This is a genomic window from Roseomonas alba, from assembly GCF_019430885.1.
Lineage (GTDB): Bacteria > Pseudomonadota > Alphaproteobacteria > Acetobacterales > Acetobacteraceae > Neoroseomonas > Neoroseomonas alba.
Genome location: NZ_JAHYBZ010000003.1, coordinates 224,752 through 336,759, shown reverse-complemented (window position 1 = coordinate 336,759; position 112,008 = coordinate 224,752). Strand labels below are relative to the sequence as shown.

Genomic DNA, 112,008 nt, shown 5'->3' with positions numbered 1-112,008 from the left:
GAGACCGCTCGGATGAAACCGGCGACCTTCAATGTCCTGTTCCTGTGCACCCACAATTCCGCCCGCTCGATCATGGCCGAGGCGATCCTGAACAGCATGCCGGGAGGCCAGTTCCACGCCTTCTCGGCCGGCTCGGCCCCGCTTCAGACCGGCCCGCTGCCGGAGGTGCTGGCGCAGCTCAGGGGGCTTGGCCATGACGTCGCCGGGCTGCGCTCGAAATCCTGGGATGAGTTCACAGGGCCCGGCGCGCCGCGCATGGATTTCGTCATCGCCCTTTGCGACACGCTGAACCTCCAGGCCTGCCCTGATTTCGAGGGCACTCACGTCACCGCGGCCTGGCCGCTGCCCGATCCGGCGAAATTCTCCGGCAGCGCGACGGAGCGGGCGACGTTGCTGAACGAGCTCTATGCGGCGCTGCATCGTCGCCTCAGGATCTTCACCAGCCTTCCATTCGGCACGCTGGACCGTATGGCGCTGAAGGCGCGCATCGACGAACTGGCGCAGCCGCTCGCCGCCGGCGCACGCGCATGAGGGTCGGCATCAACGGGATGGGCCGCATCGGTCGGCTCGCCCTGCGCGCCGCGATGGGCGCTGCCGAGCGTCCCGCCGAGGACCCGCGCAAGGGAAACCGCCTCGACATCGTGCACATGAACGAAGTCAAGGGCGGTGCCGCCGCCACGGCGCACCTGGTCGAGTTCGACAGTGTCCAGGGGCGCTGGCGCACGCCGATCAGCGTCGAGGACAATGCCGCCATTGCCATCGGCAACCGCCGCCTGGGCTTCAGCGAGCATCCCAGCCCCGGTGACATCCCGTGGGGGGATCTGGGTGTCGAGCTGGTGCTGGAATGCACCGGCCGCTTCCTCACGCCCGCGACGCTCCAGGGTCATCTCGACCGTGGCGCGAAGCGCGTCATCGTGGCGGCCCCGGTGAAGTTCGACAGCGTGCTGAATGTCGTCGTGGGCGTGAACGAGCAGCTCTACGATCCCGGGCGATACCCGATCGTCACCGCGGCCTCCTGCACCACGAACTGCCTCGCCCCGGTGGTGAAGGTGGTGCATGAGGCGATCGGCATCCGTCATGGCCAGATCACCACGATCCACGATCCGACCAACACCAATGTGGTGACCGACGCGCCGCACAAGGATCTGCGGCGGGCGCGTTCGGCGATGCTGAGCCTGCAGCCGACGACCACGGGCAGTGCCACCGCTATCGCGTTGATCTATCCGGAGCTCAAGGGCAAGCTGAACGGCCATGCGGTGCGTGCGCCGGTGCTGAACGCCTCGCTCACCGATTGCGTCTTCGAGATGCGGCGCGAGACGAGCGTCGAGGAAGTCAACGCGCTGTTCCGCGGCGCCGCGGATGGCCCGCTTGCCGGTATCCTCGGCTATGAGGAGCGACCCCTGGTCTCGGCCGACTATGCCCGGGACACGCGCAGCAGCATCGTCGATGCGCCGAGCACGATGGTGACCGATGGAACCCTGCTGAAGGTCTATGCCTGGTACGACAACGAGATGGGCTACGCCTGCCGCATGGTGGATCTCGCCTGCCACATGCAGGCTGCCGGGATCTGACGCCATGAGCAGCAGCACCGCCGCCGCGGCATCGCACGGGACGCGCAACTACCTCATCGTCACGCTGGCCTATTGGGGCTTCACGCTGACCGACGGCGCGCTGCGGATGCTGGTGCTGCTGCATTTCTTCCGGCTCGGCTATTCGCCTTTCACGCTGGCCTTCCTGTTCCTGCTCTACGAGGCGGCCGGGATCGGCGCGAACCTGATCGGCGGCTGGCTGGCGACGCGGTTCGGCATCGCGCGCATGCTGGCTGTGGGGCTGATCACGCAGATCCTGGGCTTCCTGCTGCTCTCGGCGGTCTCCCCCGACTGGGGCGCGGCGTTGTCCGTGGCGTGGGTCGTCGTGGCGCAGGGCGTCTGCGGCGTGGCAAAGGACCTGACCAAGACCGCATCCAAATCCGCGATCAAGCTGACGGCGGGCGATGCCTCCGGACGGCTGTTCAGGTGGGTCGCCTTCTTCACCGGCAGCAAGAACGCGATGAAGGGCGCGGGCTTCTTCCTGGGGGGCCTGCTGCTCGAGGCGCTGGGCTTCCGCGGCGCGCTCTGGGCCATGGCGGCCGCCCTGCTCGCGGTGCTGCTCGGGGTCGTCACGGCCCTGCCGCCGATGATGGGCAGGGCGAAGGCGTCGCGGACAGCGAAGGAGCTCTTTGGCAAGAGCCGCGGCGTGAACCTGCTGGCCGCCGCGCGCGTCTTCCTGTTCGGTGCGCGCGACGTGTGGTTTGTCGTGGGGTTGCCGGTATTCCTCTACGCCTCCGGCTGGACGTTCACGATGGTGGGCGGGTTCCTTGCTGTCTGGACGATCGGCTACGGCGTGATCCAGGCGAGTGCGCCAGCGCTGGTCCGACGCAGCGACGACGGGCTCTCGGCTGAGGTCCCGGCGGCACGTGGATGGTCGCTGGCGCTAGCTGCCGTGCCCGCGCTGCTCGCGGCGATGATGCTGGCCGGTGCACCGCGGGCCGACCTCTTCGTGCCGGTTGGACTCTGCGTCTTCGGCGTGCTCTTCGCCGTAAACTCCTCCGTCCACTCCTATCTCGTGCTCGCCTATGCCGGCAGCGAGAAGGCGGCGGAGGATGTCGGCTTCTACTACGCCGCCAACGCCGCGGGACGGTTCGGCGGTACGCTGCTGTCCGGCCTGCTGTATGGCTGGGGCGGGCTCCCGGTCTGCCTGATCGGGGCTACTGTCATGCTGGCCGTGTGCTGGATGATCACGCTTGAGCTTCCGTATCGACGCGCCAACGTCCCGTCGGCCTGATGGCGTCACGCTGAGGCAGCCTGGCAAGTCGGCGTCATCGCCACGCATTGCTTCAGTGATAGGCGTGGTCGAGCGCCAGCACCGCCACGCGATCGGCGAGCTGGTCGAGCGCGAGGCGTTGCCGCGCGGCGTCGATCCAGCTCGAGAAGGCGCCGGCGGTCTCGGGGTCCAGCGGTGCGAGCGCAAGCACGGCCTCATCCAGCGCACCGCGTGATGCCGCGGCACGGGCGGCGGTGAAGGCGGCGTCGCGGCGCTGCTGGCGGGCGGCGCGGCTGTCGCCCGGCAGCAGCAGGATTAGACGCTGCACCATCCGGCCGGACCAGCCAGCCGGTTCAACGTCGTCCAGCGCCAGGATGCTCAGCGTGATGCCGTCGAGCTGCGCGGCGAGCGTCGGCCGGTCCGGTGCGCCGGCAGCGCCCGCCAGCAATGGCTCGCGCAGCGGCGCCAGTGCCTCGGCCCCGCCGGGCTGCGCGAGCATGACGTCCAGCGGCGCCGCATAGGGTTCGCCTGCCCGCAGCGCGTCGCGCAACGCCGCTGCCGTCCGCAGCAGCGCCTCCGAATCGGAGACGCGGCCGGGCTGGAGCATGGCGACTGGCGGGGCGGCATCGGGGCTTGCGATAGGATCAGGCGGGCCTGCCGCGGGCGCGGCCGACGCCGCCAGCGCGCCGGATGGCTGCGCGGCCGTCTGCAACCGCGCCGTGCCGAAGCCCGCGGCGAAGCCGAGGCCGGCGACTGCCATCACCGTGACGACCGCCCACAGCCGGCCGGTTTGCCGTGGTGAATTCGCGGTCGGCGCCGGGTCGTCAAGGGCGATGGACACAGTGGCATTCTCCTCGGGGCCGATGCGACGGGGCCGCGATCAGACCGCAACAAGATGGAGAAATGCCTAGGATGGCGCTGCGCGCGTGAAATTCGCCGGACCGTCCCCGGCATAAATCCCGGCTTAAGCAGCGTGCGGCAGGGTGCGGACCGTATCCTTCAGGAGCCAGGCCCGCATGGAACTCGCCACCATCGGCTTACTCTCGGCCATCGTGTTCGGCCTGATCGCCGGCGATGCGGTGATCAGCGCGAACACCATGGCGGTCGGCATCGGACTGCCGCCGGCCGTGCAGCAATCCGGTCTCACCCGCCAATCGGCCGAGGAGATCTTCATCACCGAATTGTCGCGCATCGCGGCCATTCCCTCCGGCGTGCCGGTGCCAGTGCCGCGCGTGTCCTCCCGTCGCACGGTGATCGGGGCGCTTGCCGAACCGCTGAAGCTGACCGACGTCACCGCGGCCTTGCAGGACCTTTTCGGGCTGGAACCGATCCGTGTCTCGGCGACGATGATCGACCGTGGCAATGAACTGGTCCTGGAGACGATCGTGGCTCAGGAAGGCCGGCCACTCCAGCGCCTGTCCTTCACCCGCAGCGACAAGGACGCGGTGGCGCTGATCCGCCACGCCGCCGTCACCACCTTCGCCGAGATCGCGCCGTTCCGCGTTACGCTGGCGCAACTGCGCGACGTGCTGCTGGATCCGAGCATCGACGTCGGTCTCGTGCGGACTCAGGCCGAGCGCCTGCTGGACCGCGACTGGGGGGCGAACACCGATATCGAGAGGTCGGCGCTGCACAGCCTCGTCTCGGTGCTCGCCCTGCTGCATGGCGACGTGCCGGCCGCGCGGGACCAGATCGCCCGCGCCGACGCCTTCGAAGGCGCATTGCCGACGGCGCGGACCTTCTACGCGCTCAACGGATCCTTCGTGGCGGTGATCCAAGGCGATCTGGGCCTGGCCGAGCGTGAGCTGAATCGCGCCGCCCAGGTCCCGATGCAGCAGCTCATCCCGACCTTTCCCGCCTATATCGAGATCCAGCGTGGGCTGATCCATTGGGCCGGCGGCAAGCTGGACGAGGCCGATGCGGCCTTCGAGCGCGCCCTCGGCTACGATGCGCGCAACCGCGTCGCGCTGGTCTATCGCCACTGGATCGCGCGCCTGCGCCAGGGTGCCGCGTTGGATGTGTCGGACCGGCCGCCGGTCGTCACCTCGGTTTCGGCGCAGATCCCCGGGCTGATGGTCTCGGCCTTCCTGCTCGACCCGCGCGATCAAAGCGTGATGCGGGCGCGCTGAAGCGCTGCCCGCGCCGGATCGTGGCACCGCCACGATCCGGGCCGGGGCGCGTCGCGCCCCGACGACCAGCTCAGATGATCACGCCGCACAGCGCCAGATGACCGAGAAGCGGTTGCGCCCGGCCTCGCGCCGGTAGCACTGCCACTCGGTCATACGCATCACCAGATGGATGCCGAGCCCGCCGATGGCGCGCTCCTCCACCGGCGCATCGGTATCCGGCGCGCCGCGCAGCGTCGGGTCGAAGGGCACGCCGTCATCCTCGGTGACCAGCAGGACTTCGATGCCGTCCAGGCGGCGGCTGATCCCGGCCGAGACGGTGAACAGCCCAGGCGCTGCATGCTCGGGCCAGGCGTAGCGCGCGACATTCGTCACCATCTCCTCCGCCACCACCATGAAGGCGGCGGAGCGAGGTGGCGGGCAGCCTTCCTCGGCCAGCGCGGCTTCGATCCGCTCGAGCACGGCCGCGATGGCGGCCGGTTCGCGCCCGCAGGGGCTTTCGATCCGGCGCGGCAGCACGATCAGGCGCCGACGAGGCGACGCGCGTCATCCTCCTCCGCCCCGATGGCCAGCACCTTCGAGAAGCCTGAGATGTCGAACACCTCCTGCACCGCCGCCGGCAGGCCGAACAGGGCGAGCCTTCCGTCGGACACCTTCGCCTTCTTCGCCGCCATCAGCACCACGCGCAGCCCGGCCGAGGAGACGTAGGCCACGTCGCGCATGTCCAGGATCACGCGCTGCGCCCGCGCGGCGAAGCTACCGAGAATCGCCCCTTCCGCCGCGCCGGTCGCGTTGTTGTCGAGCCGCCCCTTCAGCCGATGCAGCACGACGCCGTCGCTGTCCTGGGTGGTGATGTCCATGATGCGTCTCCTTCGGGTGACGCCGCGCCGGCATAGGCGAGGCAGAGCAGCGTGATGTCGTCGGCCTGCGGGCAGCCTTCCGCGAAGCGGGTCACCGCCGCCGCGATGTGCCCGACCAGGGCGGTCGGTTCCGCCCCGGCGCCGGCGGCCAGCGCATCGGACAGGCGGTCGTCACCGAACAGCGCGCCGTCCGCGCGATCGGCCTCGGTGACGCCGTCGGTGAAGAGCACCAGTGTCTCCCCCGGCGCGAGGACGGTCTGCCGGTCCTCGAAGACGAACTCCTCGACCACGCCGAGCGCGATGCCGTCCGCCCCGCCCAACGCGCGCTGCCCGCCCAACGCCGCCACCACGCGGGGCGGGTTGTGCCCGGCATTGGCGTAGCGCAGCAGCCCTGTCGCCGGATCGAGCACCGCGACGAAGGCGGTGGCGAACATCATCGTCGGATTGTCGGCGACGAGCAGCGCATTGGCCTGTTCCAGCGCCTCGGCCGGCGATGCCCCGCGCGAGACCGCCGCGCGCAGCAGGCTGCGCGTCATGGCGACGAAGATCGCCGCGGCGACGCCCTTGCCCGAGGCATCGCCCACCATCAGCGCGACAGAGCCATCGCCCAGCGTCACCACATCGTAGAAATCGCCGCCGACCTCCTTGGCCGGCCACATCGCCGCGTGCATGTCGTAGGCGGGCGAGGCCGGGAACACCGAGGGCAGGCTTTCGAGCTGCAGCCGCCGCGCCACCTCCAGCTCCTGCACCACGCGGTCGAGCAGCACACGCTGTTCCAGCGCCTCGCGCACCAAGGCGAGGTCGCGCGTCCGTTCGGTGAGCAGGTCGGTCAACCGCGTGTGGCGATCGAGCACGCTCTCGACCATGCTCTGGAAGGCATCGGCGAGCCCCGCGCCCTCCCCCTGTTCGAGGCGGCGCAACACCGCGCCTACCGCGTCGCGCTCGGCGGGCTCGAAGGCTTCGGCGAGGCGCGCCAGCTCCGCGCCCAGCAGCGCCAGATGGCGTCGCCGGGCCAGGCGGTCGCGCGTCTCCAGCCGGTCGAGCGCCAGGCCGCTGCTGCGCAGCACGTCGAGCGCGCGCGCGATCTGCCCGATCTCGTCGCGCCGGCCATCGACCGGCGCGCTGGCCAGGCGGTCGCCCTCCGCGATGGCACGCAGCACCGATGCCAGATCGTCGAGCGGCTCCAGCGCGCCGCGCAACATCCGATACAGCAGGATACCCGCCGTCAGGATCACGCCGACCAGCACCAGCCCCGCGATCAGCAGGACCAGATCATGCCGCCGCGCGGCATGGGACACGTCGCGCAGGACGAAGAGGCGCGCCATCGGCACGCCGCTGCCGCCGCTCAGCAGCGTCGGCACGATCTGCATCTGCCGGCCCTGCTCGCTGAAGGCGACGGGCACTTCGGAGGCGCGAGCGCCGGCCTGCCCGATGCGCTGCCAGACGGCCGCATCCTCCGCCAGCAGCGGCCGGCCGGCGAGATCCGCCACCACCGCCTGGCCGCCCAGTGCCGCGCCGATTGCCGCGAGCACCGGCGCGAAGGGCGCCGCGGCGGCGACCACGAAGGGTCCCTGGCCGCGCGCGTAAGCGACCAGGCGCAGCGCACCGCCGGGTTCGGCGACGATGCCGTTGCCGCCCTCGCCGGCGGCGTATTCGCGCAGCACCGGGCCGGGGTCGATCATGGCCTCGGCGGTCGGCACCGGCGGTTCGGCGAGCAGGATGCGGCCGCCTCGGGCGATGACCTCGACGCGCGCATCACCCGGATGGCTCAGACGCACCTGCGCCGCCGCCATGTCCTGTCGCGCCAGCGCCTCGGCCAGGGAGGTGTCGGCCGCCATGCGGCGCACCGCCTCGTCGAGCGGCCGCGCGGCGCGCTGGATCTCCTGCGCGACCACCACGTCCTGTCGCGCGAGGGTGAGCTCGTCGATCCGCGCCTCGCTCTCGTGCAGCAGCAGCCAGGCCGGGATGGCGACGGAAGCGGCGACGACCGGGACCATGGCCGCGACCAGCGCGATGATGCGGGTGCGCAGCAGCATCACACCGCCTCGGCGATGCGCAGCAGCGACACGGGCGGATAGGCGCGCAACCGCCGCGCCGTGTCCATGCGCACGAGGTAGGAGAAGCGCGACAGGGTCTCGACCGGAATCGCGCCGGGGGCGACGCCGCCGAACAGGATCTGCTCCGCCTTGAAGGCCGTGAAGGCGCCGACGCTGTAGTAGCGGCTGACGAGGCCGGCCAGCGCATCGGCGAAGGCCACGAAGCGCTCGGAGGCCGAGAAGCTCGGCAGCCCTTCGCGCAGGGCGGCGGCAGTCAGCGCGGCACGGTGTTCATTGAGGAAGGTGTCGGGTGGGATGTAGAGCCACTCCGCTCCACCCTCCCGCGCCCTCGCGACGAGGCCCGGAATGGCCTCGGCCTGCGGGCGTCCCTCGGCGAGGGGCACCGGCAGGCGGTCCAGCATCGCCCCACGCGTGGCGAGAAGCTCATTCATCTCCTCGAGCGTCACGACGGAATTGCCCTCGCGCGGGTTGTACAGTGCGGCAGCGCGACGGAAGGGGCGGTAGGACGCCATGGCACCGAGCTGCACCGCGACCGGGGCGATGTACTCCGTCCCCGTCACCGGCCGGCCGGGTTCCGTGCGGGTCCGCACGACGCGGTTGCGCACGGGGTCGGTAACGATGTTGAACACTACCGGCATGCCGGTGAGGTGCCGCGCCGGATCATGCGCGTCCCACGGCCCCAAGGCCGCCATGGCCAGCGTCGTGCCCCACAGATAGACGAGGTCCGGCTGCATGGCCTGCGCCTCGCGCACCATGTCGGGCACGCGCTTCAGATCCTCCTGCGCGTTACGGACGATCAGGTCCACCGGGCGGTGGCGCACGGCGAAGTAGTCGCGGAAGCCGTCGCAGGCTTCCTCCCAGCCGCGGAACAGCAGCATCAGGATGCGGCGGGGCCGGTTCTGCGCGCGGGCAACGCCTGGCGCGGCGAGGGCGACGGCCGCCAGCAGCGGACGACGATGCATCATGCCGCGGCTTCCTGCCGCCGCCGGCCGCGAGCGGCCAGCGCATAGCCAAGTCCGGCGAGCGCCGTCGCCGCACCCAGTACGGCCACGGCGGAGCCGACGTCGCTACGCGCCAGCAGCCAGGCCGCGGCGAAGGGTCCGACGACAGAACCGACGCGCTCGCCCAGGCGCAGGAAGGACAGCAGCAGCGCCGTCGATCCCCCCGCGCCTGCCGCCACCTCCGCCAGCATCGGCGCCGAGGCGAGGCCCTGCGCCACCCCGGTCAGCCCAATGGCGATGGGCAACGACACGTCTTCCCGCAGCAGCGGAATGGCGAGCATCGCCGCGCCGTTCAGCACCGCCGCTCCCCAGATCAGCCCGTCGCCGATGCGCGCGCGATCGGTGAGCCACCCGCCCAGCGCGATGGCCGGCAGCATGCAGAGCCCATAGAGCATGACGTTGCGGCCCACCGCCGCCTGGCTCAGCCCCGCATCGCGCAGGGCGATCGGTGCCAGGTAGAAGATGAAGCCCGCCAGCACGACCTTTGCCGGGATGGCGGCGAGCAGCAGTAGCGCGGTGAAGCGCGCATTGCCGAAGGCCGCCCGTGCCCCCGCGACCACACCCTGGCCCGCCGCCTTCGGGTCGGTCATGCCGCGCGGGATGGCCCGCAGCGCCAGCCCCATCACCACGACGACCAGCGCGACCGAGGCCAGGAAGGTAGCCGCATAGCCCAGCCGGTCCGCGATCACCGCGCCGATGGCCGTGCCGCAGACAGCACCCGTCATCACCGTGCCGGTGAAACCGCCCAGCGTGCGCGCCAGCCGTCCCTGCTGCGCGGCGACGGCCATCTGCGTCTGGCAGGCGATGGTCAGCACCGCATAGCCGATGCCGCAGAACACGCGCGCCAGCGCGAATTGCGGCAGATCCTGCGCCAGCGCCGCGCCGAGATAGCCAAGCCCCGCGACCGCGCCGCCGATCAGTACCGCGGCGCGCGGGCCACGCCGCGCCGTCACGGTGCCGCCCCAGGGTGTGGCCAGCGCGACCGCCGCGACGAAGGTCGCGATGGGCAGCGCGGCCAGCAGGTCGGGCGAGGCAAATGCCGGGCCGTGCCGGGCGAGGTCGCGCCCGAACAGCGGGATGAAGGAGGTCGAAAGCTGCTCCGCGACGACGAAGAGGAAGAGCGGCAGGCGCGCCGCGCTGGCACTGGGCTGCGCGGGCTCGGCGACGGCGCCGCCCTCCCGCAGGCGCAGCCTTTCCCGCAGGCCGGCGATCAAGGCGGCTGCCTCGCGCGCCGCACGAGCGCCCACGGCGGCGGCTTCGGTCGCCAGCCATTCGAGCTGCGCGCAGCGATCCGCGAGGCGCCGCAGCAGCGCATTCAGCGCCAGGGCGACGCGTCCCGCCTCATCCGCCGCGCCAGGATCGGCCAGCACGCTGCAATCGCCGGCAGCGAGGCGCCTGGCCATCCGATCGATCATCGACAGCGGGCCGATCACGCTGCGGTCGAGCGCGTAGCGCAGCAATTCCATGGCCACCATCACGCCGACCAGCAGCACGATGAGGAGGTCCCAGCGCGTATCCTCGACGATGCCATCGACGGCGGCGCGGCTGACGCCGACCAGCAGCCAGCCCTGCGGGCGGCCGCCGGGGGCCGCAACGGGCAGCGTGGCTTCGGTGACGCCGGATACCTCCCGCTGAGTCCGGAAGGTCGCGGCGGCAGGACCCGAAGCCGCCAGGATGCGGCCGTCGAGATCCGTCAGCACCAGATAGGCGACGGCCGGCTGGCTCGTCGCCACGCCGTCCAGATACTCCTCCGCACCCACCAGCGCGTCGAAGGGAATGCCAAGACCAAGAGCCCGCTCGAAGGGGTTCGCGACGACGGTGCCGATCACGGTCGCCTCGCGCTCCAACGCCGGTCGCACCTCCCGCTCGAAGGCGCCGAGCGCGGCGAAGGAGACCGCGACGACGGTGCCGAGCAGCACGGCAATGGCAATCAGCGAGAGGTTCCGCACCAGCCGAGCGAGGATACGCGCGGTGCCGTCCTCGGGCAGGCTCATGCCGGGCGCTCCGGTGCGCGAGAGGCGATGGCCTCCAGTCGCGCACCCGCCTCGTCCAGCATGGCGCCATGGCCGTGGATGGCGCCGTGCAACGCGTGCAGCATCGGGTCGTCCTGCGCCGGCAGCGCGCCGTCGGCGAGCAGGGCGGCAAGCTGCGCGAAGAGCCGCCGGGTCGGCCTTGCCGCCAGGAACACCGCGACCCAGGCGAGCGGCAGCCCGATCACCAGCGCCGCCAGTCCCGGCATCGCCATGTCGAGCGCGATGGCGATCAGCCGGTCGGCAATGCCCGCGCGCCCATAGCCGAGCAGCAGGCTGCCTTCCGGCTGGCCGAAGCCGTTGACCACCGGCAGGCCGATCCAGTCCATCCCGCCGGCGCGCGCGGCGCGGCGGTTCAGGCCGTCCGGCAGCAGGGCGGGGTCCGCGGCATCGCCGATGCGCACGCGCTCGGTGTCGAACAGGATGCGGCCCCCGGCGTCGGCGACGGCGATGCGGCGCAGATCGGGATCGCGCCCGAAGGCGCGGTCCAGCAGCGCCTGCCCGCCCGGTACCTCCGCCAGGCGCACGCCGATGCCCATGCTGCGTTCGAAGGTGTCGACCAGATCCGCGCCGATGGTGGCGAAGATGCGCTGGTGCTGCGTCAGCAGCAGCCTTTCGAACTTCAGGTAGTTCAGCGCCGTGACCAGCAGGCAGGCGAGCACGGTCAGCGCCGAGACCAGCAGCGCGATGCGTGTCGCGAAGGACGGCCCCGTCATGCGGCCACGCGCAGGGCCGTGGCGGGCGGCAGCAGCGCCTCGCCCAGCAGGTCCAGATAGTCGGCGGTCGAGACCATCCGGATCGGTCCGCGCGCGAAGGCGTCGAAGGCCGCCGCATCCGGCATGCGGAAATACTGCCCGCCTTCCGGCTGCGGGCGGCCGCGGGGCGGGCTGCCGGCGGCGGCCATACGCACCGCCTCGGCGGCCAGCGTCGCGCCGCCGCGATAGAGTTCGGCGATGTGCCACAGCAGGCTGCGGGATTCGTCGCGCGGGATGGCGTGCTCGGCGATCAGCGGGCCGGTGTCGATGCCCGCATCGATGCCGTGCAGGCTCGACGCCAGGCGCGGCTCGCCGCGCATCACCTGCCAGAACGGCGCGAAAAGCCCGCGATAGGTCGGCAGCGGGCCGGGATGCACGTTGATGATGCCGAGCGGCACGGCGTCGATCAAGCGCTGCGGGAAGATCAGGCTGAAGCGCATCGACACCACCATGTCGGGTCGCCGCGCGAGCAGCGTCCGCGCCCCGCCCTCCCGCGCCAGGTCGGGCAGCGGCTGCCAGGCATCCGGGCGCAGGGCGGGCGGCGCGCCGGCCCATTCCTCCGCGGTCGCCGGGTGCAGCGTGCCGAGCGGGATGTCGCGTTCCAGCGCGCCCATCAGGCGCAGCCCGTCCACCTCGCCTTCCGTGGCCCGGATGCGGGTGCTGCAGAAGACGTCGACCTCCGTCGCGCCGCCCAGCGCCGCGAGGAAGCGACGCGCCGCGATGACGCCGAAAAGGTCGCGCTTCACGCACAGGGCCACACGCATCGCGAGCCGTTCCCGAACCGTTGCTGCCCGTGACCCTAAGGCTCCGACCCTTACGTCTTGTTGAACGATTCCGGCGTAAGGCTCGGGGCGATTCGTCCGCTGAGAGCACAAGCCCGCATGTCGATCCTCTACGGCCTGGACTCGCGCCCGCCGCTGCGCGTGATGCTGCCTGCGGCGCTGCAGCATATCGGCCTCGGCGCCGTGACCCTGGTCTTCCCGCTGCTGGTGGCCGAGGCGGCGGGGGCGGATGCGCCGACCACGGCGCGCTATCTCAGCCTGGCGATGATCGCGCTCGGCATCGCGACCATCCTGCAGGGGCTGGGGCGCTGGGGCATCGGGTCGGGCTTCCTGCTGCCTTCGGTCTTCACCGCCATCTTCCTGCCGCCGGCGCTGGGCGCGGCGCGGGAGGGCGGGCTCGGCGCCGTGGCGGGGCTGACCATGGTCGCCGGCGTGACCGGCATGCTGCTGTCGCGCGTCATCGAACGCATCCGTGGCTTCCTGCCGGCCGAGATCATCGGCCTGGTGGTCATGGTGCTCGGCATCGTGCTGGGGCTGCTGTCATTACGCCTGGTGCTGGGTGTGGATGAGGTCGGGACCGGCGGCACGCGTAACCTGCCGGCCGGGATCGTGGCGCTGCTGGTCACCGTGGGCGTGGCGGTGTGGGGCAGCGCGCGGCTGCGCTCCATTGCCGTGCTCATCGGCCTGGGCGCGGGCTGCGCGGCGCATCTGGCGCTGCTCGCCACCGGGTTGGCGGCCGACGGTCCGGGGCCGGCCATGCATGTCGCCACATTGTCCTGGCCGCTCGCCGCGCCGAGCCTGTCACTGATTTACCTGCCGGGCTTCCTGATCGGCGCCCTGGCGGCCGCGGTGCGCGTGATGGGTGATGTGGTGGCGAGCCAGCGCGCCAACGATCCGGCCTGGAAGCGCACCGACTTCGGCGGCGTGCGCCGCGGGATGATGGCCGATGGCCTGGGCAACCTGATCGCCGGGGCGATCGGCGTGATCGGCACGAACAGCTACTCCGCCAGCGTCGGGCTGGCCGCGGCGACCGGCATCACGGCGCGGCGCGTCGGCATCGCCACCGGGATCGGCTGGATCCTGCTGGGGCTGATGCCGGGCGCGGCTTCGCTGGTGATGGCGGTGCCGCGGGGCGTGCTGGGGGCAGTGCTGCTCTACGCCGCCTCCTACATCCTGATGTCGGGCATGACGATCATCACTCAGCGGCTGCTCGATGCCCGGCGCACGCTGACGATCGGCGTCGCCCTGCTGATCGCGCTGTCCTACAGCGAAATCCCGGGCCTCTACGCCGCGCTGCCGGACTATGTGCGGATGACGATCGGGTCGGGGCTGGTGCTCGGCATGGCCGCGGCGCTGACGCTGCATGCGATCTTCCGGATCGGCGCGACGCAGATCGCCGAATGGCGCTGGGACCCGGACAGCGGTGCGAAGCCGCTGGTCGAATTCGTCACCGAGAAGGGCCGCATCTGCGGCGCACGCGCCGAGGTGGTCGGCAAGGCCGCGCACCTGCTCGAGGAATTCGCCGATGCTGCGCCGATGGTGATGGCGCCCGGCAGCACGGCACTGGTGCGCGTGCGCTTCGACGAGCTCCGGCTCGACATTGACCTGGCCTGGGAGGGCGAGGCCATGGCCGCCGGCGCGGCGGTGGACCTCGATGCGGATATCGAGGCGGCGGGATTCGTCTCAGGCCTTGCCATGATGCTGATGCGGCATCACGCGGATCGCCTGGAGGTGACGCGGTTGCCGGATGGTCGGCACGGGCTGGCGGCGACGATCGACGATCGGTGACAGGATGCGGGGGGAGGGGCGTGGCCAGGAGGTCCCTGCCTTGGCCACGGCCGGAAACGGTCCCGCAGCACGCTGGGCGGGGCGCAGCGTGGTCTCGCATCATCCGTATCGCATGCTGACGCATGCAATTCCGGCGGCGGGCCTGCCCGCCTTGCGGTGCTACGACGCTGTGGCGGCGGCCGCGGCTTGCGCCTGGGGCGCCCGCTCACGCGGCAATTCGAACCACAGGCAGGTTTCCTCGCGCCCGCGCGCGGGGCACCAGATGCGGCCCTCGCCCATCGGGGCCATGCCAAGCAGCCGAGCCACCGCCAGCGAAGGCCTATTGTCCGGCTGCACCGCCGCGCGCAGGCGCGCCACGTCCATCCGGGCGAAGGCTTCCCGCGCTGCCACCGGCGCGGCCTCGCGCATGTAGCCATGTCCCTGGAAAGCTTCGCCGAGCCAGTAGGTGACCAGCGCCGTCTCGGGCTCCCCCGGCGCGCGGGAGATGCTGATCCAGCCCATCACGGCACCGTCCGAACGGCGTTCGATGACCAGCGGCAGCGCCCGCTGCTCCGCCGCGGCCATGCGCACCCCGGAGATGCGGTCCGCCGCCATGATCGGCGTGTAGGGCACCGGCCAGGAGGCCAGGCGCCGGCTGATTCCCTCGTTCATCATTGCGGCGAGCGCGTCAGCGTCGCGCGGCTCGGCGTAACGAAGGCGGAGCCGGTCAGTATTCACAGGCGGAAGTGCAGGAGGAACAGAAACCATGATTTGAGAATGCCCCGCCCTGGGTTAATGCACCAGCATGTTCAGATGCGGCTGGGCTGGACCAATACGATGACGCCACGTGGCACCTGTCACGGCCCGCATAGGTCCGCCGCGCCCATTCTCGTGCCGCCGGGCTTCCGCGGGGCCAGGCAGCCAGGGGTCAAGATTGCGTGTGCTGCGACGCGGGATCTGGAATCCGGCAGCATCGACCCGTTGCCGCACGGCCTTCGCGGTCGCCTCGCCCAGCAGGGCGGCGGATTCGACCAGGGCGTGCGGCCAGGAAGGACGTCAGTGGCGCGACCGGCGGGGCGGGGTCGCCTCAATCGTCCTCACCGCGGCGGCCACACTGCGGCAGGCATGGTCTCCATCGCGGCGACATCCGGCTCCACCGTCGCGCCGAGCCCGACCGCGTCGATCACCGAGCCGAGATCGAGCATCCCTTCCCGGATTGCGAGCCGCGGCCCATGCGGCGTGTCGGCGTAGAGATCGGGGTGGGACTCCATGAAGCGCACTGCCTCCGCCTTGGGCCGGCCGGAGAAGCCATCGACGAAGTGATGGCCGTTGCGCTCGACGTGAACGAGGCCCATGGCGCTGACGAGCGCCAGGTCCTGCTGTACGCAGACACCGGCGAGGGTGGTCAGATCCTCGGCACTCATGAAATAGCGTGCTTCGGGCCGGACGTCGTTCCAGGCGCGGCAGCGGGCGAGGTTGACCAGCGATCGCCACACGCCCTTGCAGGCCTTGGACGAGATGCCGGCATAGCCGAGCGCCTTGGCCTGCACGAAAGCGTCGAGCGGCCCGTCGCTCTCATCCACGATCACCGGGCGTTCGGCGGCGAGGGCGCCCATCGCACCTTCCAGCGCCTTGGCGCGCTTCACCGGCTGCTCGATGAAGGCGATCGACGCGTTCAGGCGCGCAAGACGCGGTTCCGCCAGCATGGCACGCCACAGCGCGAGGACGCCCTCGGCATCCTCATACTGCTCATTGCCATCGAGCGAGACGTGATAGCCGTGCAGCCGGTCGAGCACCGAGGCGATGCGGCACAGCCGGTCCACATCGGCCGCGACATTGCCGCCGACCTTCAGCTTCCACCAGGTATGGCGATAGGTGGCGACGACCTCCTCCACCGTCTCGGGCAGGCCGTCATTCACGCGTTCGGTCTGGTCGGCGGCCGTGATGGGATCGACCAGGCCGACCGTATGCCGCGCATGCATCCGCCGAGACGGCGTCAGTGAGCGGAGCATCGCATCGAAATCAGTGCCGGCGAGGTCCGGAATCACGCCATGCGGCGCCATGCCACCGATATTGGCGCGCAGGCCCTCGGCGAAGGACTGCCCCTTCGCCTTCAGCAGCGCATCGAGCATGGCGCGATCGAGCAGTGCGCGGCCATAGGCGGCGACGAGCGGGTTGAGCGATTCAGCCCCGCAGGCCGCGACATGCGGGGCATAAGCATCGGCGAAATGGCCAAAGGCGGTGTTCACGCCGGCCGCCATCGTCGCATCGCAGGCGATCTCCAGCGCGCGACGGAGCTGGTCCTCGTTCTGCGCATCCGACCAGCGCGGGTCCTTGTCGAACCATTTGGCGGCGAGTGTCTCCGCGGCGATGCCCCAATGTTCGGAACCGTCCTCGAGCGCGATGCGCACGCGGATCACCGCCTGGCGCCCGTGCGTCACAGTGATGACGCCGAAGCGGAAGGGCATGCGCAGCTGGAAGGGCCATTCGAATCGTTGCGTCTCAAGCAACCGGAAGCGGGGAGCGGTCATGCGAGGATCTCCTCCAACGCGCGAAGATAGCCGATCGCCCGCGCCGCGCTGGTCGGCCCATCCGGCACATAGTCGAAGGGCTCCACCGCCGCGAAGCCCTGGTATCCGTTGCGTTTCAGCGCGGCGAGTATCGGCCCGAAGCGGTCGTTCCCTTGCCCCGGCCCACGCTTGTTGCGGTCGTTGAAATGCACATGGGCGATGGCGCCGGTGGGGACGAAGCGCTCAAGCAGCGCGACGACGCTCTCGCTCTCGCCATTCCCGGCCGAGCAGGTGTCGAGCATGGTCTTCAGCGCGGGATTGCCGATGCGCTCGACGATGGCCACGCCCTGCCCGACGCCCGTGCACCAGTTGGTCTGGCCGGGATCGAGCGGTTCCACGCAATAGGTCACGCCATGCTGCGCGGCGAACTCCCCCGCCTTCGCCATGGCCTCCTCCGCGCGCTGCGCGTCGCCATCGGCTTCCACGCGGCGCTGGCCGGGCGACCCGTGCACCAGAAGCGTCGCGCCGAGATCGGCGGCCAGCCCGACCAGCCGCTCCATCACGTCCAGCGTCTTCGCGCGCAGCGCCGCATCGGCGCTGGTGATGGACAGGCCGGCGGGCGCGACCAGCAGCCAATGCAGGGAGGTGATCGCAGTCCCCGTCTCCGCCGCGGCGCGGCGCAGTTCCGCGCGACGCGACGCCGGCAGCAGGTGCGGCGCCTCGGCATCCAGGGTGAAGGGTGCGACTTCGAGCCCGTCATAGCCGAGCGATGCCGCCAGCGCGCATTGCGCGGCGAAATCCAGGTCGCGCACGACCTCGTTGCACAGGCTGATGCGCATCAGGCGATCTCCTCCAGCGCGACGACGCGCGCTTCTGCGGCGGATATCCGCGCGGCGTCCAGAATGCGCGCGGGGGCGACGGCGCCCGACCGCAGATCGGCCTCCGGCGCGCGGCGTGTTTGCACGGCCTCGACGAAAGCGGCGAGTTCGGCGGCGACGACGTCGACGGGGTCGGCAGCGGGGATCGACGGTTCCTCGCGCGCGCCATGCTGCGGCAGCCAAGCGCCATGGGCGGCCGGCGCGTGCATACCACGGCGCAAGGCGAAGGTCTCGGCGGCGAAGTCGATCTCGGCCAGCGCATCGCGGCCCGCGACAACGATTTCCTTGCGCGTCTCCGCCCCCGGCACGACCGCATCGGGCCAGCGGCCGGGCAGCACGCAGCCGGCCTCGATCAGCGCGGTGCAGCCGGACGGGAACATCATCTGGATCACGGCCAGGTCCTCGCGACCTCGACCGAGCGGATCGGCGGTCGTGGCGAAGACGCGGATGGGCGCCTCGCCGGCGATCCAGGGCAGCAGGTCAGCGAAATGGACAGCGTCGTTGAGTAGGGCGCCGGAATCGCCGCGCGCGCGCTTCAGCCCGGAAAAGCGCGCCGCGAGGTAATGCAGGCGCCCGAATTCGCCTCCTGCCACCATACGCCGCAGCGCCGCGGCTTTCGGATGGAAGCGGAAATACAGGCCCACCTGCGCCATGCGGCCATGCTCGGCGGCGAGGCACGCGAGGGCTTCGGCATCCGCGACCGTCTCCGTCGCCGGCTTTTCCAGGAACAGGTCGCACCCGGCCCGCAGCACCGTTTCCGCGACCGCGCGATGCGTCGGCACCGGCGTCACCACGATCGCCGCCTCGCAGGCCGCGAGGCCCGCTTCCAGGCTTGGCGCAACAGTTTCGCCTGTCGCCGCCGCCAGGGCGGGATCGGTGTCGAACACCGTGACGGGCAGGCCGAGCCGCCGCAGCGCGGCAAGGTGCACGCGCCCGAAGGCTCCGCAGCCGATCAGCAGCATTCCCGGTCGTCCCATGCGCGCGAGTGGGCTTCGATCGCGTCCGCCCGTCAAGCGCTTGACGGGCGCGACGCCGCGTCGTCGCATTGCGCGCATGCGACCAGTCACCAAGGCCGACCTGCCCCGCGCCGCCGCGCTATCCTTCCTCATCGGATGGAACCAGGTGGCGCGCGACTGGGCGCTGTTCCTGCGGAACGGCGAGGCCCGCGCCCTGGATGACGGGCAGGACGCGCTGGCCGCGACGGCGGCGGTCATCCGCTACGGCTGCGATGTCGCCTGGATCTCCATGGTGCTGGTGCGGCCGGACTGCCGGCGGCAGGGCCACGCGACGGCGCTGATGCGCTGGGCGGTCGGAGCCCTTGCCGGCACGCGCTGCGCCGCTCTGGATGCAACGCCCGCCGGGCGGGAGGTCTATCGCCGTCTCGGCTTCCGCGACCTTTGGGGCTTCGCGCGCTGGTCGCTGCCGGACGCGCTGCCCGTGGCCGACGGCGTGCGTCCGCTGACGGCGGAAGACTGGCCCACCGTGCTGGCACTGGACGCCGCCGCCTTCGGCGCGCCACGCGATACCCTGCTGCGGGATTTTGCCGCCCGCCTGCCGAAGGCTGGATTCGTCGCACGCGACGGTAGCGGCTTTGCCCTGGCCCGCGACGGCGCACGCGGGGCGCAAATCGGCCCCGTCGTCGCGCATGACGACGCCACGGCGCAGGCGCTGATCGCCTCGGCGCGCGCCGCCCTGCCCGGCCCGGTGGTGCTCGACCTGCCGGATCACCGGCCAGGCCTCGCCGCGTGGCTCACCGCGCAGGGTGCGACATCGCTGCGGCCCTTCACCCGTATGGCGCTCGGCGCCGATACGCCGGGCGACGCCGCCCTCATCGCCGCCGTCGCCGGACCGGAATTCGGCTGACCCAGGCTTGACGGCAGCGCGAGCCTCGCAGCACCATCGGCGGTAACCATTGGGTTACCACCCCATGACGCCGCGACGAAAGCGGCGCGTCAATGAGGAAAGGGTCGAAGACATGCTTCGCAGGCACCTTCTTGCCGCCACCGCCGCCGGGATCGCGGCCCCCGTCACGCTGCGCGCGCAGGGCGCCTGGCGTCCCGACCGACCGGTCACCGTCATCGTGCCCTGGGCCGCGGGCGGATCGACCGACCAGATGGCGCGCATCGTCGCGGCCGAGGTCGAAGGCCCGCTCGGCCAGCGCGTGGTGGTGGTGAACCAGCCCGGCGCCTCGGGGTCGATCGGCACGCGCAATGCGCTGGAAGCCCCGAAGGATGGCCTGACTTGGGCCGCCGGTGCCGCCGTCGATGTCGGCTGCTACAAGGTGCTCGGCCTGCTCGACACGATGCTGTCGGATTGGAACCTGTTCTTCGCGGTCGCCAATGTGAACGTGCTGGTCGCCAACCCGCAGGCCGGCTTCCGCGACTTCGGCGCGGCGTTCGAAGCGCTGAAGACCCGCGGCCAGGGTATCGGCGTCGCGACCGCCGGCGTGTCCTCGGCCGGGCACAACATGATGGAGGCGCTGCGCGCCGCCACCCCCGGCCTGCAATACCGCCACGCGACCTATGACGGCGGCAATCCGGCGATGATCGCGACCGTGTCGGGCGAGACACAGCTTGGCGCCGTGCTGCTGGTGGAGGCGGCCGAGATGATCCGGGCGCGGCGCCTGATCCCGCTCGCCGTGCAGTCGGACAATCCGGTGACGCTCGCCGCGCAGGGCAGCAGCCCGGCGATCGAGATCCCGTCCGTGCGCCGCTGGGTGCCCAACATGCCGGCGCCGCTGAACTATTTCGGCATCTGGTGCCCCAAGGGCGTGCCGGACAACGTGGTTTCCACCATGACCGAGATCTGGCGCACCACCATCGCCAATTCGCAGCGCCTGAAGGACTACGCCAGTTCCCGCGCGGCGCTGTTCGCACCGCTCTATGGGCAGCAGGCCTATGACGAGGCGTGGAAGATGGTCCGCCAGACCGCCTGGCTCTACTTCGACGGCGGCAAGGCGCGCGTGTCGCCCGAGACGGTCGGGATCGCGCGGCTTTGAGCGAAGTCGAGGCCGAATCCCCCTTCGACGGGGAGAAGGCGCCGGCCTCGCCGCGCGCCGATCTCATCACCGCCGCGGTGCTCTTCACGCTCGGCGTGGCGATCGTGCAGCAGGCGATCGCCATGCCGCGCTTCGTCGAGCAATCGGGGACCGGCCTCACCGCGCCCGGCATCGTGCCGGGCTTCTATGGCGTGATGATTGCGCTGCTGTCGCTGGGGCTCGGTCTGCGTGCCGTGGGGCGTGGGGGCTGGGCGGTGCAGGGCGTGGCAACGGCGGGCACGGGAGACGGGCGGCGGCTGGCGATCGCCGCGCTGCTCGGCGTGCTCTATTCCGGCGTGCTGGTGGGCCGCGTGCCGTTCTGGGCGGCCTCGGCGCTGTTCGTCTTCGCCTTCACCACCGTCTTCGAATGGGATCAGGCGCCGGAACGCCGCCTGCGGCGCATCGCCGAGGCCGCGACGATCGGCCTCGCCACCGGTATCACCGTCATGCTGGTCTTCGAGAATCTCTTCCTGCTGCGGCTGCCCTGATGCTCGATGCGCTGAACAACCTGGTGGGCGGCTTCGCCCATGTGCTGAGCGGCGGCGCCGTCTTCCATGCCTTCTGGGCGACGCTGGTCGGCATCATCGTCGGCGCGCTGCCCGGCCTGACCGCGACCATGGGCGTGGCGCTCCTGACCACGCTGACCTTCGGTATGGGGCACGACGTTGCCATGCTGGTGCTGGTCTGCGTCTATGTCGGCGCGATCTATGGCGGGTCGCGCAGCGCGATCCTGCTGAACATTCCCGGCACGCCGGCCTCCGCGGCCTCCACGCTGGACGGGTTTCCTTTGGCGCGGCAGGGACTCGCCGGACGGGCGATGGGCATCTCCACCTCCGGGTCGTGGCTCGGCACGCTGTTCGGGACGATGATCCTGGCGCTGTTCGCCCCGTCCTTCGGCGAATTCGCGCTGCAATTCGGGTCCTATGAGATGTTCTGGGTGGCGATGTTCGGCATCGTCATCGCCGGGTCGCTGTCGGGCGGCGATCCGCTGAAGGGCTACATCGCCGGCTTCCTCGGCCTGTTCGTCGCGACGATCGGGCAGGAGACGAACCACGCCTATGCGCGCTTCGCCTTCGGCAATGCGGACCTCGCCGGCGGGCTGGGGCTGCTGCCGGTGCTGGTGGGCGTGTTCGGCGTGGCGGAGGTGCTGTCCTCGATGCGCGGTCAGGCGGTGAAGGCGGTCGCGTCGAAGATCGATTCCGTCATTCCGCGCATCGCCGACGTCACGAAGCATTGGAAGACGATCCTGCGGTCCGGTGCGCTGGGCACCTTCATCGGCGCCATGCCCGGGCTCGGCGAGGACATCGCCGCCTGGACCTCCTACGCCGCGGCCAAGCGCGCCTCGAAGGAACGCGAGAAGTTCGGCAAGGGCAGTATCGAGGGCCTGATGGCGGCGGAGACGGGCGAGAGCGCCTGCGTCCCCGGCGCCATCATCCCGGTGCTGACGCTCGCCGTGCCGGGTTCCGCGCCCGCCGCGGTGCTGATGGCCGCGATGATGATCCACGGCCTCAATCCAGGACCGATGCTCGCGATCACCGCGCCCGAGTTCATCTACCAGATCGTTGCCATGCTGGTGGTCGCCGACATGGTGAAGATGGTCTACGGCCTGGTCCTGGTGCGGCCGCTGCTGTGGATCCTGCTGATCCCGCGCGAGCGCCTGATGCCCATCGTCTTCGTGCTGTGCACGGTCGGCGCCTTCGCCATCACATCCCGCCTGTTCGACATCTGGGTAATGCTCGGCGCGGGTCTGGTCGGCTTCATCCTGCGGGAACTGCGCTTCCCGATGGCACCGCTGGTGCTCGGCATCGTGCTGGGTGACCTGCTGGACAAGAACCTGCTGCGCGGGCTGGTGCTGTCGGGCGGCGACGTCACCCCCTTCTTCACTCGGCCGATCAGCATGGGGCTTTGTGGGCTGACGCTGCTCGCGGCGCTGTGGTCGATCCCCGGCCTCGCCAACCTGTTGCGGCGACGCAAGCCCAGCCCTGGCTGACCAAAGGGCGGACCGGAGAGGGGTCTTGCCCCTCTCCGGACCTCACCCCACCAAAGGCCCGAGGCCTTTGGAAACCGTCAATTGGCGCCGTGCGCCACGGTCGGAATGGTGCCGAAACCCATTCCTGCGCGCGAAGCACCCTTTGCGGGGTATGTCTCCCGTGGTGCCAGGCGCCAGAAGATTGCGTTCCAAGTGCTCCAAGCACTTGGCGGGGTGAGGTTTGGAGAGGGGCGGCGCCCCTCTCCAACAGCGCCCTCAGAGGGTCTTCGCGAAAAACTCCAGCGTCCGCTTCTGCGCCAGCTCGTAATCCGCCTGCACGTACGACCCACGCTCATCGCAACCGAAGCCATGGCCGCCGCCATAGACGTGGATCTCGGCCCCTGGCTGCGCCGCCTTGATGGCTTCGACATCGGTCATCGGGATGGAGGCGTCCGTCTCCCCGAAATGGAGCTGCACGGGGCAGCGCGGCGCTTCGTCCTTCGCCGCGATGATGCCGCCGCCATACCAGCCGGAGGCGGCGCTGAAGGCGCTGCTGCGTGTCGCCGCATGCCAGGTGACGGTGCCGCCCCAGCAATAGCCGACGATGCCGCGCTTCACGCCGGCCGGCAGCGCCGCGGCGGCCGCCAGCACGTCGAGCAGCGTCAGCCCGTCCTCGATCTTGCCGCGCAACTCGCGGCCCTGGGCCACGTCGGCGGCTTGGTAGCCGAGCTCGATGCCGGGCGCGACGCGGTCGAACAGCGCCGGGGCGATGACGGCATAGCCCTCGGCGGCGAAACGCTCACAGACGTTCCGCATGTGGTGGTTCACACCGAAGATCTCCTGCACCACGACCAGGGCGCGATCGGCGTTCTGGGGACCGGCGCGGTAGGCGGTCAGGCGGTGGCCGTCGGCGGCCGTCAGAGAAATGGTGGGCATGGACGTTTTCCCTCGGGGGTGTGGCGGCGTATCCTCCCCGCATGGGCGAGATCGTCAACCTGAACAAGGTCCGCAAGGCACGCACGAAGCAGGAGGCCGAGGCCAGCGCCGTGGCCAACCGCGCGAAGCACGGGCGGACCAAGGCGGAAAAGGCCAACGACGCGCGGGACGAGGCGCGGCGCAAGGCCTTGCTGGATGGCGCGAAACGGGAGGAGTGACCGCGATGCGTCACCATATCTTCGCGGGATTTCCACCCTCGGTCTCACCGTCGTCTCACGCCGTGGAGGCGGATGGATTCGTCTTCCTGACCGGGCAGTTCCCGCGCGACCTCGATGATCCGGACGCGCCATTCCCGGACGGCATCGCGGCCCAGACCACGCGGACCATGAGCAACCTCGCGCGGGCGCTGGGAGCGCTTGGGCTCGGCCTGGAGCACGTGGTCTCCGTGCGGGTCTATCTTACCGAGTTCCGCCGCGACTATGCAGCGATGAACGCGGCCTATGCCGCCGCCTTGCCGCCGGGCGGGCGGCCGGTGCGCACCTGTATCGGCGTCACGGCGCTGGTGCGCGACGCGCTGATCGAGATCGAGGCGGTGGCGAAGCGGCCGTGACGTCCGTGAAGCGCCAGTCCCGCGTGGCCAGCGCCAAATCCACCAGCGCGCGGACCTTGGCGGAGAGCAGCCGCGCCGAGGGATAGACGAACTGGATGGGCAGCGGGGCGGCCTCCTGCTCCTCCATCAGCGTGACGAGGCGGCCGGACCGCAGCGCCTCCTCGGCCTGGTAGAGCAGCACGCTGGTGATGCCGCCGCCCTGCCCGGCATGCCACAGCGCGGCATCGACGCTGTTGGTGACGTAGCGCGGGGCGATGGCGCGGGTCTCGGGCGTGCCGCTGCCGTGGAAGGTCCAGGCGCGCTCGCCGCCCAGGGCGCTGCAATGGATCAGGCGATGGGCGTCGAGGTCATCCGGCGATGCCGGCATGCCGGCCCTGGCCAGATAGCTCGGCGCGGCGACCCAGACGCGCCGCGTCTCGCCCACTCGGCGCGCGACCAGCGTGCTGTCCGACAGATGCCCGATGCGCAGCGCGACATCGACCCCTTCCTCCAGCAGGTCGATGTAGCGGTCCGACAGGGTCAGTTCCGCGGTGACACCGAGGTGCTGGCCCAGGAAGTCGCAGACCAGCGGCCCGACATGCAGCCGGCCGAAGGCGACGGGTGCCGCGACGACGAGATGCCCCGCCGGCGTGCTGCGTTCCGCGGCGGCGCTGTCCTCCGCCTCGCGCAGATCAGCGAGGATGCGGCGCGCCCGCATCAGGAAGCGCGCCCCCGCATCGGTCAGTGCGACGCGCCGCGTGGTGCGCTGGAGCAGCCGCAGCCCGAGCCGTTCCTCCAGCCCCGCGACCAGGCGCGTGACGGCGGACGGCGACACGCCGAGCCGCCTGGCGGCCGGGGCGAAACCCTCGGAATCGGCGACGGCGACGAAGGCGGACATGGCGTCGAAGCGGTCGGTCATTGTTGCGAATTCCGCAGTTATATAGTTCAGACAACAGGAATTATCGCAGAACGCGACGCAAGCCAATCTCCCGTCCACCAACGGAGCCCGAAGGAGAGCCCCATGTCCCGCATCCCCACCCCCGCCACCATCGACGCCGCCCCCGCCGCCGCCCGCCCGCTGCTGGACGGCGTGCAGAAGTCGCTCGGCAGCGTGCCGAACCTGTTCCGCCTGCTGGCGACCAGCCCGGCCGCGCTCGGCGGCTATCTGGGCCTGTCCGGCGCGCTGGCGAAGGGCGCGCTCGATGCCCGCACGCGGGAACGCCTCGCCCTCGCCATCGCCGAGTTCCATGGCTGCGGCTACTGCCTCGCCGCGCACAGCTTCATCGGGGCGAACCTGGCGAAGCTGGACACCACCGAGATCGCCGCGAACCGCGCCGGCCGGTCCACTGACGCCAAGGCCGATGCGGCGATCCGCTTCGCCCTCACGGTCGTCGAGGCGCGTGGCCAGGTCGGGGAAGACGCGCTCGCCACCGTCCGCGCCGCCGGCTGGGGCGATGCGGAGATCCTCGAGATCATCCTGCATGTGGCGTTGAACACCCTGACCAACTACGTCAACGAAGTGGCCGGGACAGTGGTGGACTTCCCGCCCGTCGCTGCCCGCGCCGCCTGAACACCGTCTGGGGGAGGGCGCGCGCCCTCCCCATCCCGGAGGATCACACCATGGGTGCGCTGAGCGATGTCGCCTTCTCCCCCGCTGTCAGGGCGATCCAGGAGGCGCGCGGGTCGCGCGAGGCCTTTGCCCGCCGCGAGCGCCGCGGCGGCTGGCCCAGCGAGATCACCCCCGACCTCGCCGCCTTCATCGCCGCGCAGCGGAGTTTCTACCTCGCCACGGCGAGCGCGGACGGCCAACCCTATGTCCAGCATCGCGGTGGCCCGCCTGGCTTCCTGCGCGTGCTGGACCCGGAGACGCTGGGCTTCGCCGACCTGTCGGGAAACCGGCAATACATCACGCTGGGAAACCTGTCCGAGAATCCCCGCGTGCAATTGTTCCTGATGGACTACGCGCAGCGCCGCCGCGTGAAGATCTGGGGTGAGGCGCGCGTGGTGACGGACGATCCCGCCCTGGTCGCCACGCTGACGCCGGGGGGGAGCTCAGGCCGGGCCGAACAGGCGATCCTGATCCACGTCACGGCCTGGGATGCGAACTGCCATCAGCACATTCCTCAGCGATTCGAAGCCGAGGACGTTGCTGCCGCGATCGAACGGCGCGATGCGCGGATCGCGGAACTGGAAGCCGAGGTGGCGCAGCTCCGCGCCCGCTAGGCGGAGGGGCGCCACTCCTCACCCATATCACCGCCGCCGGCGAGCTGCAGCGGCCTGCAGATCCAACGAAGCCCCTGTCTACTCCGCCGCCGACCGAGCCGAGCGTGCTGCCGCGTAGCGGTTCACATGCGGCTTCAACCCGAGATTCTCGCGTAATGTCGAACCCTCATACGCCGTGCGGAAACGTCCACGGCGTTGCAGCTCTGGCGTGACGAGTTCGACGAAATCCTCGCACCCCGCGGGCAGATGTGTCGGAGTGATGTTGAACCCATCCGCCGCGCCGCCGTCGATCCACTCTTCCATGACATCCACGATGTCGGACGGTGTTCCGATCAGGCAGAAGCCGCCCGCACCCACCAGCGAGAGGCACAATTCGCGAATGGTCCAGTTGTTCGCACGGACGCGGGCCATGATGCGCGCCACCCCGCTGCGCACCTGGGCCTCGCCCTGCGGTTCCGGCACCGGCCCGTCGATCGGGAAGCCGCTGAGGTCGCCCAGCTCGTTGTAGACGCGCGCGAGGCCGACCAGCGGATCGACCAGCGCCTGAAGCTCGTCGAACTTGGCCTGGGCCTCGGCGCGGGTGCGGCCAACGACCGGGCGCAGCGCCGGCATGATCTTGAGATCGTCCCAGTCGCGCCCATGCCGCGCGAGCCGGCCCTTCACATCGGCATAATAGGCGCGTGCCGCGGCGATGTTGTCCTGGGCCGCATAAATCACATCGGCATTCTTGGCCGCGATGTCGCGTCCCTGTTCCGACGCGCCGGCCTGGACCAGCACCGGCCGGCCCTGCGGCATGCCGGCGACGTTGAGCGGTCCGCGCACCTGGAAGTGCTTTCCCTGGTGGTTGAGCGCGTGCATCTTCGATTCGTCGTAGAAGATGCTGTTGGCCCGGTCATAGACCAGCGCGTCGGGCTCCCAGGAATCCCAGAGGCCAGTGACGACATCGACGAATTCGGCGGCGCGTTCGTAGCGCGTGTCGTAGTCGACATGCTTGGTGCGGTTGAAGTTTCGCGCCTCCGCATCCGACCAGGAGGTGACGATGTTCCACCCCGCGCGCCCGCCGCTGATCAGGTCCAGCGTCGCGAACTTCCGGGCGATGTGAAAGGGCTCATTGTAGGTGGTCGAGGCAGTGGTCACCAGGCCGATATGCTTGGTCAACGCAGCGAGCGCGGGCAGGAGCGTCATCGGCTCCATTTCCACCAGCTCATAGCCCGACCGTGCGAGCGAGCCCCGCGGCTCGTCCTTCTCCCTGATGCCGATGCCGTCGGCAAAGAAGATCATATCGAACAGGCCGCGTTCCGCGCATTGCGCGTTGCGGACATAGTGGTCGAAGCGCAGCGTGCCGTCGGGCGGCACGCTCGGATGGCGCCATGATGCGACATGATAGCCCAGCCCGCGCATGGACATGCCGAGCTTGATGTGTCGCTTCGCGGTCATGCCATGATCCTTGTCGTGTCCGGCTCTGCACCGCGACGCTTGCGTTCCAGGGTGGGGATCGCGGCAATCAGCGCCTGGGTATAGGGGTGCTGCGGCGCGCCGAAGACCTCGGCCGGCGTGCCGGATTCCACGATGCGCCCATGCCGCATGATCGCGACGCGATGCGCAATGTGCCGCACCACGCCGAGATCATGCGAGATGAAGAGGTAGGAGGTACCGTGCCGCTCCTGCAGGTCGCGAAGCTGGTTCAGAATCGCGGCCTGTACGGAGATGTCTAGCGCAGAGGTCGGCTCGTCGCAGATGACGAGGCGCGGTTCCGCGGCGAAGGCGCGGGCGATCGAGACGCGCTGCTTCTCACCGCCGGACAGTTGGTGCGGATAGCGGTCGAGATAGCGCTGCCCGAGCTTCACGGCGTCGAGCAACTCGACGACACGGGCCCGCAGATCCGCCGACCAGTGCGCGAGGCCATGCAGCTTCAGCGGCCGCCCGACGATCGCCTCCACTGTCCAATGCGGATTCAGCGCGGCGTCGGGATTCTGGAAGATGAACTGGATGGCCCGTTGCTCGGGCCGGGTACGGTTCTGCACCATGGGTCGGATGACCGAGTCCTCGAGCAGGATGTCGCCGGCATTGGGGGGCAGCAGGCCTGCGACACAGCGTGCCAGGGTCGATTTGCCGGACCCGCTCTCACCGACGACCGCAAGGGTGCGCCCGCGCGGGATGTCGAGTGTGACGTCATCGACCGCGCGCACCGGCCGGCGCTGGCGCAGGAAAGGCAGATTCAGCCGTGGCATCCGGCCGAAGCTGCGCTCGACGCCGACGATCTGGAGCAGCGGCTTGCCGGTCGCCTCTTCAGCGACGGCCTCAGCCTCCGCCGGCGGCGCCATCGCGCGCACAATGCGGTCGCGTTCGAAGCAGCGCGTCCGGTGGCCGGGGCCGACTGTCTCCAGCGCCGGAATCGCGGTGGTGCAGCCCTTCTGCACGGAGGCGCAGCGGGGCGCGAAGACGCAGGCCTCGGGAACCTGCCGCAGGTCCGGCAATCGGCCCGGAATGTCAGCCAGCCGCGCCTGTGCGCGGTTGATGGTCGGCAACGCGTTCATCAACCCGATCGTATAGGGATGGCGCGGCGCACGGAGCACCTGCGCGGTGCTGCCTTCCTCGACCAATTGCCCGGCATAGAGCACGCCCACGCGATCGCAGACCTGTGCCACCACGCCCATGTTGTGGCTGATGAACAGCACCGCCACGCCGAGTGCGCGGCGCAGGTCGTTCACCAGGTCGAGGATCACGGCTTCGGTCGTGACGTCGAGGCCGGTGGTCGGCTCGTCCATCACCAGCAGGTCGGGATCGCAGGCGAGGCCCATCGCGATGACGACACGCTGCTGCTGTCCGCCCGAAAGCTGGTGCGGATAGCGATGTGCGATCTCGTCCGGATGCGGCAACTGCACCTGGCCGAGCAGCGTCACGGCGCGTGCCCACGCGGCCTTGCGGTCGGCCTTGCGGTGGCGGCGAACGACCTCGGCAATCTGTTCGCCGACCTTGATGGCCGGGTTCAGCGCGCTCATCGGATCCTGATAGACCATGGAGACGATGCGCCCGCGCGCGGCGGCCAGCGCCTGGGGCGACATCTCCATCACGTCCTGCCCACGCAGCATGATGCGGCCCGTCACGCGCCCGGCGGGGACGTGGCGCAGCACCGCATAGGCCAGGCTGCTTTTGCCGGAGCCGGACTCACCGATGAGGCCGTAGGCCTCGCCCGGCGCGATGCGGAAGGAGACGTCTCGCACCGCCTTCAGCCCGCCGGCATCGGATCCGTAGGTGATCGAGACGCCGATCACCTCCAGTGTTGGTTCGCTGGAAAAGGCCGGCATGGTGTCTTCGGCGATGGCCTGCGGTTCGGCGTTCATCGTGCGCGGTCACCCCCGGGCATGGCGATGCTGCGCCTCAGCCTCTCGCCGACCAGCACGGTACCGACCGAGACGACGGCGATGGCGAGGGAAGGGAAGACCGGCAGCCACCAGGCGAGCTCGATGAACTGCTGCCCGTCGCGCACCATCAGGCCCCAGGCCGGCGTCGGCGGCGTCACCCCGATGCCGAGATAGGCGAGCGATGCCGAGAGCAGGATCGCCGAAGTCACCCGGAGCGAGAAGTCCACCACGATGATCATCAGCACGTTCGGCAGCAATTCGCGCGTCAGGATGAACAGCCGCGATTCCCCGCGGGACCGCGCGGAATCGATGAATTCCCGCGTCGCCAGGTCGAGCACGACGGATCGCACCAGCCGTGCCGATCGCGGCCAGAACACCAGCCCGATCGCCGCGACCACGTTCATCGGCGCCGGCCCCAGCATCACCACCACCAGCATGGCGAGGATGAGGCCCGGAAAGGACATCAGCGTGTCCATCACACGCATGATGGTCTCGTCCACCGCGCCACCGAGATAGCCGGCGACGAGCCCGGTTGCGGTGCCGAACAGCACGCCGAGCGCCGCGGCAGCGAGCGCCACCAGCAGCGTCGGCTGAGTGCCGGCGATCACCCGGCTGAAGAGATCGCGGCCGAACTCGTCCGTGCCGAAGGGAAATGCTGCGCTTGGGGCTTCCAGCGAGTGCATCGGGTCGAAGGCCAGCGGGTCGCGCGGCGCGATCTGCGTACCGAATGCAATCAGGATGATCATCAGCAGCAGGAAGCCGATGCAGGCGAAATCCCCGACGCCGAGGCGACGCTGCAGGGCCGGAAAGGGGAGTGCCAGAGCCATGGGACCGTCACCCCCGCAGGCGTGGATTGAGCACCAGCGCCGCGACATCGGCACAGAGATTGCCGATGCCGTAGGCGGCCGCGACCACCAGCACGCCGGCCTGGATGGTCGGAATGTCCCGGTAGCTGACCGCATTGGTCATCATCTGGCCGATGCCGGCGTAGGAGAACAGCGTCTCCACCACCACTAGGCCGCCGATGACATAGCCGAAATACATGCCGATCTCGGTGACGGTCGGCGGCAGCACATTGGGTAGTGCGTGCTTCATCACCACCTTCCAGCGCGGCAGGCCCTTCAGCGTCGCCGTGCGGACATAGGGGCTGGCGAGCGCCTGGATCATGCCAACCCGCGTCACCTGGCTGATGATGGCGAGCATGCCGATGACGAGCACGCCGATGGGCAGGATCAGCGCCTCGGGACGCGAGAGCGGGTTCTCGTTGGGGTCCATCAGGCTCGACCCGGGCAGCAGGGGTAGCCAGATGCTGAAGGCGAGGATCGCCAGCAGCCCGATGACGTATTCCGGCAGGGCATGCGTTCCGACCGCGAAGCCGCTAATGACGCGGTCCATCACGCCACCTGGCCGCAGAGCTGCCAGCACGCCGAGCAGGATCGATAGCGGCGCGGCGATGGCGAGCGTGATGCCGCCGAGGATGGCCGAATTGCCGAGCCGCCCGAGCAGCATTGGCGCGATGGCCTGCCCGTGTTGCAGGGAACGCCCGAAATCGCCATGCAGGATGCCGGCGACCCAGGCGAAATAGCGATCGGGCAGCGGCTGGCCGAGGCCCATGCGCTCGCGCACGGCCTCGACCATCTGCGGCGTCGCCATGTCGCCGAGCACCGCCGTCGCGACATCCCCCGGCAGGACGTTGACGATGGCGAAGGTCAGCACCGACACGGCGATCAGCACCAGAACCAGCAGCATGCAGCGTCGCAGGATGAAGGCGATGACGGTCATCGCCGGATCACGCGCTCAGCCAGATCCCGCGCATCTCTATCGTGCCGAAGCGTGGCGGCAAGAAGCCCTGGACCTTGTCGGTGGAGATGCCGAGATAGTTACGGAAATACGGGATCAGCCGGTCGGCGCCAGCGCTGATCATGCGCAGCACATCCGCGGTGATGGCCTTGCGCCGGTTCAGATCAACCTCGGCGATCATGGCGTCGAGCTTGGCATCCAGCCCCGGCACGGATTCGATGCTGGCGTAGTTGTAGAGCGACTTGCTGTGGTAGATGCGATGCAGCGCATCGAACAGCGTCGCCGACCCCGACCAGTAGGAGGTGTAGAGCGGCATCTTGCGCGCCACGTTCGCCGCATACTCCGTGTAGGGAATGTCGCGCACGCGCAGCGTCACGCCGATCTGCGCCGCGGCCTGGGAGAAGGCGAGCACCATCTTCGGTGCCGGCTGGCGATCGGAACTGGTGAAGAAATCCAAGCTGATCGGCGGCACGCCGGATTCCTGGATGAGTTGCCGCGCCCTGGCGAGATCCTGCGCATTCTGCGGCATGGGCGGGACGTAGATGTTGCCTGGCGGCAGCGGTTGGTCGTTGCCCGGCACACCCTGGCCGAACAACACGGAGGCGACCGTTGCCGGGCGATCGAGGATATGGCGGAAGGCCTCACGCACCTTCAGATTGTCGAAGGGTGCCATGTTTCCCATGATGTTCACCGCGTGGTAGTCGCCGGTGACTTCCGAATAGGCCTTGAAGCCGCGTGCATTGCGCATCGCGAGATACATCTCGACCGGGATCTGCGTCAGCAGGTCGACCTGTCCGCCGCGCAGCGCAGCCTGCATCGCCACCGCCTCGCGGATGAAGACCATACGCACCCCGTCAAGGTGCAGGACGTCGGGGTTCCAGTAGTTCGGATTGCGTTCCACCGTCAGGCTGCTGCCCGGCTGGAAGTCCTTGAAGATGAAAGGCCCGGTGCCGTTCGGCGTGTTGCGCAGCTCGTCGATGCCCTCGGCGGGCAGGATGCGCGCCTGGCGGAAAGCAAGCTGGACCGGGAACTCACCGAAGGGGACGCGGAGCTTGAAGCGCACCTTGTGCGGACCTTCGGCGGAGATCGCCGTCACCGGACCGAAGGCGCCGGAACCGACGCCGGAGCGTGCTGGATCCATTGAACGCTCGACCGTGGCGACCACATCGGCGGAGGTGAAGGCGCGGCCGCTGTGGAACTTCACGCCCTCACGCAGCGTGACCACCCATTCTGCGCCGCCGGCCTCAGGCGCCCAGGCCGTGGCGAGCATGGGCACGGGCTGCGTATCCGCGTCCAGCGAGACCAGATTGTCGTAGACCATCTGGCTGTATTCCATGCCCGAGAAGGAATTCGTCATCTGCGGGTCGAGCGTGTCGGGCGGATCGGGCCGGCAGAAGCGCAGCGTGCCACCTTTCCTCGGCGCCCCCTGCGCGCGGGCCGGTCGCGATGCTGCAACGCCGCCGGCCATGCCGAAGGCGGCGGCGGCGCCAAGCCACGTCCGGCGAGTCATGCCGGGGATGAGGAGTTCGTCGGTCTCGGAATGGCGCATGGCGGCATCTCCAGGCTGGACGACAGCGATGTCACTCAGACGGGCCGTCGCCGTGGCGGCGGGGCCGTCTGGACCTCATGACGGGCGCTTCAATCTCCCTCGTGCCACGCCGATACTTTGGCGCGCATGGCGATATTAGGGGCCGGCGATCGCGTGCGAGCGAGTCGAAACTGCGCGCTTCCGCGTGAAAAAAGGATCGGCCAGCAGAAATTTGCTTAGGATCAAGGACGCCATGGCTGTGATGCGCATCAGCGTGCACGATTTGCGGGCGTGCGCATCAGGCGGCATACCGGCTCGGTGCCGCGTGCAGGCCAAGCCTGTCGCGCAGGGGGCTCCGCGGCGGCAACGCATCGCGCAATCCGCGCTCCCGCAGAGCTGGCATGAGATCCATCGCGACCTGGGTGATCGCCTCCGGCGAATCAGACAGATGGATGATGAAGCCATCAACGGCACCGGTATCGCGCCATTCGCCCATCAGCGCCGCGATCATCGCCGGCGTCTCGGACACACGCAGCGGCCCTGGCTGCACGTCTGCGCTGGTCGGCGCAATGCCGGCGAGAATGCACAGGGCATCCGCACTGCGCCCCTGTTCGGCGAGACCACGCTGCAGGCCGGCGCGTGTCGCGCGGGCATCCGCGAGGTGCCGCGGGAGGCTGTGCAGGATTTCCGCCGCGGCGCAGGCGAGATCATGGGCGATCGTCGTGCCGCCCAGGACCATCATCGGCGGACGTCCCTGCGGCGGTCTCGCTGTGTCGAGCGGGCCACGCACCCGGTAATGCGCGCCTTCGTGATTCAGCCAGTGGAACTTCGCACGATCGAAATACATCCCGCTCGCCTTGTCGCGCAGGAAGGCATCATCATCCCAGGAATCCCACAACGCAGCCACGATCCCGGCGAGTTCCGCCGCGCGCGGTACGGCTATGTCGGATGCGGGCATCGGGAGATGCGCGAAGTGCTCGATCTCCGGCAATGGCGGCGCAGGCTGCAGCGCCCAGCCGAAGCGCCCCTGGCTGATGTGGTCGATCGACCCGAGCCGTCGCGCGAGGTTGTACGGCTGGTGGAAGGGCGCGGAACAGGATGGGACGAGCCCGATGCGTTCAGTCCCGGCGGCGAGCGCCGCTGCGAGTGCGATCGGATCGAGCCCAGGCCGTTCCGGCAGGCAGAGGAAGTCGAATCCCGCTGCTTCGGCGGCCTGCGCCGCGGCAAGCACCTGGTCGAAATCGGTGACTGCCGCCGGCGCGCTCAGTGAGATGCCCAGCGGCATCATCATGCGACCTCCGCCATGGGCAGATCCTGGCGTAAGCCGAGATGGTCGCTGAGCGTCGCGCCTTCATACTCGGTGCGGAACAGGCCTCGGCGCTGGAGCTCGGGCACCACCAGCTCGATGAAGTCCTCGGCGTCCACGGGGATGCAGGGCGGCTGGATGTTGAAGCCGTCAGCGGCGCCCGTGGTGAACCATTCCTCCATCAGGTCGGCAATCATCGTAGGCGTGCCGACCATGCCGAGATGCCAGAAACCGCCCGAAACCAGTTCATAGAGCTGGCGGATGGTGAGTTTCTCCCGCTTCGCCTTGGCGAGCGCGCCGACGACGAACTCACTCTTGCGCCCGCCGGGCATCGGCAGGTCCGGTACCGGGCCGTCGAGGTCATGGCCGGTGTAGTCCGGGAAGCTGTTCACCGTGAGCAGGCCGAGACCGAGGCGGGGTTCGATCAGCGCCTGCATGCGATCGAACTTGTCGCGTGCCTCCTGTTGCGTACGGCCGACGAAGGCCATGATGCCGGGCATCATCTTCAGCTCATCGGGGTCGCGCCCATACTTCGCCAGGCGGCCCTTGACCGAGGTGTAGTAGGCGCGCGCTTCCTCGATGCTCGGCTGCCCGCCATAGACGACATCAGCGCAGCGCGCGGCGAGCTCCTGCGCATTGTCGGATTCGCCGGCGGTGAAGATGGGGATGCGGTGCGCTGCCGGTGGCAGCCCGAGTGACCCGCGCACGCGGAAAAAGCGGCCCTCGTGGTCGATCGTGCCACCCTCGAGTCCGCGCAACACGGTGACGAACTCCGCCGCACGGGCATGGCGCGTGTCGGAATCCGCCAGCTTGTCCAAGCCGAAATTCCGCGCCTCATCGAGGCTGAAGCCGGTGACCATGTTCCATCCGGCCCGGCCATGGCTGACGCGATCCAGCGTGACCAGCTGGCGCGCCAGATTGAACGGCTCATTGTAGGTCGCCGAGGCCGTAGGAACGAGGCCGATGTGCTTCGTTACCGCCGCCAGCGCCGTGAGCAACGCGGTCGGCTCGTGCTTGACGATCTGGTGTTCCATTTCCCGCGCGATGGCCGGGCGATCCAGATCGCGCACCGCCGAGGAATCGGCAAGGAAGATGCCGTCCAGCTTCCCGCGCTCCGCCAGACGGGCACAGTGGACGAAGTGCCGGAAGTCCATGTTGCCGTCGGCCGGCACGTCGGGATGCCGCCAGGCGGCGTAATGGTAGCCGAGATTGGCAATGGAGAGCCCGAGGCTCATCATGCGCTTGCGGGGCTTCATTCCGCGGCTTCCGCGACATCGGTGGCGTAGCGGCTTGCCGGGCGTGGCAGGCCGAGATTCTCGCGCAGGGTGCGGCCTTCGTATTCGGTACGGAACAGGCCGCGGCGCTGCAATTCGGGGATGACGAGATCGACGAAATCCTCGCCGCCACCGGGAAGGTAGGGTGGCTGCACATTGAAGCCGTCCGCGGCGCCGGTGGTGAACCACTCCTCCATCATGTCGGCGATCACCTTGGGCGTGCCGATCACGCCGAGGCTCCAGAAGCCGCACAAAGCGATGTCGAACAATTGTCGCAACGTCAGCTTCTCGTCCCGGGCGCGTCGCATCAGGGCGAGCGTCAGCTCCGGCTCACGGCCGCCGAGCTTTTCGCTGCCCAGGAACTCGCTGCGCATCGTCATGTCCGGCAGCGGATCGTCGAGCCCATAGGCGCTGAGATCAGGGAAGTGGTTCACGATGAGCTGGCCTATGCCGACTTCCTTCGGCATCGCGCTCTGCATCAGCGCGAACTTGTCCTCTGCCTCCGACTGGGTGCGACCGACATAGCATTGGATGCCGGGCATCATCAGCAGGTCCTCGGGCCTGCGCCCGTATTTCGGCAGGCGGCCCTTGACCGAGCTGTAATAGGCGCGCGCCGCCTCGATATTCGGCTGGCCACCATAGCACATGTCGGCGATCTCGGCGGCCAGGTCCTGCGAGTTGTCCGAAGTGCCGGCGGTGATGATCGGCAGGAAGCCCTGCGGCGGACGCGCCATGTCGAGCGGGCCGCGCACCTTGAAATGCCGCCCCTCATGGTTCAGCGCATGGACGGAGCCGGGCCGGAAGAACTGGCCCGTCGCCTTGTCGCGAACGAAGGCATCATCGTCCCAGGAATCCCACAGCCCGCGCATGACCTGGACGAATTCGCGTGCCCGGTCATGCCGGGTGTCGGAATCGATCGGCTTGTCCAGCCCGAAGTTGCGTGCCTCGTCCAGCCCGTGGCTGGTCACCATGTTCCAGCCGACGCGCCCGCCGCTGAGCTGGTCGATGGCCGCCATGCGGCGGGCGAAGTTGAAAGGATGCCAATAGGTGGTGCTGGCCGTCGGCATCAGCCCGACATGCTTCGTCACCACCGCCACTGCCGCCATCGCGAGGGTGGGATCGACCTTCACCTGTGCCTGTTCGCGGTCGCGCGCGATGCGCAGATCGTCGACGTTCAGGATGGAGGACCAGTCGGCGAGGAAGACGAAATCCATCCTCCCGCGTTCCGCGAGCTGCGCCGCCTTGACGTGATGCTGGATGGAGGTGGCGCTGCGCACATCCACATCCGGATGGCACCAGGCGGAATAGTGGTAGCCGGCCGAGGCAATCGACAGGCCCAGCTTCATCTGCCTCATGCGGGAAGCTCCTCCCGTGTCGTGGCGTAGCGGCTGACGGCGGGTGCCATGCCGAGCCGCTCGCGCAGCGTCGCCTCCTCGTACTGCTTGCGGAACAGGCCGCGGCGCTGCAACTCGGGGACGACCAGATCGACGAAATCGGCCGCGCCGCCGGGCAGGTAGGGGCATTGCACGTTGAAGCCGTCCGCCGCACCGGTGGTGAACCACTCCTCCATCACGTCAGCGATGTCGGATGCTGTGCCGACCTTGCCGTATTGCCAGAAGCCCTCGGCGATCACCTCATAGGTCTGGCGAATGGTGAGGTTCTCGCGCCGCACCCGCTCCAGCAGCATGTCGGAGAACATGTCGTAGCGGCCACGCGAGAGCGCGACTTCCGGCATCGGCCCGTCGATGTCGTGGCCGCGCAGGTCAGGGAAATTGTGCAAGCGGAGCATGCCGAGCCCCACTTCCGGCTGGATCAGCGATTGCAGGCGATCGAGCTTGTCCCGCGCCTCCTGTCGCGTGCGGCCGAGGAAGGGCATGATCCCGGCGAGCACTGTCACCGCCTCGGGCGGACGGCCGTATTTCGCCATGCGGTTCTTGACGTCGGCATAGTAGGCGCGGCCGACCTCGATGGTCGGAGCCGCGGAGTAGACGGCGTTGGCACGCTCGGCGGTGAATTCGTTCGCTTGGTCGGAATAGCCGGCGGTGATGATCGGCAGGTGCCGCTGCGGCGGGGTCTGCACATCGAGCGGCCCGCGCACCGTGAAATGCGTCCCCCGATGATCGAGGAAATGCATCTTCGCCCGGTCGAAATAGATCCCGGTGGCGCGATCGCGCGGAAAGGCGCCGTCGTCCCAGCTATCATAGAGGCCGTTCACGACATCGACGAATTCGCGCGCGCGTTCGTGGCGGGTGTCGGAATCGATGACCGCGTCGTAGCCGTAGTTGCGTGCCTCGTCACGGCTGAAGCCGGTGACGAGGTTCCAGCCGATCCGCCCACCCGCGATGTGGTCCAGTGAGGCGAACCCCCGCGCCACCATGAATGGCTCGTTGTATGTGGTCGACACGGTGGCGACGAGCCCGATGCGCTCCGTGACCATGGCGAGCGCGGCGAGTAACGCCATGGGCTCCATCCGCAGATGCTCATGCTCGCGATCGCGGGGAATGGAGGGATCGTCGAGGTTCCGCACGGCCGCCGAATCCGCCAGGAAGACGAAGTCGAGCTTCCCGCGCTCGGCGATCCGCGCGCATTCGGCGAAGTGCTCGAACTGCAGGACGCCGTCCGCGGGCACATCCGGCAGGCGCCAGCAGCCCTGATGGTAGCCCAGGAAATGGATCGGAAGGCCCAGGATCATCCGACGTTGCATCGCGTGCCCCGCATCAGTCGGCCGTGTCGACGACGATGGTGCGATGCGGTGCCGGGCGGTTCAACAGCAAATTATCGAAGGACGGCACAAAATATCGAAATGCGGTAAAATCGGGCGGATTGCGCGACCCTCGGGCCGACTCTGCCACTTGCGCAGGCGACACAAAGGCTGCGATCTGGAAGCGCCAGTCACACAAACCAGACACAGCAGCGGTGCCGATGCCAGCCAGCGAAGCCGTCCCGGACCTGCGGGAGCGCCCTATCGACCACGATCCTATGCGCGTGCAGTCGGTGGACAAGGCGTTCCGCGTGCTGCGTGCCTTTGACGAGACGCGGCCGTCGTTGAGCCTCACCCAGATCGCCGCCGCGGCGGAGCTCGACAAGAGCGCCGCCCAGCGCTTCACGCACACCCTGGTTGCGCTGGGCTATTTGCGGAAGGACCCGGCGACCAAGCGCTTCGAGCTGACGGTCAGGACGCTCGACCTCGGCTTCCGCTATGTCCGCACCAATGCGCTCGTCGGGCGCGCCAGGCCCTATCTGCTGCACATCAGCAATACGACCGAGGAGACGGTGAACCTTACCGTTCCCGACGATACCGAGGTCGTCTTCGTCTCCCGCATCACCGCGCGGCATGTGATCAATGCCGACATCGTCATCGGCGCGCGCACGCCGGTCTATTGCAGCGCGCCGGGGATCGCGATGCTGGCCAGGCTGCCGATCGAGGAAGCGATGGCCATCCTGCGGCGCTGCGATCGGCGTCAGATCACGCCGAACACGGTGTGGCGGCTGGAGGATCTGCGGGAGAAGCTGATGCTCACCGCTGCGCGAGGCTATGCCACCGCCTTCGAGGAATTGCACCATGGCGACCTATCCGTCGCGGCGGCCATCGTGGATGCGGCGGGCAGGCCGGTCGGCGCTATCAACATCGCGACCCTGCGGTCACGCATGACGCCAGAGGCCGCGGAGCAAGCCTATGTCCCAGTGGTGGTCGATGCGGCGCGGGCGGTCTCGCGGAACGGATGATGCCGCGGCGGCGCGCCGAATGGCAGGGGTGATCTCCGCGGAGTGGCATCGCCCCTAAAGCGCAGGTGCGTCCCGTCCGGACGCCGCGGCGCTTCACTGCGCGACGGAATGTGAGGGGAGAGCCGGCTTCCTGCGGGATCGCCGACGCGGCGAATGGATCCGCCGTTCCGATCGGACCCGGCGCGGCGGCCATATGCGCGCTTCGGTAGTTCGTGGGTCGGCGTCGCATGGCGCCGTGCAGTGACTGGCTGGCAATGTGACAGGCCATCCGCATGCGTCGCGGTCTCGACGCCCCGATGTGATGCTCGAGTGCAATGGCACGGCACTTGCTTGCATCGAGCTGCCAAGAGTCGACGGATTGCTGTCGTCTCGTGGAGCCTGAGTTGGGGACGACGCATGATGGGCGTACTCGACCGCACCGGAACCATACTGCGCCGCACCGCCATCCAGGTGCTGCCGACGATGGTTGGCATCATCATCCTATGCTTCTTTCTGCTGCAGCTCGTGCCGGGCGACGTAGCAGACGTGCTCGCCGGTGAATCCGGGTCTGCCACGGCGGAAACCATGGCGGCGCTGCGCGCGCGGATCGGCCTCGATCAGCCGGTGCTGACGCAGCTCGTCACCTATCTGACGAATCTCGCGCAGCTCGATCTCGGCCGATCGGCGCGCTTCAACCTGCCGGTCACGCAGCTCATCGCCGAAAGGCTGCCGGGCACGCTGTTGCTGATGCTGTCGGCACTCTCGATGGCGCTCGTGTTCGGCGTATTGTTCGGCTGGATTATGGCCGTCTTCGCCGGCCGCTGGCCGGACCGGCTGCTCCAGGTTCTGGTGCTGGTCTTCTATTCGACGCCCGGCTTCTGGATCGGTCTGATGGCGATCGTCCTTTTCTCCGTGAAGCTGGGCTGGCTGCCGAGCAATGGCAGCATGACCGTGGGTGTCACGCTGAGCGGCTGGGACCTCATCGCTGATCGCGCTAAATACCTGTTGTTGCCGTCCCTCGCCATGGCGTCGTTCTTCATCGCCGTCTATGCGCGCCTGACGCGCGCCGCGATGCTCGAAGTGCAGGGCCAGGACTTCATGCGCACTGCTGCGGCCAAGGGGTTGCATCCCGCGGTCATCCAGTTCCGCCATGCGCTTCGGAACGCGCTGATCCCGGTAACGACCATGGTCGGGCTGCATCTCGGCAACCTGCTCGGCGGCGCAGTGGTGGTCGAGACGGTCTATGGCTGGCCAGGCATGGGGCGGCTGGCGCTGGAGGCGGTGCTGGGGCGCGACTTCAACCTCTTGCTCGGCGTGCTTCTGCTCTCCTCCCTGTTGGTGATCGTCACCAATGCGGCGATCGACCTGCTGCATGGCTGGCTCGATCCACGGATCGAGGCGCACTGAGATGGATGGATCGACCAGCGCGGCTCCAGCCCCGGCCGCGATCACGACACCGCTTCGTCCTGCGGTGCGCGGCCGCATGGTGCGCGCCGCTCTGCGCAACCCGTCCCTGATGATCGGCGTGTTGATCCTGCTCGCCGTCATCGTCGTGGCGATCCTGGCGCCGCTGCTGTTTCCCGGCGATCCACAGGACATGGTGGCCGATCCGACGCTCTGGCCCGGGGAGGATCCGCAATATCCGCTCGGCACGGATAGTCTCGGCCGCGACGTGGCTGCGGGGTTGGCCTATGGTGCGCGGGTTTCGCTGCTCATGGGGCTCGCAGCGGCCGTGATCGGACTCGTCATCGGGATCGCGGTCGGCGCGACCGGCGGCTTTTTCGGCGGCTGGGTCGACAACGTCCTGGTGCGGCTGACCGAGCTGTTCCAGACCGTACCGACCTTTCTCCTCGTCATCGTCATCGTGGCGATCGGCGAGCCGTCGGCGCCGGTGATCGCCTGGGCGATCGGCCTCGCCGCCTGGCCCGGCGTGGCGCGTCTGGTGCGGGCGCAGTTCCGCTCCCTGCGCGAGACAGATTTCGTGATGGCGGCCCGCGCCCTCGGCTATTCCGCGCCGCGCATCATCCTGCGCGAGATCATGCCGAGCGCCCTGGCGCCGATCATCGTCGCGACATCCGTCCTGATGGCCAATGCGATCCTGACCGAGGCCGGGCTCTCCTTCCTCAACATGGGCGATCCCAACCTGATGAGCTGGGGCAGCATGATCGGTGACGGAAGGGCGCTGCTGCGCACGGAATGGTATCTGACGGCTCTGCCGGGGGCTGCCATCGCCATCACCGTGCTGTCGCTCAACCTGGTGGGCGATGGGCTGAACGACGTGCTGAACCCGCGTTCGGGGCAGGCCTGATGGCGCCGCTGCTGGAGGTGCAGGACCTCGTCATCGGCTTCCCCCAGGCGGAGATCGTCCATGGCATCGACTTCCACATCGACCCCGGCGAGACCCTCGCGCTGGTGGGCGAGAGCGGCTGCGGCAAGTCGATCACCGCGCTCGGCTTGATCCGGCTGCTGCCGCAGGGGGCGGCGATCCGGCGCGGCCGCGTCCTCTTCGAAGGGATGGACCTCGCCACGGCATCACCGCGCCAGATGCGCGATATCCGCGGCAAGCGTATCTCCCTGATCCTTCAGGAACCGATGACGGCGCTCAACCCGGTGTTGACCATCGGCCGTCAGATCGCCGAGGTGCTGCGCCGGCACGAACCTATCTCCGCCGCCGCCGCTGAACGTCGTGTGGTGGAACTGCTCGACCTCGTCGGCATCGTGGAACCGCAGCGCCGCTATCACGATTTTCCGCACAATTTCTCCGGCGGCATGCGACAGCGGGTGATGATCGCGATGGCGGTCGCCTGCAATCCCCGCCTCGTCATCGCCGATGAGCCGACGACGGCACTCGACGTCACCATCCAGGCCCAGGTGCTGGATCTGCTGGACGGGCTGCGGCGCCAGCTCGGCATGGCGGTGCTGCTGATCACCCACGATCTCGGCGTCGTCGCGCAATGGGCGGACCGGGTGACGGTGATGTATGCCGGGCGGATCGCTGAGCAGGCGCCGGTCGGCGCCTTCTTCGCCGCACCGCGCCACCCCTATGCGCGGGGCCTTCTCGGCGCCTCGGTCGGGCATGAGGAAGAGGCGCACTACACCACGCGGCGCCTGGCCGAGATCCCCGGCTCCGTGGCCTCGGCCGCGGGATTGCCCGGCTGTCCCTTCGAAACGCGCTGCCCGGAGGCGATCCCCGCCTGCGGCATCCGGCCGCCGGCGCTTGAGCCGGTCGCCGCCGGCCACCGCGTCGCCTGTGTCGTCGAAGCCGCAAGGACGGGAGCAAATCATGCTGCGGCTCACGGTTGACGGGCTGCGCACGCGCTATGTCACGCGCGGCCGCGCGGTGAATGCGGTCGACGGGGTCTCGCTCGAGGTCGCGCCCGGCGAAACGGTCGGGCTGGTGGGGGAGAGTGGCTGCGGCAAGTCCACCCTCGGCAAGACCATCATGCGGCTGCTCGACCCGGCGGAGGGCAGCATCCGGCTGAATGGCCGGGACATCGCCGATCTCGGATCCGCGGCGCTGTTTCCGTTCCGGCGCCGCATGCAGATGGTCTTCCAGGATCCCTTCGGCTCGCTCAATCCGCGACAGACCATCGGCACGCTGCTGGAGACGCCGCTCAAGGTGCATGGCCTGGGCAAGGCGGCCGAACGGCGCCGCCGCGTGCAGGACATCCTGGCTCGCGTGGGCCTGCCGGCCGAGGCCGCGGGCCGGTACCCGCACGAGTTCAGTGGCGGCCAGCGCCAGCGCATCGGCATTGCCCGCGCGCTGGTGCTTGAGCCGGAACTGATCATCTGCGACGAGCCGGTCTCCGCGCTCGACCTGTCGATCCAGGCGCAGATCCTGAACCTGCTGGTCGACCTGAAGCGCGATCTCGGCCTCTCCTACCTCTTCATTTCGCATGACCTCTCGGTGGTGCGCTATTTCACCGACCGCGTGCTGGTCATGTATCTCGGCCGCATCGTCGAGAGCGCAGGGCATGCCGAGCTCTGGCGCACGCCGAGACATCCCTACACGCGGGCGCTGCTCGCCTCCGTGCCGCAGCCCGATCCGGCGCAGCGCCACGAACGGGCGGAGTTGCGCGGGGAGCTGACCCGTGCCGAGGCAGGCGGATGCCGCTTCCGCGCCCGTTGCCCATTGGCCTTCGACCGTTGCGCCGTCGAGGATCCGGCGCTGCGCGTCGTGGCGCCAGGCCATGCCCTTGCCTGTCATCTCGCATGACGGGGGAGCGCCGACCAACCTTCAGCCCCATTGGGCCTCGGGACAGGAGCAAGCAGACATGACAGCAGCGCATCTGCCGACCACGCGGCGCGGCCTCATCGGCGGGTTTGCCGGCCTGGCGGCGACGTCCGGTGCGGCGTCCGCGCAATCCGTGCCGCCACCGCGCCGCGGCGGCACCATGACCATCATGTTCCCGTCCGAGCCGCCGGTGCTGGTCTCGCTCGTCAGCAGCAACAGCCTCACGGTCAGCGCCAAGGTCACCGAAGGCCTGCTGTGGTACGACAACGACATGGTTGCCCACCCGCAGCTCGCGCGCGAGTGGGAAGTGTCGCCGGACGGCCTGACCTATGTCTTCAAGCTGCGCGAAGGCGTGAAGTGGCATGACGGCCGCGACTTCACCTCGGAGGATGTCGCGGCCTCGCTCGCCATCCTGAAGCAGTCCCATCCGCGCGGGCGCAGCACCTTCGCGCATCTGACACGTGTGGAGACGCCCGACCCGCACACGGTGATCCTGAAGCTGGGCACACCGGTACCCTATCTGATCCGCGCCTTCGCCGCGGCGGAAACACCCATCGTCCCGAAGCACATCTACGACGGCACCGACCCATTCACCAACCGCAACGGCTATGCGCCGGTCGGGACCGGCCCCTTCCGCTTCAAGGAGTGGGTGCGCGGGAGCCACATCATCTATGAGCGGAACCCCGAGTATTGGGACCAGCCCAGGCCCTATCTCGACCAGCTCGTGGTGAAGTTCATCCCCGATGCGGCGGCGCGGTCCGCCGCGCTGGAATCCGGCGAGGTCGATCTCGGCTACCGCACTCCGGTCGCGCTGAACGACGTGGAACGGCTGCGCACCGCCGGCAACCTGGTCTTCGAGACCAAGGGCTACGAGTACAGCAACAACGTCGTCAGCGTGAACTTCAACCTCGACAACCCGCATTTCGCCAAGTTGCCGGTGCGCCAGGCGATCGCGCATGCGCTCAACATGCCGGTGATCTGCCGCACCATCTACTACAACACCTACACGCCTTGCGCCTCGCCGATCGCACCTTTCCTCACCGAGTATCACGACCTGTCGCCGAGCCCCTATGCCTTCGACATCGCCCGCGCCGAACGGCTGCTGGACGAGGCCGGCTATCCGCGCGGCGCGAACCGCATCCGGTTGCGCACGATGATGGAGGCGAACCCGACGGTGGACGAAATCCGTCGGCTCTGCGACTTCACGCGCGCGGCGCTCTCGCGCATCGGCATTGCGGTGGAAGTGAGGACGGCGGATTTCGGCAGCTATGCCAAGCGCGTCTACACCGACCGGGATTTCGACCTCACGGCATCGACCATGAGCAATCTGTTCGATCCGACCGTGGGCGTCCAGCGTCTCTACTGGTCGAAGAACTACATCCCCGGCGTGCCCTTCTCCAACGCCACGCACTACAGCAACCCGCGCGTCGATGCCTTGCTGGAAGGGACGGCGGTGGAGGTTGATCCCGTGAAACGCAAGGCGATGTTCAAGGAGTTCCAGGAGATCGTGATGCGCGAGATTCCGGACGTGAATATCGGCGTGCCGCGCTGGTACACGATCCACAACAGGCGCGCCCTTGGCCATTCGGTGACCGCCGATGGCATCGAGGGCAGCTTCTCCCATGCCTACATTGCCGGGTGATGGCCGGCCTTGTCGCCGATGTCTCGATGACCAGAGCGGGGGTTCCAGGTGAGTGACGTGACCAGCCTCAGGATGTCGGCCGATGTCGGCGGCACCTTTACGGATGTGGTGCTGGAGAGCCCCACGCAGCGTTGGACGACCAAGGTCCTCACCACGCCGGCCGCGCCCGAGGAAGGCGTGCTGAACGGCATCGCCGAGATCCTGCGCCAGTCGGGCTGCCGCATCGGCGATGTCGAGGCCTTCGTCCACGGCACCACGCTGGCGACCAACGCGATCATCGAGCGGCGCGGCGCCCGCACCGCGTTGATCGGCACCGATGGTTTCCGCGACATCCTCGAGATCGGTACGGAGAGCCGCTACGACCAGTACGAATTGGCCCTGGAGCGCCCCGCGCCGCTGGTGGCCCGGCCGCTGCGCTTCACCGTGCGCGGCCGCATGGATGCGCGCGGCAATGAGCTGATGCCCCTCGACGAGGCGCAGCTCCTGCAGATCGCGCAGAGCCTGAAGGCGAAGGGCATCCAGAGCGTCGCCGTCGCATTGCTGCACAGCTACATGAACCCGGCACATGAACAACGCGTCCGGGCGCTGCTCGATGAGGTCGTGCCCGGCCTCTACGTCTCGCTCTCCTGCGAGGTCTGTCCGGAGATCCGTGAGTATGAGCGGACCTCGACGACCGTCGCCAATGCCTATGTGAAGCCGCTGATGGACGGCTACCTGGCGCGCATGGAGGAACGGCTGGCCGCCATGGGTTTCAAGGGCGTGCTCAGCCTGATGACCTCGGGTGGCGGCCTGACCTCTGTCGCCACGGCGCGGGCCTTCCCGGTGCGGCTGGTGGAATCCGGCCCGGCGGGCGGCGCCATCTTCGCCTCGCAGATCGCCGCGCGGCTCGGGGAGAAGCGTGTCATCGCCTTCGACATGGGGGGCACCACGGCGAAGGTGAGCCTGGTCGAGAACTACAAGTCGGAAACCTCCCGCTTCTTCGAGGTGGATCGCGCGGCGCGCTTCCTCAAGGGCTCCGGCCTGCCGCTGCGCATCCCGGTCATCGAGATGGTCGAGATCGGTGCGGGGGGCGGTTCGCTGGCACGCATCGACACGCTTCAGCGCGTGACGGTCGGGCCTGAGAGCGCGTCCTCGGTGCCCGGCCCGGCCTGCTATGGCGGGGGCGGCACCATGCCCGCGGTGACGGATTCCGACGTGGCGCTCGGCCTGATCGATCCCAAGGCATTCGCCGGCGGATCCATCACGCTGAAGCCGGAGCTGTCGATGGAGGCGCTTGACGGGCATATCGGCAAGCCGCTCGGCCTCAGCCCGGAGATGGCTGCCTACGCGGTATATGAGATGGTGTGCGAGAACATGGCGAGTGCTGCCCGTTCCCACACCGTGGAGCGCGGCGTGGTCGCCAGCACCCATACCATGATCGCCTTCGGCGGCGCCGCGCCGTTGCATGTGGCCCGCGTGGCGGAAAAGATCGGCGCGCCGCGCGTCATCATCCCCGCCAATGCCGGCGTCGGCTCGGCGGTCGGCTTCCTCGCCGCCCCGGTCTCCTATGAGATCGTCAAGACCAAATACATGCGCCTCGACGCCTTCGACCATGAGGGCGCGAGTGCGCTGCTTTCCTCCACCTCGGCCGAGATCATGGCCTGGGTCGGGCCTTCGGCGCAGGGCAAGCCGGTCGAGGAAACGCGCGTGGCCTTCATGCGCTATGTCGGCCAGGGTCACGAGATTCCCGTGGACCTGCCGCTGCGCGACCTGACCGCGGAGGATGTCGACGGTCTGCGCGCGCAGTATGAGCGCACCTACCAGGTGATGTTCAACCGCGCGATCCCGCAGGCGGCGATCGAGATCATGGCCTGGTCGGTGAGCTGCTCCACACCCGCCACGCTGCCGGAGGAAGTCGGGCCGGTATCGATGGCCAAGGCCACCGCCGGCGGCGACACGGTGCAGATCTTCGATGGCAGGGCGGAAGCGCGCATCGGCGTGAAGCGCTATCGCCGTGAGGCGCTGCGCCCGGGCGAGGTGATCGAAGGCCCAGCCATCATCGTCGAGACGGAGACGACCACCTACGTCACCGCGAGCTTCGACGCCTGGATCGACGCAGCCGGCTCGATCGTGATGGAGCGGAAGGGGATCGCCGCATGAACACGATCCCGAAGATCAGCCTGATCGACAGGCAGATCATGTGGAACCGGCTGCTGGCGGTGGTGGAGGAGCAGGCGCAGGTGTGCCAGCGCACGGCGTTCTCCACCATCGTGCGGGAGTCGGGCGATCTCGCCGCGGGCGTCTTCGACGCGAAGGGGCGGATGCTGGCGCAGGCGGTGACGGGCACTCCGGGGCACATCAACTCGATGGCGCTGGCGGTGGGTCATGTGATCAATGCCTATCCGCCGGAGACGATGAAGCCCGGCGATGTCTTCATCCACAACGACCCGTGGATGGGCACCGGCCATCTGAACGACATCTCGCTGACCACGCCGTGCTTTCTCGGTGACAAACTCATCGGCTTCCTCGCCTGCAACAGCCATGTGCTGGACATCGGCGGCGTGGTGGATCGCACCAGTTCGCGCGACGTGTTCATGGAGGGGCTCTATCTGCCCATCCTCCGCATCGTCGATGGGGGCGAGGTGGATGAGAGCCTGATGGCGGTGATCCGGGCGAATACGCGACAGCCGGTGGAGACGGTGGGCGATGTCTATTCGCTGATCAACTGCAACGCGGTGGGCTGTGAGCGCCTGCTCGACATGATGGCCGAATTCGGCCTGACCGATCTCGGCGCCCTGGCCGATCATATCATCGACACCTCCTACAGCGCCGTCCTGGCGAAGATCGCCAAGCTGCCGAAGGGGACGTGGCACGGGTCGCTGCAACTGGATGGGCGCGATGAGCCCGTGCTGCTGAAGGCAGCGCTGACCATCTCCGACAGTGGCATCCATGTCGACTATGCCGGTTCGACGGGCATGACGAAGTACAACTTCAACGTGCCGATCTGCTACACGCTGGCCTATACGTCCTATGCGCTCGGCGTCGCCATCGTGCGCGACGTGCCGAACAACGCCGGCTCGCTCGCCCCTCGTACCATCTCCGCGCCCGAGGGCTGCATCCTCAACGCGCTGAAGCCGGCCGCGGTGTTCGGCCGGGCCCAGGTGGGGCTGATGTTGCCGGACCTGGTCTATAATTGCCTGCGCCAGGCGATGCCCGACCAGATTCCCGCCGAGAGCACATGTGGCCTCTGGGGCATCAATGTGATGGGTCCCTGGGACAGCCCGGCCCGCATTTCCAACCGCTTCCTGACCCAGGTGATGACGACGGGCGGCATGGGCGCCTTGCCCTATCGCGACGGCATGTCGGCCACGGGCTTTCCGTCGGGCGTGCGCGGCGGCCCGATCGAGATCTTCGAATCCATGTCCACCATCGTCGTCTGGCGCAAGGAGTTCCGACAGGACTCCGGCGGTGCCGGCGCGTTTCGCGGCGGGCTCGGCCAGGCCATCGAGATGGAGAACACCATCCCGGAGAGCTTCCAGTATTTCACCGGCTATGAGCGGGTCGAGAATCCGGCCAAGGGGACCGCGGGTGGCGGCAGCGGGGCGTCCGGGCGGCTGCAGCTTTCCACGGGCGAATTGCTGTCGGGCAAGGGGCGATACGAGATTCCGCCGGGCGTGCGGATTGCCGTCTCCTCGCCGGGTGGCGGCGGTGTGGGCGATCCCCTGTCGCGCGACCGCTCGCTCGTCGTTCGCGACCTTGAATACGGGCTGATCTCGGAGGCGGCTGCGCAGGAATTCTACGGCCATCGCACCCGATCGCACGACATGGTGGAGGGCTAGACCCGATGCTCGACAATGCCGCGCCCAGGCCGAAGATCAGCCTGATCGACAAGCAGGTCATGTGGAACCGGCTGCTGGCGGTGGTGGAGGAACAGGCGCAGGTATGCCAGCGCACGGCGTTCTCCACCATCGTGCGGGAGTCGGGCGATCTCGCCGCGGGCGTCTTCGACGCGAAGGGGCGGATGCTGGCGCAGGCGGTGACGGGCACTCCGGGGCACATCAACTCGATGGCGCTGGCGGTGGGTCATGTCATCAATGCCTATCCGCCGGAGACGATGAAGCCGGGCGATGTCTTCATCCACAACGACCCGTGGATGGGCACCGGCCATCTGAACGACATCTCGCTGACTACGCCGTGCTTTCTCGGTGACAAGCTCATCGGCTTCCTCGCCTGCAACAGTCACGTGCTGGATATCGGGGGCATGCAGGACATGTCCTCCTCCCGCGATGTCTTCATGGAGGGGCTCTATCTGCCGATTCTGAAGATCGTCTCGGGCGGCCGGATGAATGAGAGCCTGATGGCGGTGATTCGGGCGAATACGCGACAGCCGGTGGAGACGGTGGGCGATGTCTATTCGCTGATCAACTGCAACGCGGTGGGCTGTGAGCGCCTGCTCGACATGATGGCCGAGTTCAACCTGACCGAGCTCGATGAATTGGCCGACCATGTCATCGACACCTCCTACAACGCCGTCCTGGCGAAGGTTGCCAAGCTGCCCAAGGGGACCTGGCACTCGTCGATCACACTGGATGGCCAGGGTGGCGAGCCGATTACCCTGAAGGCGGCGCTAACCATCTCCGACAGCGGCATCCATGTGGACTATGCCGGCTCCGCCGGCATGACGAAGCACAACTTCAACGTGCCGCTCTGCTACACTCTGGCTTACACCTCCTACGCGCTCGGCGTCGCCATCGTGCGCGACGTGCCGAACAATGCCGGATCGCTCGCGCCACGGACCGTCTCGGCGCCCGAGGGCTGCATCGTCAACGCGCTGAAGCCGGCTGCTGTCGTCTCACGCCATCTCATCGGGCTGATGTTGCCTGACCTGGTCTTCGGCGCGTTGCGCCAGGCGATCCCGGACCAGATTCCCGCCGAGGGCGCCGGCGTGTTGTGGAACATCCGCGCTTCGGGCCCGTGGCAGAGCCCGCCCGTCTTCGGCAACGGCTTCATTGTCGGCGTCGTGACGACCGGAGGCATGGGCGCCTTGCCCTATCGCGACGGCATGTCGGCCACGGGCTTTCCGTCGGGCGTGCGCGGCGGCCCGATCGAGATCTTCGAATCCATGTCCACCATCGTCGTCTGGCGCAAGGAGTTCCGGCAGGACTCCGGCGGTGCCGGCGCGTTCCGGGGCGGGCTTGGACAGGCGATGGAGTTCGAGAACTCGATCCCCGAGACCTTCAACTTCGCCAACATCTTCGAGCGCATCAAGTATCCCGCGCTCGGTGCCTTCGGCGGTGCGAATGGGGCCAATGGTTATATGGGGCTCGCCTCCGGCAGGAGCATGCCGGACAAGGGTCTCTACGCCGTGGCGCCCGGCGAGCGCGTGTTGGTGCAGTCGCCTGGCGGCGGCGGCGTCGGCGACCCTGCCGGAAGGGAGCGGCATCTCGTTGCGCGCGACCTCGAATACGGACTGATTTCGGAGAAAGCCGCCCGCGAGCTCTACGGCTACACGGAATAGCCTGCCGTCGTCGCCAACCCCGGCATCCACATCGCCCCTGTCGCTTCGGCGTTCGACGGAGTCTTCGCGTGCCCAGGAAGATGCATCTCGCTTTCAACCTCTCGACCACGCATATGAACGGGCGCTGGAACCTGCCCGGCGCCTGGGGCGATCGCACCTTCCCCGACGTCACGCTCTATGAGGACGTTGCCCGCATCGCGGAACGAGGCTGTCTGGACATGCTGTTCTCGGGCGACGGCACCGGCGTGCCGGACACCTGGAAAGGTTCACGCGACGATGCGGTGAAATGGGGCGTCTACTTCCCGCGCGTCGACATGAACCCGGTGATGGTCGCGATGTCGCGGGTGACGCAGCATATCGGCCTCGGCCTCACCTATTCGACGACCTTCATGCATCCCTACTACATGGCGCGGCTGATGAGCTCGCTCGACCATCTCACCAATGGCCGCATCGCGATGAACCTCGTCACCTCCACGCGCCGCTCGGATGCCGCGAATTTCGGCTTCGACCAGCTCATGGAACACAATCGCCGCTATGAGCGGATGGAGGAATTCGTCGCCGTCTGCCATGAGCTCTGGGACGCGACGGAGTCCGACGCGATGATCTGGGATCAGGAAACGGGCCAGGTCGCCGATCCGGCCAAGGTGCACGACGTCAGGTTCGAAGGTCGTTTCTTCAAGGTGGAAGGGCCGCTCAACACGCCGCCGGCGCCGCAGGGCCGTCCGGTGATCGTGCAGGCCGGGGGCTCGCCGCGCGGCGTGCAGGCTTCGGCAAGGATCGCCGACTATGTCTTCGGCGCCGACATGCCCCGCGCGCTCCAGGTGAAGCAGCGTGCCGCCCTCGACGCGGCCCTGATCGAATGCGGCCGGGATCCCGATGACGTCGGCGTGCTGTGGCAGACGCCGATTGCTGTGCGTGAAACGGCACGGGAGGCACAGGCTTATCGCGAGATGCTGCGGACCAGCCTGACGCCAGAGGGCGTTGCGGTATTCCTCTCCTATAGCGACGGCTACGATTTCTCGACCTTGCCGGCGCGCTTCAAGCTTGGCGAGCTCCGCGCCGAGATCGCCGCCACCAATGCGACGCCCAACGGACTCGTGCACAAGCTCGCCACCAAGCTCGGTGCCGATACCGAGGTCACGCGCGAGGAATTCTTCGAACAGGGCCTGCTCATCGCGACGCAGTACGATTTGACCGTGGCCGGGACGCCGGCCCAGGTGGCCGACCATCTGGAGGAAGCCTTCGAAGCGACCGGCAGTCGCGGCGGTTTCATGTTCGGCCAGGCGATCGCGGTGATGGCGGATATCAGCGCGGTGGTCGAACTGCTGGTGCCGGAGCTGCAGCGGCGTGGTCGGTTCCGCACCGAATACCGCGGCCGGACACTGCGCGAGAACCTGAGCGAAAAGTGAGTGCCTCAGGCCCGCCGGGCCGGCATTTGTTTCCCAAGCTGATGCGGGTCCATGATGCCGCGGACGATCCGGGCCAAGGACAGGCGCGGGCGATGGCCTTGGCGCGGCCGAGGCACGATCACTCCGCCGAGCCGCCTCCGCGGGGGCGCATGATCTTGAAAGAGGACCAGTGATGCTGATGGATGTGATGCCGGGCGTCTTCTCCCGGCGCGACCCGGCCGGCGAGCCTGCCCCGGTGCTGTTCGAGATCCCGCGCAGCGGTGCCGAATACCCGCGCGATTTCCGGTCCATCGCCTCGCTCACCGACTTGCAACGCTCGATCTCGATGTATGTCGAGGAGTGCTATGCCGGCGTGGTCGGGGCCGGCGCCACATGGCTCTACGCGCATTGCCCCAACGCCTGTATCGACCTGAATCGGCACGAGCTGGACATCGAGCCCAGCCAATTGGCCGGTGAGTGGCCCGAAATGCTGCGCCCTGGCCCGAAGACGAAGAGCGGCATCGGCCTGATCCCCACCATTTGCGCCGGCACCAAGCCGCTCTACGACGCGCCGCTGCCGGTGGCGGAGGTGCGCAAGCGCCTGGACCACTATTACTGGCCGTACCACAATGAGGTGACGCGTCTGTTGCAGGGCTTCCGCGCGAAGCACGGCGTGGCCTACCACCTGAGCTGCCATTCCATGCCGGCGATGCCCGCGGCCAATGCGCCCGATGCCGGTCAGCGCCGGTCTGATTTCGATCTGGGCGACCGCAACGGCAGCACCTGCGGTGCTGAATTGGTGGAGGTCGTGGCCGGCGTGCTGAAGGGCTTCGGCTATCGCGTCACCAGCAACACGCATTTCGTCGGCGCCGAATCGGTGCGCAAGCATGGCGCGCCGGATCTGGGCATTCACAGCCTGCAGATCGAGATGAACCGCAGCCTCTACATGGACGAGGAGGCGCGCACGCGCCGGCCGGAACTGGCCACGATCCGCACGCATCTCGCTGCCGTTGCGGCCCGGGTTGTCGATCTGGCGCAAGCCAGGCGGTGAGCACGAGGGTCGATCGCGGTCCCCCTCGACGCGATCGAAGACGGTTCTGAGCATGGCCCCACCGATCGGGCGCCATGCCCCCGCAAGGCGAAGGCATGGATGATGAAGGCGCGCTAGACGAAGCCCGGCCGGGTCGCGACATGGCCGGGCTTCGGTTGGCGCAAGCCTACGCCGACATGGTGTCCGGCGCGGCCGCTTCGCCCGGGCGGCCGGGCACGGCGCGGTCTTGGCGGCGCGACCATTCGCGAAAGGCCGGGTCGGCGCTCGTAGATCGCAACAATACGATCACGATCCCGATGCCGTGCCCGCCCTGTTGGCCCGTTGTGAGAGAGGCTGCGGCGGGATGTGATGCGCAATCCCGGGATTGTCAGCCAAGGACGCGACGCGCCCAGGCCCATTAGAAGCACGATGGGTCGGCGCAGTCTTCGCCGGGTGTGGCTCCGGGAAGCCGGGCGCGCCGATGTCGAGGGACCATCAAAGCGCTTGCTTCCGAGGTCATGTCCCGTGCATGTCCCAACCGGCCTGCCGCCCTTTCCGATCAGGCACCGATGACACCGGATACCGCCATGCTTCCTCGACCCCGCCGGCTTTCCTTCGTCTCGAGAAGGCGGCTCTGTCTGTCGTTGCTGCTCGGCGCAGCGATGCTGGCGGGTTGTGACGGGGATACGCCGCCTCCGCAGCCTGAAGTCCGCCCCGTCCGCGTGGTGACGGTCGAGCACAGCGCCGGTGGTGAGGTCGTCTCCCTGACCGGCACGGTGCAGGCTGAGACTGAGGTGAACCTCGCCTTCCGCATCGACGGCCGCCTCGTCGAACGCATGGTCAATGTCGGCGACGCCGTGCGCGCGGGCCAGGTCGTGGCGCGCCTGAATCCCGAGAATGAGGAGAACGGCCTACGCGCCGCGCGCGCCCAGCTCGCGGCGGCCCAGGCGCAGTTCACCGAGGCGGCCAACAACTACTGGCGCCAGTCCGAACTGCTGCGCGACGGCTGGACCACGCGCGTGCGCTACGATCAGGCCGCGCAAGCGCGGCAGACAGCGCAATCGGCGGTGGATGCGGCGCAGGCGCAGGTCGGCATCGCGGAAACGCGGCTCGGCTACACCGAGCTCGTCAGCGACGTGAATGGCCGCGTCACCGCCCGCGGCGCTGAGCCCGGCGAAGTGGTGCAGCCCGGCCGCATGATCATCCAGGTCGCGCGCGACGAGGGGCGCGATGCAGTGTTCGATGTGCCGCCGGCGCTGAAGGACCAGGCTCCCGCCAACCCGGTCATCGACGTGGTGCTCTCCTCCGATCCCTCGGTGCGCACGACGGGCCGGGTGCGGGAGGTCTCGCCGCGCGCCGATGCCGTGACCGGGACCTTCCAGGTGCGCGTCGGTCTTGCCGATCCGCCACCGGGGATGCGCCTCGGCGCGACGGTCACGGGACGGCTGACCCTGGGTTCGGCGGCCGGCTACGCGATCCCCGCCTCGGCGCTGACGCGGACCGACAATCAGCCGGCGGTCTGGGTGGTCGATCCGGCCAACCAGACGGTGGCGCTGCGCACGGTCGAACTGGTGCGCCATGATCCCGGCCATGTCGTGGTCGGCGCCGGCCTCGCGGCCGGCGACATCGTGGTGACAGCCGGGGTGCAGGCGTTGCGGCCCGGCCAGAAGGTGCGGCTGCTCGGCGGCGCGCGATGATCGGGCCGAATCTTTCGGAATGGGCGATCGGGCGGCGCTCGCTCGTCATCTATTTCATGATCGTCGCGCTGGTCGCGGGCGGCTTCGCCTTCTTCAAGCTCGGACGCAACGAGGATCCTGCCTTCACCTTCCGGACCATGATCGTCTCGGCCGTCTGGCCGGGCGCGACCATGGAGGAGACGCTGCAGCAGGTGACGGAACGGCTGGAGCGTACGCTTCAGGAGACGCCGAACCTCAACAACCTGCGCTCCTACACCGTGCCGGGGCAGACCACGATCTTCGTGGATCTGAAGGGATCGACGCCGGCCTCGGTGGTGCCGGACATGTGGTACCAGGTGCGTCGGCGCGTGGCCGACATGCGCCATACCCTGCCGCAGGGCGTCGTCGGCCCCTTCTTCAACGACGATTTCGGCGACACCTTCGGCATCATCTACGGCTTCACCGCCGACGGCTTCACCCAGCGTGAGCTGCGCGACTATGTCGAGGAAGCACGGTCGCGCCTGCTCCAGGTTCCTGACGTCTCGAAGGTCGAGATCCTGGGCGCGCAGGATGAGCGCATCTTCATCGAGTTCTCCTCCGAACGGCTCGCCGGCCTCGGCCTCGATCGCGCCGCGCTGATCGCGGCCCTGCAGGCGCAGAACCTCGTCCGCCCTGCTGGCCTGATGGAGAACGACCGGGAGCGCCTCGCCGTCCGCGTCTCCGGCGCCTTCCAGACGGAGCAGGACATCCGCGACGTCAACTTCTCCGTCGGCAACCGGATGTTCCGCCTGGGCGACATCGCCGAAGTCCGGCGCGGCACGGCCGATCCGCCGCAGCCGATGTTCCGCGTGGATGGCAAGCCGGCGATCGGCCTCGCGGTGGCGATGCGGGAGTCCGGCGACATCCTCGCCCTCGGCCGCAACATCAAGGCGGCGATGGACGAGATCCGCGCCACCCTGCCCATCGGCATCGAGCCCATCCTCGTCGCCGACCAGGCGGTGACGGTGGATGAGGCGATCACCGATTTCACCGACAGCCTGTGGCAGGCGATCCTGATCATCATGGCGGCGTCCTTCGTCGCACTCGGCATGCGCGCCGGGTCGGTGGTGGCGCTGTCCATCCCGCTGACGCTCGCCATCGTCTTCCCGCTGATGTCGGTCTTCGGCATCGACCTTCAGCGCATCTCGCTCGGCGCGCTGATCATCGCGCTGACGCTGCTGGTCGATGATGCGATGACCACCATCGACGCCATGATCCGGCGGCTGGCCGCGGGCGACAGCAAGGAAAGGGCGGCGACCTTTGCCTATTCCTCCCTGGCGTCCTCGATGCTGATCGGTACGCTGGTGACGATCGCGGGCTTCGTGCCGATCGGCTTCGCGCGGTCCTCAGCGGGCGAATATACCTTCTCGATCTTCGCGGTGGTGGGCATCGCGCTGATCGTGTCCTGGTTCGTGGCGGTGATCTTCGCCCCGCTGCTCGGCATGGCGATCCTGAAGGCGCCGCCGCCCGGGGCTTCGACGGAACCGCCCAAGCCTGGGGCGATCCTGCGCGGCTACACCGCCTTCCTGACGAAGGCGATGCGCTTCAAGTGGATCACCATCGGCTTCACCGTGGCGATGTTCGTCGTCGCGGTCGTCGCCATGCAGTTCGTGCCCCGGCAGTTCTTCCCCTCCTCCGACCGCACCGAATTGCTGGTCGAGGTCACGCTGCCGCAGAACTCCTCGATCTTCGCGAGCGAGGAGCTGGCGACGCGCCTCGACGCCGCCCTGGCGCAGGACCCGGATGTGGCGCGCTGGTCCACCTATGTCGGCCGCGGCGCCATCCGCTTCTACCTGCCGCTGAACGTGCAGCTCGCGCTGCCCTTCTTCACCCAGGCAGTGGTGGTGGCAAAAGACCTGCCGGGACGCGAGAGGCTGCACCGGCGGCTGGAAACCCTGCTGGCCGAGCAATTCCCCGCCGCCGTCTCGCGTGTCTATCCGCTCGAACTCGGCCCGCCGGTGGGCTGGCCTCTGCAATACCGTGTCAACGGGCCGGACATCGAACGGGTGCGCGCCATTGCGCAGGACGTGGCGAAGCTGCTGGCCGAAGCGCCCGGCGCCCGCCACGTGCATTTCGACTGGATGGAACCGGCCCGCCAGCTCCGCGTGAAGATCGACCAGGATGAGGCGCGGCGGCTCGGCCTGTCCTCGGCGCAGGTCGCCTCGGCGATCAATGCCTCGGTGACCGGGACGACGATCACGCAGCTCCGCGACGACATCTACCTGATCGACGTGGTGGCGCGGGCGACCTCGGATGAACGCCTGTCGCTCGATACGTTGCGCTCGCTGCAGGTGTCCTTGCCGGGCGGGCGGACGGTGCCGCTGTCGCAGCTCGCGACCTTCGAATACGGGCAGGAATACCCGCTGATCTGGCGGCGCAACCGCGTGCCTACCCTGACCGTGCGCGCGGACGTCAATCCGGGCGTGCTGCCGGATACCGTCGTCGCGGAGGTGCAGCCGCGCATCGATGCGCTGAACGCGACGCTCGAACGCCCCTATCGCGTGGATCTCGGCGGCATCGCCGAGGAAAGCGCGGACAGCCAGGCCTCGGTCATCGCGGTAGTTCCGATGATGCTGCTGCTGATGTTCACGCTGCTGATGTTCCAGCTCGGGTCGTTCCGGCGGCTGGGGCTGGTGCTGGCGCTGCTGCCGCTCGGCATCATCGGCGTGGTGCTCGCGTTGCTGGTGTTCCAGAGGCCACTGGGCTTCGTCGCCATTCTCGGCATCCTGTCGCTGCTCGGCATGATCGCGAAGAACGCCATCATCCTGATCATCCAGATCGAGACGGATCGTGAATCGGGCCTTGGCGTTCGGGATGCCGTGGTGGCCGCGGCGTCGTCGCGCCTCAGGCCGATGTTGTTGACGGCGGTTTCGACCGTGCTGGGCCTGATCCCGATCGCGCCCACGGTGTTCTGGGGACCGATGGCATTCGCCATCATGGGCGGGCTGATGGTCGCGACGCTGCTGACGCTGGTCTTCCTGCCGACGCTCTACGTCACCGTCTTCGACCGCAAGCCGGCGAAGGCGGTGACGCCGGCGGCGTGACATGGGCGGCGCGGGGCTGATCCGCTTCGGGCTGCTCCTGCTGCTGTGGATCGCGATCGCCGGGGCGGGGCCGCCAACGCTGCCCGTTGGCATGGTGGCCGCCGCACTCGGTGCCTGGGTCAGTCTTGCGCTGTTGCCGCCTGTCGGCCGGCGGACACGCCCGGTCGAGTGCGCGGCGCTGGTGCTGCGCTTTCCGGTACAGGCGCTGCGCGCCGGGATCGAGGTGGCACGGCTCGCGCTCGATCCACGCCGGCGGCCTGCCCCGGCGACCATCGCCTGGACGCCGCGCCTGCCACCGGGGCCGGCGCGCGATGCCTTCCTGGCCTATGCCAGCCTGCTGCCGGGGACCTTGCCCGCCGGAGAAATGGCGGACGGCGCCATCGCCATCCATGCCCTGGACGGCAGCGCCGGCGTCGCCGCTGCCATGACGGCGGAGGAGGCGCGCTTCGCCCGCGCCTTCGGCCTCGATGACTGAGTTCCTGTTGGCCGCGGCTCTGCTGGTGCTCGTCACCGTGCTGGGAGGGCTGGTGCGGGTGCTGCGTGGACCGGCCGATGCCGACCGGATCATGGCGGCGCAGCTTCTCGGCACGGGCGGCATCGCGGCGCTGCTGCTCGCGGGCGTGGCGATGGCGGCGCCGGCACTGTTCGACCTGGCACTGATCCTGGCGGTGCTGGCGGCCTTTGCCTCGGTCGCCATGGCGCGCCTGGCGCCCGGCGACGATCCACGGGAGCCGGGGCCATGAGCCTATTGGCCGACGGCGTCACCATTCTTTGCGTCCTCGCGGGCCTTGTCTTCTTCGCGGCCGGCACGGTCGGGCTGTTGCGCTTTCCCGATACGGCCAGCCGACTGCATGCGCTGACCAAGGCGGATCACCTCGGTCTCGGGCTGGTGGTGCTCGGGTTGCTGCCGCAGATGGACAGCCTGGCCGGCATCCTGCGCCTGCTCGCCTTCTGGGCGCTCGTGCTGCTGGCGAGTGCCGCGACCGGCCCGATGATCGCGCGCCTGCTCCGCCGGCAAGGAGGAATCACGTGATCCCGGCGCTCGCGGCGGATGGCCTGCTGGCGGCCGGTATCCTCGCCCTGGCGCTGGGCTGCGTGGCGACCCGGCGGGCTTTCGCCTCCGCGGCGCTGTTCATCGCCTATGGGCTGTTGCTCGCTCTGGCCTGGGCGCGGCTCGACGCGCCGGATGTTGCCTTGACCGAGGCCTCGATCGGCGCCGGACTGTCCGGCGTGCTGCTGCTGGGCGGCGTGCGGCGCCTCGAGGGCCTCGCCGAGCCCTCGCCGGATGCTGAGACCGGACCGCTGCTGACGATCCTCATCGGTATCGGCTGCGCGGCGTTGACGGTCGCGATCGGCGCCGCGGTGCTGCTGCTGCCGGACCCCACGCCGAGCCTCGCGCCACAGGTCGCCGCCAATCTCGCGACGACCGATCTCGGCAACCCGGTCACCGCCGTCCTGATGTCCTTCCGCGCGCTCGACACGCTGCTGGAATCCGCAGTCGTGCTGTTGGCCGTGGTCTGCGTCTGGGCCCTGACACCCGAAGGGGGCTGGGGCGGGGTGGCCGGGCTGCGCCAGCCGGTCGTGCGGGATGGGCCGCTCGCGCTGCTGGCGCGGGTCCTGCCGCCGCTCGGCATCGTCATCGCCATCCATATCCTCTGGGTCGGCGCCGATGCGCCAGGGGGGAAGTTCCAGGCGGCGGCGGTTCTCGCGGCGATGTGGCTGATGCCCTGGATGGCGGGCCTCGCGCCCGCACCGCGCATCGATGCGCGCTGGCTGCGCTTGGTCCTGGCGGCCGGTCCCGCGCTGTTCATCCTGATCGGCCTCGGCGGCGCGCTGGCCGAGGGCGCCTTCCTCGCCTACCCGCCGGGCTGGGCGAAGCCGCTGATCCTGGCGATCGAGATCGTGCTCACCGCCTCAATCGCCGTGGCGCTGGCGCTGCTCGTCATGGGACCACCGGAGCCGCCGCGATGACCGGCACGATCTTCGGCCTCGTCGGCGCCGCCCTGATCGGCATCGGTCTGTTCGGCATGCTGGTGCGGCGGGACGCGCTGCTGCGCATTCTGTCCTTCAACCTGCTCGGCGGCGGCGTCTTTCTTGTCTTTGGCGCGGTGGCCCGGCGCGGCGCGGGCGCCGGTTTCGGCGGCGATCCCGTGCCGCAGGCGATCATCCTGACGGGCATCGTCGTCGCCTTTGCCGCGACGACGCTCGCGGTGGCGCTGGTGCTGCGCCTCGCCGCCGCGAAGGACCGCGCCTGATGGCGTGGGACATGCTGCCGATGCTGGCGGTGATGCTGCCGGTGCTGGCCATGGTTGCGGCGGTGCCACTCGGCGCGCGCGGGGCGGAGCGTTTGACGCTGGCCTATGCGCCCGTCGGCCTCGCGCTCGCGATCGGTATCATGCTGGTGGTGCAGCTTGGTGGCGTGCCGATCCGACAGGAACTGGGGCATTGGGCACCGCCGCTCGGCATCGCCTTCCGCGCCGATGGGCTGGCCGCGGCGATGCTGCTGACCGCGGCACTCATCATCGGCGCCATCGCCATCTTCGCCCGCGCCGATTTCGGCACGGCGGCTGGTGCAGCCGAGCGCCGGCAGGCCTTCGCCTTCTGGCCCCTGCTGCTGGGGCTGTGGGCGGCGATCAACCTGGCGGTGGTCGCGAACGACCTCTTCACGCTCTATGTCGCGCTGGAGCTGCTGACCTTTGCCGCCATGCCGCTGGTCTGCCTCGATGGCAGCCGCGCGACGCTGCAGGCGGCGCTGCGCTACCTGATGTTCGCGCTGCTGGGATCAGTGCTGTATCTGCTCGGCGTCGCGCTGATCTATGGCAGCGCGGGCACGCTCGACATCGTGCTGCTGGCGCAGCGGGTGCGGGGCGACATCCCGGTCATGATCGCCATCGCGGTGATGACGGCCGGGCTGCTCGCCAAGACGGCGCTGCTGCCGCTGCATCTCTGGCTGCCACCCGCCCATGCCGGCGCGCCCGCGGCAGCGAGCGCCGTGCTCTCGGCCCTGGTGGTGAAGGGCTCCTTCGTCCTCGTGCTGCGCCTGTGGTTCGGCGTCATGGCCCGCGTGCCGATGCCGGATGCGGCGCAGATCCTGGCGGGGCTCGGCGCGGCGGCGATCCTGCTGGGGTCCGTCGCGGCGCTGGGGCAGGCGCGGCTGAAGCTGCTCGTCGCCTATTCGACCGTTGCGCAGATCGGCTACCTCTTTCTGATGTTCCCACTCCTTGCCGCGAGTGCGGGGGAGGTTGCGGCCAAGGCCTGGACCGGCGGTGTGGTGCAGGCGGTCTCGCACGCCTTCGCCAAGGCGGCGATGTTCCTCGCGGCGGGGATCATGGCGGCGCGTTTCGGGCATGACCGCATCGCCGATCTCAGCGGCGCGGGTCGGGCCATGCCGGTCACGCTGCTGACCTTCGCCCTGGCCGGCCTGTCGCTGATGGGCGTGCCGCCCTCGGGCGGTTTCGCGGCGAAGTGGTTGCTGCTGAGTGCGGCGATCGGCGCGGGGCAATGGTGGTGGGCGTTGGTGATCCTGGGCGGTGGTCTGCTCACCGGCGGCTATGTCTATCGTGTGCTCGCGATGGGGCTGCGCGCCGGCGACCCGGCGCCGGAGCCCGCTCCGGTGGCGTGGCAGCGGGACGGCATCGCGCTGGCGCTTGCGCTGGTGTCGGTGGTGCTCGGCTTCCTACCGCTCGCCGCCTTCGGGCTGGTGCAGATCGGCCGGCTGGATGTGTCGCCGTGACCGCCCTCCTGCTCATCGCGACGCCGCTCACGCCGCTCGTTTTCCTGATCGCCGTGACCATGCCTCGGCTGCGCGCGCGGGCCCTTGGCCTGCTGTGGCTGGCGCCGCTGCCGGGGCTGGCCTGCGCGCTGACCGCGGCCGGCGCAGATCCCTTCATCGTCTATGCGCGGGTGCGGCTGACACTGGTGCTCGACCTGCCCTCGGCCTTGCTGCTGGGCGGCGCGGCGCTGCTGTGGAGCGCCGCCTCGGTCTATGTGCGCAGCTACATCGCGCGTGACGCGCAGCCACGCTTTGCCGCCTGGTGGTTGGCGACCATGGCGGGCAGCCTCGGCGTCTTCGTCGCGGGAGATCTCGTCAGCTTCTATTTCGTCTTCGCCCTGGCGAGCCTGCCGGCCTGGGGCCTCGTCATCCACGACCGCACACCGCGCGCCTGGTCCGCCGGCGCCAGCTACATCCTGCTGACCGTGATCGGGGAGGCCGCCCTGCTGGCCGGCTTCGCCCTGCTCGCGGCCTTCACGCCGGGCGACAGCCTCGCCATGGCTGATGTGCTGCCGGCCCTGGCAACGGCGCGGCTGCGCGACCTCGCCATCGCCTTCCTCGTCATCGGATTCGGGTTGAAGGCGGGCCTCGTCCCGCTGCATGTCTGGCTGCCGATCGCCCATCCGGCGGCTCCCATGCCGGCCTCCGCCGTGCTGAGCGGCGCCATCATCAAGGCTGGCATCATCGGCCTGATCCGCTTCCTGCCGCTGGAGGTCACACCCGCCGGCTGGGGCGAGGCCCTGGCCGTCATAGGCTTCGTCACCGCCTTCTGGGGCGTGGCGATGGGCATCACCCAGCGCAACCCGAAGACGGTGCTCGCCTATTCCTCGGTCAGCCAGATGGGCGTGGTCGCGGCGGCGATCGGCATGGGACTGGCAGCGGGCATCGGCACGACGCCGGTCTCCGCGGCCTTCTATGCCCTGCACCACATCCTGGCGAAGGGCGCGCTGTTCCTCGCGGTCGGTGTCGCGGCAAGCATCGGCGGCCGCGCGCGCTGGTGGGTGCTGGGGCCGGCGATCCTGCTCGCCATGGGTTTCGGCGGCTTGCCGTTCACCGGCGGGTGGCTGGCCAAGGAAGCGGTGAAGGGCGAACTGGGCGAGGGGCTGGCCGGGGCGCTCTCCGTGCTGTCGGCCGCCGGTTCGACGCTGCTGATGCTCCATTTCGTCCGGCGCCTGTCCTTGGGCTGGGCCGACGACGCATCGTCCCGGCCGCCGATCGGGATGCTCCTGCCCTGGCTGGCGCTGGCGACGGCGGCGCTGATCCTGCCCTGGCTGCTGTTCCCCTTCGCCGGAGGCAACCTGTCCGCGGTCCTGACGCCCGACGCGCTGAACAAGGCCACGCGGCCGGTTGTGGTCGGGCTATTGCTGACCGTCGCCCTGCTGCGGTGGGGGGAACGCCTGCCCGAGGTGCCGGGCGGTGACATCATCCACCCGGCGCGGCGCCTGCTGGCCGGCGCGGCGCCGCTCGGCGGCCTCCTCGCGCGCGCCGAGGCGCTGCTGCGCCTCTGGCCCGTCGCCGGCCTCGCGCTGTTGCTCCTGACGTTCGCGCTCGCCTTCGCCATGCTGGGGGCATGATCCGGTTCCTGCGCATCGGCGCGTTCATCCTGCTCGGCCTCTGCGTGCTGGGTGGGGCCGGCATTGTCGCGTTGCAGGTCGCGATCTCCCGCGGCGCATTCACCGCGCAGCTCGACCGCGCGCTGGAAAACGCCACCGGGCGGCGCATCACCTATGGCGCGATCGGCGTGCGCTTCGGCTTGCGCCCGCGCATCGCGCTGTCCAACACCGCCATCGCGAACATCCCCGGCGGGTCGCAGCCGGATTTTGCGCGCATCGGGCGGTTCGAAGTGACGCTTGCCCTCGTGCCTCTCATCGCCGGCCGGGTCGAGATCGACAGCCTGTTCCTCTCCGATGCCCAGATCATTCTTGAGCGTGATGCGGAGGGCCGTGGCAACTGGGTCTTCGCCGCAGGTCGGGAGGCGTCCTCCTCCGGCGGCGGCGTCAGCATCGCATCGGTGGAGATCGAATCCTCGCGCATCCTCCTGCCCGGCAGTCCCGTCGGCGCGATCGACATCGACACGTTGCACATCGCACGCGACACGCCCGAGGATCCTCTGGAACTTGATGGCCGCATCCGCCTGGATGGCGAGGCGCTGACCATCGCCGCCCGGCTGGGGCGGGAAGCGGACGGTGCCCTGCCGCTGGAGGCGGCCGTCTCCGGCGATGGCCTGCATGCGCGCGCCAAGGGGCGCTGGCCGCACGGCATGGACACGGCCGGCTGGTCCCTGGACCTGGATGCCGAGGTCGACAGCGCGGCCGTGCCACGCCTTGCCGCCCGCTTCGACCGCACGCTGCCGCCGCTGGGTTCGCTCAGCCTCTCGGCGCGGCTTGGTCCGGGCTCGCCCTGGCCGGCAATGTCCGACCTGACCTTGCGTGTCGGCGCGACCGATCTCGCCGCGCTGCTGCCGGGACTGCGGATCGCCCGCGCGGAACTGCGCGCCGAATCCTTCGAGGCGCCCGCGACGATCTCGGCGCAGGGTTGGCGCGGCACGGCCGATCTCGGCCTGCACGCAACGCTGCCGCCGCTGCGCCGGATCATGGAGGAGGAAACGCTGCCGATCGAGGCGACCCTGACCTCCGGCCGAGCGCGGCTGGACCTGTCCGGGCCGGTGCAGCGCGACTTCGATCTGTCCGGGACAACATTCGAGGCGAGGCTGACGACACCCGATCTCGCGCTGCTCGGTCCGGTGCCGGGTGTCGCGCTGCCTCGGATGACCGGCGTGACGGCGAATGCGCGGCTTCGCGGCCTGTTCACCCGGACGATGCAGTTCGACGGGCTGGCCATCACGGCAAATGCGCTGGAGGCGAGCGGCGATGTCCGCCTGACGCTGGCCGCGCGGCCGTCGCTGACCGGGCAGGTCTCGGCGCGGCGCCTCGACCTCGATGCGCTGGGTGGCGGGGCAGGGGCGAGCACGGTGCGGCGCGGCGCGGCGACGCGCGTCATCCCCGACCTGCCCCTGCCGGTCGCGATGTTGCGGGAGATGGATGCGTCGCTCCGTGTCGCTGCAACACAGCTCGTCGCGGGTGGGACGACCTGGCGTGACGTCAGCGGCACGGTGGCGCTCGCCAATGGTCGGCTGACGGTCGATCCCTTCGCGGTCACCACGCCGGGTGGCCCGGTGGGCGGGCGCCTGCAGATCGATGCGTCAGGTGCTGTGCCGCGTGTTGCGCTGCGTCTCGACAGCCGGGGGCGCGGGTTGGATATGGCGGCGCTGCGCCGCGCCTTCGGCGTGCCGGCCGGCTTCCAGGGTGTGGCCGAGCTGGCCTTGGATCTGCACGGTCAGGGCGCGACGACGCGCGCGCTGGCGGCGACGCTGTCCGGCGAGGCCGGGATTGCCATGGTCGGCGGCCGTTTTACCGGCGCGACGGCGCTGCGTATCGGACCCGATCTGATCCGCGCGCTGCTGCCACGCGGGACCCCATCGGGTGGGCTGGCACTGCGCTGCCTCGCCGTGCGGCTTTCCGCCGAGAACGGCGTGGCGAGCAGCCAGGCCCTGCTGATGGAAGGCGAGTTCGGCCGCATCGATGGCAGCCTGGCGCTGAATTTGCGCGACGAGACCATCGCCGCGCGGCTGCTGCCGGATGTCCGTCTGATGGGCGTTACGGTCCGCGCACCGGTGACGATCGGCGGCACGCTGGCGGAGCCACGCATCGGCGTGGAGCCCGGCGCCGCGCTCGCGCATGTCATCGGCGACACGGTGGCGAACCGGCTCTGGCGCAGCAGCACGGTCGAATTCCTGCGCGGCGCCACCGGCAGCACCCCGCCCGGGGGCGATTGCGGGCCGGCGCTGACCCTGGCACGGCTGGGCCGTGCCGGGACCATGCCGGAGGCTGCCGCGACGCCCATCCCCCTCGTGCCGCGGGAGATCCAGGGCACGGCGCAGGAGGTGGTGCGGGGGATCGGCGGGCTGCTCGGTGGCCGGCGGCGCTGAGGCGCCGGTCAGAACTGGAAGGACAGGCTGATCGACCCGAACTGCGCGGATTCCTGCTGCGTCTGGAATTCCCGCGTGCGCGCGGCATAGGACAAGGTCAGGCGCGCGAAGGGCATGAAGAAGGCGAAGCCGGCGCTGGCCTCGCCGACCAGGTTCTCCTTCTCCACGCTGCGGCTGTCGCGCCAGGTGTTGCCATCCAGGAAGATGTCATGCGCCACGGCGCGGACGTCGAAGCCGGCGAAGACATACCAGCCCCAGCGCCGATCGGCGTCGTAGAAGGCCGATCCGGTGACCGAGGGCCGCATGCGCGGCGGCCCGAAATCGGCCGTCAGGTCGTTGCCCGCCCTGACCATCAGCCCGGCCGAGGCATAGGTCTGCACATTGCCGACGCTTGCGGTCAGGCTCGGCACGAAGCCGATGGCGACGTCGTCCCACACCGGCTCGCTGTTGTAGCGCCATTGCCGGGTGAGGATGAGGTTCACCCCCGGTTCGTCCTTGAGCTGGTAGTTCCAGCCATAGGCGCGGTCGATGTTGAGGAAGTCGTGGACGTTGTTCTGCGTCTGCTCCCCGAGCGCGCTGGGTCCCACCACGCCGAGCTGCAACTCGATGCTGCCGTAGGAGGTCGGGGAGGTGGAGGAGATGTTGAAGGCGCCGTAGAGCCAGCCCGCATAGGGCCGGTCGGTCGGGTCGGGGTTGCGCAGCAGCGTATCGTCCGGGGTGAAGATGTTCTGCCCGAAGGCGACACCCCATCGCGGCGCGCCGCCATCGGGGAACACCAGCGCCGAGCCATCGGTCAGGAACCCCGCCCAGGACGGGGCCGTGAAGGGTGTCGACCGCCAGGCCGCCTGGAAGCCGCTGGTGTAGTAGCGGTCCGTGCCCGCGAGCAGGTCGTTCTCATAGGTGAAGGTGAAGGTGCCGTACTGCGGCGGGGGTATGACGTCCTGGGCCCGCGCCGGGATGGTCGAAAGGGCGAGGGCAAGTCCCGTCGTCGCGATGAGACAGGCATGGCGGCGCATGCGTCGGGTGATCCTTCGGGAGTGGCAGGCCTGGGTCATTGGTAGGGTGTGAAGGCGGCCGCCGGGCTGCCGTTCCCGCGCAGCGCGAGGCCCAGCAGCAGGCGCGCCTTCGGTCCCGACAACATGCCGGCGGGGATCGCGCCGCGGCGGATCAGGTCGATCTCGCCGCCGGCATAGCCATAGGTCTCGGTGAAGACAGGGCCCGTCACGCAGCGCGACGCCAGCACCACCGGCATCCGGGCGGCGAGCGCGCCAACCGCCTCGGCGGCGTCGGCCGGCACGTGGCCCGCGCCCATGCCCTCGATCACCGCGCCTTCGTAGCCCAGGCCTGGCAGCGCGCCGAGCAGCCGGCCGTCATCGCCCATCGCCCAGCGGACCAGTGCGACGGGCCGCGGCGGCGCGTCCTCCGGCGGCAGGATCGGATTGCGCGCGACCCGGGCGAAGAGGCGCACCCGGTCCTCCGCGACGATGCCGAGCGGGCCGGCGAGCGGTGATTGGAAGGCCGAGGGCAGGGCGGTATGCGTCTTTTGCACGAAGCGCGCGGCATGGATCTGGTCGTTGAGCACGGCGAGGGCGCCGAGCCCGCGCGCCTCCGCGCTTGCGGCGACACGCGAGGCGGCGAGCAAATTCGCAGGCCCGTCCGCGCCAGGCGCGGCCGCGCCGCGCATCGCGCCGGTCACCACCACCGGCTTGTCGCCGGCGACCAGCAGGTCGAGCAGGAAGGCCGATTCCTCAATGGTGTCGGTGCCTTGGATGACGACCGCGCCATCCGCCCCGGCGGCGAAGGCCGCAGCGATGCGCACGGCTACGGCGACGAGATGGTCGGGCGTCAGCGATGGGCTCGGCAGCCGTTCCGGGCTGTCGGCCTCGATCTCCGCGACCTCGGCGAGGGCCGGCACCGAGGCCACGAGCTCCGCCGCGCCGAGCTTCGGGGCGATGCCTCCTTCGGCGGACGGCACCATGGTGATGGTGCCGCCGAGGGACAGGAGGAGAAGCCGCTTGCGCGTCATGCCTTCCTTTCACGCGGCTGGATGCCGTCGGGAATCTCGCCGGGCTTGTAGCCGGGCAGGCGGCTTGCCGGAACGATGGCGAGGGCCGCCACCAGCGCCATGATCAGCAGCCCGATCTTGAGGGCGCGAAGCCGCGCCTCGGTGTTCACGCGCACCGCTTCGGCGACCTGTTCGGGTGCCGCGCCGGTGCGGGCCATGATGTCGTTCAGCCGGTCGTTGCTGACGAAATTGATGCTGTCGAGATCGATCTGCGACACGATGGCGACCGGAAGCTGCGGGTTGTCCGCGATGCGGTACAGGATGCCGGCCGACAGAAGCCCGACGAGCAGCGCACCCGAGACCGCCGTGCCGACACCGGCCGCGAGATTCTGCGTCGTCCCGCGCAGCGACCCGACATCCCCCGCGAGTTCCTTCGGAGCGGCGGTGACCAGCACGTTGAACACCAGGGTCACCAGCGCGCCCTGGCCGATGCCGAAGGTGATCAGCCCGAACATCACCGGGATGGCGGACCAGTCGTTACGCACCACCCAGGCGAGCCACAGCAAGCCAACGATGCACAGCAGGAAACCACCCTGCGCGATGCGCCGTGGCGGGACCTTGTCGTACAGCTTCACCACCAGCATGGCGGTGAAGAAGACCGTCAGGTTGAAAGGCATCATGGCGATCGCCGTCTCGATCGGCGTGCGCCCCTGCACGATCTGGATGTAGAGCGGCACGGTGAAGTTCAGCATGGCCTCGAGCCCGACCACGGTGAACATCGCATAGACCGCCGCGCGTTCCTCGCCCGAGGTGATGACGCGCAGGTCGAGCAGCGGCGTGCCGCCCCGTTCCGCCACGCGCCGGCACCAGACGATGAAGGATTGCAGCAGGATGGCGCCGATGACGATCATGATGGGCGCGGGCGACATGCCGAAGATGTCGAAGGGCGCGCCGGGCCGCGCGACGCCGAGGCCCCAGCGGTTCAAATTGTTGAAGCCGAAGACGATCATGACGATGGCGATGGCGGCGAGCATCACGCCGACCAGGTCGATCTTCACTTCGGGCCGCGAGTCCTCGGGCTTCAGCTTGAAGGACAGGAGGAAGACCGCGGCCGAGGCCACCACCAGGATGCCGAAGACCGGCCGCCAGCCGATGAAGGTGCCGAGCATGCCGCCGATCAGGAAGGCCAGCACGCCGGCCGCCGCGCGGGCCGATCCCAGCGCGCCCACCGCCGTCGCCTGCTGCTGGCCACGATAGTGATGCGCGATCAGCGCCACCAGCGCCGGCACGATCACCGCCGCGGCCAGGCCGGCGAGGAGCTGTGCGCTCAGCATCACGATCGCCGCCGGTGCGATGACCATCAGCACCTGCGCGATGGCGAAGATTCCGATCACGACGCGGAACACCGAGGTCGAGCCGAAGCGCTGCACCAGCTTCGCGCCCAGCATGACGAAGCCCGCCACGGCCAGCGAATACATCACGATGCCGGTGGCGACGGTGGTCGGCGGCACGCCGAAGCTCGCCACCATGCCGGCGAGCGAGACCGGCAGGGCCGCGACGTTGAAGGACATCAGCATCTGGCCGAGTGCGATGGCGATCATCGGCACCCAGGATTCCCGCATTTCGGTGGCGCTGCTGCTCATGACGGTGGTTCCCCCGACTCCCGGCTCACCCGGCCGGTTGCGACGCGAAGAGGTTGAGGCCGAGCCGTTCCGACAGGAAGCGTGTGACGAGCTGCCCGCGCACGCTGTTGCCCGCGCCGTCCAGCGGCGGCGAGAAGACCGCCAGCCCGCCCTTGCCCGGTGCGATGGTGACGATGCCGCCGGCGACGCCGCTCTTGCCCGGCAGCCCGACCTCGTAGAGCCAGTCGCCCGACTGCTCATACAGCCCGGCCGTCGCCATCACCGCGAGCACGCGGCGGCAGCGATCCTCATCGACCACGCGTTCCTTCGTGACCGGGTTCACCCCGCCATCGGCGAGCGTCGCCCCCATCACCGCAAGATCCCGCGCAGTGACGTTCAGCGCGCATTGGCGGGTGTAGATGTCGGTCGCCTCGTCCGGGTCGGAATACATGCGGCCATAGCCTTGCAGCAGCCGGGCGATGCCCTGGTTGCGCTGGTTCGTGGCCGCTTCCGATTCGTAGACTTCCCGGTCGAGCGCGAGCTCGCGCCCGGCGAAGCGGGACAGCCCGTCGCGGATGAAGGCCCAGCGCGCCTCGGCGTTGGCGCCAGGGGCGAGGGAGGTCGTCGCGATCGCCCCCGCATTGACCATGGGGTTCATGGTGCGGTCGGCGTTCAGCTCGATCGCCATCACCGAGTTGAAGGGCAGGCCGGTCGCGTTGACGCCGATGCTCGCCCGTGCCCGACCCCGGCCGAGCGCCTGGCAGACCAGGGCGAAGACGAAGGGCTTGGAGATCGACTGGATCGAAAACGCCCGGTCGGCATCGCCGACGGCATGCTCGATGCCGTCCACGCCGGCGACGCAGATGCCGAGCCAATCGGCAGAGGCCTTGGCGAGCGCCGGGATGTAGTCCGCCACCTTGCCCTCGACCACGCCGCGGTAGCGGTTCCATGCCTCTTCCACCAGCACGTCGACCGTGGGGTTCGGCGGCAGATGCCCGGTGGAGATGGTGCCGGGGCCGAAGGCTTCATCGGCATGCAGGCGGTCGTGCATTGTTCTGGTCGTCCGCGTCTCGTTTCCACCCGGACCTGAGCATGGCACGAAGCGTGCCCGGAACGCGGCATCGACCGGCGGGCCGGCGCGGTTCCTTACAGGCGGGTGACGAGGCTAGACCCTGCGCCGGCCGCTTCTATCGGCCGAGCATCCCGCCCCTGGACGGGGCGTTCCAAACTGCCGGGACGGTCAGGACGCGAGAAGAGCGGCCGTCGCGTCCGCGAGCCGGCCCGCGGCTTGGCTCGCCGCCGCCACGAAGGCCGGCATGTCTGCGCCGCCGACCGGGGCGGTGACGGTCTCGGTGCGGGCGATCTCGCGCCGGCGCGGTTCGCGCAGCGTCACGGCGATCTGCGCCGTCATCACCAGGCTGTCAGGCCCGGTCTGAACGAGACGCTGGAGGTTCACCTCCACCAACGCCTCCGGCGTCACCGAGATCGCGCCGCCGGTCGAGAAGACGTTGGACGCTGACAGGCGCTGCGCCAGGTTCTCGACCAGCACGCGCGTCATCATCGTGTCGAGGTTCTCGCCCCACCAGTCATTGCCGGAGACGGAGAGGCGGTAGTCATCCACCGACCGGACGATCTGCACGCGGTCGAGATAGCGCGCCAGCGACACGTCCCGCACCCCGATATTGCGCGGGCCGCCGCGGCGCTGTGTGCCAGGCACGGGTTGCAACGTGTAGAGCACCGGCTCGGTCGAACGGCAGGCGGCGAGCAGCGCAAGGGCGCCAAGGGAAGCGGCGTCGCGGCGGCGGAAGGTCATGCGGTCATGGGCCCTGCGTCGAACGGCCCCGGATCAGCGATTCCGGGTTGCGGTTGAGTTGATCCGCGAGTGCGCGCAGCGACCGCGCGGCGGAGGTGATCTGCTCCAGCATGCGTTCAAGCTCGCGCTGGAACTGCGATTCATCACCATAGCCGCGATTGGCCGAGGTGATCAGCCGCCCCGCCTGTGCCACCGCGCTGTTCAGCCCGGTCATGACCTGCGGCAGGCTGCGCAGCGCGGGTTGCAGCGAGGCATCGAGGTTGCGCATCGTCGCTTCCGCCGCCGCCAGCGTGCCCTGCAGCGCCGCGATCGACTGCCGCAGCGCGGGGTCCTGCACCAGTTCGTTCACCCCCGCCACGGTCGCGTTCACGTTATGGCCGATATCCTGCAGCGGCAGAGCCTCGATGCTGGCGAGGACGCGGTTCACGCCTTCCATGATGGAGGCGAACTGCCCCGGCGCGGTGGGCATGACGATCGAATCGCCCTGCATGGTGATCTGGGCAGGGGCGGCGCCTTCGACGAACTCCAGCGCGATGCGTTGCTGGCCGGTGATCAGGTTCGCGCTGACCAGCCTTGCGCGCAGCCCCTGCTGCACCAGCGTGCGCGCGTTCTCGAGCGTGCCACGATGCTCGGCCAGTGCGGACCCCATGACGCGCTGCGGCTCGATCTCATAGCGCACAGGCACGCGGAGCTGGTTGGTCGCGGCATCGAATTCGAGGTCGTAGCCCAGCACCTCGCCGATGCGCACGCCCTGGAAGGTGACGGGAGCGCCGGGCGAGAGGCCGGAGATGGAATCGGTGAAGTAGGAGACGACGGGCACGCGCCTCGTCAGCGCCGCGTTGTTGGCGGCCTCCTGGCTGGCGTAGAGGCGGAACACGTCGTTCCGCCCGACGGCGGCGCCGTTGCGCGCCGCCTCCGGCGTCTCGAAGGCGATGCCGCCCAGCAGCAGGGCGCGCACGGATTCGAGGCGGAACTGGACACCATCCGCGCCGAGCTGCACCGACAGCCCCGAGGCGTTCCAGAACCGCGAGCCCTCCCGCACATAGCGATCGTAGGGGGAGCGGATGAAGGTGTGGATGGTCACGCTCTCCGCCATGTCGGCGAAGTCCCAGCCCAGCACCTGGCCGACCTCGATGTCGCGGTAGAAGACAGGCGACCCGAGGCTGATCGACCCGATCCGGTCCGCGCGCAGCAGGAAGGTGCGGCCGGGTTCCTCGGTGGTCAGCAACGGCGGGTCCTCGAGCCCGGTGAAGTGCCGCTGCGCCTCGCCGCCCGGCGCGGAGGGCGCGATCTGGATGTAGGAGCCGGAGAGCAGCGTATCGAGGCCCGTCAGGCTGCCGGCGAAGAGCCGCGGCTTCACCACCCAGAAGCGGGCATTCGAGGTCAGCAGGGGCTCTGCCTCCCGCGTCGTGCGGATCGTCATGGTCACGTGCTGGAGGTCGGAGGCGAGGGCGATCTCCTGCACCGTGCCCATCACGACGTCACGGTAGCGGAGCTGCGACTGGCCGGCGGTCAGCCCCTCCGCGCTGCGGAAGGTGAGGGTGATGGTCGGGCCGCGCTGGGAGTAGGTGTGCCACACGAGGAATCCCGCGATCAGCGCGGTGACGATCGGAATGGCCCAGATCGGCGACAGCCAGCGGCTGCGTCCGACCTTGGCGGTGACCTTCGCTTCGGGGTGGTCGAGGGCCATCACCGGGGCTCCACGCGCATATGGTCGTTCTCGCCCGCCGCGTCCCACATCAGGCGCGGGTCGAAGCCCTCGGCGGCGAACATCGTCAGGATGACGACGCCACAGAAGGCGATGGCCCCCATGCCGGGTTCGATGCTGACCACCGAGCCGAAGCGCACCAGCGCGACGAGGATGGTCTCCATGAAGATGTCGATCATCGACCAGCGTCCGATGGCGTTGACGGCGAAATAGAGCCGGGTGCGGTCGCGGAGCCGGCTGGTCCAGGCGAAGCGCACGGACAGCAGCAACAGGGCGAGCCCCATGATCTTGAGCATCGGCACCGCGACCGAGGCGAAGAAGACCAGCAGCGCCAGCGGCCACATCCCGCCATCCAGCAATTCGACCACACCGCCCAGGATGGTGCTGGGCTGGCCGGAGCCGAGCTGGATGAATTGCAGCACCGGATAGACATTGGCCGGCACATAGAGGATGGCCGCCGCGATCAGCAGCGCCACGGCGCGGCCCATCGCATTCGGCTTGCGCACATGCAGATGGCTGCCGCAGCGCGGGCAGTGATCGTCATGATCATGCGGCAGGCTGACCAGGCCGCAGGTGTGGCAGGACAGCGCGCCCTCGGCGGACGATGCGAGGGCGGTCGCCGCGTGGTCGATGTCGCCATGCGGCACGCCGCGGCGCTCCATCTCCTCCCACACCGCCTGGCGGTCGAGCACCGCTTCCGCCGCGATCATGGTCAGCATCAGCAGGCCCATGGCGTAGAGCGCGATGCCGAGCTCGATATGCACCAGGTCGATCAGCTTGGTGTAGGCGACCAGCACGCCGAGCAGGAAGACCTCGACCATCGACCAGGGGCGGAGGTGCTCGACCCAGGCATAGACCCGGCGGACATGGCGTGGCGGGCGCGGCAGCCGCAGGCCGGCCAGCACATAGGTCATGCAGGACAGCTTCGCGACCGGGGCGATGACGGTGGTGAACATCACCACGATGGTCAGTTCCCACAGCCCGCTGCGGCCCATGTCGATCGGCCCGCTGAACAGGCTGGCGTGGCGGACCATCCCCGCCGTGCTGACCGTCATCAGCGTCATCAGGCAGGCCACGGCGAACAGCGACAGGGCGGCGAGGTTCAACGCCAGGGCGCGACCCAGCGGGTCGATGCGGGCGCGGCGCAGCACGGTGTCGCAGCGGATGCAGCGCGCGGATTGCCCGGGCACCAGGCTCGGCAGCCGCTGGAACTGGCCGCAACTGGAGCATTCGCACAGCCGCGACCCGGTGCGCCAGGCCTCGAGGGCCATGGTCCGGGCGAGATCGGCGGCGGTGGCGGTGCCTCCCGACATCAGGCCGAGGGTTCCGAGTTGGGGATCATGCGCGCCTTGTAGCCTGTCCGGCCTGCGGGGCCAGGGCCGAAGGCTATCCGATTCTACCCGAATCCGCGTCGGGGGATACGGTCACGTGGCCGGGGCGGCCCGGAATAGGGCGAGGCGGACCGCCGCCGGCACAGGTTCGATCACCGGCACCGGCAGGCGGGGTCGCAGCGCGGCGGCTGCGGCTGCCAGGGGTCCGCCGCCGATGATGATCGCCTGGACCGCCGATTCCGCCAGGGCCAACCTCGCGGCGGCCTCCAGCGCCGCCGTCAGGCGGTCCGGATCGGCCATCACCGCGGAAGTATCGCCCGTCGTCAGCCAAGTCCCGGCGAAGGCGCTGCCATGGCCATAGGCTTCCGCGCGGCGGGCGACGGATTCCACCAGCAGCGGCGTGGTGGTGACCACGGCAAAGCGGCCATGGGTGGCGGCCTCGGCCATCGCGGCCTCGGCGATGCCGGTTGCCGGAATCGGGCAGGCGGCGCGGAGCGCATCGAGCCCGGGATCGCCGAAGGCCGCCACCACGACGCCGGCGAAGGGGGAGAGATCCGTGGCTGCGATCAGCTCCTGCACGGCCTCCCCCGCGATGGCGAGCATCGCCGGGTCGAGGATGAGCGGTGCCCCGCGTCCGGCCGTCGCACTCTGCACCGTCACGCCTTCCGGGGCGGCGTCCTGCGCGATCGCGGTCATGAGCGCCGTGGTCCGCGCATTGGTATTGGGGTTCACGAGCAGCAGCCGCATTCGTCCAGACCCGTTCATCGAGGCTCAGGGCACACGGCCTGTGCGGCACGCGCCATCGTGCCATTCTGCGGCGGCACAGGACGGAGAGCGAGCCCGCATGACCACCCGCCAGGCGATCGGGACGATCACCCCATCCTCCAACCGCGTGGTGGAACGCACGCTGGCGGGCATCATGCCGCTGTTTCCCGGCATCGATTCCTGCGTGGCGCGGATCACCTATTATGGCGCCGGGATCGGCCAGCCGAAGGACGGTTATGCCGAAGAACCGTATCGCCACGCGTCTTGGCAACTCGGCCATGCCGAGCCCGGCGTCGTGTGCTGGAACGGCACGCGCGGGGCGGGGCTTGGCCTCGCCGCGGATCGCGCTCTGGCAGCGACCATGGCGGCGGCCGCCGGGTGTCCCGCGACCACGACATCGCTCGCGACGGTCGGCCTGCTCGATGCGCTCGATGTCCACCGCGTCGGCATCATCACCCCCGGCGCGGCAGCCTATGCCCAGGAAGCCGCCGCGGGACTGGGGCGCGAGCTCGTCGCCGTGCGAAGCCTCGACCTGACAAACAACCATGACGCGTCGCTGGTGCCGGCGGCGCGGATCATGGACCTCGCCCGCGGGCTGGTGGCGGATGCGCGCCCCGATGGCATCCTGATCTGGAGCACCAACCTCGCCGGCCTCGCGACCATGGCGCCGCTCGAAGCGGAACTCGGCCTGCCTGTCATCGATTCCGCTGCGGCTGGCGTCTGGGCCTGCCTGGCGGCGATCGGCGCCGATCCGACGCCCGCTGCCGGGCTCGGCCGCATCTTCACCGTCACGGGCCCCTGCGAGATCATCCCCGCCAGGGCATGAGGGTACGCCGTCTGGTCCTGTGCACGGCGCGGGCCTAGGCTTCGACGGCGAGGGAGGGGGAGGTCCGGATGAAGTGGCAAGGTGGCGGCTGGGATCTCGAAATCCTGGTGAACGGGTATCCGGGCAAGGTCGTGCCGCATGGCGCTCTGGGCTGGAGCACCGTGGTGCTGATGCGCGGCCATGGGCGCGTCGTGCTGCTCGACGGTGGCGGATACGGGATGCGCAAGGTCCTGCCCGCCAAGCTGAAGGAGCGTGGTCTCACCCCCGGCGACGTCACCGACCTGCTGCTGAGCCATTCGCATCACGACCATTGCGTGAACTGGCCGCTGTTCCGCCAGGCGCGCATCGCGATTGGGCGCAAGGAACTGGCCTGGGCGCTGGGCCTGCCCTGGGGCGAGACTTCGGTGCCCGAGCACGCCGTCGCCGCCCTGGCGCAATGGCCCACCCTGCACCTGATCGACGAAGGCGACACGGTGCTGCCGGGCATCACCGCGCATCTCGCGCCGGGTCACACGCCCGGGCACCTGATCTTCGTGATCGCCGGCGACGGGCAGGACTGCGTGCTGCTGCAGGATGCGGCGAAGAACCGCATCGAACTGACCACGCGCCGCACCGACATGACCTATGACCCTGCCGTGAGCCGCGCGACCATCGATATGATCTGGGCGATCTGCCGCGATCGCCCCGGCTGCCTGCTGATCCCCGGCCATGACCTGCCCATGACGGTCGAGAACGGCGTGCCGCGCCCCATCGGCCGCCAGCACGCCGAGATCCGCGGCTGGTTTGGCGAGACCCTGGACGACATCACCACCTTCGACCTGGTGCCTGCCGAGGCCTGACAGGGAAGGACCGGGACAACCTGTCCATCGGGCCTGCATCCGACAGACTTCGCCATCCCTGTTGCGGCAGGTTGATCGGACGGAGCCCTGGAACAGGACAGCGCCAGAGAGGGGCTCCGTCCCCTCTCCGGCAAAGCGCCGCGTCAGCGCGTGACCATGAAGGGTGCGACCATCCCGGCCGCATAGTGACCCGGCAGGTTGCACAACAGCAGATAGGCGCCGGGCTGCAGCGTGACATCGACCGTCGCGCTCGCATTCGGCTGCATGTCCCCGGTGTCGCCGAGAACGCGCACCTGATCCTCGGGAACGCGGCCCGTGCCCGAATCATAAGGCAGCGGCGAATCCGGGTGATCCACGGCGACGATGAGCATTTCGTGCAGCACGCTGCGCGACCAGTTGGTCACCTCGAAGCGCAGCGGGCCGGTCTTCGCGTCACCACGGTCAGGGCGGATCGACATCATGCCCATGCCCATCATCCCGGGGCCGAAGCCACGGCCTCCGCCGCGCCCGGCGCCAGGTCCCCACCCCATCATGCCGCCACCCCAGCCCGGCCCCTGTCCAGGCCAGTCGGCGCCTGCGCCGCGCGGCATGAGAGCAGAAACATCGAGAAGGGCGACACGGATCACGGTGGGCGCTGGCTGCGCCGCGGCCCGCATCGCGGGCAAGAGGGTCGTGCCGACAATCAACGGCACCAGGGATCGGCGTTTCATGATGTTCGCTCCCGCTTGGGTTGTTTCCCCCTCGCAGGTCAAGCTGCGGCGGTCGTGCCTGGCGCGTATTGATCCAGCGCAACCTGCTGCGGAGCTCCAGAGGGCCGTTCCGGGTGGGGCGCCGCCGCTGCGCGCGGCCGCGGCCTTACCCGAGCCGTGCCGTCAGCGCCTCGCGCTCCACCGCCGTCATGTGCAGCCCCAGTTTCGACCGCCGCCACATCACGTCGTCGGCCGTGCGCGCCCATTCGTGCGCCTGCATCCAGGCGACCTCGCGCTCCGTCAACCCGCCGCCCAATGCCGCGCCCAGATCCGCCTCGCTGCGCGCCCCGTCCAGCAGCAGGTCGAGTTCCGACCCATAGCCGCGCACCAGACGCCGCAGCAGCGCCGGCGGCAGCCAGGGATGGCGCCGCGCCGCCTCGGCCTCGAAGGCCGGCAGCCCCCCGGCGCCGAGCTCGCCGCCCGGCAGCGCCGCCGTCCCGGTCCAGGGCGTGCCGGCGTCGCGGCCCGCGGCCTTGGCGATGCGCCCGACGGCTTCCTCCGCGAGGCGGCGATAGGTGGTGATCTTGCCACCGAGCACGGAGAGCAACGGCGCCACGCCGGTGGCCGCGTCCAGTTCCAGCACGTAGTCGCGCGTGACCGAAGACGCGTCCGACGAACCGTCGTCGTAGAGCGGCCGCACGCCGCTGTAGGTCCAGACCACGTCCCCCGGCCTGGGCGCCGTGCGAAACTGCTGGCCGACGGCAGCGCAGAGATAGGCGATCTCCTCCGCCGACGCATGCACCCTGCGTGGATCACCGTCATAGGGCACATCCGTGGTGCCGATCAGGGAGAAGCCATTCTCGTAAGGGATGACGAAGACCACGCGGCCATCGTCGTTCTGCAGCAGATAGGCCTGCGTCCCGTCATGCAGGGCTGGCACGACGATGTGGCTGCCCTTGATGAGGCGCACATGGCCGCGCGGCTTCTGGCCGGCGAGGCCGAAGGCCTCCATCACCCAGGGGCCGGCGGCGTTCACCAGCACGCGCGCGCGCAGGGTGCGTCGCGTTCCGTTGGCCGTCTCGGTGCGGACTTCCCAGTGATCGGCGTGGCGGGTGGTGCCGACCATGGCGGTGCGCGTCAGGATGGTCGCACCGCGCGCGGCGGCATCGCGCGCATTCAGCAGCACCAGGCGGGAATCCTCCACCCAGCAGTCGGAATAGGCGAAGGCGTTGGTGATGCCCGGCTGCAGCGGCTGGCCCCAGGGATGGGTGCGGCAGTCGATCGCCTCATGTGGCGGCAGGCTGACGCGACGGGCCAGGTGGTCATAGAGGAACAGCCCCGCGCGGATCATCCAGCGCGGCCGCATCTCCGGCCGATGCGGCAGCACGAAACGCATCGGCCAGACGATGTGCGGAGCGATGCGCAGCATGACCTCGCGCTCCGCCAGTGCCTCACGCACCAGGCGGAACTCGTAGTGTTCCAGATAGCGCAGCCCGCCATGGATCAGCTTGGTCGAGGCCGAGGAGGTGGCGCTCGCCAGGTCGTCGCGTTCCAGCAGGCAGACCGAGAAGCCGCGCCCCACGGCATCGCGCGCGATGCCACACCCGTTGATGCCGCCGCCGACGACGACGATGTCGAAGACCTGGTCGTCCATCATCCGATCACGGGTTCGATGGTCTCGAGCATCCAGCGCGCGATCGCCGTCGCCTGTGCATCCGTCTGAAGCTGCGTCATCACCTGGATACCGAAGGGCATGCCGCCCACCGAGGCGAGTGGCACGGTGACGGCGGGCGCGCCGATGGCCGAACTCGGCACGTTGAACACTGCCTCGCCGGTGGGCCTCGCCACGAGCGGCTGCCCCGGCACGTCGCCCGCCCAGACCGGCGCCGGGCCCGGGCAGGCCGGGGCGATCAGCGCATCGACGACGCCGGTCAGCGCCGCATGGCGCGCGCGCAGTGCCTCCCGCTGGACGAGGAACAGTCGGTAGTCCTCCGGCGTCCGCTTTTCCGCCGCCGCCAGCACGGCTTTCGACCGCGCGCTGATGCCGTCCGCGTTCAGCGCGACCAGGTTGCGGAACAGCCAGTGATTCTCCCAGCCGGTGATGCCGTTGGCCATGGCCTGGGCGCCGACCAGCGCATCCTCGAAGGCCGCCAGCGCCGGTTGGTCGCGGCGCAGCACCGTGACGCCCTGCGCGCGCAGGCGTTCCACCACCTGTTCGAAGGCAGTCTTGCTGGCGTCGTCGAGGCGCGGCCAGCCTTCCGTCTCCATGACGCCGACCACCATGGGCCGCTGCGCCAGTGGCGGCGCATCGGGACCGACCAGCCCGGGGCGACCGGGATCGCCGCCGGCGCGCGTCGCGATCGCCTTGGCGACCAGCCACATATCCTCGATCGACCCGGCATGGACGCCGGTGGTGGACATGCTGGTGGCCTGGCGTTCGCCGCGGTTGAGGCCGCCCTGGCTCGGCTTCAGCGCGATGTTCCCGCAATAGGCCGCCGGCCGGATCACCGACCCGCCCACCTGCGTGCCGAGCGCGGCGGGCACCATGCGTGCGCCCACCACCGCGGCCGAACCTGAGGACGACCCCCCCGGCGTGCGCGTCTGGTCGAAGGGATTGGTGGTCGGCCCCGGATGCGCGCCGCCGAGTTCCGTCGTCACCGTCTTGCCGAGCACCACCGCGCCCGCCTCGCGCAGCGCCCAGACGGCGGCGTTGTCGCGTTTCGGGAAATTCCCACGATAGGCCACGCAGCCCATCTGCGTCGGCATGTCCCGCGTTTCGAGCAGATCCTTGATGCCGACCGGCATGCCGTCGATGGGGGACAGCGGCTGGCCGGCCTTCCAGCGCGCCGTGCTGGCATCGGCGGCGGCGCGGGCACCCTCGACATTCGTCACCACCCAGGCACGGACCGTCGGCTCGCGGGCCGCGATGGTCTCCAGGCAGCGTTCCAGGAAGGCGCGCGGCGTGTCGCCACCGTCGCGGAATCCGGCCGTGGCGTCGTGGAAGGTCAGTGCGCGGAAGTCGCGCGGATCATAGGACGCCATCGCCGTGTCTCCATTCCTGGGCACGCGAGCCTAGGCAGGGTTCGGCGCAACGAAAAGCCGGCCAGGGTCGCCCCCGACCGGCTTCGCATGTTCGCCCTGACGGGAAGGGCTCAGCGCTTGTCCATCGGCACGAAGTCGCGGGCCGGGGCGCCGGTGTAGATCTGGCGCGGACGGCCGATGCGCTGGGACGGATCCTCGATCAGTTCCTTCCACTGGCTCACCCAGCCGACGGTGCGCGCGACCGCGAAGAGCACGGTGAACATGCTGGTCGGGATGCCCATCGCCTTCAGGATGATGCCCGAATAGAAATCCACGTTCGGATAGAGCTTGCGCTGGATGAAGTAGTCGTCGGACAGAGCGATCCGCTCCATCTCCATCGCCATGTCGAGCAGCGGCTCATCCTTGATGCCGAGCTCGGCGAGGACCTCGTGGCAGGTCTCCTTCATGATCTTCGCGCGCGGGTCGAAGTTCTTGTAGACCCGGTGGCCGAAGCCCATGAGCTTGGTGTGGGAGTTCTTGTCCTTCACCTCGCTGATGAACTGCGGGATGTTCTTCACGTCGCCGATCTCGGCGAGCATCTTCAGCACCGCCTCGTTGGCACCGCCATGCGCCGGGCCCCACAGGGCGGCGATGCCGGCAGCGATGCAGGCGAAGGGGTTGGCGCCCGTCGAGCCCGCCAGGCGCACCGTCGAGGTGGACGCGTTCTGCTCGTGGTCCGCATGCAGGATCAGGATGCGATCCATGGCGCGGGAGAGGATCGGGTTGTTGACGTATTCCTCGGCCGGCACGCCGTTCAGCATGTAGAGGAAGTTCTCGGCATAGCCGAGGTCGTTGCGCGGATAGAGGAACGGCTGGCCGATCGAGTACTTGTAGGCCCAGGCCGCGATGGTCGGCACCTTGGCGATCAGGCGGAAGGCCGCGATGCGGCGCTGCTCCGGATCGTTGATGTTCAGATTGTCATGGTAGAAGGCGGCCATCGCGCCGACGACGCCGCACATGATCGCCATCGGATGCGCGTCGCGGCGGAAGCCGTTGAAGAAGCTCTTCAGCTGCTCATGCAGCATGGTGTGGTACGTCACGCCCTTGTGGAAGGCGTCGTACTCGGCCTTGTCCGGCAGCTCACCGTTCAGCAGCAGGTAGCAGATCTCGAGGAAGTCGGACTTCTCCGCCAGCTGTTCGATCGGATAGCCGCGATAGAGCAGCACACCTTCATCGCCATCGATGTAGGTGATGGTGCTCTCGCAGGACGCCGTCGCACCGTAGCCCGGATCGTAGGTGAAGATCCCGAGGTCGCCGTACAGCTTACGGATGTCGGCCACCTGAGGCCCAAGCGTTCCGCCAAGCAGCGGCAGGGAGGTGCTCTTGTTCGAACCGTCGAGCGTGACGGTGATGGAACCGGTGGCCTTGCTGGTCATGCAGGAACTTCCTCAGTTCGTTGGGCGGGGGCTAGGATGGCCCCGACCGTTATGATGCAGCGCAAGATAAGGGTGCGCCGACGGGATTGGCAAACGCGCCGGCCGGCGCGCATGACCCACCTGTCATTCGCGGTCGCGCCAATCCTGCGGGCTGCCGGAACGGTTCGCCCAGAGGCCATTGCGACCCTGGCGGGCTGCCGCCTCGGCGCCACGCATGGCGCTGCCGGTCGCGATGGCATAGCCACCACCGACCAGTGAGCGGCCGAGGTCGGCGCCACCCGCTTCGCATTGGCCGATGCCGCGGCCGAAGGCGTCCCGGCCGGTGATGCGGCAGGTGACGGGCCGGCCGGCGACGAGGCGCATCAGCGCCGCAGCCGAGGCACCGCCACAATCGAACCTGTCGCCGTTCGCGCGCTGGCAGGCCTCCCCGCGCATCGGCGCGGCCATGCCGGACAGGCGCACCACCTGCTCACCCAGCGCGAGGGTCTCGCCATCCACGACCCGGATATCGGCGGCATCCGCGCGCCATTGCCGGTCCGCAGGCGCGGAACCGAACAGGTTGGTGGGCAGGGCCAGCGCGAGCAAGAGCGGTACCGCCACCACTGCCGAGATCAGCAGTGCTGCGCCGCGCATGCGGGGCCGGGTCCTGCGGCCTTTGAAGATACGCCGTCGTTCGAGCACGGGCGATCGTTAGACCGATCCCCCCCGCGCCTGCAACCGGTCGCTGGCCCAATTTTCGGCAGGAAGGCGTTAACGCTGTGCGACGATTGCGAGAAGCGTCTCAGGAAGCGTGCCTACTCGTCTGACCAGAAACGATCCTTGCCGTGCAGCCGCTCCCATGCCTCGCGCGCATCATTGCGATTGGCTGCGACGCGGGCCTCGCTCCAGCCCTCGACGACGCCCACCGCCCAGGCGCGGCCGCCATCGCCGGGCTTGGCCAGCTTCGCCGCCAGGCCGCGCGCCACCGCCGCGTCATTGGCCAGGCCCAGCCCATCCTGCAGCGCGGCGACGCGGCGCAGGAAGCGGCGGCCGGCCTTGATGCCGAAGACCGGGGCGAAGACTTCGGCGGCGTAGCGCAGGCGCTTGCCGTCCAGGCGGAGTTCATGGAGCTCCTCGGCGTTCAGCCCCTCGAAGCCGTCGCCGGCGCGGCGCAGCCTCTGCCAGCGTCGGGCGAGCACCGAACGGCCGAAATTCTCCACGGGCGCGGTCAGGGCGGCGAGGCGCGCTTCCTCCTCCGCATCGCGCCAGGGGCGGGTGAGGAGCAGACCCACCGCATCGATGAACAGCAGCCGCCAGGCCGGTCCGGCCAGCATGGCGAGCACGGCGGCATAGGCTTCCTTCTTCTGGGCTTCCGCGGCGCGGCGCAGCCCGGCGATGCGCTTGTCGTCCGGGAAGGCGGTCTCGACCTCCCGCACGATGCCGCCCAGGAAGACGTCCCAGTCGCGGGCCGGGCCGAGTACGGCCAGTACTTCCCGCAGCCGCGCGTCGATGCCGCGCAGGGCGGCGCAGTCGGTGACGGTGCGAAACACCCGGAAGACCGAGCGCAGACGACGCAGCGCGACACGCGTCTGGTGCACCGGCTCGGGTGCTGAATCGGCCCGGATGCGTGCCGATTGCTGGCGCAGCACCTCCAGCAGATGGCCGGCGGCGATGACGAAGGCGTCCTCGGCCGTCGTGGCGGCGGAGGTATCCGGCGCGCCGAGACGATAGGGGCGCGCCGGCTGGTTGGCCGCGAGCGCCCGGCCTTCCTCGGCCAGGGCGGCGAGCGGCGGCAGCAACGGTAGCTCGGCGGCGATGATCCGCGCGACGGCGAGAACGCCATCCAGCGTGCCGGTCAGGGTCAGCCGCGCGGCCGGCCGTTCGGCCGCAACGCTGCGCAGCCGGCCCTCCAGCAGGATGAGCTGGACGGGGCCGTGCTCGGTGTCCAGCCGGATGCCCTGCTGTCGGCCCGCGAAGGCGGCAAAGGCGGCCAGGGCGTCGGTCGCGGCTTCCTCGGGCACCTCATCGGCGGCGAGTTGCCGCAGGAGGCGCGGCGGGCAGCCCGGATGCCAGGCTGCCGCTTCCTCAGGCAGCATGCGCAGCAGCCGGCGCGGCCCGCGCGAGGCTGCTTCGACCACCAGCCCCTCGGCGGCCAGGCGGCCATCGGCGCTGTCGTACCACATGATCGCGGCCGCCGCGCCGCGGGCCCGGCCCTGGCGCAGCGCCGCGATCGCCGGGAGCCGCCCGAGTCGGCCGGCCGCATCGGGCGGCAGGTCGAATTCCAGCGAGACCGGCTCGTGGGCCGGGGGCACTTCGATGACCGGGGCGGGCGTGGGTTGTGGCGGCTCAACGGTCTGTTCGGCGAGCGGGGCGCGGCTGACGCGCCCATTGGACGACGACATGGTCACTGGACGGTTTCCGGGAGGTCGGCAGGCACCAGGAAGCGGACGAGCCGTCCACCCCCTTCGGCCAGGCCACGCCAGGGCGTGGCGACGGTGAATTCGGCGAGGGCGCAGGTCGGGAAGCCCTCGGCCATGCGTCGTGCGGCCACCGAGGTGGCTCCGGCCATGGCGGCCGGCCCGGCCAGGGCCAGGGCGAGATCCTGAAGTCCCGGATTATGGCCGATCAGCAGCACGCTGCGGGCGGTCTCCGGGGCCTGGCGCAGCAGGTCCAGCATGCGCGTCCAGGGGGCCAGATAGAGGTCGTCCATCGGCTCGATCAGCGGGCTGTCGGCGAAGGGCGAGATCGCCTCCAGCGTCTGCAGCGTGCGCCGGGCGGAGGAGACCATCACCACGTCCGGTGACAGGCCCAGGTCGCGCATCGCCGCCGCCATCGCGGTGGCGGCCCGCCTGCCGCGCGCATTGAGCGGCCGTGCATGATCGGCGAGCGAGGGGTCGTCCCAGGAGGACTTGGCGTGGCGCAGGAGGAGGAGCTGACGCATGTCCCGGCCATCTTGCCACGACCCGTCGCGCCTGTCGCGGCTGCGCGGGGCCGGACCCTCGACGCCGCGGAAGGCGCGCCGCATCTTCGCGCCGTACCGCAGCGACGGAGGATGCCATGGCGCACGCGACCGAAATCGAATGGATGAAGCTGACTTTCGCCGAGCTCAACGAGCGCGCGGCCGCGGGGGCGCTGGTGATCGTGCCGGTCGCGTCACTGGAGCAGCATGGGCCGCATCTGGCCACTGGCGTCGACATCATCTGCGCCAATGGCGTCGCGCAACGGGTCGCGCACCGTCTGGCGGCGGTGGGCCGGCCCGTCGTCGTCACCCCCTGCGTCTGGACTGGCCTCGCCGAGCATCACGTGCCCTTCGGCGGCACGGTGACGCTGGATTTCGCGACCTTTTCCGCAGTGCTGAAGGGTGTCGTCCGTTCCGCGGCGCGGGCTGGCTTCAAGCGCGTCATGCTGCTGAACGGCCATGGCGGCAATGCCGAAGCCGTCGCGGTGGTGGGCGGCGAGTGCCAGACCGAATTCGGCATCGCGGTCGCCGCCGGCACCTATTGGCATCTCGCGGGCGACGCCTTCGCCCCGATTCTCGAACGCCAATCCAACGTGCTGCACGCCTGCGAGGCCGAGACCTCGATGATCATGACCCTGCTGCCCGAGGCGGTGCGCGGCGATCGTCTCGCGGAGGCGCATGGCCCGCATTCGACCCGGCCGGAAGGCCAGCCCGCCGCGATGATCCGGCGGCGGTCGTTCAAGGACATCTCGCCGAGCGGGGTGATCGGCGATGCACGGGCAGCCTCGGCGGAGAAGGGGGAGGCGCTGCTGGAGGCGGCGGCGGAGCGGATCGCGGAGGAGCTGAGCAACGCCAAGCTGTGGGGGTGAGCGTGGCCCGGGGGAGGGCTCTGCCCTCCTCCGATAACCCCACCTGCCAAGGGCCCACGAATCCCATGTATCCGTCGCCGGATGGGCACACCATTCCCTTCCCGCGAGACAGATTGACTGATGGTTTCCAAAGGCCTCGGGCCTTTGGCGGGGAGAGGTTTGGAGAGGGGCGGAGCCCCTCTCCAAGTCACGCCGGCATGGCGGCGCTGCGCCCCTGCGGCGCATCCAGTCCGGCCTCGGCCAGCGAGAAGTCCTGCCAGGCCAGTGCCCCGCCCTTTCCCGCCCCGGTATCGAGGAAGATGGCCCGTCCGCCGCGCAGCCCGGTCATGGTTGCCGGCCGCCCGTTCGTGGAGCGGTTGTCGTGCCCGACCAGCACGGTCAGCCAAGTTGGGATCCGGTCGACCCAGTTGGTCAGGCGGATCGGGAAGCCGTCTGCGCTGCGTCGTCCGGTCACCTGGCCGAAGATCGCGCGGCCCACCAGCCCTTCGGGCCGTGCTTCCCCGGCATCGGGCGGGGAGGGGTGCTGCAGCATCCCGTCATGGAAGGCGGCATGGACGAACATCAGCCGGCCCAGCACGAGCCAGGCCGGCGCGCGTCCGATTTCGGCGATGGCGCGAGCCTTGAGGGCCTCGCCATCCGGCGCCGCGGCGATCTGGTCGAGGGTGCGGCCGAGCCCGTCCCGTTCCATCCGGACGGCCTGGCCGGTCAGCGCCCGCCGCAGCTTGTGGTCGTGATTGCCGAGGAGGAAGAGGCCGCGACCGGCATCGATCAGGCCGAACATCGCGCGCAGCACGGCGGGATTGTCTGACCCGTGATCGGTCAGGTCGCCGAGCTGAATCAGGAACAGCCCCGCCGCTTCGGCGCCGGCCACCGCGGCGGCGAAGCCGCGGGCGTCGCCATGCACGTCGCCGACCACGCGCAGCCCGCTGAATCCGTCCCGCAGCAGGTCGTCAGCCGAGGGGATCACGCCGCCGCACCGCCCTTGATGGCGGCGAAAGCCGCGAGGGCGCGGGCGCGGCCTGCCGCGAGATCGACGATCGGCGCCGGGTAGTCCCGGCCAAGCGTCACCCCGGCGCCGCCAAGGACGGCTGCCGGTGCCTCATGCGGTCGGTGGACGAAGCGATCGGGCAAGCGGGCGAGCTCGGGGCACCAGCGCCGCACATAGGCGCCGTCGGGATCGAATTTCTCGCCCTGCAGGACGGGGTTGAAGACGCGGAAGAAGGGCGCGGCATCGGCCCCGCAGCCGGCGACCCATTGCCAGGAGGCGGCGTTGTTCGCGAGGTCGGCATCGACCAGCGTGTCCCAGAACCAGGCCTCGCCCGACTGCCAGGGCTGGAGCAGGTGCTTCACGAGAAAGGAGGCGACGATCATCCGGACCCGGTTGTGCATCCATCCGCTGCGCCAGAGCTGGCGCATCCCGGCATCGACGATCGGGTAGCCGGTCCGTCCGCGCTGCCACGCCCGCAGCATTGCGGCATCCGTCGTCCAGGGGAAGGCATTGAATTCAGGGCGTAACGGTTGATCGGGCAGGGTCGGGTGATGCCACAGCAGGTGGTGGGAGAACTCCCGCCACAGCACCTCCTTCAGGAAGACCTCCAGGCCGCGGCCGCCTTGCGCCTGGGCGGCGTGCCAGACCTGGCGGGGCGAGATCTCGCCCAGATGGAGATGCGGCGACAGGCCCGAGGTGCCCCAGGGGGCGGCTGGCCGGTCGCGGCGTTCCGCATAGGCGTTGAGGCCTTCCGCCAGGAAGGCGGTGAGCCGGGCGGCGGCGCCGGCTTCACCGGGGGTCCAATGGGTGGGAAATTCCACCGCCCAGTCGGGCTCCGGCGGGCGGGGCAGCAGCCTGAGCGCCGCGATCTCCAGGCCCGCCGGCGCGCCGGGGGCGGCGATCAGGCGGTCGGGCGCCGGCAGCGGCGGCGGGAGATCCTCCAGCGCCGCGAAAAGCGCCCGCGCGAACGGCGTGAAGACCGAGAAGGGCTTGCCGGTCGCGGTCCGGACGAGGTGCGGTTCGTGCAACAGCGCGCTGCGGTGCAAAACGAGCCGCCCGCCGGCCTCCTGCAACGCGGCATGGACGGCGGCATCGCGCTGCCGCGCCTCGGGTTCGGTTTGGCGACCGGCATGGACCTCGCCGGCGCCGATGCGGGCGGCGAGGTCCGGGATCAGCCGCCGCGGATCGCCGTGCAGGATCAGCAGCGGCGCGCCGCGCGCGGCGAGGTCCGCCGACAGTGCGACCAGGCTGTGATGCAGCCACCACCGCGCCGCGCCACCCGGCGCGTGCGTGCCGTCCTCGAGGACATAGACCGGCAGCACGGGCCGCCCGGCAATGGCGGAGAGGGCAGGATTGTCGGCCAGGCGCAGATCCTGGCGGAACCAGAGCAAGGCAACGTCGGGCATCGCTGATTTATGTGGGGGCGTCCTGGCGCTGCGTCATCACTGTTGCAGGATTCGTGCATTCGAATATTCTAATGAAGTGCGGTCGCGTGACCGCACTTTGTCGGAAGGATTCGCTCCATGCCTCGCTTCACCGACAAGGCCTGGTCGCCCTACCTCGCGGGGGCACTGATCGGCCTGCTGCAGATCCCTGCCTTCCTTTTCTTGGGCACCGCGCTCGGTGCCTCCTCCTCATTCGTCACCGTCGGCGCTTCGCTTGCCGAATTCCTCGATCCCGGCATCCGCGGCATCCGCTACGCGGCCGCGCATCTCGATGGCGCCAAGAACTGGTGGCAGGTCGCGCTGGTCGCCGGCATCGCGCTCGGGGCCTTCGCCTCCTCGCGCCTGTCGGGCGCGGTGCGGCGCGGGGTCGCGCCGGTCTGGCGGCGGGCGACCGGCCTAGGCCCGATCGGGCGTTTCGCCATGGCTTTCGCCGCGGGCTTCGTGATGCTGCTCGGTGCCCGCATCGCCGATGGCTGCACCTCGGGCCACGGCCTGTCGGGCATGGCGCAGCTCTCGCTGGGTTCCTTCGCCGCGGTGGTCGCCATGTTCGCCGGCGGCATCCTGACCGCGACCCTGTTCTTCCGCCCCGTGCGCTGAGGTCACGACCATGTCCGTCTTCGCTGCCATCCTGCTCGGCCTCGCCATGGGCGCGGCCTTCGGCTTCCTGCTCGAGAAGGCGCGGGTGTTCGAACCCGCTGTCATCCTCGGGCAGTTCCAGTTCCGCTCCTTCCTGATGTTGCGGGTCTTCCTCGCCGGCGTCGCGGCCGGGTTGGTGGTGCTCGCCATCATGACCGGCTTCGGCTGGGTGACGCTGTCCCCCAAGGCCCTGCTGCCGATGGCCGACATCGCCGGCGGGCTGGTGCTCGGCATCGGCATCGCACTGGCCGGCGCCTGCCCCGGCACGGTGCTGGCGCAGATCGGCGCCGGCTACAAGGATGCGTGGTTCACCCTGGCGGGCGGCATCCTCGGCGCGCTCGCCTTCACCTATGCCGAGCCGTCGCTGCGCCCGGTCCTGGACCTGGCGGGACAGGGCAAGCTGACGCTCGACATGGTCACCGGCGTTCCGTTCTGGATGCTGGCGAGCGGTTTCGCGGCGGTGCTCGTCCTGGCGCTGGTCGCGCTGGAGCGCTGGCGGCCGTGGCGCGAGGAACTCGGCGCCGAGGCTGACGGCCTGCTGCCGCCGCAGCCCGCGCAACCGCCCGCGGCTGCCGTGCCGGCGGAGTGAGCCGTGGATCGGGAGGGGCGGGCGCCCCTCCCGTCTCCGTCAGTACCGTTCCGGCACGTAGAGTTCCCGCGGCAGGGTCGCCCGTTCGTAGTGCGGGTCGAACACGCGGTTCGGCAGCAGGACGGGGTCGTGCGGCACTTCCTCGTAGGGCACGGCCGACAGCAGATGCGCGATGCAGTTCAGGCGGGCGCGCTTCTTGTCGTTGCCTTCCACGATGGTCCAGGGCGCCTCGGGGATGTTCGTGCGGGCGAACATGTCTTCCTTGGCCTTGGTGTACTGCTCCCACCGCACGCGGGATTGCAGGTCCATCGGCGAGAGCTTCCATTGCTTGATCGGGTCGTGAATACGCATCAGGAAGCGGAACTGCTGCTCCTCATCCGTGATGGAGAACCAGTACTTCACCAGGATGATGCCGGACCGGACCAGCATGCGTTCGAATTCCGGCACGTCGCGGAAGAAATCCTCGACCTGCTGTTCGTCGGCGAAGCCCATGACACGTTCGACGCCGGCGCGATTGTACCAGGACCGGTCGAACAGGACCATCTCGCCGGCGGCCGGCAGGTGCGGGACGTAGCGCTGGAAGTACCACTGAGTCTTCTCGCGGTCGGACGGCGCCGGCAGGGCGACGACGCGGCAGGTGCGGGGGTTCACGCGCTGGGTGATGCGCTTGATAACGCCGCCCTTGCCGGCGGAATCGCGGCCCTCGAACAGGACCACCATCTTCAGGCCCTTGTGCTGGACCCAGTCCTGCAGCTTCACCAGTTCGGCCTGCAGGCGCAGCAATTCGCGGAAGTAGAGCCCGCGGTCGAGCGTGCTCTTCTTGTGCCGGGACAGGAGTTCGCGGAGTTCGGGCGGGATGCGACCGTCGTCGATCTCGTTCTCCAGCTCCTCGTCGAAATCGTCCTCGAGCTCCAGCGCGATCCAGGGGCGCTCGGTCGGCGCCCGGTCCTCGTCGTTCATGCCTCGCTCCGTCTTCCGTCGGCGGCCGCACAGCTAACGCGTTCGCGCGAAACGCGTGTGACGGTTTTGCGACGAATAGGGCGCCATGCGCCCCGAGCGAGCATCACGGCCCGGCCGGCGGCACCCAGTCGCGGGCAATGCCGGCGGTCTCGATCGCCCGGGCGACCGGCCGGTCCGGCGCCGGCGTGCCGAGATAGATCCAGCCGAGCAGCCTGTCCGTCGCCGCGAAGCCGAGGGCCCGCTTCACCATCTCGTCCCGCAGCGCGCCCGAGGACAGCCACACCCCGCCGAAGCCGAGAGCGTCGATCGCGTTGAGGAAATTCATGATCGACGCGGCTGTCGAGGCCTCCTGCTCCCAGACCGGGATCTTGGGGTGATCCGGGCGGATTGCCGCGCCGGCGGCCACGACCATCGGTGCGCGCAGTGGCTTGGCGCGTTCGATGTCCAGGCGCTCGGCCGGGGTAGCCGGTTCGCGCCGGGCGAGGGAATCGGCCATGAGCGCCCCGAGCGCAGCGCGCGCCGCTCCGGAGATGAAGACGAAGCGGGCGGGCCGCAGGCCGCCGTGATCGGGCGCCCGCAGCGCCGCCGCCACCGCCAGGTCGAGCACCGCAGCGCCGGGCGCCGGTTCCCGCAGCAGGCGCGGCGGCACCGAGGCGCGGGCGAGCAGTGCCGCGACGGCGGGCGGCAGGGCGGACAGGGCGTCGGGCATGGTGCCTCCGGGCATAAATGAGAATCGATCGCAATTCGGATATGGGGTGCCGGGCGACGGACCGCCAGCTTCGTTACCGCATGTTGCGTTGCACAAGGTCATGAAGGGTGATTTCGCCCGACGCGGTCGCCGGGTCTAAGACGCAATCTCAAAGTTTCGCGTGAGGCATCGAGGAATCATGACCGCCCCCATCGCGCTGTTCGACGTGAAGGCCCAGCAGGCGCTGATCCGGCCCGAACTGGATCGCCGCATCGCCGCGGTGCTCGATTCCGGCCGCTTCATCAACGGCCCGGAAGTCGCCGAGCTGGAGGAGAAGCTCGCCGCCTTCGCCGGCTGCGCGCATGCCGTCGGCGTCTCCTCGGGCACGGATGCGCTGCAGATTGCCATGATGGCGGAAGGGATCGGGCCCGGCGACGCGGTATTCCTCCCCGCCTTCACATATACCGCGACCGCCGAGGTCCCGCTCGTCCTCGGCGCGACGCCGATCTTCGTCGATGTGTCGTCGCAGACCTTCAATATCGACGTCGACGACCTCGAACGCCGGCTCGACGCGGTGAAGCGCGATGGGAAGCTGAAGCCGCGCGCCGTGGTCGGCGTGGACCTGTTCGGCCTGCCCGCCGACTGGACCGAGATCGAAGCCATCTGTGCGCGCGAGGGCATGTTCGCGCTGGACGACGCGGCCCAGGCCTTCGGCGGGTCGCTCGGCAATCGGCGTCTGGGCTGCTGGGGGCAGGCGACGGCGCTGTCCTTCTATCCGACCAAGACGCTCGGCGCCTATGGCGACGGCGGCGCGCTGCTGACCAACGACCCGGACCGCGCCGAGCTCTACCGGTCCCTGCGCACCCATGGCGAGGGCAGGACCCGCTATGCCGTGGAGCGCACCGGCATGAACGGCCGCCTCGACACCATCCAGGCGACCATCCTGATCGCCAAGCTGGCCCTGCTGGAGGGTGAGCTGGAGCAGCGCCGGCGCATCGGCGCGGCCTATGACGCGGCCCTGTCCGGCCGCGTCGGCATCCAGGCTACGCCCAAGGGGATGGAGAGCGCCCGCGGCCTCTACACCATCCGCCTGCCCGATGCGGCGACGCGGACGCGGGTACAGGCGGCGTTGTCGGCCCAGCAGATCGGCAGCGGCATCTACTATCCGAAGCCGCTGCACCATCAGCCGGCCTATGCGGCACACCACGCTGCCAGCATCACCGGCGGGCCGGCGCCGCTGCCGGTCAGTGAGGCGCTGTGCGACCAAGTACTGTCCCTGCCGATGCACCCGTATATGAGCGAGGCGGATGCGCAGCGCGTGTCCGAGGTCGTTCTCGGGGCGCTGTAGGTACGGCCTAACCGCGAAAATTGGCGGCGTTCGTCTACGAGCGCCGTAGTCGGAGTTGGAGGGGCGCCGCCCCTCCAAGCCATCTCGCCGGGATGCTGGGCATCCTGGACCCCAGCCTATTGGCGCAAGCACGACAGTTGCGCTGAGCCCTCCAAGTGCGCTCCGTGCGCCAATGCGGCTTTCGGCGCTGATTTTCTCAGCGGTGCACGGTGCCAAGTGAAGGTTTCCGAAGGCCTTGTGGCCTTTGGCGGGGTGGTCTGGAGGGGCAAAGCCCCTCCAACTCCGCCAGCAAAGGCACAACAACGGTCACCGGGCCCGCTCGACCTTCGGTAGCGCGAAATCCCCGATCGCGCCCTACCCGAACACCTCGTTCCACGCGGCCCGCAGTGCGGAATCCGCTTCGTCCATTGTCGCCGGCACGCCCTGGGCGTGGATGCTGGTCACGCCGAATTCGCTGATCCCGCAGGGCACGATGCCCCCGAAATGGCTCAGATCCGGATCGACGTTCAGGGCGATGCCGTGCCAAGTCACCCAGCGCGTCACCCGCACGCCGATCGCTGCGATCTTGTCCTCGCCGCCCGTCGCCCGATTCGCCACCCACAGACCGATTCGGCCCTCGCGGCGTTCGGCGCGGATGTTGAAGCGGTCGAGCGCGCGGATCAGCCATTCCTCGAGCCCATGGACATAGGCCCGGATATCGCGGGCCGGGACGGTGCCGTGGGGTTCGTGGAGGTCCAGCATGACGTAGCCGGTGCGCTGGCCGGGCCCGTGATAGGTCCATTGCCCACCACGCCCGGCCGCGAAGACCGGGAATCGGGCGTCGTGCAGGTCCTCGGGCTTGGCCGAGGTGCCGGCAGTGTAGGTCGGATCGTGTTCCACCAGCCAGACGCGTTCGCGTCCGGTCCCGGCGCGAATGGCGGCGACATGCGCCTCCATGGCCGCCAGGGCCTCGGCATAAGGGGTGCGCCCTTCGGCGACGATCCATTCGGGGGGGTGTGTTGCTGTGATCGCGGTCATGGGTTATACGCCGCGCCCTCTACCGGTTTTGCGGTCGTGGCGGAATGGTAGACGCGCTAGCTTGAGGTGCTAGTGGGGGCAACCCCGTGGAAGTTCGAATCTTCTCGACCGCACCAGTATCCTGACAATCCGATGTCGCATCCGTTGGATCGGGGGCCTGCCCCGACCCCGGGGGGCGCTTGGCGTGGCCCAGCCCGCCGCGTCGTGCGGGGCGCCAGCCGCCCGATGGCCGGCGCCCGCGCTTTGGGGGACGGTCAGCCCCGCCTGATATTCCAGGGATAGGTGCTGTTTCCCGGTACGAAGCCTGACAGCCCTGTCCGATACGCCGAGGCGATGAAGAACTGTCCCAGTGGCAATACGGGAACCTGCTCGAAGGATTCGCGGTTCATCACATCGGCCAGGCGCTTCTGCTCCGCCTCGGTCTCGGCCACCAGCCAGGCAGCGGCGGCTTCCTCGATGCGGGGGTTGCCGTACCAGCCGAACCAGCCTCGCTCCCCCTGGCCGCGCAGCGTCGCCGCCACGGCGGGGTTGATGACGGATACCGACGGCCACCAGGTGTGGAAGATGGACCAGCCGCCACGCTCGGGCGGTTCCTTGCTGGCCCGACGCTGCACCACCGAACCCCAGTCGGTCTCGACCAGGTCGACATTCATGCCCAGCCGCTTCAGCAGATCCGCCGTCACCTGGCCGAAAGGCCCGATGGTCGGGAAGTCGGAGGGATTGATGATGACGACCTTCTCCCCGTTGTAGCCGGCGGCGCGGATCTCTTCCTTCGCCTTGTCGAGGTCGCGCGGCCCCGCCAGCAACTCGTTGCCGGTCGTGCTCTCATAGGTCGTGCCGCAGGGCCACATGGACAGGCAGGTGCGGAAGGCCGAGGGATCGTTCCCCGTCACCCCGCGCAGATAGTCGTCCTGGTTGATCGCCCGCAACAGCGCGCGGCGTATCCGGACATTGTTGAAGGGTGGGTGCAGGAAGTTGAAGCGTGCCACCCCGACATAGCCGAGCGTGTTCAGCACCTTCACCTCGACCCCCCGGGCGCGGCGCAGCAGGGGGGCGAGGTCGGCGTTGATCTGTTCCCACCAGTCGATCTCGCCGGCCTGCAGCGCGGCGGCGGCGGTGGCGCTGTCGGGCATGATGGTCCATTCGACGCGGTCCATCAGCGCCCGCTTGCCGCCCGCGGTGCGCGACGGCGGCTCCTGCCGGGGCACATAGCCGTCGAACTTCGTGTAGAGCACCCGGCTGCCCGAGACGTATTCGTCCTTCACGAAGCGATAAGGGCCGGACCCGATCACCTCCGGCATCTGCTGGAAGGGATCGGTGCGCGCGATGCGTTCCGGCATCATGAAGGGCACCACGGCGGCGGGCTTGGCCAGCGCCTCCAGCAGCAGCGGGAATTTCGACTTCAGCCGGATGCGGATGGTGCGGTCGTCGGCGGCCTCCCAGGCCTCGACCACCGCGCCGAGGGACTGGCCGAAGGTGTCGCGCTTGCTCCAGCGGTTGAGGCTCGCCGCGCAGTCGCGGGCGAGGACGGGCTCGCCATCATGGAAGCGCAGCCCCTCCCGCAGCTTGACCAGCCAGGTCAGGCCGTCATCCGAGACGGTGTGCCCCTCGGCCATCTGCGGCGCGACCTTGAGGTCGTCCGTCATGCCGTAGAGCGTGTCGAACACCGTCCAGCCATGGTTCTCGGTGACAGCGGCGGTGGTCCAGATCGGGTCGAGCGAGGTGAGGTTCGCCTGGGGCACGAAGCGCAGCGTGCGCGCCCGGTCCGACTGGGCGAAGGCGGGCGCGGCCAACCCGGCGAGCGGGGCGGCGAGGACATGCCTGCGTTTGATCATGATCATTGGCTCCCTGTTGGTCGGGGGAGCATGGCACCACGCTGCGGCTGCGAACACCCTGGCAGCATCGCGGCAATGCGCCTCGCACGGCCTGACGCGCCGCGACACAGGGGCTATACCTCGAACTGGAGGTGCCCTGATGGACGACGATTTCCGCCGCGCTGCGCTCGACTACCACCGTCTTCCGCGACCCGGGAAGCTGGCGGTCGAGCCTACCAAGCGCATGGCGACGCAGCGCGACCTGGGCCTCGCCTATTCCCCCGGCGTCGCGGCGGCCTGTGAAGCGATCGCCGCCGACCCTGCCACCGCCTATGACTACACGACCCGCGGCAACATGGTCGCCGTCATCACCAACGGCACGGCGGTGCTCGGCCTCGGCGCCATCGGGGCGCTGGCCTCGAAGCCGGTGATGGAGGGCAAGGCGGTCCTCTTCAAGAAGTTCGCGGGCATCGATTCCATCGACATCGAGGTCGAGGAACGCGATCCCGCGAAGTTCATCGAGGTCGTGGCGGCGCTGGAGCCCTCCTTCGGCGCCATCAACCTCGAGGACATCAAGGCCCCCGAGTGCTTCGTCATCGAGCGCACCCTGCGCGAGAGGATGAACATCCCGGTCTTCCATGACGACCAGCACGGCACCGCCATCATCGTCGCTGCCGCCGTGCGCAACGGCCTGCTGGTGCAGGGCAAGCGCCTGGAAGACGTGAAGGTGGTGAATACCGGGGGCGGCGCGGCAGCACTCGCCTGCCTCGACCTGCTCGTTTCGATGGGGCTGAAGCGGGAGAACGTCACGATCTGCGACATCGGCGGCGTGATCCACACCGGCCGCAACGACCTCGACCCCTATCGTGCGCGCTATGCCCAGAAGACCGAGGCCCGGACGCTGGAGGAGGTGCTGCCCGGCGCGGACATCTTCCTTGGCCTGTCGGCCCCGCGCGTGCTGAAGCCCGAATGGCTGAAGCACCTGGCGCCGAAGCCGCTGGTCCTCGCCCTGGCGAACCCGGAACCGGAGATCCTGCCCGAGGCCGTGCGTGCCGCCCGCCCCGATGCGATCGTCGCGACCGGCCGCACCGACTACCCGAACCAGGTCAACAACGTCCTCTGCTTCCCCTTCATCTTCCGGGGCGCGCTCGATGTCGGCGCGACCACGATCAATGAGGAGATGAAGATCGCCGCCGCCGACGCCATCGCGGCGCTGGCCCGTGTCGAGGCCTCGGAGGTCGTCGCGGCGGCCTATGGCGGCGTCGCTCCGGTCTTCGGGCCGGACTACATCATCCCCAAGCCCTTCGACCCGCGCCTGATCCTCGAAATCGCGCCAGCGGTCGCCAAGGCGGCGATGGATTCCGGCGTCGCGACGCGTCCCATCGCCGATTTCGGGGCCTATCGCCTCGAGCTGGAACGCAACGTCTTCCGTTCCGGCAACCTGATGCGCCCGGTCTTCGAGTCCGCGCGCAAGAACCCCCGCTGCGTCGCCTATGCCGAGGGCGAGGACGAGCGCACGCTGCGCGCCGTGCAGTCGGTGGTAGACGAAGGCATTGCCGAGCCGATCCTGGTCGGACGGCAGGAGGTCATCGCGGCGAAGGTGAAGGCGCTCGGCCTGCGCATGGCGCTGGGTGAGACGGTCCGCATCCTCGATCCGACGCGCGACGATGCGGTGTTTGGCCCGCTGACCGACCTGTATCGCCTGAAGGCCGGCCGCCGCGGCACGCCGCCCGACGCCGCGGAGCGCCGCGTCCGCACCCGCCCGGCCGTCGCCGCCGCTCTGCTGCTGGAAGCGGGCCATGTCGATGCGGCCATCTGCGGCGGCCTCGGCGACTGGATGGGGCAGTGGAAGCATGTGCTCGACATCATCGGCAAGCGGGAGGATGTCGGCCGCGTCTACGCCATCTCCGGCGTCGTCACCCGGGCCGGCGAGCACCTGTTCATCGTCGATACCCATCTCTGCCTGGAACCGACGGCCGAGCAGATCGCCGAGATGACCCTGCTCGCCGCCGTGCAGGTCCACGCCTTCGGCCTGACGCCTAAGGTGGCGCTGCTGTCGCATTCCTCCTTCGGCGCCTCGGGCGCGCCGTCCGCCCGGCGCATGCGCCAGGCGCTGGCGCTGATCCGGAAGCAGAACCCGACCCTGGAAGTGGATGGCGAGATGCATGCGGATGCCGCGCTGATCCCGGCCATTCGCAGCCGCGCCGTGCCGGACAGCAAGCTGGAAGGGGCGGCGAACCTGCTGGTGATGCCGGGGATCGATGCCGCCAACATCGCCTTCAACCTGGTCAAGGCGGCGACGGACGGGTTGCAGCTCGGGCCGCTGCTGCTCGGCATGAACAAGCCCGTCCATGTGCTGGTGCCCAGCGTGACCGCGCGCGGCATCCTGAACGTGACGGCGTTGGCGGTGGCGCAGGCGAACGCCGCGCGGTAGCGCAGGGGGGCTTATGCCCCCGCGTGCGACAACGGGGCGCAGGGGGCCATGGAGAGGGCCTCTGCCCCTTCCCGTCGCGTCGCGCGTTTCAACTCAGCGCCGGCGGGGCAAATCCCGGCGGAACCAAGCCGGCCATGAGGAAGACCTCCTCGGCTCGTGGCTGCGGGGGGGGGGGAGCGGAGTCCCTCCGTCCCGCGTCGCTCTGGCAGGGCCGAAGAACCTTGCTGCTCAAGGCTCCGCCGGAGAGGGGCAAGGCCCCCCTCCGCGCTGCGTCACCGCGATGTCGCCGTGATGCCCAGGATCCGCTGCAGCTCCGCCGGATTCTGCGGGACCTGCTGCATCTCTGCGGCGCCGATCGGCTTGGGCGGGTTCACGCGGATATCGACGTCCGTGGCCTGCCCACGGATGAAGCGCAGGACCGCGTCACGGATCGGCACCAGCGCCGTCGCGTCCGGCTGGCTCAGCGCGCCCTGGGCCATGGCGGCGAATTGCTCGCGCAACTGGTCTTCCGGCACGCGGGCCTGTGCCGCCTGCATGGCGATGAAGCGCCGGTAGAGCGAGCTGTCCGCCCAGCCCAGCGCTGCGCCGATCAGCCGCGCCTGGCTGTAGTCCAGCGACTGGACCCGTTCCTGCGTCAGCCCGTCGAGGTTCAGAGAGAAAGTGAGCGTGCCGACGTCGCGCGCGGCGATGGTGAAGTCGCGGACCTCCACATGGCCCGTGGTGGCGTCATGGCTGGTCGCGGCGGTGATCTCGCCCTCGATGGCTTGGTAGCCGAAGCGGGTCAGCCAGGGGGCGATCATCGGCAGGGGTTCGACCCGGATGCCGCGCAGTGCCAGGGTGCCGCTGCCCGAGCCCCGGTTGTCGGTCATGTCGGCCGCGATGCGCATTTCCTGCAGCCGGCCAACCGGGCTGCCACCGGCGCTCAGCTCCAGTCCGTCCATTTCGAAGCTCGCGCGGCCGGGCAGACTCGGCGCGCCTTCCATGCGCATCAGTGCGGCGATCGTGCCGCCGATATCGACGCCGCTGAAGGCCACACGGGCCAGCCGCACCGCGTCGACGAAGCCTTCCGTGATGCCGGTCACTGCCACGCCCTGCACCTGCACCGTGCCGGGCTGGCCGGGCAGCCAGTTCTCCACCGTGGCGAGGTCGACCGAGACGTTCGCCGCGCCGGAGACGCGCAGCCCCTCCAGCCGGAGGCCTTCCAGCCGCACCTGGTCGGGCTGCGGCGGGCCGCCGGCGTTGCGTGGCACGGTCAGGCCGGCGATGCGCAGCATGCCGATGCGCACCTGCGCATTGTCCTCCGTCGTCTCGAAGCCGCGCAGCACCGCCTCGGCCACGCCATCCTCGCGCAGGCCGTTGAGCTGCACGTCCTCGATGGTGGCGCGCTTGCCGGGGCGTTCCAGGACCACGGCGGTCAGGCGCACCTGCTCCCCGGTTCCGTCCAGCGCCTGGGCCGAACCGTAGGACAGGCGGACGCTGGGCCCGAGCAGGCCGCGCAGCCGGGTGACCGCGGCCGGCTCGTTGGGCGGGATGACCTGCGGCGCGGCGAGGGAGGGCGGCGGCACAGGGGCCGGCGCCTGGGCGGCCGGCGGCTGCGGCGCCAGGCGCGGCGGCAGGGCCTGCTGCGGCACCACCGGCATGGGCGCTGGCGCACCGAGCGGCGGCGGCTTGGCGGTCGGCAGGGCCGGGCGGTTCGGGGCGCCCAGCGGCGAGGGCTTCGACTGCGCCAGGGCACCCCCGGTCAGGGCCAGACCGGCGACCGTCGCAAGGGCGACGGCCCGGAGCCCCGTGCTGCGTGATGCGTCCATCCCGGAGAACCCTTCCTGTTGCGCCGCCGCAGTAAAGCCCGCGGCCATCATGTGGGCCAGCATGCCGGCGCACCCTTGGCGTGGCGAGTGAGACATTTCACATCACGGACACTGGATGCCAGCATCGGACGAATCATGACCCGCCCCCCTGTCCGCCCCGGCGCGACCGGAGCCGTCGCCGCCTTCCTCGACCGGGTTGCCGCCATGCCGGCGGTGCGACCTGCCAGCGGCCGCCCTGGACGCCTCGTCTTCGCCGTGGATGCCACGGCGTCCCGCCAGCCCTCCTGGGACCGCGCCTGCGCCCTGACGGGCGAGATGTTCCTCGCTACCAGCGATCTGGGTGGCATTGCCGTCTCCCTCGCCTATTGGCGCGGGCATGGGGATTTCGCGGCGACCCCCTTCCTGACCGATGGCGCGGACCTCGCCCGCCGCATGTCCGGCGTCACCTGCCTCGGCGGGCTGACGCAGATCCTGCGGGCGCTGCGGCACACCCTCGCCGAAACGCAGCGCGAGAAGGTCGCCGCCATGGTGCTGGTCGGCGATGCGGTGGAGGAGGATGTCGACGCGCTGTGCCATGTGGCGGGCGAGCTCGGTCTGCGCGGCACGCCGGTCTTCTGCTTCCATGAAGGCAGCAATGCCGTCGCCGGCAATGTCTTCCGCCAGATCGCCAAGGTTTCCGGCGGCGCCTATGCGCCCTTCGATTCGCATTCGGCCGATGCGCTGCGGGACCTGCTGCGCGCCGTCGCGGTGTTCGCGGCGGGCGGCCGGGACGCGCTGGCGCGCCTGGCCAGCCCCGCCGCGACGCGCATCGCCGGGCAGTTGCCGAGGCCGCGATGACCTGGATCGCGCTTGGCGGGCTGGCATTGGTGCTCGCGCTGGCCGGGCTGCGCGCCTTCGCCCAGGCCTCGGTCGGCACGGTGAAGACGATGCTGATCTGGTCCACCGGCGCCATCGGCGTGGTGCTGCTGGCAGTGCTGCTGTTCACCGGGCGCGGGTTGCAGGCGATCTGGTCGCTGACCTTCTTCGCGCCGCTGCTGGTCCAGTTCTGGCGGTCCTGGCGGACGGCGCGAACCTTCTCCCGCGGCGGGCAGGCCAGTCCCGGACAGGAAAGCCGGGTCGAGACCGCCACGCTGGAGATGGTGCTGCACCATGACAGCGGCCGGATGACCGGGCGGGTGACGCGTGGCTCCTTCGCCGGCTCGGAACTCGCCGACCTGTCGCTGGAACAGCTCACGTCCCTGCTGGCCGATTGCGCGCAGCAGGACCCCGAAAGCGTGCCCCTGCTGGAAGCCTGGCTCGACCGCGCCCATCCCGACTGGCGCGAGGCGCCGCGGACCCCGCATGACGCCCCGCTCGACCGGACGGAGGCGCTGGCTGTGCTGGGCCTCGAGGAGGGCGCGACGGAGGAGGAGATCCGCGCAGCGCATCGGCGCCTGATGCGCGCGGCGCATCCGGATCATGGCGGCAGCGCATGGATGGCGGCGCGGGTGAACGCGGCGCGGGACGTGTTGCTGAACGGCCGCTGACGGGGCAGGGCGCGGCCCCTTCCCGCGCCGCCCGCGCGGCGTTCAGCCCGTCGGCAGCCGGTGGAAGCCGGGCGTATCGGGCGGGTCGGCGAAATCCTCGGCGATGCGGGTGACCTGCGCCGCTGGCGGGCCGCGGCGGCAGGCGGAGAGCAACACCTGCACGGCCGCCTCCTCGCCCGCGACCAACGCCTCGACCGTGTCGTCGCGGCGGTTGCGCACCCAGCCATGCACGCCCAGGCGCGTCGCCTCCCGCACCATCCAGTCGCGGTAGCCTACGCCCTGGACCCGCCCGGAAATGACGACGCGCCGCGCCGTCACGTCCGCACCAGGGCGAGAAAGCGCTCGGCGAGGTCGATATCCGCCGCGGCGCGGGCGCGGCGATGGGCGGCCTCGGCATCGGTGCCCCAGCGTTCCTCCTGATGCGTCTCATCCAGCACGGCCAAGCGGTGCGCCTCCTGCCCGTTCAGCCGTCCGGCCGACAGCGCGAGGCCGAGTACCAGGCTGCCCAGCGCGGGCACGGCAAGGCCGAGCGCCGCGAGTTCCTCCACCTCGTGCACGGCGATCGCCCGCTCCAGGGCCTTCAGGCTCTTCGCCGGCTGCGCCACCGGCATCAGCCCGGCGGTGATGGTCAATGGCGCGCCATGCGCCTCGGCCGCCCAGTCGAGCAGGGGCTGCCATTCCCGCGCCTGGCGCTCGGCGAGCGCCGCATCCTCCGCGCGATAGCAGAGCAGATCGGTCTCGGCGTATTTCGCGAGGCCCGCGACCATGGCCGAAGGATCGGGCGCGATGCGGTCCTGCGCCGTGCCGAGCAGGCGTGTCAACGGGACGTCCTCCATCGACATCTCGCCGCCCTTCTCGCCCCCGGCAGCCTGCCACTCCGTAGCAATGGCCTCGGCCAAGGGGGCGAATTCCGTGGCGAGGGGCACACCGCCCGGCAGGCGGAGCGGGCGGCCATCGAGCAGCACGGCATGGCCGCCCTCAGGGCGCGGCACGGCAACGGCATGGGACCAGAAGCGCTTCATCGACGCTTCTCTAGCGCGGTTGGGCCGGAGACGGACAGGCGTCGCGGGGGAGAAGATTCGGCTTCGTCCGACGCGGGCGCAATACGGCGAGGAGGGGCGCACCGGAGAGCGGCAGAGCCCGTCTCCAATCCTCGGTCGCCGCGATCGCTCAGAACCGCGGCACGAGCATTCCGCCATCGATCGGGAAGGAATGCCCGGTCGAGTAGGGCATCGCCCCCGAGGCCAGCGTCGCCACCGCGCCGCCGATATCTTCCGGCTCGCCCATGCGGCGGATCAGCGTTGCCCCGGCCTCGATCTGCTGCGCGTAGCTGTCCCACACCGCGCGCGTCATGTCGGTGCGGATCACGCCAGGCTGGATGTCGTAGGTGTTGATGCCGTGCGGGCCGAGCCGCATGGCGAAGAGCTTCGCCAGCATCGTTACCCCGGCTTTGGACACGCAGTATTCCGCGCGGTTCAGCGAGGCCATCACCGAGTTGATGGAGGAGATGAACACCAGCGAGCGATGCCCGCGCACCGGCGCGCCCGGCGCGATCATGCGCTTCGCGATGGCCTGGCTGAGGAAGAAGACGCCGCGCGTGTTCACGTCCAGCAGGTGGTCCCAGGAGTCGGGCGTGGTCTCCAGCATGTCCTGGCGCTTCGCCACTTGGACGCCGGCGATGTTGGCGAGGCATTCGAGCCCACCAAAGGCTTCCCAGGCGGCATCCAGCAGCGCCGCATGCGCGTCCACATCCCCGACATCGGCGAGAACGAAGGTGAAGCGGCCGCCGGCGGCCTCGACCGCGGCACGGGTCTCTTCCACGCCTTCATTCGAGATGTCGGCACCCACGATCTCGAAGCCCTTGGCTGCAAGTGCGGTGCAGGTTGCGCGGCCGATGCCGCGCCGGGCGCCGGTGACGAGTGCGGCTGGCTTCATCTGATCCCCCGTATTGCGCAACGCCTGTCACGGGGGGATTCAACATAAGGCCCGCTCCACCTTCGGGTGGAGCGGGCCTGCGACCGTTGACCGGCGCCGTTTCCTGGACGTTGCCCCGAACTGAGCAAAGTCATGACACAATTTGCGGGTGCCCCGGGTCAACGGGGTAGGTGTGCGGTGCAGCAAGGCGGTGAGGCGATGCGGATCCTGGTGGTGAACTCCAACACAACCCCGGCGGTGACTGACAGAATCGGTGCTGCCGCAAGGGTTGTGGCCTCTACCGGCACGGTCATCGAGGCCGTCACCGCCCCCTTCGGCCTGCCGCTGATCGTCACCCGCGCGGATTGGCTGGTCGCCGGACCGGCCACGCTCGCAGCATTGTCATCGCACCGGAACCGATATGATGCGGCGGTGATCGCCTGCTTCGGCGATCCGGGGCTGGATGCGGCGAAGGAGCTGCTGGACGTCCCGGTGCTCGGCATCAGCGAGGCCGCCTTCCATGCCGCCGCCATGCTTGGGCGGCGCTTCGGCGTGGTGTCCTTTACCGCCGCGCTGCGGCCCATGTTCGAGGAATGCCTGGACCATCACGGGCTGACCGCGCGCTGCGCGGGGTTCCGCATGGGGCCGCCGTTTTCCGGCGATCCGGGGACGGTAGCGGAGGAACGGCTCGACCTGCTGGCGGGGTTGTGTGCGGAAAGCGCGGAGCAGGATGGCGCAGAGGCGATCATCCTCGCCGGCGGACCGCTCGCCGGTATCGCGCCGCTGCTGCAGCCCCGCGTCGCCGTACCGCTGATCGACGGCACCCAGGCCGCGGTGCGCCTGGCCGAGGCCATGGCAGGGCTGATGCCCCGCCATCCGCGCGGCCATCGCAGTCGCACGCTGACCGGCTTCGCGCCGGAGGTGGCGGGGCTCTACGCTGGGCCTTGAGACCCGTCGCGCGCAGGCTTGACCTCTGGGCGACAGGTGTCGCACGCGGGCCGGCGGGGCGGCCGCGTGCCGAACCCTGCTCCCGGCACGGAATCGCATGCCCTATCTGATCGAGCTGCTGCTCTTCCTGCTGCCCTTCGCCGCCTACGGGCTGTGGCGGCGGATGAACCCGCGTGCCGAGCCGAGCAGCATCCTGCTGGTGCTCGCCGCGCTCGGCATCGTGCTGATGCTGGGGGGGGCATTCTGGTACGGGCTGTCGCGCAGCATGCGGCCGGGTACGGAGTATGTGCCCGCCCACATGGAAGGCGACCACATCGCCCCCGGCCATGGGGAGTCGCGCGAGTGATCGACGCCCCGGCTGCGCGGATCACGCGCCCGGCCTTCCTCGATCAGCCGGAGGTTGCCGCGGTGCTCGCCGTCCTGCCAGGTGCGCGGGCGGTGGGGGGTTGCGTGCGGGACGCATTGGCCGGGCGGGACGCGGCCGACGTGGATGTCGCCGCCCCCTTCGCACCGGAGGACATCGCCGACCGGCTGCGGGCGGCGGGGCTGAAGGTGTTCGAGACCGGCCTTGCGCATGGCACCGTGACCGCAGTGCTGAACCACGCCCCGGTCGAGGTGACGGCCCTGCGCCGCGACGTGCTGACCGACGGGCGCCACGCTGTGGTCGAATGGACCGACGATTGGCGCGAGGATGCGGCGCGGCGCGACTTTACCATCAACGCCATGTCGCTCGGTCCGGATGGGGCGCTGTTCGACTATTTCGGCGGCCGAACCGATCTCGCGGCCGGGCTGGTGCGCTTCGTCGGCGATCCGGATACGCGGCTTGCCGAGGACTATCTGCGCGCCCTGCGCTTCTTCCGCTTCCAGGCCCGGTATGGGCGCGGTGCGCCGGACCCGGCGGCGGTGGCGGCGATCCGGCGCGCGGTGCCGGGCCTCGGGCGGCTATCGGCCGAGCGGATCTGGATGGAACTGAAGCGCATCCTGTCAGTGCCGGACCCGCTCGCGTCCCTCGCGCTGATGGCCGAGACCGGGGTGCTCCGGGCGCCCGCTGTCTTGCCTGAGGCGTGCCTCGGCACGCTCTTCACGCGTCTCATCGCCATGGGCGGGCCACCCGATCCGCTGCTGCGACTCGCGGCGCTGCTGTGCCAGGGAGAGGGGACGATGACGGTCATCGGGCAGATTGCGGGCCGCCTGAAGCTCTCGGGGCAGGAGCGGGATCTGGTCGAGGCGCTCGCCGACTGCACGCCGGCCGACGCCGCCGCGAACCGCTTCGGCATGGCGACGCATCTGGATCAGCCCGGCCTGCGCCGCCTGCTGGCTTCCTTGCATCGTCAGTGGCGCGGTCTCGATCCGCGGGTGGTCCTGCTCGGCCGGTCATGGCTCGCCGCGGCCTTGCCGGCCGATCGGTGGCGTCGGTCCGACCAGGCTGACGACGATCCGGTGGCTTGGGCCAGGCTTCGCGCAGCCATCGCATCCGAGCCCATCCCGGTCTTTCCCATCGCCGGGCGCGATGTGATCGCCCTCGGCATCCCGCCGGGCCCGGCGGTGGGCGCTGCGCTGGATGATTTGCGGTCCTGGTGGATGGCGCGGGGCTGTTGCGACGACCGCGAGGCCTGTCTCGCCGAGTTGCGCCGACGCCTCGCGAATGGGGACGGCGGGACCGCACTCGGGGGTTGAGTGGGGGATCCGGCCCCGCCGTCTTCACCGGAACGAAACAAGAACTACCACGGCGGATCGGACGATTGCAAGGGACTTAACCGAGGCAATTCTGCTGTCGGGCGGCCCTGCCTGCTTGCGCAAAGATGAGGCGGGCTGGTGCGGCGGGGAGGGGCCTTGCCCCTCCCTGGTCGCGGATCACGCCGCCAGCGCCCCCTCGATCTCCGCGATGCGCCCCCCGCTGCGCGGCAGCAGCCGCCGCAGGTAAAACTCCGCGAGCGCGCCATAGCGCGCGCCGTCCTCGGCCGCCGCCCGCGCCAGCATCCAGCCGCCGACCAGCCAGCCGGCGGCCTCGAGATACGGCACCGCGACCGATTCCGCGGCGGCCGCGTCGCGGCCCTGGGTTTCCAGCACCAGGGCCGTCGCCGCTTCCATCCGCTCGGCCGCGGCGCGCAGGCGGGCATCGGGGTTGCGCTTCACCTCGGCGAGCAGGTCGCGCATCTCCGCCCCGCCATCCTTGGCCACCTTGCGCACCACCAGGTCGATCGCCTGGATGCCGTTGGTGCCTTCGTAGATCGGGGCGATGCGGGCATCGCGCAGCATGCGGGCGGCGCCGGTTTCCTCGATGAAGCCCATGCCGCCATGCACCTGCACGCCGGTCGAGGCGGTCTCCACGCCGCGATCGGTGCACCAGGCCTTGAGGATCGGCGTCAGCAGTGCCTGGCGCGCCTGTGCCGCGGTGTCGCCGAACAGCGCGTGGCGGTCGACGCAGATCGCGGTCTCGAGCGCCATCAGCCGCCCGGCGAGCGTCACCGCGCGCATTTCCATCAGCATGCGCTGCACATCGGGGTGTTCGGCGATCGGCTTGCCGCCGCCCTGGATGCGCTCGGCGGCGTAGGCCTCGGCCAGGCGCAGGGATGCCGCGCCATGCGCCACGCCCTGGGTGCCGACGCCGAGCCGCGCATTGTTCATCATGGCGAACATGGCGTTCAGGCCGCGATTGGGCTGGCCGACCATCTCGGCCTCCGCCCCCTCGAACAGCATGACGCAGGTGGGCGAGCCATGGATGCCGAGCTTGTGCTCGATGCCGCCGCAGCGCAGGTCGTTGCGGCTGCCGTCTTCCTTCAGCTTGGTCGCGACGAAGAGGCTGATGCCCTTCGATCCCGGAGGCGCATCGGGCAGGCGGGCGAGCACCAGGTAGACGATGTTGTCGGTGCAGTCGTGCTCGCCCCAGGTGATGAAGATCTTCTGGCCGTGCAGGGCATACTTGCCGTTCCCCAGCGGCTCGGCGCGGGTGCGCAGCACGCCGAGGTCGCTGCCGGCATTGGGCTCGGTCAGGCACATCGCACCGGTCCATTCGCCGCTGACCATCTTCGGCAGCCATTTCGCGGCCTGGTCCGGCGTGGCGTAGTGGACGAGGCATTCGATCGCGCCGGCGGTCAGCAGCGGGCCGAGCATGAAGGACGCATCCGCCGCCATGCCCAGTTCGACCATCGCCGTCCACAGCGCGGCCGGCAGGCCCTGCCCGCCATGTGCCTCGGGTGCCGAGAGCGACTGCCAGCCGCCCTCCACCCATTTGGCATAGGCGGCCGGGTAGGTCGGCGGCGTCTTCACGAGGCCGTTGGCATAGGTCGCCCCGGCACGGTCGGCGGCGAGCGCGTCCGGCTGCAGCACCTCGGTGCAGAAGCGGTCGGCCTCGGTGATGATCTGCGCGATGTCCTCGGCCCCGAGCGGCGCGCCGGCCTTCTCGGTCAGGGCGGGCAGGCCGACCACGCGGGTCAGGCCGAAGATGAGGTCGGTGGCAGCCGTGGAGGTCATGCGGGTACGCCTTGCAGGGCAGAGAGAAGACCGGCGGCGGGCGGGGCCTCGCCGGCGGCCCAGGAAGTGAGCGCCGGCAGCAGCGCCGGGTCGGCAGCGGCGGCCGCCAGGGCGAGGCCGAGCACCGGGCCGAACTTGAAGCCATGGCCGGAGAAGCCGGACATCACGAGGCAGCGTGGCGACAGCGGTTCGACGACGAAGCGCTCGGCGTCCTCGACGTCGTAGTAGCAGGCGCGGGCACCCAGGATGCGGTAGCCGCCCATGTCGCGCAGGCGTGGGCGGGCAAAGGAGAGGATCTCCTCGGCTTCGGCCGGCGTGGCGTCGCGCGGGTCGGCCTCGGCATCGCCGGTCCGGGAGAAGCGATGGTCGCCGATCTTGAGCGGCGTGCCGAGGACGGGCGGAACGGCGTAGAAGCCGCCATCCTCGGCGAGGTCGAGCAGCATCGGCGCGCGCGCCCAGGCCTCGCGGTGCTGCGCCGGCGGTTCCAGCAGGACGAGGATTTGCCGGGACGCGACGACGCGCGGTGCAAGCGCGGCAGGCAGCAGCCGTGGCGCCCAGGGGCCGGCGGCCACGACCAGCAGGTCGGCGCTCCGCGTGGTGCCGTCGGTCTGATGCAGCAGGGCGCGTTCGGCATCGACATCGGCGACACGGGCACGTTCGATCGCCACCCCGCGCGCGGCGATCTGGCGCGCGAGGCCGGCAACAATGCGCTCGGCCAGCAGTACGCCGCCGGCGTCCATGTGGAACGCCGCGCCGATGCCCGATTCGGTGAAGATCGGGAAGCGCGCGGCGACCTCGGTCGCGGTCAGGTCGGTGAAGGGCAGGCCATCGGCGGCCAGCGTTGCCCGGCTCTCGCCGAGCCAGCCCGCCGGGCTGCCCGACACGGCGAGCACGCCCGTGGGGACGTGCAGCACCTCGCCCAGGTCGCGCCAGACCATGTCCCAGGCCGCATAGGCCGGATCGACCATGCGCATGTATCCGGCCTGGCCGCCATAGGCATGGCGGATCAGCCGGTGGTGATCGACCGAGGAACCGCGGGGGTTGGGAACCGGATCCTGCTCGACGATCCGCACGGCGAAGCCCTGCCGGGACAGGGCCCAGGCGGCGGACAGCCCCATGATGCCGGCGCCGAGGACGAGGGCGGTGGGGGAGGAGGCCATGTGCCCATCCTATGCCGCGCCCCCGCCCCGATGTGAACCTTCCACCGACAGGGTGATGATGCCGGACAAGGATTCGCCCGGCGCGAGCACCCGCATCGGGCCGAGCCGCGCGAAGTCCGGCCGGTTCGGCGCATCCGGCAGGTGGGAGGAGGGCTCGACGCAGAGCACCGCCCGGTCGCGCGGGGCATAGACCTGAAGGTTCGTCGCCAGCGCGCCGGTGGCGGTCATGGTCAGGGTCAGCTCCGGCCAGGCGATCGTCGCGGTCCCGTCCCAGCCCGGGAAATGCGTGTCGAGGCCGAGGAAGACATCCTCGCCCCCATCCAGGCCGGGCGTGGGTTCCGCGGAAACCGGCAGGCAGCGCGCGTCATGAGTGCAGCGATGCGTCGCCCGGAAGGCGAGACGCGTTCCCGCGGGTCGCACGAACCAGGGATGCCAGCCGACGCCGAAGGCCAGGGGCTCGGCACCGCGGTTGGTGACGGTGAGGTCGAGGGTCAGCCTGTCGGTCGTCAGCGTCGTCGCCAGCCGCGCCTCGTAGCGATAGGGCGCGGCATTGACGGAGTGCACCAGCACGGCATGGTCGGGCGCGGCCTCGGCGACATCCCAGGCGCGGTCGCGCGACAGGCCGTGGATCGCCGTACCCTCGGGCACGCGGTTGATCGGCAGGCGATGCGGCCCCAGCCGGCCGCCATCCAGCCGATTCGCCCAGGGGATCATCCAGAAGGCGCCGAAGGGGCCGCCGAGGCGTGCTCCCTCTGGCGCGGGCACCAGGATCGCGTGGTCTCCGTGCCGCAGCAGCGTCATGCCGCCCCCATCCTCGGGCGCGAGGTCCGCTACCCAGGGCCCGGCATGCAGCCGCAGCATCGGCGTCAGCCTTCCAGATCGAAGGCGTCGCGCGGGGAGGGCGTCTTCCGCGAATATTCCGAGGTGGTGTAGCCGCCGCCCTGATAGCGCTCGGAGACGGGATCGGCCGTGATGGCTTCGACTTCCGAGCGCCAGGGCTCGGCGGAATCGAGCGGCGTCCAGTCGATGCGGTCGCGATGGTCCTTGCCCCAATAGGAGGCCGGATTGTTCGAGCAGGCCCATATCACCGCATGGCCGGCATGGATCGCGACGACGCAGCGTTCGACCAGCCGGGTGAGGTCGGCATAGGACAGCCAGGTGGACAGCATCCGGCGGTCGATCGGCTTCGGGAAGCAGGAGCCGATGCGCAGATTCACGTTCTCGACGCCATGCTTGTCCCAGTACATCCGGCCCATCAGCTCGCCATACGCCTTGGACAGGCCGTAGTAGCTGTCGGGGCGAAAGGCGCAGTCGTAGTCGAGCTTCGCCTCGTTGCCCTTCGGCCGTTCGTGGAAGCCGATGGAGTGGTTGGAACTCGCGAAGACGACGCGGGCGCCCTCGCGCCGTGCGGCCTCATAGACATGATATAGGCCGCGGAGGTTCGGGCCGATCACCGTCTCGAAGGGTTGGTCGGTGGACACGCCGCCGAAATGCAGGATGGCGGCGCAGCCCTCGGCCTGGCGCAGCAGGGCGACGCCGTCATTGATGTCGGCCTTCACGAAGGTCGCGCCGGCGGGCAGCGGGTCGGGGAAGGGCGCGATGTCGGTCAGGCGGAGCGTCCAGCCCTTCTCCGCCAATGTCTTCGCGAGGTGCCGGCCGAGATTGCCGGAGGCGCCCGTCAGCAGGACGGGCTTCGATGGTGCGGTCATGGTCAGCCTCCGTAGCCGAGCAGCAGGCGCGGCAGGGTCAGGGATATGGCCGGCCAATAGGTGGTCAGGGCCAGCGCGACAAGGATCGCGCCCCAGAAGGGAATGATGGTGCGCATGATCTGCTCGATGCGGATCTGCCCGATGGCGCAGCCGACGAAAAGCACGGCGCCGACCGGCGGTGTCGTCAGGCCGAGGCCGAGATTCATCATCATCACCATGCCGAACTGCACCGGGTCCATGCCGATCGCCGTCACCACCGGCAGGAAGATCGGCGTGGTGATCAGGATCAGTGCCGCCATGTCCATCACGCAGCCGAGCACCAGCAGGCAGAGATTGATCAGCACCAGGATGACGATGGGGCTGTCGCTGATGGCGAGCATGCCCTGCGTCAGGATGTCGGGCAGGCGGTACATGGCCAGCAGCCAGGCGAAGGCCGTCGCGGTGCCGACCAATAGGAAGACCACTGCCGTGGTGCGCACGCTCGATCGCACGGCGACGGTGAACTGTTCCCAGGACAGGGCGCGGTAGACCAGGAGCGTGACCAGCAGCGCCCAGATCGCCCCGAAGGCGGCGCTTTCCGTCACGGTGAAGACCCCGGTCAACACGCCGCCCAGGATGATGAAGGCGGTGAACAGCCCGGGAAGCGCATCGACGAAGGCCCAGAGCAGGTGGCGGAACCCCTTCCACCCATCCGCCGGATAGCCGCGCCGCACCGCCATCACATAGGCCGCGATGCCGAGGAAGAGGCACATCAGCACGCCCGGCACGATGCCCGCGATGAACAACGCCGAGACCGAGATGCCGCCCCCCGCCGCGAGGGAGTAGAGAATCATGTTGTGGCTCGGCGGGATCAGGATGCCGGCGATGGACGAGGTGACCGTCAGCGACACCGCATAGTCCACGCCATAGCCCTTGGACTTCATCGCCGGGATCAGGATGACGCCGGTCGCTGAGGTATCCGCCACCGCCGAACCCGAAATGCCGCCGAACAGCATGGACGTGGAGACGTCCACCATACCGAGCCCACCGCGCATCCAACCCACCGCCGCGCTGGCGAGCGCCACCAGCCGCCGCGCGATGCCGCCATGCAGCATGATCTCCCCGGCAAAGATGAAGAAGGGGATGGCGAGCAGCGCGAAGATGCTCATGCCGCTCGCCATCTGCTGGAAGGCGACGGCGGGGTTCAGGCCCTCGTAGATGAAGCCCGCGACCGCGGCGATACCGAGGCAGAAGGCGACCGGCACGCCGGCGATGACGCCGATTCCGAAGACCGCGAAGATCAGGAGCAGACCAGGTTCCACGCGCGCGTCACTCCAGGAAGGCGGCAGTGACGCCGCGCTGTTCCGGGCCTTCCTTGGACAGGAGGTCCTTCAGCAGCTGCTCGATGGCGTAGAGCACCATCAGCGCGCCGCCCGCGACCATCGGCACATAGGTCCAGCCCTGGCTGATGCCGAGCAGCGGGATCTTGAAGGCCGCGACCATGCCGACGAGTTCCCAGGACCACACCGCCATGCCGAGGCCGAACAGCCCCATCACCGCGTCGCAGCCCATCGCGATCCAGCGCTGCGCGCCGATCGGCAGCGATTCGCGTATCCCGAGGACGGAGAGGTGGAAGCGTTCGCGCACCCCGACCGCCGCGACCGGCATGGCGATGGCGAGGATGGCGAGGGTCGCCGCGCGCTCGATCCAGGTGGGCGTGTCGTTCAGCACGTAGCGGCCGAAGACCAGCCAGCCCATCATGGCAAGGAGGCCGACGAGCGCCGCGCCCGCCAGCCCCACCGTCAGCGCCGACAGGATGTCGAGCGCCCGCGAGAAGGCCTTCACGGCATCTCGCGGATCTGGCGCACCAGCGCCGCGAGGCGCGGATCCGACGCGTATTTCGCGTAGACCGGTTCCATCAGGGACGACCACGGCGTGCGGTCGGTGATCTCGATGACTGTCACGCCGGCAGCGACGACGCGCTCGCGCGAGACGCGCTCGCGTTCTGCCCAGGCGCGGCGCTGGATGGCGGCGGATTCGACAGCGGCGGCGCGCAGGATGGCGCGGTCCTGTTCATTCAGCCGCTGCCAGCGCTGGCG

General features: G+C 69.6%; 101 protein-coding genes and 1 tRNA gene (2 of these 102 cut by a window edge). 47 read left to right on the top strand and 55 right to left on the bottom strand.

Going from position 1 to position 112,008, the window contains the following annotated elements:
• The 3 genes in view from KPL78_RS10295 to arsJ are tightly spaced (at most 4 nt apart) and all read left to right on the top strand, a layout consistent with a single transcriptional unit that may run on beyond the window.
• A protein-coding gene (locus tag KPL78_RS10295; protein ID WP_219762853.1) for a metalloregulator ArsR/SmtB family transcription factor crosses the window boundary here: on the top strand, positions 1–531 show its 3' portion. Its footprint begins 330 nt before the window's first position; 531 of the gene's 861 nt are visible here — the last part of the coding sequence; its start codon lies beyond the left edge, outside the window; it ends in the stop codon at positions 529–531.
• The gene (locus KPL78_RS10290; RefSeq protein ID WP_219762852.1) at positions 528–1,571 is read left to right on the top strand and encodes an ArsJ-associated glyceraldehyde-3-phosphate dehydrogenase; all 1,044 of its coding nucleotides are present in this window, start codon (positions 528–530) and stop codon (positions 1,569–1,571) included. Before KPL78_RS10295 ends, KPL78_RS10290 begins: the two co-directional genes overlap by 4 nt.
• Positions 1,572–1,575: 4 nt before the next feature.
• Complete coding sequence (gene arsJ / locus KPL78_RS10285; protein WP_219762851.1) at positions 1,576–2,823, top strand: organoarsenical effux MFS transporter ArsJ; 1,248 nt, start codon at positions 1,576–1,578, stop codon at positions 2,821–2,823.
• A 52-nt stretch (positions 2,824–2,875) separates the two neighbouring features.
• Here the strand turns inward: arsJ and KPL78_RS10280 are convergent, their stop codons facing one another.
• Positions 2,876–3,643, bottom strand: a complete 768-nt coding sequence (locus tag KPL78_RS10280) for a hypothetical protein (protein WP_219762850.1) — start codon at positions 3,641–3,643, stop codon at positions 2,876–2,878.
• Positions 3,644–3,818: 175 nt separating this feature from the next.
• Here KPL78_RS10280 and KPL78_RS10275 point away from each other — a divergent pair, with 175 nt between their 5' ends.
• On the top strand, positions 3,819–4,931 hold the full coding sequence (locus KPL78_RS10275) for a hypothetical protein (RefSeq protein WP_219762849.1): 1,113 nt from the start codon (positions 3,819–3,821) through the stop codon (positions 4,929–4,931).
• A 78-nt stretch (positions 4,932–5,009) separates the two neighbouring features.
• On the opposite strand, the gene KPL78_RS10270 is transcribed toward KPL78_RS10275, so the two are convergent.
• The 7 genes from KPL78_RS10270 to KPL78_RS10240 are packed head-to-tail and all read right to left on the bottom strand — an operon-like array spanning position 5,010 to position 12,395.
• The gene (locus KPL78_RS10270) at positions 5,010–5,447 is read right to left on the bottom strand and encodes an ATP-binding protein (protein WP_219762848.1); all 438 of its coding nucleotides are present in this window, start codon (positions 5,445–5,447) and stop codon (positions 5,010–5,012) included.
• Between the two features lie 2 nt (positions 5,448–5,449).
• The gene (locus KPL78_RS10265) at positions 5,450–5,788 is read right to left on the bottom strand and encodes an STAS domain-containing protein (RefSeq protein ID WP_219762847.1); all 339 of its coding nucleotides are present in this window, start codon (positions 5,786–5,788) and stop codon (positions 5,450–5,452) included.
• Complete coding sequence (locus tag KPL78_RS10260; RefSeq protein ID WP_219762846.1) at positions 5,740–7,824, bottom strand: SpoIIE family protein phosphatase; 2,085 nt, start codon at positions 7,822–7,824, stop codon at positions 5,740–5,742. The genes KPL78_RS10265 and KPL78_RS10260 overlap by 49 nt, the downstream gene beginning before the upstream one ends.
• Positions 7,824–8,810 (bottom strand): ABC transporter substrate binding protein, encoded by a 987-nt coding sequence (locus KPL78_RS10255; RefSeq protein WP_219762845.1) that lies wholly within the window; start codon positions 8,808–8,810, stop codon positions 7,824–7,826. Before KPL78_RS10255 ends, KPL78_RS10260 begins: the two co-directional genes overlap by 1 nt.
• The gene (locus tag KPL78_RS10250) at positions 8,807–10,840 is read right to left on the bottom strand and encodes an MFS transporter (protein WP_219762844.1); all 2,034 of its coding nucleotides are present in this window, start codon (positions 10,838–10,840) and stop codon (positions 8,807–8,809) included. The genes KPL78_RS10255 and KPL78_RS10250 overlap by 4 nt, the downstream gene beginning before the upstream one ends.
• A complete protein-coding gene (locus KPL78_RS10245) occupies positions 10,837–11,592 on the bottom strand; it encodes a hypothetical protein (protein ID WP_219762843.1) in 756 nt (251 codons plus the stop codon). Before KPL78_RS10245 ends, KPL78_RS10250 begins: the two co-directional genes overlap by 4 nt.
• Complete coding sequence (locus KPL78_RS10240; RefSeq protein ID WP_219762842.1) at positions 11,589–12,395, bottom strand: formyltransferase family protein; 807 nt, start codon at positions 12,393–12,395, stop codon at positions 11,589–11,591. Before KPL78_RS10240 ends, KPL78_RS10245 begins: the two co-directional genes overlap by 4 nt.
• A 117-nt stretch (positions 12,396–12,512) precedes the next feature.
• Here KPL78_RS10240 and KPL78_RS10235 point away from each other — a divergent pair, with 117 nt between their 5' ends.
• Positions 12,513–14,201 carry a uracil-xanthine permease family protein gene (locus tag KPL78_RS10235; protein WP_219762841.1) on the top strand — a complete coding sequence of 563 codons (1,689 nt, stop codon included), beginning with the start codon at positions 12,513–12,515 and terminating at the stop codon, positions 14,199–14,201.
• A 159-nt stretch (positions 14,202–14,360) separates the two neighbouring features.
• Here KPL78_RS10235 and KPL78_RS10230 read toward each other — a convergent pair whose 3' ends face one another.
• The 4 genes from KPL78_RS10230 to KPL78_RS10215 form a co-directional block, all read right to left on the bottom strand.
• On the bottom strand, positions 14,361–14,948 hold the full coding sequence (locus tag KPL78_RS10230; RefSeq protein WP_255568836.1) for a GNAT family N-acetyltransferase: 588 nt from the start codon (positions 14,946–14,948) through the stop codon (positions 14,361–14,363).
• Between the two features lie 329 nt (positions 14,949–15,277).
• Positions 15,278–16,711 (bottom strand): enolase-like domain-containing protein, encoded by a 1,434-nt coding sequence (locus KPL78_RS10225; protein ID WP_219762839.1) that lies wholly within the window; start codon positions 16,709–16,711, stop codon positions 15,278–15,280.
• Positions 16,708–17,529: a sugar phosphate isomerase/epimerase family protein gene (locus KPL78_RS10220; protein ID WP_219762838.1), complete on the bottom strand. Its 822-nt coding sequence runs from the start codon at positions 17,527–17,529 to the stop codon at positions 16,708–16,710. The genes KPL78_RS10225 and KPL78_RS10220 overlap by 4 nt, the downstream gene beginning before the upstream one ends.
• Positions 17,529–18,530 (bottom strand): Gfo/Idh/MocA family protein, encoded by a 1,002-nt coding sequence (locus KPL78_RS10215; RefSeq protein WP_219762837.1) that lies wholly within the window; start codon positions 18,528–18,530, stop codon positions 17,529–17,531. The genes KPL78_RS10220 and KPL78_RS10215 overlap by 1 nt, the downstream gene beginning before the upstream one ends.
• Positions 18,531–18,621: 91 nt before the next feature.
• Between KPL78_RS10215 and KPL78_RS10210 the strand changes: the two genes are divergently transcribed.
• The 4 genes from KPL78_RS10210 (at position 18,622) to KPL78_RS10195 (ending at position 22,595) form a co-directional block, all read left to right on the top strand.
• On the top strand, positions 18,622–19,431 hold the full coding sequence (locus KPL78_RS10210; RefSeq protein ID WP_219762836.1) for a GNAT family N-acetyltransferase: 810 nt from the start codon (positions 18,622–18,624) through the stop codon (positions 19,429–19,431).
• A 112-nt stretch (positions 19,432–19,543) separates the two neighbouring features.
• Positions 19,544–20,566, top strand: a complete 1,023-nt coding sequence (locus tag KPL78_RS10205; RefSeq protein WP_219762835.1) for a tripartite tricarboxylate transporter substrate-binding protein — start codon at positions 19,544–19,546, stop codon at positions 20,564–20,566.
• On the top strand, positions 20,563–21,093 hold the full coding sequence (locus KPL78_RS10200) for a tripartite tricarboxylate transporter TctB family protein (protein WP_219762834.1): 531 nt from the start codon (positions 20,563–20,565) through the stop codon (positions 21,091–21,093). The genes KPL78_RS10205 and KPL78_RS10200 overlap by 4 nt, the downstream gene beginning before the upstream one ends.
• Positions 21,093–22,595, top strand: coding sequence for a tripartite tricarboxylate transporter permease (locus KPL78_RS10195; RefSeq protein ID WP_219762833.1), 1,503 nt, complete (start codon positions 21,093–21,095; stop codon positions 22,593–22,595). Before KPL78_RS10200 ends, KPL78_RS10195 begins: the two co-directional genes overlap by 1 nt.
• Before the next feature lie 255 nt (positions 22,596–22,850).
• Here the strand turns inward: KPL78_RS10195 and KPL78_RS10190 are convergent, their stop codons facing one another.
• Positions 22,851–23,510 carry a dienelactone hydrolase family protein gene (locus KPL78_RS10190; protein WP_219762832.1) on the bottom strand — a complete coding sequence of 220 codons (660 nt, stop codon included), beginning with the start codon at positions 23,508–23,510 and terminating at the stop codon, positions 22,851–22,853.
• Positions 23,511–23,551: 41 nt separating this feature from the next.
• Between KPL78_RS10190 and KPL78_RS10185 the strand changes: the two genes are divergently transcribed.
• Together KPL78_RS10185 and KPL78_RS10180 are read left to right on the top strand one after the other, a co-directional pair.
• Positions 23,552–23,728, top strand: coding sequence for a DUF4169 family protein (locus KPL78_RS10185; RefSeq protein WP_219762831.1), 177 nt, complete (start codon positions 23,552–23,554; stop codon positions 23,726–23,728).
• 5 nt (positions 23,729–23,733) lie between these two features.
• Positions 23,734–24,120, top strand: coding sequence for a RidA family protein (locus KPL78_RS10180; RefSeq protein ID WP_219762830.1), 387 nt, complete (start codon positions 23,734–23,736; stop codon positions 24,118–24,120).
• On the opposite strand, the gene KPL78_RS10175 is transcribed toward KPL78_RS10180, so the two are convergent.
• Positions 24,062–25,018: a LysR family transcriptional regulator gene (locus tag KPL78_RS10175; protein WP_219762829.1), complete on the bottom strand. Its 957-nt coding sequence runs from the start codon at positions 25,016–25,018 to the stop codon at positions 24,062–24,064. The genes KPL78_RS10180 and KPL78_RS10175 overlap by 59 nt on opposite strands.
• Before the next feature lie 102 nt (positions 25,019–25,120).
• On the opposite strand from KPL78_RS10175, the gene KPL78_RS10170 reads away from it, so the two are divergent.
• Both KPL78_RS10170 and KPL78_RS10165 read left to right on the top strand, forming a co-directional pair.
• Positions 25,121–25,669, top strand: coding sequence for a carboxymuconolactone decarboxylase family protein (locus KPL78_RS10170; RefSeq protein ID WP_219762828.1), 549 nt, complete (start codon positions 25,121–25,123; stop codon positions 25,667–25,669).
• A gap of 50 nt (positions 25,670–25,719) precedes the next feature.
• Positions 25,720–26,322, top strand: a complete 603-nt coding sequence (locus tag KPL78_RS10165; RefSeq protein WP_219762827.1) for a pyridoxamine 5'-phosphate oxidase family protein — start codon at positions 25,720–25,722, stop codon at positions 26,320–26,322.
• Positions 26,323–26,400: 78 nt separating this feature from the next.
• Here the strand turns inward: KPL78_RS10165 and KPL78_RS10160 are convergent, their stop codons facing one another.
• From KPL78_RS10160 to KPL78_RS10120, 9 genes are all read right to left on the bottom strand, one after another.
• The gene (locus KPL78_RS10160; RefSeq protein ID WP_219762826.1) at positions 26,401–27,759 is read right to left on the bottom strand and encodes an LLM class flavin-dependent oxidoreductase; all 1,359 of its coding nucleotides are present in this window, start codon (positions 27,757–27,759) and stop codon (positions 26,401–26,403) included.
• On the bottom strand, positions 27,756–29,666 hold the full coding sequence (locus KPL78_RS10155) for a dipeptide ABC transporter ATP-binding protein (RefSeq protein ID WP_219762825.1): 1,911 nt from the start codon (positions 29,664–29,666) through the stop codon (positions 27,756–27,758). The genes KPL78_RS10160 and KPL78_RS10155 overlap by 4 nt, the downstream gene beginning before the upstream one ends.
• Positions 29,663–30,514, bottom strand: coding sequence for an ABC transporter permease (locus KPL78_RS10150; RefSeq protein ID WP_219762824.1), 852 nt, complete (start codon positions 30,512–30,514; stop codon positions 29,663–29,665). The genes KPL78_RS10155 and KPL78_RS10150 overlap by 4 nt, the downstream gene beginning before the upstream one ends.
• Before the next feature lie 7 nt (positions 30,515–30,521).
• On the bottom strand, positions 30,522–31,469 hold the full coding sequence (locus KPL78_RS10145; protein ID WP_219762823.1) for an ABC transporter permease: 948 nt from the start codon (positions 31,467–31,469) through the stop codon (positions 30,522–30,524).
• Positions 31,470–31,476: 7 nt separating this feature from the next.
• The gene (locus tag KPL78_RS10140; protein ID WP_219762822.1) at positions 31,477–33,036 is read right to left on the bottom strand and encodes an ABC transporter substrate-binding protein; all 1,560 of its coding nucleotides are present in this window, start codon (positions 33,034–33,036) and stop codon (positions 31,477–31,479) included.
• A gap of 277 nt (positions 33,037–33,313) precedes the next feature.
• Complete coding sequence (locus tag KPL78_RS10135) at positions 33,314–34,306, bottom strand: LLM class flavin-dependent oxidoreductase (protein WP_219762821.1); 993 nt, start codon at positions 34,304–34,306, stop codon at positions 33,314–33,316.
• Complete coding sequence (locus tag KPL78_RS10130; protein WP_219762820.1) at positions 34,303–35,577, bottom strand: LLM class flavin-dependent oxidoreductase; 1,275 nt, start codon at positions 35,575–35,577, stop codon at positions 34,303–34,305. The genes KPL78_RS10135 and KPL78_RS10130 overlap by 4 nt, the downstream gene beginning before the upstream one ends.
• A complete protein-coding gene (locus KPL78_RS10125; protein WP_219762819.1) occupies positions 35,574–36,950 on the bottom strand; it encodes an LLM class flavin-dependent oxidoreductase in 1,377 nt (458 codons plus the stop codon). The genes KPL78_RS10130 and KPL78_RS10125 overlap by 4 nt, the downstream gene beginning before the upstream one ends.
• The gene (locus KPL78_RS10120) at positions 36,947–38,287 is read right to left on the bottom strand and encodes an LLM class flavin-dependent oxidoreductase (RefSeq protein WP_255568833.1); all 1,341 of its coding nucleotides are present in this window, start codon (positions 38,285–38,287) and stop codon (positions 36,947–36,949) included. The genes KPL78_RS10125 and KPL78_RS10120 overlap by 4 nt, the downstream gene beginning before the upstream one ends.
• Before the next feature lie 230 nt (positions 38,288–38,517).
• On the opposite strand from KPL78_RS10120, the gene KPL78_RS10115 reads away from it, so the two are divergent.
• The 21 genes from KPL78_RS10115 to KPL78_RS10015 all read left to right on the top strand — a co-directional run bounded on the left by KPL78_RS10115 (position 38,518) and on the right by KPL78_RS10015 (position 65,610).
• Complete coding sequence (locus KPL78_RS10115; protein WP_219762817.1) at positions 38,518–39,321, top strand: IclR family transcriptional regulator; 804 nt, start codon at positions 38,518–38,520, stop codon at positions 39,319–39,321.
• A gap of 396 nt (positions 39,322–39,717) precedes the next feature.
• Positions 39,718–40,707 (top strand): ABC transporter permease, encoded by a 990-nt coding sequence (locus tag KPL78_RS10110; protein ID WP_255568832.1) that lies wholly within the window; start codon positions 39,718–39,720, stop codon positions 40,705–40,707.
• 1 nt (position 40,708) lies between these two features.
• On the top strand, positions 40,709–41,608 hold the full coding sequence (locus KPL78_RS10105) for an ABC transporter permease (RefSeq protein WP_255568831.1): 900 nt from the start codon (positions 40,709–40,711) through the stop codon (positions 41,606–41,608).
• Positions 41,608–42,603 carry an ABC transporter ATP-binding protein gene (locus tag KPL78_RS10100; protein WP_219762816.1) on the top strand — a complete coding sequence of 332 codons (996 nt, stop codon included), beginning with the start codon at positions 41,608–41,610 and terminating at the stop codon, positions 42,601–42,603. Before KPL78_RS10105 ends, KPL78_RS10100 begins: the two co-directional genes overlap by 1 nt.
• A complete protein-coding gene (locus tag KPL78_RS10095; protein WP_219762815.1) occupies positions 42,584–43,516 on the top strand; it encodes an ABC transporter ATP-binding protein in 933 nt (310 codons plus the stop codon). Before KPL78_RS10100 ends, KPL78_RS10095 begins: the two co-directional genes overlap by 20 nt.
• A gap of 58 nt (positions 43,517–43,574) precedes the next feature.
• Positions 43,575–45,176, top strand: a complete 1,602-nt coding sequence (locus tag KPL78_RS10090) for an ABC transporter substrate-binding protein (RefSeq protein ID WP_219762814.1) — start codon at positions 43,575–43,577, stop codon at positions 45,174–45,176.
• A gap of 57 nt (positions 45,177–45,233) precedes the next feature.
• The gene (locus KPL78_RS10085) at positions 45,234–47,315 is read left to right on the top strand and encodes a hydantoinase/oxoprolinase family protein (protein ID WP_369412719.1); all 2,082 of its coding nucleotides are present in this window, start codon (positions 45,234–45,236) and stop codon (positions 47,313–47,315) included.
• On the top strand, positions 47,312–48,994 hold the full coding sequence (locus tag KPL78_RS10080; RefSeq protein ID WP_219762813.1) for a hydantoinase B/oxoprolinase family protein: 1,683 nt from the start codon (positions 47,312–47,314) through the stop codon (positions 48,992–48,994). The genes KPL78_RS10085 and KPL78_RS10080 overlap by 4 nt, the downstream gene beginning before the upstream one ends.
• Before the next feature lie 5 nt (positions 48,995–48,999).
• Positions 49,000–50,673: a hydantoinase B/oxoprolinase family protein gene (locus KPL78_RS10075; RefSeq protein WP_219762812.1), complete on the top strand. Its 1,674-nt coding sequence runs from the start codon at positions 49,000–49,002 to the stop codon at positions 50,671–50,673.
• A 68-nt stretch (positions 50,674–50,741) separates the two neighbouring features.
• A complete protein-coding gene (locus KPL78_RS10070; RefSeq protein WP_219762811.1) occupies positions 50,742–52,082 on the top strand; it encodes an NtaA/DmoA family FMN-dependent monooxygenase in 1,341 nt (446 codons plus the stop codon).
• A gap of 172 nt (positions 52,083–52,254) precedes the next feature.
• Positions 52,255–53,112: an N-formylglutamate amidohydrolase gene (locus KPL78_RS10065; protein WP_219762810.1), complete on the top strand. Its 858-nt coding sequence runs from the start codon at positions 52,255–52,257 to the stop codon at positions 53,110–53,112.
• A 566-nt stretch (positions 53,113–53,678) separates the two neighbouring features.
• Entirely contained in the window at positions 53,679–54,788 is a 1,110-nt protein-coding gene (locus KPL78_RS10060) for an efflux RND transporter periplasmic adaptor subunit (protein ID WP_219762809.1), read from the top strand.
• Positions 54,785–57,850: an efflux RND transporter permease subunit gene (locus KPL78_RS10055; protein WP_219762808.1), complete on the top strand. Its 3,066-nt coding sequence runs from the start codon at positions 54,785–54,787 to the stop codon at positions 57,848–57,850. The genes KPL78_RS10060 and KPL78_RS10055 overlap by 4 nt, the downstream gene beginning before the upstream one ends.
• Before the next feature lies 1 nt (position 57,851).
• Positions 57,852–58,325: a Na+/H+ antiporter subunit E gene (locus KPL78_RS10050; protein WP_219762807.1), complete on the top strand. Its 474-nt coding sequence runs from the start codon at positions 57,852–57,854 to the stop codon at positions 58,323–58,325.
• On the top strand, positions 58,318–58,593 hold the full coding sequence (locus KPL78_RS10045; protein WP_219762806.1) for an MrpF/PhaF family protein: 276 nt from the start codon (positions 58,318–58,320) through the stop codon (positions 58,591–58,593). The genes KPL78_RS10050 and KPL78_RS10045 overlap by 8 nt, the downstream gene beginning before the upstream one ends.
• Complete coding sequence (locus KPL78_RS10040) at positions 58,590–58,883, top strand: monovalent cation/H(+) antiporter subunit G (RefSeq protein WP_219762805.1); 294 nt, start codon at positions 58,590–58,592, stop codon at positions 58,881–58,883. Before KPL78_RS10045 ends, KPL78_RS10040 begins: the two co-directional genes overlap by 4 nt.
• A complete protein-coding gene (locus KPL78_RS10035; protein WP_219762804.1) occupies positions 58,880–59,821 on the top strand; it encodes a hydrogenase subunit MbhD domain-containing protein in 942 nt (313 codons plus the stop codon). Before KPL78_RS10040 ends, KPL78_RS10035 begins: the two co-directional genes overlap by 4 nt.
• Positions 59,818–60,105, top strand: coding sequence for an NADH-quinone oxidoreductase subunit K (locus tag KPL78_RS10030; RefSeq protein WP_219762803.1), 288 nt, complete (start codon positions 59,818–59,820; stop codon positions 60,103–60,105). The genes KPL78_RS10035 and KPL78_RS10030 overlap by 4 nt, the downstream gene beginning before the upstream one ends.
• Positions 60,105–61,583 carry a complex I subunit 5 family protein gene (locus KPL78_RS10025; RefSeq protein ID WP_219762802.1) on the top strand — a complete coding sequence of 493 codons (1,479 nt, stop codon included), beginning with the start codon at positions 60,105–60,107 and terminating at the stop codon, positions 61,581–61,583. Before KPL78_RS10030 ends, KPL78_RS10025 begins: the two co-directional genes overlap by 1 nt.
• A complete protein-coding gene (locus tag KPL78_RS10020) occupies positions 61,580–63,196 on the top strand; it encodes a complex I subunit 5 family protein (RefSeq protein WP_219762801.1) in 1,617 nt (538 codons plus the stop codon). Before KPL78_RS10025 ends, KPL78_RS10020 begins: the two co-directional genes overlap by 4 nt.
• Positions 63,193–65,610 (top strand): AsmA family protein, encoded by a 2,418-nt coding sequence (locus KPL78_RS10015; RefSeq protein ID WP_219762800.1) that lies wholly within the window; start codon positions 63,193–63,195, stop codon positions 65,608–65,610. The genes KPL78_RS10020 and KPL78_RS10015 overlap by 4 nt, the downstream gene beginning before the upstream one ends.
• Positions 65,611–65,618: 8 nt before the next feature.
• On the opposite strand, the gene KPL78_RS10010 is transcribed toward KPL78_RS10015, so the two are convergent.
• The 8 genes from KPL78_RS10010 to KPL78_RS09975 form a co-directional block, all read right to left on the bottom strand.
• Positions 65,619–66,626, bottom strand: coding sequence for a lipid A deacylase LpxR family protein (locus KPL78_RS10010; protein WP_219762799.1), 1,008 nt, complete (start codon positions 66,624–66,626; stop codon positions 65,619–65,621).
• A gap of 35 nt (positions 66,627–66,661) precedes the next feature.
• Positions 66,662–67,636 (bottom strand): asparaginase, encoded by a 975-nt coding sequence (locus KPL78_RS10005; protein WP_219762798.1) that lies wholly within the window; start codon positions 67,634–67,636, stop codon positions 66,662–66,664.
• Positions 67,633–69,258, bottom strand: a complete 1,626-nt coding sequence (locus tag KPL78_RS10000; protein ID WP_255568829.1) for an MFS transporter — start codon at positions 69,256–69,258, stop codon at positions 67,633–67,635. The genes KPL78_RS10005 and KPL78_RS10000 overlap by 4 nt, the downstream gene beginning before the upstream one ends.
• 25 nt (positions 69,259–69,283) lie before the next feature.
• Positions 69,284–70,288: a glutaminase A gene (gene glsA / locus KPL78_RS09995; protein ID WP_219762797.1), complete on the bottom strand. Its 1,005-nt coding sequence runs from the start codon at positions 70,286–70,288 to the stop codon at positions 69,284–69,286.
• Between the two features lie 189 nt (positions 70,289–70,477).
• Positions 70,478–71,050 (bottom strand): PqiC family protein, encoded by a 573-nt coding sequence (locus tag KPL78_RS09990; protein WP_219762796.1) that lies wholly within the window; start codon positions 71,048–71,050, stop codon positions 70,478–70,480.
• Between the two features lie 4 nt (positions 71,051–71,054).
• Positions 71,055–72,740 carry a PqiB family protein gene (locus tag KPL78_RS09985; RefSeq protein ID WP_219762795.1) on the bottom strand — a complete coding sequence of 562 codons (1,686 nt, stop codon included), beginning with the start codon at positions 72,738–72,740 and terminating at the stop codon, positions 71,055–71,057.
• Complete coding sequence (locus tag KPL78_RS09980) at positions 72,740–74,071, bottom strand: paraquat-inducible protein A (RefSeq protein ID WP_219762794.1); 1,332 nt, start codon at positions 74,069–74,071, stop codon at positions 72,740–72,742. Before KPL78_RS09980 ends, KPL78_RS09985 begins: the two co-directional genes overlap by 1 nt.
• A gap of 111 nt (positions 74,072–74,182) precedes the next feature.
• The gene (locus KPL78_RS09975) at positions 74,183–74,836 is read right to left on the bottom strand and encodes an aspartate/glutamate racemase family protein (RefSeq protein ID WP_219762793.1); all 654 of its coding nucleotides are present in this window, start codon (positions 74,834–74,836) and stop codon (positions 74,183–74,185) included.
• A gap of 97 nt (positions 74,837–74,933) precedes the next feature.
• On the opposite strand from KPL78_RS09975, the gene KPL78_RS09970 reads away from it, so the two are divergent.
• Positions 74,934–75,680, top strand: coding sequence for an aspartate racemase/maleate isomerase family protein (locus KPL78_RS09970; RefSeq protein ID WP_219762792.1), 747 nt, complete (start codon positions 74,934–74,936; stop codon positions 75,678–75,680).
• A gap of 68 nt (positions 75,681–75,748) precedes the next feature.
• The gene (locus tag KPL78_RS09965; protein WP_219762791.1) at positions 75,749–76,519 is read left to right on the top strand and encodes an MBL fold metallo-hydrolase; all 771 of its coding nucleotides are present in this window, start codon (positions 75,749–75,751) and stop codon (positions 76,517–76,519) included.
• A 143-nt stretch (positions 76,520–76,662) separates the two neighbouring features.
• On the opposite strand, the gene KPL78_RS09960 is transcribed toward KPL78_RS09965, so the two are convergent.
• From KPL78_RS09960 to KPL78_RS09930, 7 genes are all read right to left on the bottom strand, one after another.
• Positions 76,663–77,229 carry a hypothetical protein gene (locus tag KPL78_RS09960; protein WP_219762790.1) on the bottom strand — a complete coding sequence of 189 codons (567 nt, stop codon included), beginning with the start codon at positions 77,227–77,229 and terminating at the stop codon, positions 76,663–76,665.
• A gap of 145 nt (positions 77,230–77,374) precedes the next feature.
• Positions 77,375–78,862 carry a glycerol-3-phosphate dehydrogenase gene (glpD, locus tag KPL78_RS09955; RefSeq protein ID WP_219762789.1) on the bottom strand — a complete coding sequence of 496 codons (1,488 nt, stop codon included), beginning with the start codon at positions 78,860–78,862 and terminating at the stop codon, positions 77,375–77,377.
• Positions 78,862–80,250: an amidase gene (locus tag KPL78_RS09950; RefSeq protein ID WP_219762788.1), complete on the bottom strand. Its 1,389-nt coding sequence runs from the start codon at positions 80,248–80,250 to the stop codon at positions 78,862–78,864. The genes glpD and KPL78_RS09950 overlap by 1 nt, the downstream gene beginning before the upstream one ends.
• Before the next feature lie 110 nt (positions 80,251–80,360).
• Positions 80,361–81,665 (bottom strand): citrate synthase, encoded by a 1,305-nt coding sequence (gene gltA, locus KPL78_RS09945; RefSeq protein ID WP_219762787.1) that lies wholly within the window; start codon positions 81,663–81,665, stop codon positions 80,361–80,363.
• A gap of 123 nt (positions 81,666–81,788) precedes the next feature.
• Positions 81,789–82,298 carry a thermonuclease family protein gene (locus tag KPL78_RS09940; RefSeq protein WP_219762786.1) on the bottom strand — a complete coding sequence of 170 codons (510 nt, stop codon included), beginning with the start codon at positions 82,296–82,298 and terminating at the stop codon, positions 81,789–81,791.
• A 161-nt stretch (positions 82,299–82,459) separates the two neighbouring features.
• On the bottom strand, positions 82,460–84,046 hold the full coding sequence (locus KPL78_RS09935) for a CHAD domain-containing protein (protein ID WP_255568903.1): 1,587 nt from the start codon (positions 84,044–84,046) through the stop codon (positions 82,460–82,462).
• 2 nt (positions 84,047–84,048) lie between these two features.
• Positions 84,049–84,585, bottom strand: a complete 537-nt coding sequence (locus KPL78_RS09930) for a SixA phosphatase family protein (protein ID WP_219762784.1) — start codon at positions 84,583–84,585, stop codon at positions 84,049–84,051.
• A 116-nt stretch (positions 84,586–84,701) separates the two neighbouring features.
• On the opposite strand from KPL78_RS09930, the gene KPL78_RS09925 reads away from it, so the two are divergent.
• Positions 84,702–85,472 (top strand): creatininase family protein, encoded by a 771-nt coding sequence (locus tag KPL78_RS09925; protein WP_219762783.1) that lies wholly within the window; start codon positions 84,702–84,704, stop codon positions 85,470–85,472.
• Positions 85,473–85,659: 187 nt separating this feature from the next.
• On the opposite strand, the gene KPL78_RS09920 is transcribed toward KPL78_RS09925, so the two are convergent.
• Together KPL78_RS09920 and KPL78_RS09915 are read right to left on the bottom strand one after the other, a co-directional pair.
• Positions 85,660–86,439, bottom strand: a complete 780-nt coding sequence (locus KPL78_RS09920; protein WP_369412714.1) for a metallophosphoesterase — start codon at positions 86,437–86,439, stop codon at positions 85,660–85,662.
• The gene (locus KPL78_RS09915) at positions 86,436–87,866 is read right to left on the bottom strand and encodes a cryptochrome/photolyase family protein (RefSeq protein ID WP_219762782.1); all 1,431 of its coding nucleotides are present in this window, start codon (positions 87,864–87,866) and stop codon (positions 86,436–86,438) included. Before KPL78_RS09915 ends, KPL78_RS09920 begins: the two co-directional genes overlap by 4 nt.
• Positions 87,867–87,983: 117 nt before the next feature.
• Here KPL78_RS09915 and KPL78_RS09910 point away from each other — a divergent pair, with 117 nt between their 5' ends.
• Together KPL78_RS09910 and KPL78_RS09905 are read left to right on the top strand one after the other, a co-directional pair.
• Complete coding sequence (locus KPL78_RS09910; protein ID WP_219762781.1) at positions 87,984–88,502, top strand: YeeE/YedE thiosulfate transporter family protein; 519 nt, start codon at positions 87,984–87,986, stop codon at positions 88,500–88,502.
• Between the two features lie 10 nt (positions 88,503–88,512).
• Positions 88,513–89,130: a YeeE/YedE thiosulfate transporter family protein gene (locus tag KPL78_RS09905; RefSeq protein WP_219762780.1), complete on the top strand. Its 618-nt coding sequence runs from the start codon at positions 88,513–88,515 to the stop codon at positions 89,128–89,130.
• A gap of 39 nt (positions 89,131–89,169) precedes the next feature.
• Here KPL78_RS09905 and ppk2 read toward each other — a convergent pair whose 3' ends face one another.
• Positions 89,170–90,090 (bottom strand): polyphosphate kinase 2, encoded by a 921-nt coding sequence (gene ppk2 / locus KPL78_RS09900; RefSeq protein ID WP_219762779.1) that lies wholly within the window; start codon positions 90,088–90,090, stop codon positions 89,170–89,172.
• Between the two features lie 103 nt (positions 90,091–90,193).
• Entirely contained in the window at positions 90,194–90,799 is a 606-nt protein-coding gene (locus tag KPL78_RS09895; RefSeq protein ID WP_219762778.1) for a nitroreductase family protein, read from the bottom strand.
• Positions 90,800–90,977: 178 nt separating this feature from the next.
• Here KPL78_RS09895 and KPL78_RS09890 point away from each other — a divergent pair, with 178 nt between their 5' ends.
• Positions 90,978–92,126 carry a DegT/DnrJ/EryC1/StrS family aminotransferase gene (locus KPL78_RS09890; RefSeq protein WP_219762777.1) on the top strand — a complete coding sequence of 383 codons (1,149 nt, stop codon included), beginning with the start codon at positions 90,978–90,980 and terminating at the stop codon, positions 92,124–92,126.
• Positions 92,127–92,480: 354 nt separating this feature from the next.
• Here the strand turns inward: KPL78_RS09890 and lipB are convergent, their stop codons facing one another.
• Positions 92,481–93,143, bottom strand: a complete 663-nt coding sequence (gene lipB / locus KPL78_RS09885) for a lipoyl(octanoyl) transferase LipB (protein WP_219762776.1) — start codon at positions 93,141–93,143, stop codon at positions 92,481–92,483.
• Positions 93,144–93,173: 30 nt separating this feature from the next.
• Here lipB and KPL78_RS09880 point away from each other — a divergent pair.
• Positions 93,174–93,259: transfer RNA gene (locus KPL78_RS09880), tRNA-Leu, on the top strand.
• Positions 93,260–93,397: 138 nt separating this feature from the next.
• On the opposite strand, the gene KPL78_RS09875 is transcribed toward KPL78_RS09880, so the two are convergent.
• Positions 93,398–94,978: an ABC transporter substrate-binding protein gene (locus KPL78_RS09875; RefSeq protein WP_219762775.1), complete on the bottom strand. Its 1,581-nt coding sequence runs from the start codon at positions 94,976–94,978 to the stop codon at positions 93,398–93,400.
• A 139-nt stretch (positions 94,979–95,117) separates the two neighbouring features.
• On the opposite strand from KPL78_RS09875, the gene KPL78_RS09870 reads away from it, so the two are divergent.
• Positions 95,118–97,391 (top strand): NADP-dependent malic enzyme, encoded by a 2,274-nt coding sequence (locus KPL78_RS09870; RefSeq protein WP_219762774.1) that lies wholly within the window; start codon positions 95,118–95,120, stop codon positions 97,389–97,391.
• Between the two features lie 272 nt (positions 97,392–97,663).
• Here KPL78_RS09870 and KPL78_RS09865 read toward each other — a convergent pair whose 3' ends face one another.
• Complete coding sequence (locus tag KPL78_RS09865; protein WP_219762773.1) at positions 97,664–99,262, bottom strand: aq_1923 C-terminal domain; 1,599 nt, start codon at positions 99,260–99,262, stop codon at positions 97,664–97,666.
• Between the two features lie 72 nt (positions 99,263–99,334).
• Here KPL78_RS09865 and KPL78_RS09860 point away from each other — a divergent pair, with 72 nt between their 5' ends.
• Together KPL78_RS09860 and KPL78_RS09855 are read left to right on the top strand one after the other, a co-directional pair.
• Entirely contained in the window at positions 99,335–100,036 is a 702-nt protein-coding gene (locus tag KPL78_RS09860) for a vWA domain-containing protein (RefSeq protein WP_219762772.1), read from the top strand.
• The gene (locus KPL78_RS09855; protein WP_219762771.1) at positions 100,033–100,725 is read left to right on the top strand and encodes a J domain-containing protein; all 693 of its coding nucleotides are present in this window, start codon (positions 100,033–100,035) and stop codon (positions 100,723–100,725) included. The genes KPL78_RS09860 and KPL78_RS09855 overlap by 4 nt, the downstream gene beginning before the upstream one ends.
• A gap of 42 nt (positions 100,726–100,767) precedes the next feature.
• On the opposite strand, the gene KPL78_RS09850 is transcribed toward KPL78_RS09855, so the two are convergent.
• The 3 genes from KPL78_RS09850 to KPL78_RS09840 form a co-directional block, all read right to left on the bottom strand.
• Positions 100,768–101,043 carry an acylphosphatase gene (locus KPL78_RS09850; protein ID WP_219762770.1) on the bottom strand — a complete coding sequence of 92 codons (276 nt, stop codon included), beginning with the start codon at positions 101,041–101,043 and terminating at the stop codon, positions 100,768–100,770.
• Complete coding sequence (locus KPL78_RS09845) at positions 101,040–101,747, bottom strand: ATP12 family chaperone protein (protein WP_219762769.1); 708 nt, start codon at positions 101,745–101,747, stop codon at positions 101,040–101,042. The genes KPL78_RS09850 and KPL78_RS09845 overlap by 4 nt, the downstream gene beginning before the upstream one ends.
• 148 nt (positions 101,748–101,895) lie before the next feature.
• Entirely contained in the window at positions 101,896–102,660 is a 765-nt protein-coding gene (locus KPL78_RS09840; protein ID WP_219762768.1) for a 3-ketoacyl-ACP reductase, read from the bottom strand.
• A gap of 198 nt (positions 102,661–102,858) precedes the next feature.
• On the opposite strand from KPL78_RS09840, the gene KPL78_RS09835 reads away from it, so the two are divergent.
• From KPL78_RS09835 to KPL78_RS09825, 3 genes are all read left to right on the top strand, one after another.
• A complete protein-coding gene (locus KPL78_RS09835; RefSeq protein WP_219762767.1) occupies positions 102,859–103,587 on the top strand; it encodes an aspartate/glutamate racemase family protein in 729 nt (242 codons plus the stop codon).
• Between the two features lie 97 nt (positions 103,588–103,684).
• Complete coding sequence (locus KPL78_RS09830; protein WP_219762766.1) at positions 103,685–103,933, top strand: hypothetical protein; 249 nt, start codon at positions 103,685–103,687, stop codon at positions 103,931–103,933.
• The gene (locus KPL78_RS09825) at positions 103,930–105,264 is read left to right on the top strand and encodes a CCA tRNA nucleotidyltransferase (RefSeq protein ID WP_369412713.1); all 1,335 of its coding nucleotides are present in this window, start codon (positions 103,930–103,932) and stop codon (positions 105,262–105,264) included. The genes KPL78_RS09830 and KPL78_RS09825 overlap by 4 nt, the downstream gene beginning before the upstream one ends.
• Positions 105,265–105,441: 177 nt before the next feature.
• Here the strand turns inward: KPL78_RS09825 and KPL78_RS09820 are convergent, their stop codons facing one another.
• The 7 genes in view from KPL78_RS09820 to KPL78_RS09790 are tightly spaced (at most 9 nt apart) and all read right to left on the bottom strand, a layout consistent with a single transcriptional unit that may run on beyond the window.
• Positions 105,442–107,061 (bottom strand): acyl-CoA dehydrogenase family protein, encoded by a 1,620-nt coding sequence (locus KPL78_RS09820; RefSeq protein WP_219762765.1) that lies wholly within the window; start codon positions 107,059–107,061, stop codon positions 105,442–105,444.
• Complete coding sequence (locus KPL78_RS09815; protein WP_219762764.1) at positions 107,058–108,221, bottom strand: FAD-dependent oxidoreductase; 1,164 nt, start codon at positions 108,219–108,221, stop codon at positions 107,058–107,060. The genes KPL78_RS09820 and KPL78_RS09815 overlap by 4 nt, the downstream gene beginning before the upstream one ends.
• Positions 108,222–108,230: 9 nt before the next feature.
• Positions 108,231–109,082: an aldose epimerase family protein gene (locus KPL78_RS09810; protein WP_219762763.1), complete on the bottom strand. Its 852-nt coding sequence runs from the start codon at positions 109,080–109,082 to the stop codon at positions 108,231–108,233.
• A gap of 5 nt (positions 109,083–109,087) precedes the next feature.
• Positions 109,088–109,930 (bottom strand): NAD-dependent epimerase/dehydratase family protein, encoded by an 843-nt coding sequence (locus KPL78_RS09805; RefSeq protein ID WP_219762762.1) that lies wholly within the window; start codon positions 109,928–109,930, stop codon positions 109,088–109,090.
• A gap of 2 nt (positions 109,931–109,932) precedes the next feature.
• Entirely contained in the window at positions 109,933–111,231 is a 1,299-nt protein-coding gene (locus KPL78_RS09800) for a TRAP transporter large permease (RefSeq protein WP_219762761.1), read from the bottom strand.
• Positions 111,232–111,238: 7 nt separating this feature from the next.
• On the bottom strand, positions 111,239–111,754 hold the full coding sequence (locus KPL78_RS09795) for a TRAP transporter small permease (RefSeq protein WP_219762760.1): 516 nt from the start codon (positions 111,752–111,754) through the stop codon (positions 111,239–111,241).
• Positions 111,751–112,008: the 3' portion of a TRAP transporter substrate-binding protein gene (locus KPL78_RS09790; protein ID WP_219762759.1), read on the bottom strand. It continues 744 nt past the right edge of the window; the window shows 258 of its 1,002 coding nt (coding positions 745–1,002); the start codon falls outside the window, past its right edge; its stop codon occupies positions 111,751–111,753. The genes KPL78_RS09795 and KPL78_RS09790 overlap by 4 nt, the downstream gene beginning before the upstream one ends.

Excerpts from the sequence above, each read along its gene's own strand:
- KPL78_RS10290 (WP_219762852.1), top strand. The coding sequence starts at position 528 with ATGAGGGTCGGCATCAACGGGATGGGCCGCATCGGTCGGCTCGCCCTG.
- arsJ (WP_219762851.1), top strand. The coding sequence starts at position 1,576 with ATGAGCAGCAGCACCGCCGCCGCGGCATCGCACGGGACGCGCAACTAC.
- KPL78_RS10275 (WP_219762849.1), top strand. The coding sequence starts at position 3,819 with ATGGAACTCGCCACCATCGGCTTACTCTCGGCCATCGTGTTCGGCCTG.
- KPL78_RS10265 (WP_219762847.1), bottom strand. The coding sequence starts at position 5,788 with ATGGACATCACCACCCAGGACAGCGACGGCGTCGTGCTGCATCGGCTG.
- KPL78_RS10260 (WP_219762846.1), bottom strand. The coding sequence starts at position 7,824 with ATGCTGCTGCGCACCCGCATCATCGCGCTGGTCGCGGCCATGGTCCCG.
- KPL78_RS10255 (WP_219762845.1), bottom strand. The coding sequence starts at position 8,810 with ATGATGCATCGTCGTCCGCTGCTGGCGGCCGTCGCCCTCGCCGCGCCA.
- KPL78_RS10250 (WP_219762844.1), bottom strand. The coding sequence starts at position 10,840 with ATGAGCCTGCCCGAGGACGGCACCGCGCGTATCCTCGCTCGGCTGGTG.
- KPL78_RS10245 (WP_219762843.1), bottom strand. The coding sequence starts at position 11,592 with ATGACGGGGCCGTCCTTCGCGACACGCATCGCGCTGCTGGTCTCGGCG.
- KPL78_RS10240 (WP_219762842.1), bottom strand. The coding sequence starts at position 12,395 with ATGCGTGTGGCCCTGTGCGTGAAGCGCGACCTTTTCGGCGTCATCGCG.
- KPL78_RS10235 (WP_219762841.1), top strand. The coding sequence starts at position 12,513 with ATGTCGATCCTCTACGGCCTGGACTCGCGCCCGCCGCTGCGCGTGATG.
- KPL78_RS10230 (WP_255568836.1), bottom strand. The coding sequence starts at position 14,948 with ATGGTTTCTGTTCCTCCTGCACTTCCGCCTGTGAATACTGACCGGCTC.
- KPL78_RS10225 (WP_219762839.1), bottom strand. The coding sequence starts at position 16,711 with ATGACCGCTCCCCGCTTCCGGTTGCTTGAGACGCAACGATTCGAATGG.
- KPL78_RS10220 (WP_219762838.1), bottom strand. The coding sequence starts at position 17,529 with ATGCGCATCAGCCTGTGCAACGAGGTCGTGCGCGACCTGGATTTCGCC.
- KPL78_RS10215 (WP_219762837.1), bottom strand. The coding sequence starts at position 18,530 with ATGCTGCTGATCGGCTGCGGAGCCTTCGGGCGCGTGCACCTTGCCGCG.
- KPL78_RS10210 (WP_219762836.1), top strand. The coding sequence starts at position 18,622 with ATGCGACCAGTCACCAAGGCCGACCTGCCCCGCGCCGCCGCGCTATCC.
- KPL78_RS10205 (WP_219762835.1), top strand. The coding sequence starts at position 19,544 with ATGCTTCGCAGGCACCTTCTTGCCGCCACCGCCGCCGGGATCGCGGCC.
- KPL78_RS10195 (WP_219762833.1), top strand. The coding sequence starts at position 21,093 with ATGCTCGATGCGCTGAACAACCTGGTGGGCGGCTTCGCCCATGTGCTG.
- KPL78_RS10190 (WP_219762832.1), bottom strand. The coding sequence starts at position 23,510 with ATGCCCACCATTTCTCTGACGGCCGCCGACGGCCACCGCCTGACCGCC.
- KPL78_RS10185 (WP_219762831.1), top strand. The coding sequence starts at position 23,552 with ATGGGCGAGATCGTCAACCTGAACAAGGTCCGCAAGGCACGCACGAAG.
- KPL78_RS10180 (WP_219762830.1), top strand. The coding sequence starts at position 23,734 with ATGCGTCACCATATCTTCGCGGGATTTCCACCCTCGGTCTCACCGTCG.
- KPL78_RS10175 (WP_219762829.1), bottom strand. The coding sequence starts at position 25,018 with ATGACCGACCGCTTCGACGCCATGTCCGCCTTCGTCGCCGTCGCCGAT.
- KPL78_RS10170 (WP_219762828.1), top strand. The coding sequence starts at position 25,121 with ATGTCCCGCATCCCCACCCCCGCCACCATCGACGCCGCCCCCGCCGCC.
- KPL78_RS10165 (WP_219762827.1), top strand. The coding sequence starts at position 25,720 with ATGGGTGCGCTGAGCGATGTCGCCTTCTCCCCCGCTGTCAGGGCGATC.
- KPL78_RS10160 (WP_219762826.1), bottom strand. The coding sequence starts at position 27,759 with ATGACCGCGAAGCGACACATCAAGCTCGGCATGTCCATGCGCGGGCTG.
- KPL78_RS10155 (WP_219762825.1), bottom strand. The coding sequence starts at position 29,666 with ATGAACGCCGAACCGCAGGCCATCGCCGAAGACACCATGCCGGCCTTT.
- KPL78_RS10150 (WP_219762824.1), bottom strand. The coding sequence starts at position 30,514 with ATGGCTCTGGCACTCCCCTTTCCGGCCCTGCAGCGTCGCCTCGGCGTC.
- KPL78_RS10145 (WP_219762823.1), bottom strand. The coding sequence starts at position 31,469 with ATGACCGTCATCGCCTTCATCCTGCGACGCTGCATGCTGCTGGTTCTG.
- KPL78_RS10140 (WP_219762822.1), bottom strand. The coding sequence starts at position 33,036 with ATGCGCCATTCCGAGACCGACGAACTCCTCATCCCCGGCATGACTCGC.
- KPL78_RS10135 (WP_219762821.1), bottom strand. The coding sequence starts at position 34,306 with ATGATGATGCCGCTGGGCATCTCACTGAGCGCGCCGGCGGCAGTCACC.
- KPL78_RS10130 (WP_219762820.1), bottom strand. The coding sequence starts at position 35,577 with ATGAAGCCCCGCAAGCGCATGATGAGCCTCGGGCTCTCCATTGCCAAT.
- KPL78_RS10125 (WP_219762819.1), bottom strand. The coding sequence starts at position 36,950 with ATGAGGCAGATGAAGCTGGGCCTGTCGATTGCCTCGGCCGGCTACCAC.
- KPL78_RS10120 (WP_255568833.1), bottom strand. The coding sequence starts at position 38,287 with ATGATCCTGGGCCTTCCGATCCATTTCCTGGGCTACCATCAGGGCTGC.
- KPL78_RS10115 (WP_219762817.1), top strand. The coding sequence starts at position 38,518 with ATGCCAGCCAGCGAAGCCGTCCCGGACCTGCGGGAGCGCCCTATCGAC.
- KPL78_RS10110 (WP_255568832.1), top strand. The coding sequence starts at position 39,718 with ATGATGGGCGTACTCGACCGCACCGGAACCATACTGCGCCGCACCGCC.
- KPL78_RS10105 (WP_255568831.1), top strand. The coding sequence starts at position 40,709 with ATGGATGGATCGACCAGCGCGGCTCCAGCCCCGGCCGCGATCACGACA.
- KPL78_RS10100 (WP_219762816.1), top strand. The coding sequence starts at position 41,608 with ATGGCGCCGCTGCTGGAGGTGCAGGACCTCGTCATCGGCTTCCCCCAG.
- KPL78_RS10095 (WP_219762815.1), top strand. The coding sequence starts at position 42,584 with ATGCTGCGGCTCACGGTTGACGGGCTGCGCACGCGCTATGTCACGCGC.
- KPL78_RS10090 (WP_219762814.1), top strand. The coding sequence starts at position 43,575 with ATGACAGCAGCGCATCTGCCGACCACGCGGCGCGGCCTCATCGGCGGG.
- KPL78_RS10080 (WP_219762813.1), top strand. The coding sequence starts at position 47,312 with ATGAACACGATCCCGAAGATCAGCCTGATCGACAGGCAGATCATGTGG.
- KPL78_RS10075 (WP_219762812.1), top strand. The coding sequence starts at position 49,000 with ATGCTCGACAATGCCGCGCCCAGGCCGAAGATCAGCCTGATCGACAAG.
- KPL78_RS10065 (WP_219762810.1), top strand. The coding sequence starts at position 52,255 with ATGCTGATGGATGTGATGCCGGGCGTCTTCTCCCGGCGCGACCCGGCC.
- KPL78_RS10060 (WP_219762809.1), top strand. The coding sequence starts at position 53,679 with ATGCTTCCTCGACCCCGCCGGCTTTCCTTCGTCTCGAGAAGGCGGCTC.
- KPL78_RS10055 (WP_219762808.1), top strand. The coding sequence starts at position 54,785 with ATGATCGGGCCGAATCTTTCGGAATGGGCGATCGGGCGGCGCTCGCTC.
- KPL78_RS10050 (WP_219762807.1), top strand. The coding sequence starts at position 57,852 with ATGGGCGGCGCGGGGCTGATCCGCTTCGGGCTGCTCCTGCTGCTGTGG.
- KPL78_RS10045 (WP_219762806.1), top strand. The coding sequence starts at position 58,318 with ATGACTGAGTTCCTGTTGGCCGCGGCTCTGCTGGTGCTCGTCACCGTG.
- KPL78_RS10040 (WP_219762805.1), top strand. The coding sequence starts at position 58,590 with ATGAGCCTATTGGCCGACGGCGTCACCATTCTTTGCGTCCTCGCGGGC.
- KPL78_RS10030 (WP_219762803.1), top strand. The coding sequence starts at position 59,818 with ATGACCGGCACGATCTTCGGCCTCGTCGGCGCCGCCCTGATCGGCATC.
- KPL78_RS10025 (WP_219762802.1), top strand. The coding sequence starts at position 60,105 with ATGGCGTGGGACATGCTGCCGATGCTGGCGGTGATGCTGCCGGTGCTG.
- KPL78_RS10015 (WP_219762800.1), top strand. The coding sequence starts at position 63,193 with ATGATCCGGTTCCTGCGCATCGGCGCGTTCATCCTGCTCGGCCTCTGC.
- KPL78_RS10010 (WP_219762799.1), bottom strand. The coding sequence starts at position 66,626 with ATGCGCCGCCATGCCTGTCTCATCGCGACGACGGGACTTGCCCTCGCC.
- KPL78_RS10005 (WP_219762798.1), bottom strand. The coding sequence starts at position 67,636 with ATGACGCGCAAGCGGCTTCTCCTCCTGTCCCTCGGCGGCACCATCACC.
- KPL78_RS10000 (WP_255568829.1), bottom strand. The coding sequence starts at position 69,258 with ATGAGCAGCAGCGCCACCGAAATGCGGGAATCCTGGGTGCCGATGATC.
- glsA (WP_219762797.1), bottom strand. The coding sequence starts at position 70,288 with ATGCACGACCGCCTGCATGCCGATGAAGCCTTCGGCCCCGGCACCATC.
- KPL78_RS09990 (WP_219762796.1), bottom strand. The coding sequence starts at position 71,050 with ATGACCTTCCGCCGCCGCGACGCCGCTTCCCTTGGCGCCCTTGCGCTG.
- KPL78_RS09985 (WP_219762795.1), bottom strand. The coding sequence starts at position 72,740 with ATGGCCCTCGACCACCCCGAAGCGAAGGTCACCGCCAAGGTCGGACGC.
- KPL78_RS09980 (WP_219762794.1), bottom strand. The coding sequence starts at position 74,071 with ATGTCGGGAGGCACCGCCACCGCCGCCGATCTCGCCCGGACCATGGCC.
- KPL78_RS09975 (WP_219762793.1), bottom strand. The coding sequence starts at position 74,836 with ATGCGGCTGCTGCTCGTGAACCCCAATACCAATGCGCGGACCACGGCG.
- KPL78_RS09970 (WP_219762792.1), top strand. The coding sequence starts at position 74,934 with ATGACCACCCGCCAGGCGATCGGGACGATCACCCCATCCTCCAACCGC.
- KPL78_RS09965 (WP_219762791.1), top strand. The coding sequence starts at position 75,749 with ATGAAGTGGCAAGGTGGCGGCTGGGATCTCGAAATCCTGGTGAACGGG.
- KPL78_RS09960 (WP_219762790.1), bottom strand. The coding sequence starts at position 77,229 with ATGAAACGCCGATCCCTGGTGCCGTTGATTGTCGGCACGACCCTCTTG.
- glpD (WP_219762789.1), bottom strand. The coding sequence starts at position 78,862 with ATGGACGACCAGGTCTTCGACATCGTCGTCGTCGGCGGCGGCATCAAC.
- KPL78_RS09950 (WP_219762788.1), bottom strand. The coding sequence starts at position 80,250 with ATGGCGTCCTATGATCCGCGCGACTTCCGCGCACTGACCTTCCACGAC.
- gltA (WP_219762787.1), bottom strand. The coding sequence starts at position 81,665 with ATGACCAGCAAGGCCACCGGTTCCATCACCGTCACGCTCGACGGTTCG.
- KPL78_RS09940 (WP_219762786.1), bottom strand. The coding sequence starts at position 82,298 with ATGCGCGGCGCAGCACTGCTGATCTCGGCAGTGGTGGCGGTACCGCTC.
- KPL78_RS09935 (WP_255568903.1), bottom strand. The coding sequence starts at position 84,046 with ATGTCGTCGTCCAATGGGCGCGTCAGCCGCGCCCCGCTCGCCGAACAG.
- KPL78_RS09930 (WP_219762784.1), bottom strand. The coding sequence starts at position 84,585 with ATGCGTCAGCTCCTCCTCCTGCGCCACGCCAAGTCCTCCTGGGACGAC.
- KPL78_RS09925 (WP_219762783.1), top strand. The coding sequence starts at position 84,702 with ATGGCGCACGCGACCGAAATCGAATGGATGAAGCTGACTTTCGCCGAG.
- KPL78_RS09915 (WP_219762782.1), bottom strand. The coding sequence starts at position 87,866 with ATGCCCGACGTTGCCTTGCTCTGGTTCCGCCAGGATCTGCGCCTGGCC.
- KPL78_RS09910 (WP_219762781.1), top strand. The coding sequence starts at position 87,984 with ATGCCTCGCTTCACCGACAAGGCCTGGTCGCCCTACCTCGCGGGGGCA.
- KPL78_RS09905 (WP_219762780.1), top strand. The coding sequence starts at position 88,513 with ATGTCCGTCTTCGCTGCCATCCTGCTCGGCCTCGCCATGGGCGCGGCC.
- ppk2 (WP_219762779.1), bottom strand. The coding sequence starts at position 90,090 with ATGAACGACGAGGACCGGGCGCCGACCGAGCGCCCCTGGATCGCGCTG.
- KPL78_RS09895 (WP_219762778.1), bottom strand. The coding sequence starts at position 90,799 with ATGCCCGACGCCCTGTCCGCCCTGCCGCCCGCCGTCGCGGCACTGCTC.
- KPL78_RS09890 (WP_219762777.1), top strand. The coding sequence starts at position 90,978 with ATGACCGCCCCCATCGCGCTGTTCGACGTGAAGGCCCAGCAGGCGCTG.
- lipB (WP_219762776.1), bottom strand. The coding sequence starts at position 93,143 with ATGACCGCGATCACAGCAACACACCCCCCCGAATGGATCGTCGCCGAA.
- KPL78_RS09875 (WP_219762775.1), bottom strand. The coding sequence starts at position 94,978 with ATGATCAAACGCAGGCATGTCCTCGCCGCCCCGCTCGCCGGGTTGGCC.
- KPL78_RS09870 (WP_219762774.1), top strand. The coding sequence starts at position 95,118 with ATGGACGACGATTTCCGCCGCGCTGCGCTCGACTACCACCGTCTTCCG.
- KPL78_RS09865 (WP_219762773.1), bottom strand. The coding sequence starts at position 99,262 with ATGCTGGCCCACATGATGGCCGCGGGCTTTACTGCGGCGGCGCAACAG.
- KPL78_RS09860 (WP_219762772.1), top strand. The coding sequence starts at position 99,335 with ATGACCCGCCCCCCTGTCCGCCCCGGCGCGACCGGAGCCGTCGCCGCC.
- KPL78_RS09855 (WP_219762771.1), top strand. The coding sequence starts at position 100,033 with ATGACCTGGATCGCGCTTGGCGGGCTGGCATTGGTGCTCGCGCTGGCC.
- KPL78_RS09845 (WP_219762769.1), bottom strand. The coding sequence starts at position 101,747 with ATGAAGCGCTTCTGGTCCCATGCCGTTGCCGTGCCGCGCCCTGAGGGC.
- KPL78_RS09840 (WP_219762768.1), bottom strand. The coding sequence starts at position 102,660 with ATGAAGCCAGCCGCACTCGTCACCGGCGCCCGGCGCGGCATCGGCCGC.
- KPL78_RS09835 (WP_219762767.1), top strand. The coding sequence starts at position 102,859 with ATGCGGATCCTGGTGGTGAACTCCAACACAACCCCGGCGGTGACTGAC.
- KPL78_RS09830 (WP_219762766.1), top strand. The coding sequence starts at position 103,685 with ATGCCCTATCTGATCGAGCTGCTGCTCTTCCTGCTGCCCTTCGCCGCC.
- KPL78_RS09820 (WP_219762765.1), bottom strand. The coding sequence starts at position 107,061 with ATGACCTCCACGGCTGCCACCGACCTCATCTTCGGCCTGACCCGCGTG.
- KPL78_RS09815 (WP_219762764.1), bottom strand. The coding sequence starts at position 108,221 with ATGGCCTCCTCCCCCACCGCCCTCGTCCTCGGCGCCGGCATCATGGGG.
- KPL78_RS09810 (WP_219762763.1), bottom strand. The coding sequence starts at position 109,082 with ATGCTGCGGCTGCATGCCGGGCCCTGGGTAGCGGACCTCGCGCCCGAG.
- KPL78_RS09805 (WP_219762762.1), bottom strand. The coding sequence starts at position 109,930 with ATGACCGCACCATCGAAGCCCGTCCTGCTGACGGGCGCCTCCGGCAAT.